This window comes from Rhizobium sp. TH2, assembly GCF_024707525.1.
GTDB lineage: Bacteria > Pseudomonadota > Alphaproteobacteria > Rhizobiales > Rhizobiaceae > Rhizobium_E.
The window spans coordinates 2,768,147-2,882,980 of sequence record NZ_CP062231.1 but is presented as its reverse complement, the minus strand read 5'-3'; the positions used below and the strand labels follow the sequence as shown (position 1 = coordinate 2,882,980).

Annotated in this window: 104 protein-coding genes and 1 riboswitch (2 of these 105 only partly in view); of the genes, 54 read left to right on the top strand and 50 right to left on the bottom strand. The window is 60.5% G+C overall.

Translation table 11 applies throughout. The annotated features are described in order from the left end of the window. The 3 genes from IHQ71_RS14360 to IHQ71_RS14350 form a co-directional block, all read left to right on the top strand. Positions 1-589, top strand: the final stretch of a protein-coding gene (locus IHQ71_RS14360) for a hypothetical protein (protein WP_258162642.1). The gene continues 749 nt to the left of window position 1, outside the view; 589 of the gene's 1,338 nt are visible here — the last part of the coding sequence; its start codon lies beyond the left edge, outside the window; its stop codon occupies positions 587-589. Then, positions 582-2,045 carry an MOP flippase family protein gene (locus IHQ71_RS14355; protein WP_258162640.1) on the top strand — a complete coding sequence of 488 codons (1,464 nt, stop codon included), beginning with the start codon at positions 582-584 and terminating at the stop codon, positions 2,043-2,045. Before IHQ71_RS14360 ends, IHQ71_RS14355 begins: the two co-directional genes overlap by 8 nt. Before the next feature lie 106 nt (positions 2,046-2,151). Further along, entirely contained in the window at positions 2,152-5,136 is a 2,985-nt protein-coding gene (locus tag IHQ71_RS14350) for a tetratricopeptide repeat protein (RefSeq protein WP_258162639.1), read from the top strand. Between the two features lie 69 nt (positions 5,137-5,205). Here IHQ71_RS14350 and IHQ71_RS14345 read toward each other — a convergent pair whose 3' ends face one another. Further along, positions 5,206-6,363, bottom strand: coding sequence for a hypothetical protein (locus tag IHQ71_RS14345; RefSeq protein ID WP_258162638.1), 1,158 nt, complete (start codon positions 6,361-6,363; stop codon positions 5,206-5,208). A 391-nt stretch (positions 6,364-6,754) separates the two neighbouring features. Between IHQ71_RS14345 and IHQ71_RS14340 the strand changes: the two genes are divergently transcribed. Beyond that, the gene (locus IHQ71_RS14340; protein ID WP_258162637.1) at positions 6,755-7,654 is read left to right on the top strand and encodes a glycosyltransferase family 2 protein; all 900 of its coding nucleotides are present in this window, start codon (positions 6,755-6,757) and stop codon (positions 7,652-7,654) included. A gap of 3 nt (positions 7,655-7,657) precedes the next feature. Here IHQ71_RS14340 and IHQ71_RS14335 read toward each other — a convergent pair whose 3' ends face one another. Beyond that, a complete protein-coding gene (locus IHQ71_RS14335; protein ID WP_258162636.1) occupies positions 7,658-8,629 on the bottom strand; it encodes an NAD-dependent epimerase/dehydratase family protein in 972 nt (323 codons plus the stop codon). A 448-nt stretch (positions 8,630-9,077) separates the two neighbouring features. Here IHQ71_RS14335 and IHQ71_RS14330 point away from each other — a divergent pair, with 448 nt between their 5' ends. Together IHQ71_RS14330 and IHQ71_RS14325 are read left to right on the top strand one after the other, a co-directional pair. Next, complete coding sequence (locus tag IHQ71_RS14330; protein ID WP_258162635.1) at positions 9,078-10,175, top strand: glycosyltransferase family A protein; 1,098 nt, start codon at positions 9,078-9,080, stop codon at positions 10,173-10,175. A gap of 144 nt (positions 10,176-10,319) precedes the next feature. Beyond that, a complete protein-coding gene (locus tag IHQ71_RS14325; RefSeq protein ID WP_258162634.1) occupies positions 10,320-11,384 on the top strand; it encodes an acyltransferase in 1,065 nt (354 codons plus the stop codon). Positions 11,385-11,405: 21 nt separating this feature from the next. On the opposite strand, the gene IHQ71_RS14320 is transcribed toward IHQ71_RS14325, so the two are convergent. The 4 genes from IHQ71_RS14320 to IHQ71_RS14305 all read right to left on the bottom strand — a co-directional run bounded on the left by IHQ71_RS14320 (position 11,406) and on the right by IHQ71_RS14305 (position 16,382). After that, on the bottom strand, positions 11,406-13,013 hold the full coding sequence (locus IHQ71_RS14320) for a glycosyltransferase family 2 protein (protein ID WP_258162633.1): 1,608 nt from the start codon (positions 13,011-13,013) through the stop codon (positions 11,406-11,408). A 12-nt stretch (positions 13,014-13,025) separates the two neighbouring features. Then, positions 13,026-14,231: a glycosyltransferase family 2 protein gene (locus IHQ71_RS14315; protein WP_258162632.1), complete on the bottom strand. Its 1,206-nt coding sequence runs from the start codon at positions 14,229-14,231 to the stop codon at positions 13,026-13,028. A 2-nt stretch (positions 14,232-14,233) separates the two neighbouring features. Next, a complete protein-coding gene (locus tag IHQ71_RS14310; RefSeq protein WP_258162631.1) occupies positions 14,234-15,439 on the bottom strand; it encodes an ABC transporter ATP-binding protein in 1,206 nt (401 codons plus the stop codon). A gap of 76 nt (positions 15,440-15,515) precedes the next feature. Beyond that, positions 15,516-16,382 (bottom strand): ABC transporter permease, encoded by an 867-nt coding sequence (locus IHQ71_RS14305; RefSeq protein ID WP_258162630.1) that lies wholly within the window; start codon positions 16,380-16,382, stop codon positions 15,516-15,518. 238 nt (positions 16,383-16,620) lie between these two features. On the opposite strand from IHQ71_RS14305, the gene IHQ71_RS14300 reads away from it, so the two are divergent. From IHQ71_RS14300 to IHQ71_RS14290, 3 genes are all read left to right on the top strand, one after another. After that, positions 16,621-17,337, top strand: coding sequence for a class I SAM-dependent methyltransferase (locus IHQ71_RS14300; protein WP_258162629.1), 717 nt, complete (start codon positions 16,621-16,623; stop codon positions 17,335-17,337). Positions 17,338-17,410: 73 nt separating this feature from the next. After that, complete coding sequence (locus IHQ71_RS14295) at positions 17,411-18,271, top strand: glycosyltransferase (RefSeq protein WP_374989995.1); 861 nt, start codon at positions 17,411-17,413, stop codon at positions 18,269-18,271. Beyond that, positions 18,268-19,275 (top strand): polysaccharide deacetylase family protein, encoded by a 1,008-nt coding sequence (locus IHQ71_RS14290; protein WP_258162627.1) that lies wholly within the window; start codon positions 18,268-18,270, stop codon positions 19,273-19,275. The genes IHQ71_RS14295 and IHQ71_RS14290 overlap by 4 nt, the downstream gene beginning before the upstream one ends. A 115-nt stretch (positions 19,276-19,390) precedes the next feature. Here the strand turns inward: IHQ71_RS14290 and IHQ71_RS14285 are convergent, their stop codons facing one another. Beyond that, positions 19,391-20,437 carry an acyltransferase gene (locus IHQ71_RS14285; protein WP_258162626.1) on the bottom strand — a complete coding sequence of 349 codons (1,047 nt, stop codon included), beginning with the start codon at positions 20,435-20,437 and terminating at the stop codon, positions 19,391-19,393. Positions 20,438-20,776: 339 nt separating this feature from the next. Between IHQ71_RS14285 and IHQ71_RS14280 the strand changes: the two genes are divergently transcribed. From IHQ71_RS14280 to IHQ71_RS14255, 6 genes are read left to right on the top strand one after another with little or no spacing between them, the layout of a single operon-like run. Then, positions 20,777-21,763, top strand: a complete 987-nt coding sequence (locus tag IHQ71_RS14280) for a BMP family protein (RefSeq protein WP_258162624.1) — start codon at positions 20,777-20,779, stop codon at positions 21,761-21,763. 12 nt (positions 21,764-21,775) lie between these two features. Beyond that, on the top strand, positions 21,776-23,188 hold the full coding sequence (locus IHQ71_RS14275; protein ID WP_258162623.1) for an amidase: 1,413 nt from the start codon (positions 21,776-21,778) through the stop codon (positions 23,186-23,188). Further along, positions 23,185-24,711 (top strand): ABC transporter ATP-binding protein, encoded by a 1,527-nt coding sequence (locus IHQ71_RS14270; RefSeq protein ID WP_258162622.1) that lies wholly within the window; start codon positions 23,185-23,187, stop codon positions 24,709-24,711. The genes IHQ71_RS14275 and IHQ71_RS14270 overlap by 4 nt, the downstream gene beginning before the upstream one ends. Beyond that, positions 24,701-25,750 (top strand): ABC transporter permease, encoded by a 1,050-nt coding sequence (locus IHQ71_RS14265; protein WP_258162621.1) that lies wholly within the window; start codon positions 24,701-24,703, stop codon positions 25,748-25,750. Before IHQ71_RS14270 ends, IHQ71_RS14265 begins: the two co-directional genes overlap by 11 nt. Next, the gene (locus IHQ71_RS14260) at positions 25,747-26,688 is read left to right on the top strand and encodes an ABC transporter permease (protein WP_258162620.1); all 942 of its coding nucleotides are present in this window, start codon (positions 25,747-25,749) and stop codon (positions 26,686-26,688) included. Before IHQ71_RS14265 ends, IHQ71_RS14260 begins: the two co-directional genes overlap by 4 nt. A 16-nt stretch (positions 26,689-26,704) precedes the next feature. Further along, the gene (locus IHQ71_RS14255) at positions 26,705-27,997 is read left to right on the top strand and encodes an amidohydrolase family protein (protein WP_258162619.1); all 1,293 of its coding nucleotides are present in this window, start codon (positions 26,705-26,707) and stop codon (positions 27,995-27,997) included. Between the two features lie 9 nt (positions 27,998-28,006). Here the strand turns inward: IHQ71_RS14255 and IHQ71_RS14250 are convergent, their stop codons facing one another. The 11 genes from IHQ71_RS14250 to ggt form a co-directional block, all read right to left on the bottom strand. Further along, positions 28,007-28,609, bottom strand: coding sequence for a J domain-containing protein (locus IHQ71_RS14250; RefSeq protein ID WP_258162618.1), 603 nt, complete (start codon positions 28,607-28,609; stop codon positions 28,007-28,009). A gap of 46 nt (positions 28,610-28,655) precedes the next feature. Beyond that, on the bottom strand, positions 28,656-29,543 hold the full coding sequence (locus IHQ71_RS14245; RefSeq protein WP_258162617.1) for an amidohydrolase: 888 nt from the start codon (positions 29,541-29,543) through the stop codon (positions 28,656-28,658). Then, the gene (locus IHQ71_RS14240) at positions 29,527-30,678 is read right to left on the bottom strand and encodes a VWA domain-containing protein (RefSeq protein ID WP_258162616.1); all 1,152 of its coding nucleotides are present in this window, start codon (positions 30,676-30,678) and stop codon (positions 29,527-29,529) included. Before IHQ71_RS14240 ends, IHQ71_RS14245 begins: the two co-directional genes overlap by 17 nt. Positions 30,679-30,892: 214 nt before the next feature. Beyond that, positions 30,893-31,774 carry a MoxR family ATPase gene (locus tag IHQ71_RS14235; protein WP_258162615.1) on the bottom strand — a complete coding sequence of 294 codons (882 nt, stop codon included), beginning with the start codon at positions 31,772-31,774 and terminating at the stop codon, positions 30,893-30,895. A gap of 8 nt (positions 31,775-31,782) precedes the next feature. Next, on the bottom strand, positions 31,783-32,790 hold the full coding sequence (locus IHQ71_RS31900; RefSeq protein WP_308737954.1) for a xanthine dehydrogenase family protein molybdopterin-binding subunit: 1,008 nt from the start codon (positions 32,788-32,790) through the stop codon (positions 31,783-31,785). A gap of 3 nt (positions 32,791-32,793) precedes the next feature. After that, positions 32,794-34,161 carry a xanthine dehydrogenase family protein molybdopterin-binding subunit gene (locus IHQ71_RS31895; RefSeq protein ID WP_308737953.1) on the bottom strand — a complete coding sequence of 456 codons (1,368 nt, stop codon included), beginning with the start codon at positions 34,159-34,161 and terminating at the stop codon, positions 32,794-32,796. Positions 34,162-34,171: 10 nt separating this feature from the next. Then, on the bottom strand, positions 34,172-34,654 hold the full coding sequence (locus tag IHQ71_RS14220) for a (2Fe-2S)-binding protein (protein ID WP_258162614.1): 483 nt from the start codon (positions 34,652-34,654) through the stop codon (positions 34,172-34,174). Between the two features lie 19 nt (positions 34,655-34,673). After that, complete coding sequence (locus IHQ71_RS14215) at positions 34,674-35,474, bottom strand: xanthine dehydrogenase family protein subunit M (RefSeq protein WP_258162612.1); 801 nt, start codon at positions 35,472-35,474, stop codon at positions 34,674-34,676. Positions 35,475-35,484: 10 nt separating this feature from the next. Continuing rightward, a complete protein-coding gene (locus IHQ71_RS14210; RefSeq protein WP_258162611.1) occupies positions 35,485-35,928 on the bottom strand; it encodes an SRPBCC family protein in 444 nt (147 codons plus the stop codon). Positions 35,929-36,042: 114 nt separating this feature from the next. Further along, positions 36,043-36,906 carry a helix-turn-helix domain-containing protein gene (locus IHQ71_RS14205; RefSeq protein ID WP_258162610.1) on the bottom strand — a complete coding sequence of 288 codons (864 nt, stop codon included), beginning with the start codon at positions 36,904-36,906 and terminating at the stop codon, positions 36,043-36,045. 188 nt (positions 36,907-37,094) lie between these two features. Further along, complete coding sequence (gene ggt / locus IHQ71_RS14200; RefSeq protein ID WP_258162609.1) at positions 37,095-38,840, bottom strand: gamma-glutamyltransferase; 1,746 nt, start codon at positions 38,838-38,840, stop codon at positions 37,095-37,097. 97 nt (positions 38,841-38,937) lie between these two features. On the opposite strand from ggt, the gene IHQ71_RS14195 reads away from it, so the two are divergent. Next, positions 38,938-39,309, top strand: coding sequence for a DUF427 domain-containing protein (locus IHQ71_RS14195; RefSeq protein ID WP_258162607.1), 372 nt, complete (start codon positions 38,938-38,940; stop codon positions 39,307-39,309). A 349-nt stretch (positions 39,310-39,658) separates the two neighbouring features. Then, a complete protein-coding gene (locus IHQ71_RS14190; RefSeq protein WP_258162606.1) occupies positions 39,659-41,053 on the top strand; it encodes a M10 family metallopeptidase in 1,395 nt (464 codons plus the stop codon). Between the two features lie 283 nt (positions 41,054-41,336). Here the strand turns inward: IHQ71_RS14190 and IHQ71_RS14185 are convergent, their stop codons facing one another. The 3 genes from IHQ71_RS14185 to IHQ71_RS14175 form a co-directional block, all read right to left on the bottom strand. Further along, positions 41,337-42,821: a hypothetical protein gene (locus IHQ71_RS14185; RefSeq protein ID WP_258162605.1), complete on the bottom strand. Its 1,485-nt coding sequence runs from the start codon at positions 42,819-42,821 to the stop codon at positions 41,337-41,339. Positions 42,822-42,948: 127 nt separating this feature from the next. Continuing rightward, positions 42,949-43,377 carry a cupin domain-containing protein gene (locus tag IHQ71_RS14180; RefSeq protein ID WP_258162604.1) on the bottom strand — a complete coding sequence of 143 codons (429 nt, stop codon included), beginning with the start codon at positions 43,375-43,377 and terminating at the stop codon, positions 42,949-42,951. 22 nt (positions 43,378-43,399) lie between these two features. After that, complete coding sequence (locus tag IHQ71_RS14175) at positions 43,400-44,710, bottom strand: M10 family metallopeptidase C-terminal domain-containing protein (RefSeq protein WP_258162602.1); 1,311 nt, start codon at positions 44,708-44,710, stop codon at positions 43,400-43,402. 152 nt (positions 44,711-44,862) lie between these two features. On the opposite strand from IHQ71_RS14175, the gene IHQ71_RS14170 reads away from it, so the two are divergent. Further along, positions 44,863-47,493: a mechanosensitive ion channel domain-containing protein gene (locus IHQ71_RS14170; protein ID WP_258162601.1), complete on the top strand. Its 2,631-nt coding sequence runs from the start codon at positions 44,863-44,865 to the stop codon at positions 47,491-47,493. On the opposite strand, the gene IHQ71_RS14165 is transcribed toward IHQ71_RS14170, so the two are convergent. Beyond that, positions 47,490-48,254, bottom strand: a complete 765-nt coding sequence (locus tag IHQ71_RS14165; protein ID WP_258162600.1) for a class I SAM-dependent methyltransferase — start codon at positions 48,252-48,254, stop codon at positions 47,490-47,492. The two genes, IHQ71_RS14170 and IHQ71_RS14165, sit on opposite strands and share 4 nt — an antisense overlap. Positions 48,255-48,338: 84 nt before the next feature. Here IHQ71_RS14165 and IHQ71_RS14160 point away from each other — a divergent pair, with 84 nt between their 5' ends. From IHQ71_RS14160 to IHQ71_RS14145, 4 genes are all read left to right on the top strand, one after another. Further along, entirely contained in the window at positions 48,339-49,112 is a 774-nt protein-coding gene (locus IHQ71_RS14160; protein ID WP_258162599.1) for a helix-turn-helix transcriptional regulator, read from the top strand. A gap of 106 nt (positions 49,113-49,218) precedes the next feature. Then, complete coding sequence (locus tag IHQ71_RS14155; protein WP_258162597.1) at positions 49,219-51,780, top strand: FAD-dependent oxidoreductase; 2,562 nt, start codon at positions 49,219-49,221, stop codon at positions 51,778-51,780. Between the two features lie 243 nt (positions 51,781-52,023). Beyond that, a complete protein-coding gene (locus tag IHQ71_RS14150; protein WP_258162596.1) occupies positions 52,024-52,854 on the top strand; it encodes a response regulator in 831 nt (276 codons plus the stop codon). Between the two features lie 235 nt (positions 52,855-53,089). Beyond that, on the top strand, positions 53,090-54,421 hold the full coding sequence (locus IHQ71_RS14145) for a diguanylate cyclase (RefSeq protein ID WP_258162595.1): 1,332 nt from the start codon (positions 53,090-53,092) through the stop codon (positions 54,419-54,421). Between the two features lie 24 nt (positions 54,422-54,445). On the opposite strand, the gene IHQ71_RS14140 is transcribed toward IHQ71_RS14145, so the two are convergent. The 3 genes from IHQ71_RS14140 to IHQ71_RS14130 all read right to left on the bottom strand — a co-directional run bounded on the left by IHQ71_RS14140 (position 54,446) and on the right by IHQ71_RS14130 (position 56,202). Then, the gene (locus IHQ71_RS14140; protein ID WP_258162594.1) at positions 54,446-55,489 is read right to left on the bottom strand and encodes a GlxA family transcriptional regulator; all 1,044 of its coding nucleotides are present in this window, start codon (positions 55,487-55,489) and stop codon (positions 54,446-54,448) included. Positions 55,490-55,742: 253 nt separating this feature from the next. Beyond that, complete coding sequence (locus IHQ71_RS14135) at positions 55,743-55,931, bottom strand: hypothetical protein (protein ID WP_258162593.1); 189 nt, start codon at positions 55,929-55,931, stop codon at positions 55,743-55,745. Positions 55,932-56,019: 88 nt separating this feature from the next. Continuing rightward, positions 56,020-56,202 (bottom strand): hypothetical protein, encoded by a 183-nt coding sequence (locus IHQ71_RS14130; protein WP_258162592.1) that lies wholly within the window; start codon positions 56,200-56,202, stop codon positions 56,020-56,022. A 123-nt stretch (positions 56,203-56,325) separates the two neighbouring features. On the opposite strand from IHQ71_RS14130, the gene IHQ71_RS14125 reads away from it, so the two are divergent. Next, positions 56,326-57,237, top strand: a complete 912-nt coding sequence (locus tag IHQ71_RS14125; protein ID WP_258162590.1) for a LysR family transcriptional regulator — start codon at positions 56,326-56,328, stop codon at positions 57,235-57,237. A 71-nt stretch (positions 57,238-57,308) separates the two neighbouring features. On the opposite strand, the gene IHQ71_RS14120 is transcribed toward IHQ71_RS14125, so the two are convergent. From IHQ71_RS14120 to IHQ71_RS14090, 7 genes are all read right to left on the bottom strand, one after another. After that, entirely contained in the window at positions 57,309-59,384 is a 2,076-nt protein-coding gene (locus IHQ71_RS14120; RefSeq protein ID WP_258162589.1) for an ASKHA domain-containing protein, read from the bottom strand. A gap of 144 nt (positions 59,385-59,528) precedes the next feature. Next, complete coding sequence (locus IHQ71_RS14115) at positions 59,529-60,491, bottom strand: methyltetrahydrofolate cobalamin methyltransferase (protein ID WP_258162588.1); 963 nt, start codon at positions 60,489-60,491, stop codon at positions 59,529-59,531. Positions 60,492-60,567: 76 nt separating this feature from the next. Beyond that, positions 60,568-61,623 carry a methylenetetrahydrofolate reductase gene (locus tag IHQ71_RS14110; protein WP_308737952.1) on the bottom strand — a complete coding sequence of 352 codons (1,056 nt, stop codon included), beginning with the start codon at positions 61,621-61,623 and terminating at the stop codon, positions 60,568-60,570. A gap of 4 nt (positions 61,624-61,627) precedes the next feature. After that, a complete protein-coding gene (locus IHQ71_RS14105; protein ID WP_258162587.1) occupies positions 61,628-62,203 on the bottom strand; it encodes a methylenetetrahydrofolate reductase C-terminal domain-containing protein in 576 nt (191 codons plus the stop codon). Beyond that, positions 62,196-62,498, bottom strand: coding sequence for a virulence factor (locus IHQ71_RS14100; RefSeq protein ID WP_258162586.1), 303 nt, complete (start codon positions 62,496-62,498; stop codon positions 62,196-62,198). Before IHQ71_RS14100 ends, IHQ71_RS14105 begins: the two co-directional genes overlap by 8 nt. A 133-nt stretch (positions 62,499-62,631) precedes the next feature. After that, positions 62,632-63,300 carry an exopolysaccharide biosynthesis protein gene (locus IHQ71_RS14095; protein ID WP_258162585.1) on the bottom strand — a complete coding sequence of 223 codons (669 nt, stop codon included), beginning with the start codon at positions 63,298-63,300 and terminating at the stop codon, positions 62,632-62,634. A 155-nt stretch (positions 63,301-63,455) separates the two neighbouring features. Next, positions 63,456-64,067 carry a DUF1638 domain-containing protein gene (locus tag IHQ71_RS14090; RefSeq protein WP_258162584.1) on the bottom strand — a complete coding sequence of 204 codons (612 nt, stop codon included), beginning with the start codon at positions 64,065-64,067 and terminating at the stop codon, positions 63,456-63,458. Between the two features lie 260 nt (positions 64,068-64,327). Between IHQ71_RS14090 and IHQ71_RS14085 the strand changes: the two genes are divergently transcribed. Then, a complete protein-coding gene (locus IHQ71_RS14085; protein ID WP_258162582.1) occupies positions 64,328-64,471 on the top strand; it encodes an entericidin in 144 nt (47 codons plus the stop codon). Between the two features lie 32 nt (positions 64,472-64,503). Continuing rightward, positions 64,504-64,650: an entericidin gene (locus IHQ71_RS14080; protein WP_258162581.1), complete on the top strand. Its 147-nt coding sequence runs from the start codon at positions 64,504-64,506 to the stop codon at positions 64,648-64,650. 68 nt (positions 64,651-64,718) lie between these two features. On the opposite strand, the gene IHQ71_RS14075 is transcribed toward IHQ71_RS14080, so the two are convergent. After that, positions 64,719-65,420 carry a B12-binding domain-containing protein gene (locus IHQ71_RS14075; protein ID WP_258162579.1) on the bottom strand — a complete coding sequence of 234 codons (702 nt, stop codon included), beginning with the start codon at positions 65,418-65,420 and terminating at the stop codon, positions 64,719-64,721. Between the two features lie 393 nt (positions 65,421-65,813). Here IHQ71_RS14075 and IHQ71_RS14070 point away from each other — a divergent pair, with 393 nt between their 5' ends. The 4 genes from IHQ71_RS14070 (at position 65,814) to IHQ71_RS14055 (ending at position 68,748) form a co-directional block, all read left to right on the top strand. Continuing rightward, positions 65,814-67,370: a trimethylamine methyltransferase family protein gene (locus IHQ71_RS14070; protein WP_258162578.1), complete on the top strand. Its 1,557-nt coding sequence runs from the start codon at positions 65,814-65,816 to the stop codon at positions 67,368-67,370. 101 nt (positions 67,371-67,471) lie between these two features. Beyond that, positions 67,472-68,146, top strand: coding sequence for a ferredoxin (locus IHQ71_RS14065; RefSeq protein ID WP_258162576.1), 675 nt, complete (start codon positions 67,472-67,474; stop codon positions 68,144-68,146). Between the two features lie 52 nt (positions 68,147-68,198). Next, positions 68,199-68,438: an antitoxin MazE family protein gene (locus tag IHQ71_RS14060; RefSeq protein ID WP_258162575.1), complete on the top strand. Its 240-nt coding sequence runs from the start codon at positions 68,199-68,201 to the stop codon at positions 68,436-68,438. Then, positions 68,425-68,748 (top strand): type II toxin-antitoxin system PemK/MazF family toxin, encoded by a 324-nt coding sequence (locus IHQ71_RS14055; RefSeq protein ID WP_258162574.1) that lies wholly within the window; start codon positions 68,425-68,427, stop codon positions 68,746-68,748. The genes IHQ71_RS14060 and IHQ71_RS14055 overlap by 14 nt, the downstream gene beginning before the upstream one ends. On the opposite strand, the gene IHQ71_RS14050 is transcribed toward IHQ71_RS14055, so the two are convergent. Both IHQ71_RS14050 and IHQ71_RS14045 read right to left on the bottom strand, forming a co-directional pair. After that, positions 68,740-69,618, bottom strand: a complete 879-nt coding sequence (locus IHQ71_RS14050; RefSeq protein WP_258162572.1) for a DMT family transporter — start codon at positions 69,616-69,618, stop codon at positions 68,740-68,742. The two genes, IHQ71_RS14055 and IHQ71_RS14050, sit on opposite strands and share 9 nt — an antisense overlap. Then, entirely contained in the window at positions 69,615-70,487 is an 873-nt protein-coding gene (locus tag IHQ71_RS14045) for a DMT family transporter (protein ID WP_258162571.1), read from the bottom strand. The genes IHQ71_RS14050 and IHQ71_RS14045 overlap by 4 nt, the downstream gene beginning before the upstream one ends. Before the next feature lie 512 nt (positions 70,488-70,999). Here IHQ71_RS14045 and IHQ71_RS14040 point away from each other — a divergent pair. Beyond that, positions 71,000-71,521, top strand: coding sequence for an RNA polymerase sigma factor (locus IHQ71_RS14040; RefSeq protein WP_258162570.1), 522 nt, complete (start codon positions 71,000-71,002; stop codon positions 71,519-71,521). A 14-nt stretch (positions 71,522-71,535) separates the two neighbouring features. Continuing rightward, positions 71,536-73,761 (top strand): VWA domain-containing protein, encoded by a 2,226-nt coding sequence (locus tag IHQ71_RS14035; protein ID WP_258162569.1) that lies wholly within the window; start codon positions 71,536-71,538, stop codon positions 73,759-73,761. Positions 73,762-73,847: 86 nt separating this feature from the next. On the opposite strand, the gene IHQ71_RS14030 is transcribed toward IHQ71_RS14035, so the two are convergent. The 4 genes from IHQ71_RS14030 to IHQ71_RS14015 all read right to left on the bottom strand — a co-directional run bounded on the left by IHQ71_RS14030 (position 73,848) and on the right by IHQ71_RS14015 (position 81,951). Further along, positions 73,848-74,189, bottom strand: a complete 342-nt coding sequence (locus tag IHQ71_RS14030) for a hypothetical protein (protein ID WP_258162568.1) — start codon at positions 74,187-74,189, stop codon at positions 73,848-73,850. 7 nt (positions 74,190-74,196) lie between these two features. Continuing rightward, complete coding sequence (locus tag IHQ71_RS14025) at positions 74,197-78,834, bottom strand: calcium-binding protein (protein WP_258162567.1); 4,638 nt, start codon at positions 78,832-78,834, stop codon at positions 74,197-74,199. A gap of 237 nt (positions 78,835-79,071) precedes the next feature. Continuing rightward, positions 79,072-80,076, bottom strand: coding sequence for a betaine--homocysteine S-methyltransferase (gene bmt / locus IHQ71_RS14020; protein WP_258162566.1), 1,005 nt, complete (start codon positions 80,074-80,076; stop codon positions 79,072-79,074). Positions 80,077-80,769: 693 nt separating this feature from the next. Further along, positions 80,770-81,951, bottom strand: coding sequence for an NAD(P)-binding domain-containing protein (locus tag IHQ71_RS14015; protein ID WP_374989994.1), 1,182 nt, complete (start codon positions 81,949-81,951; stop codon positions 80,770-80,772). Positions 81,952-82,159: 208 nt separating this feature from the next. Here IHQ71_RS14015 and IHQ71_RS14010 point away from each other — a divergent pair, with 208 nt between their 5' ends. Continuing rightward, positions 82,160-84,124 (top strand): elongation factor G, encoded by a 1,965-nt coding sequence (locus IHQ71_RS14010; RefSeq protein WP_258162564.1) that lies wholly within the window; start codon positions 82,160-82,162, stop codon positions 84,122-84,124. A 19-nt stretch (positions 84,125-84,143) separates the two neighbouring features. On the opposite strand, the gene IHQ71_RS14005 is transcribed toward IHQ71_RS14010, so the two are convergent. The 9 genes from IHQ71_RS14005 to IHQ71_RS13965 form a co-directional block, all read right to left on the bottom strand. After that, entirely contained in the window at positions 84,144-84,428 is a 285-nt protein-coding gene (locus IHQ71_RS14005; RefSeq protein ID WP_258162562.1) for an acylphosphatase, read from the bottom strand. Positions 84,429-84,456: 28 nt separating this feature from the next. Beyond that, the gene (locus tag IHQ71_RS14000; protein WP_258162561.1) at positions 84,457-85,182 is read right to left on the bottom strand and encodes a glutathione S-transferase; all 726 of its coding nucleotides are present in this window, start codon (positions 85,180-85,182) and stop codon (positions 84,457-84,459) included. 319 nt (positions 85,183-85,501) lie between these two features. Then, positions 85,502-86,488 carry an aldo/keto reductase gene (locus IHQ71_RS13995; RefSeq protein WP_258162559.1) on the bottom strand — a complete coding sequence of 329 codons (987 nt, stop codon included), beginning with the start codon at positions 86,486-86,488 and terminating at the stop codon, positions 85,502-85,504. A gap of 33 nt (positions 86,489-86,521) precedes the next feature. Then, complete coding sequence (locus IHQ71_RS13990) at positions 86,522-86,869, bottom strand: MmcQ/YjbR family DNA-binding protein (protein ID WP_258162557.1); 348 nt, start codon at positions 86,867-86,869, stop codon at positions 86,522-86,524. A gap of 69 nt (positions 86,870-86,938) precedes the next feature. After that, positions 86,939-88,546 carry an ABC transporter ATP-binding protein gene (locus tag IHQ71_RS13985; protein ID WP_258162556.1) on the bottom strand — a complete coding sequence of 536 codons (1,608 nt, stop codon included), beginning with the start codon at positions 88,544-88,546 and terminating at the stop codon, positions 86,939-86,941. 5 nt (positions 88,547-88,551) lie between these two features. Continuing rightward, positions 88,552-89,385 (bottom strand): ABC transporter permease, encoded by an 834-nt coding sequence (locus IHQ71_RS13980; protein WP_258162555.1) that lies wholly within the window; start codon positions 89,383-89,385, stop codon positions 88,552-88,554. Between the two features lie 13 nt (positions 89,386-89,398). Beyond that, entirely contained in the window at positions 89,399-90,346 is a 948-nt protein-coding gene (locus IHQ71_RS13975) for an ABC transporter permease (protein ID WP_258162553.1), read from the bottom strand. A gap of 149 nt (positions 90,347-90,495) precedes the next feature. Continuing rightward, positions 90,496-92,094 carry an ABC transporter substrate-binding protein gene (locus tag IHQ71_RS13970; protein ID WP_258162552.1) on the bottom strand — a complete coding sequence of 533 codons (1,599 nt, stop codon included), beginning with the start codon at positions 92,092-92,094 and terminating at the stop codon, positions 90,496-90,498. Positions 92,095-92,981: 887 nt separating this feature from the next. Further along, the gene (locus IHQ71_RS13965; protein WP_258162551.1) at positions 92,982-93,302 is read right to left on the bottom strand and encodes a hypothetical protein; all 321 of its coding nucleotides are present in this window, start codon (positions 93,300-93,302) and stop codon (positions 92,982-92,984) included. A gap of 234 nt (positions 93,303-93,536) precedes the next feature. Between IHQ71_RS13965 and IHQ71_RS13960 the strand changes: the two genes are divergently transcribed. The 11 genes from IHQ71_RS13960 (at position 93,537) to IHQ71_RS13910 (ending at position 105,309) form a co-directional block, all read left to right on the top strand. After that, a complete protein-coding gene (locus tag IHQ71_RS13960; protein WP_258162550.1) occupies positions 93,537-94,994 on the top strand; it encodes a cobyric acid synthase in 1,458 nt (485 codons plus the stop codon). A 191-nt stretch (positions 94,995-95,185) separates the two neighbouring features. Continuing rightward, positions 95,186-96,760 carry a peptidoglycan-binding protein gene (locus IHQ71_RS13955; RefSeq protein WP_258162548.1) on the top strand — a complete coding sequence of 525 codons (1,575 nt, stop codon included), beginning with the start codon at positions 95,186-95,188 and terminating at the stop codon, positions 96,758-96,760. Between the two features lie 119 nt (positions 96,761-96,879). Next, positions 96,880-97,252, top strand: a riboswitch (cobalamin riboswitch). Positions 97,253-97,295: 43 nt separating this feature from the next. Beyond that, positions 97,296-97,487 carry a CbtB-domain containing protein gene (locus IHQ71_RS13950; RefSeq protein ID WP_258162546.1) on the top strand — a complete coding sequence of 64 codons (192 nt, stop codon included), beginning with the start codon at positions 97,296-97,298 and terminating at the stop codon, positions 97,485-97,487. A 12-nt stretch (positions 97,488-97,499) separates the two neighbouring features. After that, a complete protein-coding gene (locus tag IHQ71_RS13945) occupies positions 97,500-98,234 on the top strand; it encodes a CbtA family protein (RefSeq protein ID WP_258162545.1) in 735 nt (244 codons plus the stop codon). After that, a complete protein-coding gene (cobU, locus tag IHQ71_RS13940) occupies positions 98,234-98,770 on the top strand; it encodes a bifunctional adenosylcobinamide kinase/adenosylcobinamide-phosphate guanylyltransferase (protein ID WP_258162543.1) in 537 nt (178 codons plus the stop codon). The genes IHQ71_RS13945 and cobU overlap by 1 nt, the downstream gene beginning before the upstream one ends. A gap of 4 nt (positions 98,771-98,774) precedes the next feature. Beyond that, a complete protein-coding gene (cobW, locus tag IHQ71_RS13935; protein WP_258162542.1) occupies positions 98,775-99,824 on the top strand; it encodes a cobalamin biosynthesis protein CobW in 1,050 nt (349 codons plus the stop codon). A gap of 61 nt (positions 99,825-99,885) precedes the next feature. Continuing rightward, a complete protein-coding gene (gene cobN, locus IHQ71_RS13930; protein WP_258162541.1) occupies positions 99,886-103,599 on the top strand; it encodes a cobaltochelatase subunit CobN in 3,714 nt (1,237 codons plus the stop codon). A 34-nt stretch (positions 103,600-103,633) separates the two neighbouring features. After that, complete coding sequence (locus IHQ71_RS13925; protein WP_258162540.1) at positions 103,634-103,909, top strand: type II toxin-antitoxin system Phd/YefM family antitoxin; 276 nt, start codon at positions 103,634-103,636, stop codon at positions 103,907-103,909. Continuing rightward, positions 103,906-104,193, top strand: a complete 288-nt coding sequence (locus IHQ71_RS13920; RefSeq protein WP_258162539.1) for a Txe/YoeB family addiction module toxin — start codon at positions 103,906-103,908, stop codon at positions 104,191-104,193. The genes IHQ71_RS13925 and IHQ71_RS13920 overlap by 4 nt, the downstream gene beginning before the upstream one ends. A gap of 1 nt (position 104,194) precedes the next feature. Beyond that, a complete protein-coding gene (gene cobO, locus IHQ71_RS13915; protein ID WP_258162538.1) occupies positions 104,195-104,827 on the top strand; it encodes a cob(I)yrinic acid a,c-diamide adenosyltransferase in 633 nt (210 codons plus the stop codon). A 62-nt stretch (positions 104,828-104,889) separates the two neighbouring features. Then, the gene (locus tag IHQ71_RS13910) at positions 104,890-105,309 is read left to right on the top strand and encodes a helix-turn-helix domain-containing protein (protein ID WP_258162537.1); all 420 of its coding nucleotides are present in this window, start codon (positions 104,890-104,892) and stop codon (positions 105,307-105,309) included. A gap of 44 nt (positions 105,310-105,353) precedes the next feature. Here the strand turns inward: IHQ71_RS13910 and IHQ71_RS13905 are convergent, their stop codons facing one another. Further along, on the bottom strand, positions 105,354-105,629 hold the full coding sequence (locus IHQ71_RS13905) for a type II toxin-antitoxin system ParD family antitoxin (protein ID WP_258162536.1): 276 nt from the start codon (positions 105,627-105,629) through the stop codon (positions 105,354-105,356). Positions 105,630-105,718: 89 nt separating this feature from the next. Further along, positions 105,719-106,504 (bottom strand): TSUP family transporter, encoded by a 786-nt coding sequence (locus IHQ71_RS13900; protein ID WP_258162535.1) that lies wholly within the window; start codon positions 106,502-106,504, stop codon positions 105,719-105,721. Positions 106,505-106,646: 142 nt separating this feature from the next. Here IHQ71_RS13900 and IHQ71_RS13895 point away from each other — a divergent pair, with 142 nt between their 5' ends. The 11 genes from IHQ71_RS13895 to IHQ71_RS13845 form a co-directional block, all read left to right on the top strand. Continuing rightward, positions 106,647-107,567 carry a hypothetical protein gene (locus tag IHQ71_RS13895; RefSeq protein WP_258162534.1) on the top strand — a complete coding sequence of 307 codons (921 nt, stop codon included), beginning with the start codon at positions 106,647-106,649 and terminating at the stop codon, positions 107,565-107,567. 3 nt (positions 107,568-107,570) lie between these two features. Next, positions 107,571-107,966 (top strand): cobalamin biosynthesis protein, encoded by a 396-nt coding sequence (locus IHQ71_RS13890; RefSeq protein ID WP_258162533.1) that lies wholly within the window; start codon positions 107,571-107,573, stop codon positions 107,964-107,966. A gap of 90 nt (positions 107,967-108,056) precedes the next feature. Beyond that, positions 108,057-109,007 (top strand): nucleoside hydrolase, encoded by a 951-nt coding sequence (locus IHQ71_RS13885; protein WP_258162532.1) that lies wholly within the window; start codon positions 108,057-108,059, stop codon positions 109,005-109,007. A gap of 66 nt (positions 109,008-109,073) precedes the next feature. Beyond that, positions 109,074-109,319 carry a type II toxin-antitoxin system ParD family antitoxin gene (locus IHQ71_RS13880; RefSeq protein WP_258162531.1) on the top strand — a complete coding sequence of 82 codons (246 nt, stop codon included), beginning with the start codon at positions 109,074-109,076 and terminating at the stop codon, positions 109,317-109,319. Continuing rightward, positions 109,316-109,636: a type II toxin-antitoxin system RelE/ParE family toxin gene (locus IHQ71_RS13875; RefSeq protein WP_258162530.1), complete on the top strand. Its 321-nt coding sequence runs from the start codon at positions 109,316-109,318 to the stop codon at positions 109,634-109,636. The genes IHQ71_RS13880 and IHQ71_RS13875 overlap by 4 nt, the downstream gene beginning before the upstream one ends. Positions 109,637-109,771: 135 nt before the next feature. Beyond that, entirely contained in the window at positions 109,772-110,614 is an 843-nt protein-coding gene (cobA, locus tag IHQ71_RS13870) for a uroporphyrinogen-III C-methyltransferase (protein ID WP_258162529.1), read from the top strand. Then, positions 110,611-111,903: a cobyrinate a,c-diamide synthase gene (locus tag IHQ71_RS13865; RefSeq protein WP_258162528.1), complete on the top strand. Its 1,293-nt coding sequence runs from the start codon at positions 110,611-110,613 to the stop codon at positions 111,901-111,903. Before cobA ends, IHQ71_RS13865 begins: the two co-directional genes overlap by 4 nt. Beyond that, positions 111,903-113,111: a threonine-phosphate decarboxylase gene (locus IHQ71_RS13860; RefSeq protein ID WP_374989993.1), complete on the top strand. Its 1,209-nt coding sequence runs from the start codon at positions 111,903-111,905 to the stop codon at positions 113,109-113,111. The genes IHQ71_RS13865 and IHQ71_RS13860 overlap by 1 nt, the downstream gene beginning before the upstream one ends. Then, positions 113,112-114,092, top strand: coding sequence for an adenosylcobinamide-phosphate synthase CbiB (cbiB, locus tag IHQ71_RS13855; protein WP_258162527.1), 981 nt, complete (start codon positions 113,112-113,114; stop codon positions 114,090-114,092). A gap of 187 nt (positions 114,093-114,279) precedes the next feature. Further along, a complete protein-coding gene (locus IHQ71_RS13850; RefSeq protein ID WP_258162526.1) occupies positions 114,280-114,705 on the top strand; it encodes a L,D-transpeptidase in 426 nt (141 codons plus the stop codon). 76 nt (positions 114,706-114,781) lie between these two features. After that, a protein-coding gene (locus IHQ71_RS13845; RefSeq protein ID WP_258162524.1) for a glutaminase crosses the window boundary here: on the top strand, positions 114,782-114,834 show its 5' portion. 871 nt of this gene lie beyond the right edge of the window; only the first 53 of its 924 coding nucleotides appear in the window; it begins with the start codon at positions 114,782-114,784; the stop codon falls past the right edge of the window.

Genomic DNA, 114,834 nt, shown 5'->3' with positions numbered 1-114,834 from the left:
TCCGAAAAGGAAGGCGCGCGGAGCCTTGAGGCGAACGGTAGTCCGATTGCGGAGACACATTCGGAGCAAAATGTTCGGGTTCCAGTTCAGCGATGGCTATCTTGAGCGCGACATCAGCCTTTGGGGTACGGGCTTCGAGTATCATATTGTCAACATCTATGATTTGCTGCGTGTGATCTATGAAATGCGGGACAATGTCCATCTCCGCAATGGGACTTGGCCCGTCCAAGACTGGATAGCCATAGTGGACAACGCGTTGGATTACACTTGCCGTGCGCCCTATTCGATTGAACTGATCGCGAGTACCATGGAGACCGGCCGCGCCATATATGTGTGCGAGGCCATACTCCTGCGGCTGTCCCTGGACGAAAATTTCAGGCCGCCCCAGTCCTGGGTGAAAACGTATTGTGCGGTCCGGCGCCGCGTGCCTCCCTCGGCGGCGATCCTTGGTTATGATCCGTTTGTCGTGAGCAAGAGCAATTTCGAGTTGGGAAACATAGAAAAGATACGGCTTCGCGATGGTCGATTGCTGATCGTGGACATCTCGGCCGAGAAATTCACGCTCCTAGGGAAGACTGGCGATGAGTAACCCTTCAGACGGGCAGGGACAGGTGATCGTCCGCGGCATTTCGTGGTCCTTTCTATCACGAATGACGACGCAGCTGTTCCAGGTATTCATTGCCGTCATCACAGCAAGATTGCTCTCGCCGGAGGAGTTCGGACTCGTCGGCATGATTCTCATCTTTTCGGGGTTTGCCCAGGTACTGGCGGATATGGGGATCAGCGCCTCGCTCGTGCACCGCCAAAATTTGACTAATTCAGACATTTCGACCGGATTTTGGCTGCAGATCATGGTGGGCGGAGCGATAAGCTTGCTCTTCTGGTCGCTCGCGCCGGCGATTGCGCGTTTCTACGCGTTGCCCGAATTGGAACCGCTGACGAAGATCATTTCGTTGACCTTCATGTTTCTGGCGCTCGGCCAAACGCAGGCAGCGTTGGGCCAGAGGGAATACCGATTTGATCAAATAGGAATTGCCTCAGTGATCGCAACAATCGCCTCCGGGATTGGATGCGTCTCGATGGCCTACTTCGGATGGGGCGTCTATTCGCTCGCATGGCAGCCGGTGATCAGTGCGGCGACGTTTACCGTCGCGATATGGGTGATCTCACCCTGGCGGCCGTCGTTTGCCTTCGAGAAAAGCGCACTGGGCTTCATGTTCCGCTACGGGGGCTATCTCAGCGGCCATACGATCCTCAATTACTGGCTTCGCAATGGCGACAACCTCGTCATCGGCAAGGCGCTCGGGGCTGTCGATCTCGGGCTTTACGGCCGTGCATATACGCTCATGTATCTGCCTCTCAATATGATCGGGCTGATCGTGGGGCAGGTGATGTTTCCCGTCCTTTCCAGGCTGCAAGATGATATCGACAGCTTTCGCGAGACGTACACTTACGCGCTGCGCGCCATCGCCTTCATCCTGTTCCCTTTGATGGGGGCCGTATTCGTATTGTCCGAACAGATCATTGTCCTGATGTTTGGCGAGGCCTGGGTTGGGGCGGCGCCGGTGCTGAGAATTCTCAGCCTGGTCGGGCTCATGCAATCGATCGTCTTTCCTGTCGGGTGGATTTTTACGGCGCTCGGAAAAACCAAGGAACAGTTCCAACTCAGCATATTCCTGGCTGTCGTTTTCGTCGTGGCGATGGCCATCGGCGTGAACTACGGGATACTCGGTGTCGCCACCGCCTACGCCGCTTGGGCAGCCATTTCGGCAGTGGCAAATCTCAAGATTGCGATGGGATATATCGAACTGAGTCTCCGCAAGACGCTGTTGTTGTTACTTCCGTCGCTGGCTGAATCAGGCATCGTTATCCTGCTCTCGGAAATGCTGCGGCAGTATCTGCTGAGCAAACTACCGACTTTGGAACTGACAATGATTGTCCTGAGCTTCGGTCTTGCTGCCTATGTCGTCCTCTGCTTACTCACGCGAAACAAAATATTGTTCGATCTGCTAAAATATAGACGCGCCGCAGCGACCAAAGGTTAGATGCGAGCGATGAAAATTCCGTGATTTCCATATTTGATTATGGACAGAATTGATGCACTGCCGCATACTTGCGCCATGCGGACACACTGAATGAGGGAGTTTACTCATGCGTTCGACGTCCCACCTTCTCTCGATCGGCCTCATAGGGCTGTCCTCAATCTTCTTTATCGGCTTTGATCGGACGGCGGCAGCCGAGCCGACACCGGACCTGAAGAAACTGGAAAGTGACGCGGCCTCGGGCAACACGGAGGCGTTGATGCGGCTAGGCGATTTCTATTCGCGTGGGGCCGTGACGCTGGATGTTGCCAAGGCACTGTCCTTCTACGAGAAGGCCGCCACAGCTGGCAATGGTTACGCCTTCATACGTATCGGCGAGATCTATCGCGACGGATTGCTCGTCCCTGTCGATTTCAAGAAGGCGATCGAGAACTTCCAAAAGGCGGACGCCGCAAAGGTGCCGGCGGCGAAGATTCGGCTTGGTGAAGCCCATATTCGCGGTGAAGGCGTGGCCGTGGATCAGCCGAAGGGCCTTGCGCTGATCGAGCCTCGTGCAGCATCCGGCGACAAGGAAGCGCTGATGCGGCTCGGCGATCTCTATTCGCGCGGCCCGCTCGCGCTGGATGGTCCCAAGGCTCTGGCATATTACGGTAAGGCAGCGATGGCCGGCAACGGTTATGCGTTGGTCCGAATCGGCGAGATTTATCGCGATGGAACACTCGTTCCGGCGGACGCCAAGAAAGCCTTCGGCTATTTCGAGACGGCTGATGCCGCCAAGGTGCCAGCTGCTAAGGTTCGGCTCGGTGAAGCCTATATTCGCGGCCAAGGCGTCGATGTCGATCAAGCCAAGGGTCTCGCGCTGATCGAGCAGGTCGCGGCATCCGGCGACAAGGATGCGCTGATGCGGCTCGGCGATCTCTACTCGCGCGGACCGCTGACTTTGGATGGCGCCAAGGCGCTCGCCTACTACTCGAAGGCGGCCGCGGCGCTGAATAGCTATGCTTTCATCCGCATCGGCGAGATTTATAGCGACGGATCGCTCGTTCCAGCAGACTACAAGAAGGCATTCGAGAATTTCGAGAAGGCGGATGCCGCGAAGGTTCCGTTTGCCAAGATTCGGCTCGCTGAAGCCTATATTCGCGGTCAAGGGGTCGCTGTCGATCAGGCCAAGGGTCTCGCATTGATCGAGCCGCTGGCAATCGCTGGCGACAAGGACGCATTGACGCGCCTCGGTGATTTCTATTCGCGTGGCCCACTCCCTTTGGACGGCGCAAAGGCACTCACGTATTATGAGAAGGCTGCGTCGGTCGGCAATGACTACGCCTTAATCCGAATCGGCGAAATCTATCGTGACGGTCAGCTTGTGCCAGCCGACTACGAGAAGTCGTTAGCGAATTTCGAAAAGGCAGATGAGGCTAATATTTCCGTCGCCAAACTGCGCATCGGTGAGGCGTATATTCTTGGCCGAGGCGTGAAAACTGATCGAGCCAAGGGCGTTGCCTTGATCGAGACCCTGGCCGACAACGGCGATAGGGATGCGTTGATGCGGCTCGGCGATCTCTATTCGCGCGGTCCGCTGGCACTGGATGGCCCAAAGTCACTCGGGTATTACCAGAAGGCGGCCGCAGCGGGCAATAGTTATGCGCTGATCCGTCTCGGCGAAATCTATCGTGACGGTGCTCTCGTTCCCAAGAATGCGAAGGAAGCCTTCAGCTATTTCGAGAAGGCCGATGCCGCGGACGTGCCCGGTGCCAAGATACGGTTGGGTGAAGCCTATGTCCGCGGCGAAGGTGTGGCCGCGGATCCATCCAAGGGGCTTGCGCTGCTTGAACCGCTTGCCGTAGCCGGTGACAGTGACGCCATGATGCGGCTCGCCGACCTCTATTCGCGAGGCCCCGTGGCTCTGGATGGTGCCAAGGCGATTTCGTTCTATGAGAAGGCGGCCGGGGCCGGCAACAGCTATGCGCTGGTCCGGATCGGCGAAATCTATCGCGACGGCCTTCTGGTTCCAGCCGATTTCAAGAAGGCATTCGAAAGCTTTGAGAAAGCCGACGCAGCTGGTGTTTCGGCCGCCAAGTTGCGCCTAGGGGACGCTTATGCCAAGGGGCAGGGCGTGAAGGCCGATACTGCCAAGGCCCTTGACCTTATTAAGCGGGCTGGTGCGACCGAGGCCTATGCGCTCAAATATCTGGGTGATCTTCTTTCGCGGGGCGATTACGTCAAGTCCAATGCAAAGGGCGCAATCGAGACCTATCTTGCGGCTGCGAAAGCTGGCGACAACTGGGCCTATTTTCGGCTAGCCGAGATCTATCGGGATGGCCAGATCGTCAAGAAAAATCCGGAACTCGCAATCCAGTATTTCAAGGACGCGGCGAAGCAGGGTAACCCCTATGCTATGATAGCCTTGGCGCAGGGACATATCGGCAAGCGCTTCGGCCGGCTGTCGAAGCCAGAATGGGGTTTCAAGGAGATCGGAAGGTTGGCTGCCGGCGGCAGTCCCGAAGCCATCGTCGCTCACGCCTCAATTCTATATTGGGGGCCTAATGGAACGAAGAATGATCCTCCCCGGGCAATCAAGTTGCTTGAGCGTGAATCCGCCAAGGGGAATGTCGAGGCCACTCGCCAATTGATCAGCTTCTATCGAGATGCCCCTGGGGGTAAGATGAAGCGATCCATCCCGGCTGCCGAAAAGCTCATTACTGCCAGACGCGATCAGTTTACTCCGACGCAGTTGATCCGGGAGAAAATTCTGCTTGCCTCGGCAAAGGCAGAAAACACGACAGGCTATTCCGAGGTTTCGGATTTGCTCTACACCGCACCTTCGAGCATTCAATTGGAAACGCTGCTGGCAATCAAGAGCTCGAACCCCAACGCGTTCGTCTATTTCACGCAGAAACAGTTGAAGAAGAGAGGCATCTACAAGGGTAAGACGGACGGCATACTGACAAAGTCGACCATTCGGGCGATCAACGTCGTGTGCCTGCAAAGCGTTTCCGCCGAGCGCTGCAAGAAAGGACCGTTGGATTACGACGCGGCCCGGGTCATTTCGGTGATCGTGGATCCGACGCGAGATGCGGTGGACGCGCCGATGTGAGCGGTTTCCTGACCACGCAGATGGGTCAGGAGCGCCCTCAGGTTAGAAATGGGCTCAAAAAGTCCGTTTCTACCAGGCGAAATCACTCCAGGTGATTGCGGATTTATTGTCGATGACCAGCACAAGCGTGGCATCGTAAGCAGTGCCGGCTCCATCGGCGTCATAGTAGAGCTCTCCGGTCTGCCGATCATAAGCCAACCGATCCTCAAGATCGGTAAACTGTGATCCCGCAAACGCGGCCTTGCTAAGGCTATTGCCATCTCTGAAGATGCGGCCGAGGTCGATCACGTCCCTGCCGTGTCTGAAGTCGGTGATGTGATCCACGCCGTCGCCGATCCCGTCAATGACGAATACGTCTTTCGCCCGACCGCCGGTCATAAAGTCGTTGCCGCCCAACCCGTCAAGAGTGTCGCGGCCGCGCCGGCCGATAATCACGTCGTCACTGTCGCGGCCTGACAGGTCATCAGCAAAGCGTGTGCCCTCTATAAGCCTACCCTCGCCATCGGCGTAAGTCTCAAAGTTGTGTGATATGCTGTTGATCTCGAGTTGCCCTTTACCGCCCGCGACCTCGGAACCGAATTCATACCCGTTGACATAGTCATCCGAAGACACCAGGCCTTTCCGCACCAGGTGATCGATGATGTCCTTCATATTCAGCGTGACATCGTCGTAGTCTTCAGTGGGAATGAGCGCGATGTATCGCCATGTCTGGAGTTCGCCGCCGTTGAATGGAGCTTCGTTCATGTAGGTGACGATGTCGGCGCGATAGGAGCCATCGCTATAAGTGCCGACCTTTTCTCCGTCTCCGAGATCGCCTTTGTGCGTCCATACCATCAGTTCAGTGGTGACGGTGGAATCGCTTCCAATAAACTCGTCCCGGAACCAAAGATCGTAGGTGACATTGAACAAGTCAGTGTTTCCGGAATAGTCAACATCATGGGAAACTTCGAAGGACTTGATGTCTGAGATCTGGCCGCGTACGGCATCAGTTGCATTGGGGTTCGACGAATACCCGACCATGACGGAAGGATATGATTTGACAGGTCCGTCCGGACCCCAATCCCATGTGCAGACAATATTCTGATTGAAGGAGTCGGTGCTGAAGCTGATTGACTGGATGAAATCGGTCCCATTGACCAGGTCACCCTTATTCCAGACGTTGTTCTTTATTCTGTATAGTCCCGACTGCATCCACTCGTCGTCGCCATCCAAAGTAATTAGTGCCACCGTAACGCTCCCCGTTCTTCAGGTTTTTTGCAGCGTACGAAAGCGATGGAAAGAAACAGTGCTGGATTTGCTTACAGTTTTAACGATGTTGTCGATTGGTACACTTGTGCCTCCCTTGGGGGTAGCTATTGCTTTGCAGGAAGAGATGTATTCGAAAGCGGCGGGGGCTTGCCGAAGCGAAGCGAATTTCTGTCTATTCTCTTGATATGGCCTCGGTCTTTTCGAGTTGAAAACTCGCCTTTAGCCGCCAGCATAACAGGTGAACGGATACGTTTTCTGCTTGCCCCACTTCACGCAAGGATCGACACTTAATGGTAATGCGACGTTGCTCGCGTGCGGGCTAGGCGCCTGCTTAGGTGAAGCCAGATATTCTTCGAAAGAAGGTTAGAATATGACCAACACAACGATAGCGGAACATCCTGACTTCGCCCCACTCGTGTCGGTCGTAATCCCTTGCTTCAATCGCATTGTCAAGTTGCGACGCGCCATTGAGTCCGTGTTGCACCAGACCGAGAGCAGCGTCGAGGTCATCATTGTCGATGATGGATCGACGGAGGATGTCCAAGGCGCACTTGCATCGATACAGGACAGCCGATTTCGTTTTGTGCGGCTCGAGGAAAACGGAGGCGCGGCCAAGGCGAGGAACCGGGGCATGGCTGAAGCGCGTGGCAGGTTCCTCGCGCTACTGGATTCCGATGACTGGTGGCTACCGCAAAAGCTCGAAATGCAACTGAAGATAGTCGCTGATCGGCCGGTGTCCGACACGAACTGGCTGGTTTACAACAAGATCGTGGTCAGAACGCTTTGGGGAGATTTTCCCAACCCTCTGCGCGGCTTCGATCCTGATCGGGACGACCTGGCATATTACTTTGTCGTCGAGCGCAATTACATGCAGACGAGCGGGCTGCTGGGGCCGCTGGCATTGTTCAAGAAATATCCCTTCGATGAGCACCTCAAGCGCCATCAGGACTTCGATCTGCTGCTGCGAATGCGAGCCGATAACGTTCGCCTTCTCTATTGCGCGGACGAGAACGTCATCTACGACGACACCGAATATGAAGGCCGGATCAGCAAGGCGTTCCGGCCCGGGCCTACACTCGATTGGATGAGAAAAGCATCCAGGTTCATGAGCCGGCACGTACGTTCTGAACTCTACGTCTATTATCTAGGCGTGAAGATGTTCCGCCACGGTCAGTACTCGGGTGCTTTCTACATTGCCGTAGGGGTTTTGCTCTATCCGCCAATGTTCATCGAGTTGTGCTCGAAAATATCTTCCAAGCTGCGGTCCTGAGATTTATGCACTTTTCAACTTGCGTCGAATCCTGGGAAAATGGTTCTCCGCGAACCAATCCAGCGTGTGCCGAATTCCCGTTTCATAATCCGTCCGGCACCGCCATCCATCGAGGAGGCGCTCGGCAACGGTGAGGTCGGGACAACGGTTGGTGGGGTCCTGTGGAGCCGGCGGACAGTACACCAATTGTGTACCTGGGACTAGGTCGGCAATATATCGTGCCACATCGATCACCGAGATTTCGCGGCCATTGCCTATATTGACCGGGCCGACGTAGTCGAAGTCGCTTTTCCAGAAGAGGCGGGAAAGGCCCTCGATGATATCATCGACATAGCCCCAACTCCGCGACTGCTCGCCGTCACCGTAGATTGTCAGCGGTTCACCCGACAGCGCCTGCGAAATGAAGTTCGACACGGCCCGACCGTCGTCGGGCCGAGTTCTCGGCCCGTAGACGTTGAAAAGCCGCGCGACACGGACATCCAATCCATGAACACGGTTGTTCTCGAACAAGAAAGCTTCGGTACAGCGCTTGGATTCATCATATGACGAGCGGGGGCCGGTGCAATCCACGGAACCGCGATACGATTCCGGCTGCGGCGTAACCAATGGATCGCCATAGACCTCGGATGTGGACGTATAGCAGAAGCGACCGTTTGGCTTGAGCAGTTCTTTCAGGCGGAAAGCACCGATGATATTAGCGGAGATTGTTCGCGTTGGATCGTTTGCGTACCAAACCGGAGATGCCGGTGAGGCGAGATGGAGCACTTCGTCGAACAGCTGATCGCTCCGGAAAGTCTCGACATCGGCGTTCGAAATCTTTACCCGCGGGTCGCGGATATACTTTTCGTTGCCGGCGGAGCCGGTCCAGAGGTTGTCGACAACAACGATCTGCCCAACATCCTGACGCTTAAGCATCGAATTCACAAGATGCGATCCAAGAAAACCAAGGCCGCCGGAAACCAGAACTCTCTTCATTTGACTACCCCTTGAACGAAACACTGGCTCCAAAGGCCCACCTTTATTTCGCTGTTCCGTTTTTTGCTGCGGCGAGGGCATCAACATGCCCAATAGTATCGACTAGCAATTTTCCGTACTTGGCACATTTACTGACTAGTTTCGTCAGGAAACCAGAGCCGTTTGTATTAATCCAATTCAGCGCGGGCTCCATTGGGTTAATATTGGATTTAGCATATAAGACTTTCCGAAATATTGATAGTGTTCCGTTTTAATTGCCGCCGAACGTGGTAAAGATTGGAAGTTACACAAGCATCGCGAGCGTTCTTCGAGTGGGTAGGCCGATGCGGAACAATTCCGTTCTCGCTTTTGAAACCTCGGTTGGCAAGAATTCGGACGATGCTATGAACCGATGGAAATGCGCGCTATTAGAGAACAACCGTCGGATCGGGGTCGTTGGGGGTAGGGTTTGGCAGAACTGATTGAGGAGTCGTTCGGCGAACCGCTCGTGTCGATCATCATTCCCGCCTATAACGCAGCCGCGTTCATCGGCAGGACGTTGGAGAGCGTGCAGGCTCAGACGCATGCCATGCTGGAAATCATCGTTATCGACGATGGCTCTACGGACAATACGCACGATCTGGTCCTGAAAGTAGCCATCGTTGATGCGCGCGTTCGCGTGATATCGACCGCCAACCAGGGTGTCGCCGCCGCTCGAAACAAAGGCGTGGCGGAAGCCGCCGGCGGCTATATCGCTTTCGTCGATGCGGACGATCTGTGGCACCCGAGCAAGATCCAGAAGCAACTCGCCTTGCTTCGCTCGTTACCCGATGAATGGTGCGGGGTCTATGCACTCTACCATTTCATTGATCTGGAAGATCGGATTATCGGGCATGGCGGTTCCCGGGCGCCGGGCGGATACATCTATGCCCGGCACATGTCGTACAAATTCATCGGTAACGGAAGCACCCTGCTGCTGAGAAGGGAGGCAATCGACAGCGTCGGCGGATACGACCCCGGCTATGCGGCCGCAAAAATCGGAGGATGCGAGGATTTGGACTACGAACTCAGATTGTTCGCACGGTACAAGGTCGCGGCAATCGCAGAGCGGCTTGTCGGCTATCGGGTGTATGATGGCAATATGTCGTCGGATCACTCCCGAATGGCGAGATCAATGACGGAGGCCGTGGAGCGGGGAATTCGACGTGGCCCGGCGCTCAGTGACTACGCCAAGGTCAGCGCGCGTGCCTTCGTTCTCGGATACAAGATGATCCAGATGTTGAGATCTCATCGGTTTGGCGCAGCGGCGCGATGTGCGATGACTTTGACAGTGCAGGCACCACTGGTCCTCTTGTACAGGTTGGCCAGCTACGCCAAATTTGTTTCCCTCAAACGTCGCAACGGCAAGCATGCTTCGCCACCAGGGCCACTTTTCCGCAATATGGCCGCCGAACCGGTGCCGCCGCCTCGCGAGCAGTTTTGGGATCGGCGGCGAATGCGATTGCTTGGCGAGGAGGACGCGCGTCTCGAAGCCTCGTTGTTTTCTCGTCATGCCGGCGATCTCTAGCCAACGGGCAAGGTGATCACTCACTAGGTGGCGACCGATGATCATTGTGCCGCCGGATAGGCCGCGCTAAGACAAGTATCATGCGGGCCACCAGGCACGATGTGACGGCGGGACGAAATGCAGCCACAGTTTCAGAATTTTGCGATGATGCGCGTTCTGGCCGCCACGACCGTGATTTTCTCCCATTCCTATCTGATCGCCGATGGAAACGAGAAAGCCGAACCCTTCGTCAGGCTGCTCGGGGAAACCAATATCCTTGGCATCTACGGTGTGTTCGTATTCTTTTTCATCAGCGGCTTTCTCGTTACACGCAGTGCTGCGTCGAGCAGCAGCGTCGTGTCTTTCGCCGTCAAGCGCGTGCTGCGGATCTATCCGGCCCTGATCGTGTGTTGCCTGCTCTCCGCGGGCATTCTCGGATCGATCTTCACATCGGTCGCACTCAGCGACTACTGGAGTTGGCTTCTGCCGTTGCGCTACACGGTCAAAACCGCGATGTTACCCTTCACTGGCTGGCAAGTGCCGACCGTATCCTTTCCGTCCTTCGGGCCGCATACGCTTAATGAGGGGATGAATGGTTCGCTCTGGACCATCAGCCAGGAACTCTATGCCTATCTGATCGTCGCGATCCTTCTCTTCCTAGGATGGCTGAATTTCAGGGTTATCGCCGGGATTGCCGCAGTCCTGGCGTTGGTGGGTGTGGCCATCCACTTTACCGGGTCTGCGAATCTGCCGTCGCAGATCGCGGAATTCGTGATCGTCGTCCCGTACTTCTTCGCTGGATCCCTCGTTTACTTCGTCCGCGAACGATGGGGGTTGAGCGGACGTCTGGCAATCGCGATATGCATCCTGATCCTGCTTTCGGGATTTACCGGCTATTTCATGCTTGGTTTTCTCCTCGCCGCCTACCCGGTGCTCTGGTTCGCAACTACGGATAAGATCCAGTTGCCGGCTTTGGAGAAGGTTGGTGACATATCTTACGGCCTCTATCTTTACGGGTGGCCGTTGTTGCAGGCGACACGAGTGATCCTCGGTGACTACTCGACACCACTGTTGCTATTTCTCGTCGCCTGGCCGACGACGGCGGTGCTCGGCTATCTGTCGTGGCATCTTCTCGAAAAGCGCGCACTCGCATTGGCGCCAACACTGAGTGCAAGGCTTTCGCAAGGAGGAAAGGCTTTCCGCCGAGGCAGAACGCCGGAAGTTCCTTAGCTCCAACGAATTGTTGATTGATCAGGTGGACGTCCCTGAGCGCGTCACGCAGGCCATGATGAGAACTGCGTTTCGTGCGTCCTGCCCGCTGTGAAATTCCGTCTTCAGGTCACGCAGGCCCAAGCCATGCAGCATGGCAACCGCGGCAGCCGTGCTTCCGTAGGGCACAATTTCGATGGTGCTGCTCGCAAGATTGCCCGCGAGAAGTTCGCGGACACCGCCTTCGGTGAAGCGCCAGAGATCCGCTTGATCCAGGCTTGGCATCAGCGCCGGAAAGGAAATGATAAGGGAGCCGCCCGGCCGCAGCAGTGATAACAGGATGCTCAGGCTGACCGCGACATCGGGTTGGTACTGAATGACGTCAATTGCGATCACGCAGTCGAAGAGTCCGCCACCGGGTGCCGCGAAGTCCTTGTCTAACGCACTCCTGCCCGGGGCAACGCTCACCGACCTGGTGTCTTTCCCGAAACGTCTGGTCTGCGCGGAGTCCCCGAACTCGAGAACGTCGCCGGTAATGTGATCCTCCTGAAGCTGGCAGAAGGCCCTTGCAAAGTGTCGATCGATGGCTTGTCCGTGAACGTACTCGATCTCCTGCAGCGGAATGCGACGTTGTAGATAACCCCAGCGCACGAAGCCCGCACGTGGCGCACGGTTGCGAACGTGGAAGTTCCAGGCTTGGGCAGCAATCAGGATCGGTTGCTTGACCATCTGCTTAAAAGCCCACAGATGGCGCCATAGGCGATGAAATTGCGGAGACTGGAATTGCAAGCGTGCATGCCGCAGTGCCCGCACCAGGCGCTTCGAAGGCGGGGTGGCCGATGCGACATACTGTTCCGCGCGTTCGAGCAAACGTCGTTCCGGCTCGCCGCCCTCCGACCAATCCCCGGCTTTGAAGGCTGCTTCGAAACTCAGCGAATACGTATCATCGGGGGCGACGCGATATTTTGCCCAGATCCGGTCAGCCGCATAGATCTTGGCAACGAGAAATGCCTTCACGAAGAAGACCACGTCATCGTGGAGGAACTTGAAATCCGGATCGCATGCTCCCGATCGCTCAAGCAGAGCTCTCCGGAACATCATGGCCGACGGATAGGGGGTTACCTCATCCACGCCGCGCGCCGTTTGGCGCAGGATCACTTCGAGAAGACGCCGCGCGTCCTGCGGCGTATCAGGTGGAATTCCCAGCACTGACGTGTATTTCTTCAAGGCATCGCGCGGTTTGCCGGTCCAGGAGTACCAGAATTCGACCTTGCCATAGACGATATCGACTTCCGGGTGGGCGGCCATAAGTGCGACCTGCTCGGCGAGTTTTTCCGGCAGCCAGACATCGTCGGCATCCAGCATTGCGATGAATTCGCCCGTCGCCGCCGAAAACCCGACATTGCGCGCGATGCTTTTGCCGAGGTTGGCACGGCCGGGATGTTCGAGAATATGAACACGTTCCGGATATCTGGCGGCAAATGCTTCAGTGATCGACCGGCTGTTGTCGGTGGAGCCATCGTCTACCAGCACAAGCTCCCAGTTCAACCACGTCTGCGCAGCGACACTTTCGAGAGCGTCGCTGATATAGCGATCGGCGTTGTAGAAGATCACGATGCAGGAAACGAGGGGTTGTTCAGCAGGTGCCATCTTGATCTTCGCCTATCCGCTCGCCTGGTTTCGGATACGGTCGGCAAGACGCCGGCAGCGGCCATAGGTTCCGGTCAGCCCGATAATCGCGCCCACGAACTGTTGCAGCAGCAGGGGTCTCGGCATGTCCGCCGGTTCGTGGCGGAGATCGACCAGTTGCCGGAGCATCGATCTGATCCACCAGTATATGAACTGCCGCGCCTTGTTCCGCATCAGCGGGTCGGTGTCCCGCATCTTGGTGAGAAAGGCCATGCAGCCCGTTCCCCAGCTGCGTCTGATCTGCCGGCGAAGGCCTTCCATGTCGGGCCTGTGCTCGTGCCTGATCAGCATCTGGGGTTCGTAGACAAGCGCGTGGCCGCTTCGAACAATGCTGTAGAGCGCGTCCAGATCACCGCCGCCGGGTAGGGGGGCGCCCATATCAAGCGCGACGTCAAATCCGCCAAGGTCGCGCATGACATCCACGCGGAAGGCCATGTTGCAGCCGTTGCCGAAAATGGTGGTGCAGGGATAGAGTGGATCGGACCGATGCTGCTCGCGGAAGACGACGGGCAAAAAGCCCTTCCGGAAACCGCCCATCTTCTCAACCGTGATCTGTGCCTCGGTCGCGAGTGCGTAAGGCAGCGTCTGGCCGGTAAAGGCGCCGGCAGCCGGCTCCAGAGCCCAGGCCTGTCGCAGGCCGTTCAACCAATTGACGTCGGCCACGGCGTCATCATCGATGAAGGCCAGGATTTCGCCCCTGGCTTCTGCTAGGGCCCGGTTGCGCGCGAAATTCAGTCCGATCTGCTTTTCGAGGACGTAGCGAACTCCCGGAAAGGACAGGGCGACCTCACGCGTTTCCTGCGTGCGCGATGCATTGTCCACAACAAGTACGTCGGGCTGTTCAGATCCCTCGGGGAGGGCGAGCCTGGAAATTGACGTCAGGCACCGCGCGAGAAGATCCGGATGATCCTTGGTGCAGATGACGATGGTGGTCGAAGGCATGGAGCGCCCGGACTGGGCACTCACGACAGGCTGCTCCAGACACGCCGTTTCGATATCACGCTTGACCCAGGCCTGTATTTGATCGGCGGTCAATGTGCTACCCGCCGCGACCGGCCCCATCAGAAACCCGACCGGGCGTGGTCCCCGCCTGACGTCGATGGCAATGCCCGAGCAATTCTCTGGAAGCGTGAGCGATATGGGTGCCTCGAAGTCGAATTCCCGGATAGCGTATTGCATTGCTATCCTTCTCTCGGTGAATCTAGGTGCGTTCCATCCGTTTTCGTTATCGTCCAATCCAGCCGGGGGCGGATCGCGCCGTGCCACGCTTCGAACCAGCCATGCCGGCCATTGCCGCTATCGAGCAGCTCGCAGCCCATTACCCGTGTGAACTGGTGAACCAGTTCCTCGCCTTCATGCACCTCGAGCGTGAGATAGATCGGCCCATTGTTCATCAGATCGGCGGGAACCACACATCGTTCCTTGTAGAAACCCACGTCGCGGAGCGCACGCTTGTCCCAGCTTCCCACATCAAACAGCAATAGTCCCTCGGCGTTGTGGACCAGCCAGGTGATATCGAGATCCGCCGAAGGTACTCCATTCCAGTACTCGACTTCGAAGACGAAAGGTTGGCCGATGGTGATAGGCTCGCTCGGGTCGCCGCCAAGTGGAGTAATCGCCACCCGCCGAAGACGGAGGCGGTCGTCTCCGGGAGCTGTTTGCGGGTCGTGCCAGGTGCGCTCCGACCAGCCTTTCATGGACGACGATTGGCGCAGGTAGGCATTGAGAACCTCGTCGGTAGGTCCGTCTTTTGTCAGTCTGCCGTTTTCAAACCACAGCGTTCTCTCGCAAAGAGCTTGCACGGCCGTGAGGTTGTGGCTGACAAAGATCACGGTGCGCCCGCTTCGGGACACCGTCGACATGCGCTCAATGCATTTCTTCTGGAAATTCACATCGCCGACGGCGAGCACCTCATCGACCAGCAGGATCTCGCTTTCGAGGTGAGCGGCAACGGCAAAGGCGAGCCGCATATACATGCCGCTCGAATAATGCTTCACGGGCAGGTCGATGAACGACTCGATGCCCGCAAAGGCGACGATCTCGTCGAATTGACGTGCGATGTCGGATTTGCTCATCCCCAGGATGATGCCGTTGAGGAATATGTTGTCGCGGCCGTTCAGTTCCGGGTGAAAGCCCATGCCGACTTCAAGGAGCGATCCCACTCTGCCCGTGAACGACACCCGTCCCTTGGTGGGTGTGGTAATTCGAGACAATATCTTGAGGAAGGTGCTTTTTCCGGCGCCGTTGTTGCCGACGACGCCAACGATTTCACCGCGTTTGATCGAAACGCTCACATCCGAGAGGGCCCAGATGCCTTTTTCAGCCGCCTGTGCGGGCATCCGGCCGCGAAAAAGCGCTTTGCCCGCATTCGTCAGAGTCTCGGACAAGGTGTTCCAGGACCCCCTGCTATATTGCTTTGACACGGACTCGACCTCGATCGCCGTGTCCACCCCAAGTCCGGGCTTAGATGACATCAGCAAACCGACTCTCCATGCGGCAAAATGTAAGAACCCCTACTGTGAGCATCAGAAAGGCGGAAACCGTGGAAATTGCAATTGCCTGCCATGGGTCGGTCGCTGCTCCCGCCGCCCAATGGAAGCCTTCGAGAACACCGGTCATCGGATTGAGTGCGAGCAGCCAATGAACCGGACCAGGGAACAAACTAAGAGGATAGACCACCGGAGAAGCAAAAAACCAGGCCTGCGCCAGAAAAGGAACTATGTGTTTTACGTCCCTGTAGACCACATTTACCGCGGCTAGAAAAAAGCCGGCGCCGCACGCGGCGACAAATGCAATCAACGTGAGGGGTACGAGCAGGAGTATTCTCCAGCTCGGCTCGACGCCGTACCAGGCAAGAATGACCAGCATCAGTACGAAGGAAACCAGGAGATCCACGAGGTTCGACAGAATGATCGCCGAAGGAATTGCAAGACGGGCAAAATAGGTCTTTGAGACAAGATCGGCGTTGTTGACCACGCTTGTCGAGGCATTGAGCGCCCCGTTGATAAAGAAGGTCCAGATAATTAGCCCGGATATTATGAAGGCGGGATAAGGCAGGCCGTCGGACGGAAGGCCGGCAAATCGGCCGAAAATGACGGCGAAGAGCACCAGCGAAATTATGGGCTGAAGCAAGATCCATGCGACGCCGAGAAACGTTTGGCTATAGCGGACCTTGAGGTCACGCCATGCAAGGAAGAAAACGAGCTCCCGCGAAGCCAGAAGCTCCGTGACCGCAAACGCCGCGGACTTGCCCGCGGGCGTGATAACAATCGTGCCGGGGTCGGAAGGCGGTCGCACCCACGACTCAAAAAATGACCTGCCGAATGGCATAATTGTTTTCCCATGGCATTCGCCTGACAGGAAGGTACCAAGCAATCCGGTGGCCGTCAAAGGCAGAGGCATTTTACACTGAAATAATCAATGTTTACCTTAATGCCGCAGCCAAGCTTTTCCGAACTGGTTCGACTTGACGATCTGTGCTTACTTATTGAAACGTTGGGACAGCGACGCAACTATGAAAAGCAGCTTGGTCACGAAAATTCGTGAAGACTTGCAACTGGAGACGTAGATGGCAACCGGATCGAAAAGAAGTCTCTTTGCAAGAATCCGGGGGCGATTGATCAGGGAATTCTGGGCGCGCTACATCTCGATGCTACCTGTTTCGCCACTGAGCGCCGGTGGTGGCTTTGAGCGCGGAAACCCGATCGACCGGCTGTATATCGAGAGATTTCTTGAGCAGTACAAGGATCGAGTCCGGGGGCGAACCCTGGAGGTCGGCGACGACTCCTATACCAGGACGTTCGGAGGTGACAGGGTGGCGCAGGCTGATGTCCTCAATGTCACTGCTTCCCCAGAGGTGACGATCGTCGGTGATCTCAGCCGTATCGAAACCCTGCCGGCCGAGGCCTTCGATTGCATGATCCTCACCCAGGTGATTCAATATATTCACGAGCTTCCCACCGCCGTGCGAACGATCCACCACGCGCTCAAGCCCGGCGGCACTGCTTTGATCACTGTGCCGGCGGTCTCGCACATCGTGGCCGATCACTGGCGCGACCGCTGGCAGTGGCTTTTCACCGCAAACTCGTTGGGCGACCTCTTCGCGCCGACTTTCGGCAGGGAGAATGTCATCGTGCAATCGCACGGCAATTGCTTCGCGGCGACCACATTCTTCTACGGCCTCGCCCAGAAGGACGTCAGCAGACGCAAGCTGGAGCCGTTCGATCCCAGCTATCCGATCGTTGTGACTATGGCGGTTCGAAAGAGCGGCGGCGATGTCGTCTGAGAGCGCGGGCACCGTCGCCGTGGCCATCGCGTGTTATAATCACGGGCGATTCCTGGCCGAGGCGATCGAGAGTGTGCTCGCCCAGATCTGTCCGGCAAACGAGATCATTGTCGTCGATGATGGTTCCGCAGATGAAACCGAGGTGGTTGCGAAGAAATATTCGACGGTCACGTATGTGTGGCAGGCCAATCAGGGGCTTTCGAGTGCGCGCAACACGGGCGCGCGCCACGCCCGATCCGACTATATTCTGTTCCTCGATGCCGATGATCTGCTTCTTCCGAATGCGATCGCTGACAGTCGCGCGTGCCTTGAGGCAAATCCAACAGCCGCCTTCGTGTCCGGGGGCCATCAGATGATCGATGCGAAGGGCGCGGAGTTGACGCGCATTCCCACTCGTCTTGACCGGGAGGGACACGTGGGCTTGCTGGCGGGCAATCATATCGCAATGCATGCGACAGTGCTCTACAGGCGCCAATTGCTGCTGGACGCCGGCGGCTTCGACGAAAGTCTGCGCGCATGCGAGGATTACGATGTCTACCTTCGCCTTTCCCGCCAATACCCGATTGCCGCCTATGACTCGATCTCGACGAAGTATCGGCGTCACGAAAGCAACATGACGGGAAACCCCGCCCATATGCTGCGATACGCAAAGGCGGTTTTGCAAAAACACCGGCCAGCCGCCGGAGACGATCCAACGCTTGAGAAGGCGTGGAGAACTGGCTGGGATTTCTTCGAGGATTTTTACGGCCGCGAACTTGCCAGACTCTCGCTCCGTCGCCTTGCCCGACCGTCGACCATGGGGCTTGGGCTCAAGAGCCTGACGTCCGGATTCGAGGTCGACGATCATTTCGGCCGAAGGCTCGCGATGACCGTGAAGTCGGCTATTTCCTCGAGAGTCAGGCGATTTGCGTCCCGGCGGAGTTCAACGCCTTGAACAGCCACCTTTCAGGAAAGCTCAAAGTCCTTGCCGGTCGCGCATGGCGAAAATTGGGGCTGCCCCAGCCCCAGCGTCCGGCGATCCTGATGTACCATCGCATCGCCATCGCCGCCGGCGACCCGTGGGACCTCTGTGTTTCACCGGATAACTTCACGTCACAACTGCAGGCTCTGAAACGACGTCGATGCGTACTTTCTCTACCGGAGTTTGCCGCGAGACACGCCGACGGAAGCCTGCCCGGCAACGCCGTGGCCATTACCTTCGACGACGGTTATGCCTGCAATGCCGAGATCGCGGCGCCCTTGCTGGTCGAGGCCGGGCTGCCCGCAACAATATTTCTCTGCACCGGCATGATCGACGCGTCGCGCTGGTTCTGGTGGGATGCGCTCGAGGAAATTGTGATGACCCATGCAGGCAGCACCCTGCAACTCGATGCCGAGACCGAACCAGTGCAACTCGGGCCTATCGATGCGTCCGAGGTTCGTCGCCGGTGGCGCGCATTCATTACACAGCCCACGGCGCGCCAAGCCGCCTATATTGCTCTCTGGTCCCGCCTGAAGTTCATGAGCGAACCGGATCGCCAGGCGGCGATGATCAGCCTTCATACGCAATCCGGTGTTTCCGCCAATGCGCCTGTCGCGGCGCGATCCATGAGCCTCACTCAAACTCGCGTACTGGCGAGTCGGCCCGGGATCGAGATCGGTGCCCATACGGTCACACATCCGGCGCTGGGCGAAATTTCGTCGGATGCGCAGCGCCTGGAGATCACGACAAGCAAGGTTGCCTGCGAAGGCATGATAGGCAGACCCGTCGTATCGTTCGCCTATCCCTATGGCAGTCACACCGCCGAGACGGCCCGTCTGGTGCGAGAAGCGGGTTTGATGCAAGCCTGTACCACTATCGCCGAACCAGTATCGGCAACTTCGGATCGCTCGACACTGCCGCGTTATCAGGTACTCGACTGGTCCGGAGATGTTCTTGTTCGCAAGCTCGGTCTGTAAGCCCGGGACGTGCAAATTTAAGTATCCCATCCGCCCTGCGGCCAGCCGACTGTCCATGGTTCCGTTCGATCGCTTGCCCTCTCCTTCCCCGAAGTCGGCGAGGCGAGATCTGCCTTCACGCTGAACTTCCAGCCGCGGCAGGGCGGGGTCGCATGAGAGTGTCCCGTACCCTCATGATCGGGCGCTCCATGCAGTACCAGGACAAAATTGCGATGGTCACGGTGACCGCCGTCACGCACAAGAAGCGCAGCGCCGTTGGCTCCGACTGTGAAGGCAGGTATCGGTAGAGCGCCGCGATCGCCATGACATGGTACAAATAGAGGCCGAAACTGATCCGGCCCAGGAAAACCATGGGTGCCCACTTCAGTATGTAGAAATCGCGACCCGAGGCAACGGTGTTGATGAGATGAACCAGCGGGTAGAGCCCGGCAAGCTCCCCCAAGGACCAGACGGACCAGAAAACATGCATGTTGGGGATGTCCAGCACTGCAAGCCAGAGGCTCGCTCCCAGCAAGCCAAGCGAAACCATCCAGTTCATTCGGGGGCCTTGAGCGTCCCGGCTTCTCGCAATCGCCAGCAGCGATCCGACCGCGAGTGCGTCCCAGGAAGCGGGGGGCAGCACATGGACCCAAAGCACATACGGTCCCATGGCGATGACAACGATTCTGTATAGCAATGAAAGTGCTATGAAGCCCCAGCAGAGAGTGCCGTAATGGGTCTTTGGCACAACGAAGATCAACAGGGGCCATAGAAGATAAAACTGCTCCTGGATGCAAAGCGACCACATATGCCCCAGTATCCACGGCTCCCAGTTGTTCACCCAGGCAAAGAGAAAATTGGTCGTGAATGTCACATGCCAAAGCCAGGTGTCCCGGACATCCGCAACATTGAAATACAGAACCACACCGAGCATCAGGAAGTAGGGAGGAAACGTCCTCAACACTCTGCGGACGTAGAAGGAAAACAGGGCGCTTTGCCGTCTGAAATCGACCTTGTCCCGCGCGCGAATGAGCATCGCCGTGATGAAGAAACCGCTGAGAACGAAAAAGAAACGCACTCCGAGATGGCCGAATGGCAGTTCCAGCGCGTCCAGCCAGCTATGATCGGCGATGATCACCAAAACCGGCAGCGCTCTCAAGCCGTCCAGCGCCAGCGATCTCATCTCATTGCGCTCCCACACCAGCACCCGCCCGCTGCCCAGAATTCATCGTATGCCGATGAATCCCCCACCTTTTTGTGCCAAAAGGCGGATTTGAAGCAAGATATCAGAAGCTTATCGTATTGTTTCTCTCAAGTCTAAGGCGAGATGAAAATATGGTATACTTGCGTCCGTTGTTTCGCCTTCGCCAGTCGATTTCGAAATTGAATTCCACTTCTGGGGTGATTGTCATCTGCCCTCAATCTCGAGCGGACGACGTCCATTGATCCCCTTCCTTGACACTGTTTTGGCGCCTCCATATGGTTTCTGAACCAAATGGTCAAAAAACAGGGGATCAATCACATGACCAATGAAATCATGATTTCACGCCGTGCGGTCATCGCTTCGGGCATCGCGCTCGGGGTCAGTACGCTCGCTCCGTTCGCGCGGGCGGCGACGCCGCTCAAGGTGGCTGGCATCCATGCCTCGCCGGTCGAAAATGCCTGGAATTCCTGTCTTCATGCGGCACTTCAGGATGCGGCCAAGGAAGGCGTGATCGAGTATGTCTTCTCCGAGGGCGTTTCCGGCACCGACTATCCGCGTGCCATGCGCGAATATGCCGAGCAAGGCAACAAGCTGATCATCGGCGAGTCCTATGCGGTGGAAAAGGAAGCGCGCCAAGTGGCGGCGGATTATCCCGACACATCCTTCGTGTTGGGTTCCAGCGGCAACGAGGAAGGCTCGAACTTCGGTGTCTTCGGCACCTGGAACCATGATGGCGCCTATCTCGCCGGCATGCTCGCGGGCAAGATGACCAAATCGAACGTGGTGGGTTCGGTCGGTGCGATCCCGATCCCCGAGGTCAACATGTTGATCAACGCCTTCGCCGAGGGTGTGAAGGCAGTCAACCCGGATGCCAAGCACCTCGTCGCCTTCATCGGTACGTTCTTCGATCCGCCCAAGGCGCGCGAAGCGGGTCTTGCCCAGATCGATGCCGGCGCCGACATCCTGTTCGGCGAGCGTATCGGCACGGCGGACGCCGCAAAGGAACGCGGCATCAAGTCGGTCGGTTCGCTGATCGATTATTCGCCGCGTTACCCCGACACCGTTTTCGCCAACGCCCTCTGGGGTTTCCGCCCGATCCTGAACGCGGCCATCGCCGATGCGCAGGCCGGCAAGCCGGTCGGCAAGAATTACACGCCCTTCGGTCTGATGAAGGAAGGCGGCAGCGACATCGCTTACGTCAAGGGCGTGGCACCGGCAGATGCAGAAGCCGCGATGGAAGCCAAGCGCGCCGAAATCAAGGCCGGTACATTCGAGGTTCCCAGGAACATGGAAGAGCCGAAGTAATTCGGCCCTGTCATGATCCAAGATGCCACTGCGCTTGCCAGGGCGATCAGAAGGGGAACCTCAAGCGCAGCCGATGCGATGCAGGCGTCCCTCGATGCCGCTGCCCTGCATGAAGCCCTGGGTGCGATTGCCCATCTCGACTCCGGGATGGGCATGGCTGCCGCGCGGGCAATGGATGATGAACGCAGAGCCGCTCCCGGTCGTTTTGCCAACCGCGTCTTCGGCGGCGTGCCCACGTTGGCCAAGGATCTCGGCGGGCCGTTTACGGGTCTGCCGGTTACGGCGGGATCACGGTTGTTCAAACGGACAGGCGGCGAGGCGGATTCCGATCTGGCGAGCCGCTTTCGGGATGCCGGCTTTTGCCTGTTCGGGTTGACCACGAGCCCCGAATTCGGCCTGTCGCTGGCGAGCGAGCCGGCAATCGGTCCGATCTGCCGCAACCCGCTTGATCCCACGTTGACGGCGGGCGGCTCCTCTGGCGGTGCGGCGGCGGCCGTCGGAGCAGGTATCGTCTCAATCGCACACGCAACGGATGCCGGCGGATCGATCCGCGTGCCTGCGGCTTGCTGCGGGCTGGTAGGTCTCAAGCCCAGCCGTGGCGCGATGCCCGCGGGGCCATCCTTCGGCAATCATCTCGGCGGCATCGCCAGCGAATTGGCAGTGACCCGATCGGTGCGCGATACGGCTGCCATTTTCGACGCTCTGAGCGGACAGGTGCGTGGGCCGTTTGCCGATGTTGCGCTGATGCCTCCCAACGGTCGGAAGCTGAGGATCGGGGTCCTCGCCGAGGCTGGCGCGGCCTATCCGACATCGAGCGAGCGGAGCGGTGCCGTGGAAGCCGCAGCAAAGAGCCTCGAAGCCGGCGGCCACAGTTTGGTGTCCCTGGCATGGACCAATTTCGAACCCATGATATCGGCTAGCGGCAAAGTCTTCGGCGACATTGTTTCGGTCAATCTCGCGGCCTTGGTGGATTCGCTCGGGCTCGATATAGTCCGGGCGGAGACTCTCACGCGGGCTTTCGTGATGCGCGGACGTGATATGATCGGCACATCGCTCTGGGACGCGCTGAACGCGGGCGTGCTGGTCAGCCGCGACCTCTGGCAGCTCTTCGATCGCGTCGATGTGATTCTGACGCCCATGCTGTCCTCGCCGCCGCTGCCGATAGGTTCATTCCCATCCGACCACGGAGATGTAGACCTTCATCTCGAACGCATGACGGCTTTTGCGCCGCTCGCGTCGCTTGCCAACATTTCTGGGTTTCCGGCGATCACGTTGCCCTTTGAATCGGATGCCGACGGCCTGCCGTTGCCGATCCAGATCATGGCGCCGATGAGCCAGGAGCCGCTGCTTCTCGCGCTTGCCGAAAGGCTGGAGTCGGAAGGGCGCTGGCAGCACAGGTTTCCAGTTGCGGGGTTGGCTGCATGAGCACACCGGTTCTCGAGATTTCAGGCGTCAGCAAGCGGTTCGGCGACAATCTCGCCAACAACGATATTTCCATGTCGCTTGCCAAGGGTGAGATCGTTGCGTTGCTCGGCGAAAACGGTGCCGGCAAGACGACGCTGATGAGCATCCTGTTCGGCCATTACGTGCCGGATGCAGGGCGTGTCCTGGTCGATGGCGAGGAACTGCCGCCGGGCCGGCCGCGCGCCGCTATCGGCGCTGGCGTCGGGATGGTTCACCAGCATTTCTCGCTGGCGCCCAATCTCACCGTGCTCGAGAATGTGATGACCGGCACGGAGAAGCTCTGGAAGCTGGGATCCGGCACGGCGGCAGCGCGGAGGAAGCTCACCGGCATTGCCGAACGCTTCGGCCTCAAGGTTGATCCCGATGCGCGGCTCGGCGACCTCTCGGTCGGCGAACAGCAGCGGGTCGAAATCCTGAAAGCGCTCTACAACGATGCCCGCATCCTGATCCTCGATGAGCCGACGGCGGTGCTGACCAATATCGAAGCGGAGCGCCTGTTTGCAACGCTCAAGGAGATGGCGCGGCAGGGTCTGTCGCTGATCTTCATCTCCCACAAGCTCCATGAAGTCATGGCCGCTGCCGATCGCATCGTCGTGCTGCGCGGCGGAAAAGTGGTAGCCGAGCGCAAGGCAGCCGAGACCAGCAAGGCCGAGCTTGCCGAACTGATGGTTGGGCATCGTGTAACCCGCCCCGTGCGTGAGCCTTCCACGCCCGGTGCCGTGGTGCTCGAAGCGGCCGATGTCTGCCTGCGCATCGACGGCGTCGAGCGGTTGAAGAATGTCAGCTTCCAGCTTCGCGAGGGCGAAGTGCTGGGTATCATCGGCATTTCGGGAAATGGCCAGGCTCCGCTCGCGCAATTGTTGTCGGGCACACTGGCGCGAAGTTCGGGTGACTTGATGCTCTACGGACATCCGATCGGCAATCTCGGCGTGGCGGAGGTCGTGGAGGCCGGTATCGGCCGCATTCCCGAGGATCGCAACGGCGAGGGCGCGATCGGCGAAATGGCGATCTGGGAGAATGTCGTGCTCGAACGGCTTGCCGCCTATTCCAAGAACGGGTTGGTGGATCGAAGAGCGGGCATGGCCTTCGCGAGAGACATCATCGATCAATTTGATGTGCGCGGCGGCAATCCCGCCAGCCGTACGCGTCTGCTCTCGGGCGGCAATATGCAGAAGCTGATCCTTGGCCGCAATCTGTCGCAGCGTCCGCGCATCCTGATCGCGGCCCAACCGGCGCGCGGGCTGGATGAGGGCGCCGTCGCGGCGGTCCATGCGCGCATTCTCGAAGCGCGACGGCAGGGCACCGCCGTGCTGCTGATCTCGGAGGATCTCGACGAGGTCATTTCGCTCGCCGACCGCATCCAGGCGATTGTTGGTGGCAGGCTGTCGCCGCCGGTCGATGCCGAACATGCCGATGCCCGCAGGCTGGGCCTGATGATGTCGGGCGACTGGAGCCATGCGACGGAGGCCGCCCATGCGCCTTGAACGTCGCGAGCAGCGTCCGCTCTGGCTGATGATCGGCGCTCCGGTCCTCGCCATAATTGCCGCTCTCGCACTGTCCGGCATATTGATCGCCATCGCCGGCGCGCCGGTTTTCGAAGCCTATCGGCGCATCCTGATCGGCGCCTTCGGCTCGCGGCTGTCGGCCACCGAAACGTTGACGCGGGCGACGCCGCTGATGTTGACCGGCCTTGCGGCGGCCGTGGCTTTCCGGGCGCGGCTGTGGAATATCGGCGCCGAGGGCCAATTCTATTTGGGGGCGATCGCGGTCGCCGCCTTCGGCTCCAAGCTTCTCGCGGGTCTGCCCGCGCCGATCTTGATCCCGCTGCTTCTGGTGATCGGGGCGATGGCCGGCATGGTGCTGATCCTGATCCCGCTCTGGCTGCGCCTGCGCTTTTCGGTCGATGAGGTCGTGACCAGCCTGCTGATGAATTTCATCGCGGTGCTTTTCGTCTCGATGCTGATCGATGGCGTGCTGAAGGACCCGCTGGCCTTCGGCTGGCCACAATCGCAACCGGTGGCCGATCACGCGATGCTGCCGAAGCTGATCGCGCGATCGCGGCTGCATATCGGGCTCGCCATCGCCGTGGTGCTCGCCGTGATCGTCTATCTCATCCAGTCACGCACGGTCTTCGGCATGCAGTCGCGCGCCGCGGGGCTCAATCCGCAAGGTGCCGTGTTTGCGGGCGTGCCGCTCGGCAGGACGCTGGTCAAGGTTGCCTGCCTGTCGGGCGGACTTGCCGGTCTCGCTGGTGCCATCGAGGTCATGGGCGTCAAGGGCTATGTCACGACCGATCTTTCGCCCGGCTTCGGCTATGCCGGCATCGTCGTCGCCATGCTCGCCAATCTCAACCCGATCGGCGTGGTGTTTGCGGCACTTTTCACGGCCATCATGTTCGTCGGAGCCGATGGCATGAGCCGCAGCCTCGGCATTCCCACCTATATCGCCGACGTCACCGTGGCGCTGTCGCTGCTGACCATGCTGGTGGCGCTGTTCTTCACCCAATACAGGATCCGCCGATGAGCGTGTTGTTCGACATTCTCGCTTCCGCCGGGCTCTGGGCCGCGATCCTCAGGATCGCAACGCCGCTGATCTTCGGCACGCTCGGCGCATTGCTCTGCGAACGCGCCGGCGTCCTCAATCTCGGCATCGAGGGCATCATGACCTTTGGCGCGATGATCGGCTGGCTCTCGGTCTATCATGGCGCCGATCTCTGGACGGGACTGCTGGTCGCGGCGATTGCCGGCGGGATTTTCGGCGTGCTTCATTCGGTGCTGACTGTCACGCTCGGCCTTTCCCAGCACGTGGCGGGACTGGGCGTGACGCTGTTTGCCTCAAGCTTCAGTTATTATGTCTTCCGCCTGATCGTGCCGGTCGCGGGTACGCCGCCGACGATCGTGCCGTTCCAGCCGATCGATGTTCCGTTCCTGTCATCGCTACCGTTTCTTGGCCCCGCGCTCTTCACCCAGACCGCGCCGACCTATCTGGCGATCGTGGTGGCGCTGATCCTCGCATATGTTATCTTCCGCACGCCTGTTGGCCTGGCAATCCGCATGACCGGCGAGAACCCGCATGCGGCCGAAGCACAGGGCGTCAACCCCATGAAAGTGCGCTATGGCGCGGTGATCGTCGGAAGCGCGCTGATGGCTGTGGGTGGAGCATTCCTCACGCTCTCGGCCTTCAACAGCTTCTTCCCCACCATGGTGCAGGGGCGTGGCTGGATCTGCATCGCGCTCGTCGTCTTCGCATCCTGGCGGCCGGGCAGGGCGCTGTTTGGCGCGCTGCTCTTCGCCTTCTTCGATGCGTTCCAGCTTCGCCTGCAAACAGCTGTTGAAGGCGTGCCCTACCAGATATTCCTGATGACGCCCTACATCCTGTCCATTGCAGCACTCGCCGTCATGGCGCGGCGTGCCCGCGTACCACAGGCGTTGATGCAGCCCTACCGGCGCGGCGAGAGATAATCCCAAGGAGAGTTCCATGTTCGACCTGATCATTCGCGACGCAAACCTTCCCGATGGCCGGACGGGCATGGATATCGGCATATCAGGCGGCAAGATCGATGCAATCGAGAAGTCCATCGCAGCCGACGCAGGCGAGGAAATCAGCGCCACTGGCCGGCTTGTTACGCCGCCGTTCGTCGATCCTCATTTCCATATGGACGCGACGCTGTCGCTCGGCCTGCCGCGGATGAATGTCTCGGGCACGCTGCTCGAAGGCATCGCGCTCTGGGGCGAACTCCGGCCGATCGTGACGAAGGAGGAACTGGTCGAGCGCGCGCTGCGCTATTGCGATCTGGCGGTCACCCAAGGCCTGCTCTTTATCCGAAGCCATGTCGATACGTCCGATCCGAAGCTCGTCACGGTCGAAGCGATGATCGAAGTGCGCGAGCGGGTGAAGCCATATATCGACCTGCAACTCGTGGCCTTCCCGCAGGACGGCTATTATCGCGCTGCGGACGGCATCGCGTCCCTTAACCGCGCGCTCGACATGGGCGTCGATATCGTCGGCGGCATTCCGCATTTCGAGCGCACGATGGATGAGGGCGCTGCCTCGGTCGAGGCTCTCTGCCGCATTGCCGCCGATCGGGGCCTGCCGGTCGACATGCATTGCGACGAGACCGACGATCCGATGTCCCGCCACATCGAGACGCTCGCCGCCGATACCATTCGCTTCGGGCTGCAGGGCCGGGTGGCCGGCTCGCATCTCACCTCGATGCACTCGATGGACAATTATTACGTCTCCAAGCTCATCCCGCTCATGGTTGAGGCCAGGATCAATGTGATCCCCAATCCGCTGATCAACATCATGCTGCAGGGCCGGCACGACACCTATCCCAAGCGGCGCGGCATGACGCGGGTGCGTGAACTGATGGACGCCGGGCTCAATGTGTCCTTCGGGCATGATTGCGTCATGGATCCCTGGTATTCGATGGGCTCCGGCGATATGCTCGAGGTCGGCCACATGGCGATCCATGTCGCGCAGATGGCCGGCATCGAGGACAAGAAGAAGATTTTCGACGCGCTGACGGTCAATTCCGCCAAGACCATGGGCCTTGAAGGCTATGGCCTGGAAAAGGGCTGCAATGCCGATCTGGTCATCCTTCAGGCGTCGGATGTGATCGAGGCGCTGAGACTGAAGCCGACCCGGCTGGCGGTCGTCAAGGGCGGCAAGGTCATCGCCAGATCCGCGCCGCGCATCGGCGAACTCTTCCTCGACGGCCGGCCAAAAAGCATTGACGGCGGGCTTGATTACATCCCGATCAAGGCCTGAGGCAGGGCTTTATCGGGTCAGTGTCACTACCGGACGGCGCTCGTTTTTTCCGGCCTCGTCCATTTCATAACTATAGTCTTCCAGCATTTCGAGCGCCCGTTCGGTTGCCTCGATCTGCTTCCTGGCTTCCAGCACGGCCTTGGTGATCGCCTCGATCCGCGCCTTCAGCATGTAGCCGAGAATATCGGTCGCCGGCCGCGTCGCGATCCTGTCGAGATGCCGGCCGACGCGGGCACCGTGGCCTTCCATCTCGGCGGCATGGAAGCGCGCCTTGCGGATATCGTTCAGAAGCGTTGCGCGCATCCGCTCAAGCGGATCGAAAGTGCCGGGCTCGCGCTCATCGAGCACGATGTCGTTGACCAGTTTCTCGATCACCATCAGGCCCTGGAGATCGCGGGGATCGGCGAGTTCGGGATCGTAGCCGGTAGCATCGAAGACCTTGCGGCGGAGCGGATCGAGCAACAGGTCCTGCGCCTTCCGGGCCAGCACGAAGGCATCCGCGTCGCCACCTGAGTCGGGATGGGCGGATTTTGCAAGGCGCCGGTAGGCGGCCTTGATCGCCACATCATCCGCATCGCGGCTCACGCCCAGTGTGTCGTAGGGATCAATCATGCCTCCATGTAACCCCGGCAGGAATCGTTGTCCACACGTGGCCGTTTCAGGCCGGCCGATAGACCCGGTTTGCAGTGTCGTGGAAAACGTCCGTCAACGCCTTTGGACCGTGCTTTTCGACGGCGGCCTTGTGCGCCGCGAGAACGGAAGCATAGGTCGTCCAAAGCTTCTCGATCGGAAAGTTCGAGCCGAACATCAGCCGGTCGCTTCCGAGAATCTCCACGCCGCCATCGATGACAAGCGCAATCAGCGCCGGATCGTTGCGATGGCCGAACGTGCCGAGGCCTGAAAGCTTCGCGGAGAGGTTCGGCAGGGTGGCAAAATGAGCCAGGCCCTCTTTCCACGACGCTACCGTCTCGGGACGGTCATCGGTCAGCATGCCGCAATGGGTGAGGATGAAATCAGTCTTCGGGTTTTCGGCGACAAGTTCGGCGCCTGCGCGCATCTGCGCAGGAAAGAGTTGCAGGTCGAAGGAATAGTCGTAATCGTTGAGGCGCGAAACATTGCGGCGGACGGCCGGATCGAGCACCTGTTCGGGGTTCGGCGCGAAGCGGTATTCCGGCACGTCGTGCCAATGAAGCTGCATCCGCACGCCGCGCACCAGCGGATAGGCTTTGAGACGATCAAGCTGAGGGCGCACGTCTTCCAGCGTCATATCGGCATAGCCGACGATGGCATGTGGCCACCCGGTTTCCTTGGCGGTGTCGCTGACCCAGGCGACCTCCTTCTCGAAATCGGTCTTGGCCCAATTGGTCTGCACATAGACCGCCTTGGTGATATCGAGCCCGTCGAGTTCGCCCAGATATTCCGCGATCGGGTAGTCTCGGCGGATCGGTTCATAGGGTCCGAAGATGCGCGGCACCATTGGCCCGTTCAGCCAGGGAAGATCGTCGCGGCGCCAGATGTGGAAGTGGGAGTCAATGACTGAAGGCATGGGCTTTCTCCTTCCAGACGGCTGAGGCGCGGGGCGCCGGCCGGTCGAGGGTGAGCATGAAGCGGGCGATGGCATGGGCCGACGAGCCATCGACCAGGTCGTCGAGCCAGGGAAGCACGGCCGCGAGCGCTGCCGTTTCCGGCCGGAATCTGCTGTCGCCGGCAAGAGGCGTCGCTAGGGAAAGGCGATGGGCGAGATGAGAGAGCCGGCGCATCGAGCTTTCGAATTCCGCATGGCCGCCGCGTTCGAGGCCATCGGAGGCGATCACCACGAGTGCCCCTCGTGCCATGGCCGCAAAGCGGGGGATGGCGAGGAAGGCCTTGAGGGCGGGGCCGATGCGCGTGCCGCCGTTCCAATCATCGACGGCGGTCGCGGCGCGGGCGAGCGCAACCGTCCGGTCCTGCGCACGGAGTGCCGTCGTGATGCGGCTCAACCGTGTGCCGATAGTGAATATCTCGGTGCGTGGAATGGCCTGAATCGTGGCATGGGCAAGTGCCAGCAATTCGTCGGTATGGCCGCTCATCGAGCCGGATATGTCGATGAAGATCAGCGGGCGGCGCACCACCTCCTGGCGCCGGCGCAGGCGCGGTACGGCGAGGTCGCCTTCGGCACGGACGATATCGCGAAGCGAGCGGCGGAGATCGATCGCGCCATTCGAGTGGACACGAAGCTGTCGGAAGGAATGCCGGCGGGGCAGGGCATCGGCAAGCGCGCGCCGGAATGCGCCGAGGCCGATATCCGTTTGATCGAAATCGCGGGTAGAAAGCCTTTCAAACGCTGAAGCTTTGGCGCCACCTTGCTCCTGCTCCAGCGCGACCTCTCCCTGCGGCTCATGGCCTTCACGGTCGTTGACTGTGGTTTCGTCTTCCGTGGAATCCTGAAGCGCTGCTGCCCGCACCTCGCCGAAGAAGATGGCGCGGAAGAGGGCTTCGAACGCGCCCATTCGCTCGATTGGCGGCGCCAGCGTGGCGATGGCCGCATGGCGAATGTGCTCCATGCCGCGAGGCCCGAGCAGGGTGATGGCGGAGAGGAATGTCTCGGTTTGGTCAGGCGAGACGGCGAAGCCTTGGCGACGGAGTGCATGGACGAAGTCGAGGAATGGCGCGCATTCGCGGGGCAGGAGGGTTAGCGGCATATGCAAGCCTCCCGCTCTTTGCTGACGCGGGCGAGGCAGAAGTGTGTGGAAAGACGGCGGTTGAGCTTGCGCCCGCTTCTCCCCTTGGGGAGAAGATGCCCGAAGGGCAGATGAGGGGTTCTCAGCCGCTTGTGGGATGTTTGAGAGAACCCCTCATCCGACCCTACGGGCCACCTTCTCCCCAAGGGGAGAAGAGGGAGATCGTTGCTCCCGCTCATGCCAGTGCCTCATCCAGAATGCGCGGCAGTTCTGTGCGCATCAGGGCCAGGTCCTCTTCGTCCTTGATCAGCACGCCGATGGCCCGGCGGAATGCTTCCGGCCAGGGGCTGCCGCCCTTTTCGAGCACGGTAGCGGCATTGGCCCATTCGACCGATTCCGAAATGCCTGGCGGCTTGGCCAGCGGGCGTGCGCGGATGGCGCTGACGGCGCGGGCGACGGCGGAGGCCGTAGCCTCGGCGACGCCGGGCGCGCGGGCCGCGATGATCGCGGCTTCGCGGCCGGGCTCGGGATAGGCGATCCAGTGATAGACGCAGCGCCGTCGCAGGGCTTCGGCGAGTTCGCGGGTCCGGTTTGACGTGAGGATGACCACGGGCGGCTGGCTGGCGCTGACCGTGCCACGCTCGGGGATCGAGATCTGGAAGTCCGAGAGATATTCGAGCAGCAGCGCCTCGAATTCATGGTCCGCGCGGTCGATCTCGTCGACAAGAAGCACGGTGTGCTCGGGATTGCGCAGCGAGCGGAGCAGGGGACGCTCGATCAGGAAGCGGTCGTCATAGATATCGATATCGGCCTTGTCGGCCTGTCGGATCGCCAGCAGCTGGCGCTGGTAGTTCCACTCATAGAGTGCATGCTGGGCGTCGACGCCCTCATAGCATTGCAAACGGATAAGATCACGACCGAGGATCTGGGCGACCGCCTTGGCGGCCTCGGTCTTGCCAACACCGGGCATGCCTTCGATCAGCAGCGGCTTGCCGAGCCGGATCGCCAAGAAGACAGCGGTAGCCAGCGGCTCGTCAGCGATGTAGCGGCAGGCCGCGAAATGCTCGGCCACCGTTTCGGGCGAGACGAAGACCTCAGTTGCCGATTGCGTATTCATGATTGCGCTCAATGGCTTGCGCGGCTTTGCTGCAGCGCGCGCAGAATCCGCTCCGGCGTGATCGGCAGAGTATCGACCCTGACGCCGACCGCGTCGAATATAGCATTGGCAATGGCCGGGATTTGCGGATTCGCGCACATTTCGCCAGGCCCTTTCGCGCCATAGGGACCGTCCGCCGCCGGGCGTTCCAGAACGACGATTTCCGTATCGGCGAGATCGCCGGGGCCAGGCATCAGATATTCGTTGAAGTCCCGCCCGCCATGCTCGCGGTTTGGATAATAGGGCTCCGTCGTTTCATAGAGCGCATGGCTCATCCCCATCCAGGAGCCGCCGACCAATTGCTGCTCGACCATCTTCGGGTTCAGTGCCCGGCCGATTTCGAAGACGTTCTTGATCGAGAGCACCGTCACTTCGCCGGTCTCGTCGTCGACCTCTACATCGGCGACGGTGCAGGCATGCGCATAGCAGGTCGAAGGCTTCATCGCGCCCGTTTCCATGTCGGGATAGGAGCGGGGGATCAGGAACATGCCACGCCCGGAGATGGAACGGCCGCGCTTGAAATGGGCGACAAGGGCAGTGTCGAAGATCGAGATCGACCGCTGAGGCGCGCCCTTGACGTGGATGTTGCCCAAGCCGTCGGTATCGAGGTCCGACGCATCGGTCTCAAGTTCCTCGGCCGCGACTTCCAGCATCACCTGCCGTGCCTCCTTGGCCGCCTGGATCACGGCATTACCGGCGCGGTGGGTGCCGCGCGAGGCGAATGTGCCCATGCAATGCGGGCCGGTGTCGGTGTCGGCGGTGTCGATGATCACGCGATCGACCGGCACGCCGATGGTCTCGGCGCAGATCTGGCTCATGATCTGCTTCAGTCCCTGGCCAAGATCGACCGAGGACAGCGAGACCATGAAATTGCCGGTCGGCGTCGAATGTACCAGCGCCTGGGTCGGGTCGCCGCCGAGATTCATGCCGGTGGGATAATTGACGGCGGAGACACCGCGGCCTTTCCTGATGGCCATGGTTCAGCCCTCCCTCTTCATGGACGACATGGCGAAATATTTGTCCGCCAGCGGCCAGTTGGAAATGCGCGCCGCCTCCTGCATGCATTCGATCAGCGCGGCGCCCTCGGTCGGCTGTCTATGCGCCTTCATGTCGCCGTCGCGATACGCATTGATGAAGCGGAATTCGAGCGGGTCCATGCCGACGAGGCGCGCCAGTTTGTCCATCTGCACTTCGAGCGCGAAATCGCCGATCGTGACGCCGAAGCCGCGCATGGCGCTCGACGGCGTCCGATTGGTGTAGACGCAGTAGCTATCGACGAACACGTTCGGCACCGTGTAGGGGCCGGGGAAGTGGGCGGCCGATTTCTGCGCACCATAGGGCGAGTGGCGGGAATAGGCGCCGGCGTCGATATAGGCCTTCACGTAGTGGGCGACGATGCGGCCATCGTTCATCACGCCATCCTTGATGACGAGCTTTTCGGCGGCGCGGGGCGAGGAGACCTGCATCTCCTCCTCTCGGCTGTAGATGAACGATACCGGCCGGCCGGTGAGCTTGGCGCCGAGAATAGCGATCGGCTCGACGGTGACGTCTACCTTGCCGCCGAAGCCGCCACCAACAGTGCCTCCGACCATGTGCAGCTTGGCGCCATCCATCTCAAGGATGATCGATGTGTTGTCGAGCGTGAAGAACATCGCCTGCGTATTGGTGTAGCAGGTGAAACGGCCGTTGCCCTCGGGCATGACGATGCAGCCGGTGGTCTCGGTCGGCGCGTGTTCGATCGGGCCGGAGGAATAGGTCTCCTCCAGGATGTGGTCGGCCTGGGCGAAGCCGGCATCGACATCGCCGAAGCGGACCTTACGGCATTCGCCGCTGTCGTAACGGTAGTAATTCTGGCCGTGGTATTCGTTGACGACCGGCGCGCCGGGCTTCAGCGCGTCGTCGATGCTGAATACCGGTTCGAGCACCTCGTAGTCGATCTTGACCTTAGCCACCGCCTCGTTGGCGGCGCGCTCGCTGTCGGCGAGGATCGCGACGATCGCCTCGCCCTTCCAGCGCACCTTGTCGGTCGCCAGCACCGTCTCGTCCTCGGGGCCGACCTGGATGAGGGTGAGGATCGTGTAGACATTGTGCGGCACATCGGACGCCGTGAGGATGCGCACGACACCGGGATGCTTCTCCGCCTCGGAAAAGTCCACGCCTCGAACGCGGGCATGGTGATGCGGGCTGCGCACCATCTTCAGATGCAGCAGGCCGGGAAAATTGCGGTCGGCGAAATAGCTGGTCGTACCTGTGACATGGCCCAGAGCATCGACCCTGAGGCTCGGCTTGCCGATCTCCTTGAGGTCATCCTTGCGCTGGTCGGCGAAATAGGATTTGCGGACTTCCATGATCTCCCCCTCAGGCCGCGTTGACGGAATTGGAACGCGATGCGGCGAGGATCGCCTGCACGATTGGTTCATAGCCCGTGCAGCGGCAGATGTTGCCCGCGATGGCATCGACGACATCTTCGCGGCTCGGCTGCGGGTTGCGGTCGAGCAGCGCCTTGGCGGCCATCAGCATGCCCGGGGTGCAGAAGCCGCATTGCGTGGCAAAGCCTTCGTTGAAGGCGCGTTGCAGCGGGTGAAGTACGCCACTCTCGGCGAGGCCGGCGGTCGTCTCGATCACCGTGCCGCTGCAGGTCTCGGCGAGGGTGAGACAGGACAGCCTGATCTCGCCGTCGATGAGCACGGAACAGCTTCCGCATGTGCCCTGCTGACAGCCAGACTTTACGGACATGTCGCCGATCTTGTCGCGCAACGCCTTCAGAAGTGTTGCCCCGCTTTCGACGAACTCCGCCTTTTCCTCGCCGTTGAGCGTGAACTGGACTGGAACCTTGGCCATCATTTCCTCCCTGACCCGTTCACGCCAACAACAGTCGGCCGAGATGCACCGGCAGAACCTGCGTCCGGTACCAGGCGCTGGCGATGGCATCGGTGATGGGGTCGGTGCCCTCGCTCGCGACCTTTAGGGCGTCTCTTATGCCCTCGGCAGTTCGAGGCTTGCCGACGAGAGCGCCTTCGGCCGCGGTGGCGCGGATCGGGCGATCGGCCATGCAACCATAGGCGATGCGGGCGCTGGTGATCGCGCCACCGCTCTCCTCGAGGACGGCGGCGATTGTGATGACCGAGACACCTTTCGGCTTGATGCGGGAAACCTTTATGAAGCGGAAGGCATCTGTGTTCGGCAGCGCGAAGCTGATGCTTTTCACCACCGAGCGGGCATGGGCGGTGTCGCGCTCCTTGAGAAACCGTGCAAGTGGGACGGAAGCCCCACCGATCTCGACCGCCGCATCAAGTGCCAGAAGCGCAACACCAAGATCGCCATAGGGGGCGGGCGCAAAGAGATTTCCGCCGACAGTCGCCATGTTGCGGATGGCCGGGCCTCCCACCGAATGCGCAGCCTTGGTGAGACATTCGAGCCGTTCGTCCGCGATGATGCGCCCCATCGTCACCGAGGCGCCGAGCTTCGCCCGGCCGCCGGTTACGGTGACGGCCGATAGGGCCGGATCGGTGGTGCGGATATAACTTGAGAAGGTAACATCGCCCTCATTGGCGTCCCGCACGACCAGGGTGCCGCCGCCGAGGTAGCGTGCCGCGCCATCCGCGGCGAGTGCCGCCGCTGCGGCGTCGGACGTCGGAAAAGTCTGCAGCGTCAGAGCCATGACGTCCTCCTCAAGTGTTTTCGGCGAAATGCGTCTTCAAGGCGTTGAAACCGCCCTGGAAGACATTGATGCCCATGCCTTCGGCCACCTTGTCGGCCTCTTCAGCCGGCGCATCGAATGTCGCCGTCCATTCGGCGAAGGTACGGTCGCCGTCTGTCACGCGCTTCAGGGTGAGCGTGGCCTTGTGATTGCTGATCGGCTGCGGTGTTTCGATAATGCTGTAGCTGACCGAATGATCGGCATCGGAGAAGGCAAGAAGCTTCTCGCGGATCGTCGGGCCGGAGGCGAGCTGGAAATTCCGGATACAGCCGATCTCGTCGGCCGGGCGTGCGTCTTCGATCTTGCTGGCCACCATGCGCGGATGCCAGGAGGGCAGGCCATTGAAGTCGCGGACACGCGCCCAGACCTTTTCGATCGGTGCGTCGATGACGGAGGAAATGGTGATATCAGGCATGAGCTGGTTCCCTGTCGTGATCGTGATGGGACCATCATAGGGAGGGGCGGTGTGGGCGCTTATCGATCCGTCTGGCTGGCTGATCTTTCAGTCTGATAATCAGCCCAAGCGTTTCTATCGACAGAGTTCCGCGCCGCGCTCGCCGGCAGTGGCGACGAACCGGCCTTCATTCGACGCCGAGCGATAGACCGTGGGAGGCACACCCGTATGTTCCCGGAAGAAGCGCGAGAAGTTGCCTTGCGTGGTGAAGCCGAGATTGCAGGCGACCGAGATCATCGACTCGTCCGAGGACTGCAGGCAGCGCATGGCCTCGGTGATGCGCAGCGTGTTCCAGTAGACATTCGGCGTCACGCTCATCTGCTCCTTGAAGAGCGCGAAGAAGTGCGGACGGGAAAGACCTACGCTGCGCGCCACATCGTCGAAACAGATCCGCTCGCCGATATTGGCTTCCATCAGTGCCAAGGCTTTGCGGATACGGAAATCGCGGCCACCGCGGATCGTCTGGGCGCCGTCCTTCGGCCGGGCTGCATCAGCGGCATCCATGACATGATCGATGAAGCGTTCGAGTTCGTAAGCGGCGAATTCTTCGTCGCCATCGCCAAGACGATTGGGCAGGAATTGCGCCGCCTCGGCCAGCCACCGCTCGAGCTGCATCACGGGCTCGGCAAATGCCGCAGTGCCGGCGCGGAGACCACGGCGCGATGCGAGCCAATCCCAATCGATATAGAAGGCGAGGAACTGGCCCGGAATCTCTCCCTCGGCAAAGGTGTGATTGTGCGGTTCGAAGGAGTTGATCCCGATCGCCACGCCGCGCTCTGGAATGACGGTCTGGCCGCCAACCGTCATCGTGCCGGCCGATCCCGCCAGCCAAATCACGATATGAACCTCCGAATGCGCATGGGTGACCAGATTGCCACCGACATTCAGAAGCGAGACATGTCCGAACGGCCCCCGAAAGAGCCTTATCGATTCCGTCATCTGTTCCTCCCGCGAATGAGACCTCCAGTTTCGACGTGCGTTGCACGCCGTCATCCGCATCCAGGGAGTTTGGGTCTTCGGAGCGCTACAGTCAACAGTGCAAGGTTCTGACCAAGAGGAGGGCGGTCATGGCGAGGCGGATTATCAGACTTTCCGATTGGCGCCTTGTTTGGGATCAACCAGCTATCTCAGTATCCTACGGCCTTGCCGGAAACGGAACGGCTGTCCATCGCGCCGTTCAATCGAGCGCCGTCGCCGCTCTCGATCTCCTCAATGCTCCTGCCACCCACCAGAATTCCTGCGGCCTGGCCCCAGATCGGCCAATCGAAGTCGATATTCACGTCATGGCCCATTTCCGAAAGCAGCTTTCGCGTATCCCTGGAAAGCGCGAAGGGTTCCATGAACACCTTGTCGGGCTGCCATTGGTGATGGATGCGCGGCGCGTCGATCGCCTCCTGGATATTCATGCCGTGGTCGATGACGTTGATGATCGCTTCGAGCGTGATGGTGATGATGCGCGCGCCGCCGGGGCTGCCGATCACCATGAAGAGCTTGCCGTCCCTGGTCACGATGGTCGGGCTCATCGAGGACAACGGTGTCTTCTTCGGTGCGATCGCATTGGCCTCGCCCTGCACCAGTCCATAGAGATTGGCGACGCCGGGCTTGGAGGTGAAATCGTCCATCTCGTTGTTGAGCAGGATGCCGGTCCCATCGGCCACCACGCCAGCGCCGAAGGAGCCATTCAGCGTATAGGTCACCGCGACGGCATTGCCGTCCTTGTCGACGATCGAATAGTGCGTCGTCTCGTTGCTCTCGGCTAGGCCGAGCGGCTTGATGTCGTCGGATTTGCCGGCGCGGAACGGATCGATGGCGGCGCGGATCTTGGCGGCATAGGTCTTGTCAGTCAGCGTCTCGACTGGATTATCGATGAAATCTGGGTCGCCCAAGGCCGCATTGCGGTCGGCAAATGCATAACGCATCGCCTCGACCATGTAGTGGACGGTTTCCGAGGACTCCGTGCCGAGATGGGCGAGGGGATAGCCCTCCAATATATTGAGGATCTCGCAGATGATCACGCCGCCCGAACTCGGGGGCGGCGACGAGACGATCTCATAGCCGCGATAATTGCACTTGATGGGAGCGAGTTCGCGCACCGAATATTGCTCGAAATCGGCCTTTGCCAATATGCCGCCCTTCGCGGTGCTGGCCCTGACGATCGCATCGGCAATCGCACTCTTGTAGAAAGCGTCAGGCCCATCCTTCGAAATGCTTTCGAGGCTCGCAGCGAGGTCGGGCTGTTTCAACTGATCGCCGACAGCAAAGGGCTTGCCGTCGGTCTTCATAAAGATCGCTGCTGCGGCTTTGTCCTTGCCGAGCTTTTTGGCGCCGGAATTGAGCGTGACGACATCACCCTGTTGGAGCGTGAATCCGTCCTTTGCAAGCCGGATGGCGGCGGCCATCAGTTCCTCGCGCGGCCTGGTGCCGTATTTGACGCGCGCCGTTTCCAGCCCCATCACCGAGCCCGGCACGCCAACCGCGAGATAGCCAGCAGTCGACAGGCCTTTGACGACATTGCCGTCCTTGTCCTGATACATGGTCTTGGTGGCGGCGAGCGGCGCGCGCTCGCGGAAATCGAGGAAGGCCGTCTTGCCGTCCTTCAGCCGGACGGTCATGAAGCCGCCGCCGCCGATATTTCCGGCCGAGGGATAGACCACGGCCAGCACGTAGCCGACCGCAACGGCGGCATCGACGGCGTTGCCACCATTCTTCAGCACTTCGATCCCGGCTTCCGACGCCAGGCGATGCGCGGTCACCACCATGCCATTGTCAGCTTCCACCGGTTGCGGTGAGGCGGCGAATCCTTGTGGTACGGGCAGGATGAGCAGGGCGAGGGCGAGCGTAATGGAAAAAACAGATTTCAGCTTCGGGTGCATGGCACTCTCCCTTTGTCGAACCTACATGGTGTCGGTGGCAGCCTTCGGGTATCGCCGGCGCGGAACGCGCGTCCCGAAACAAAGTAGGAGAAAATCGATGAATGGCAAGCCGATCAAGATCCCTGGCCCCGATCATCCCATCACGATCACGCCGGAGACGGCCCATGTGACAGTGCGGGCCGGCGGGCAGGTCATCGCCGACACCAACCGGGCTCTCTCACTCGAGGAGGCATCCTATCCACGCGTGTTCTATATTCCCCGCGAGGACGCCAATATGGACCTGCTCAGCCGCACGGATCACGAGACCTATTGCCCCTACAAGGGCGATGCCGCCTATTTCAGCCTGCCGACTGGCGATGAAGGCAGGAATGCGGTCTGGACCTATGAGTCACCCTATGATGCCGTGAGCCCTATCAAGGATCATCTGGCGTTCTACGCTGCCAAGGTGGAGATCGAGGTTCGCGCCTGATTTGAGGTGCCATCGCCCCGCCGGCCGAGAGTTATTGAACGCTGGCGTTATCCAATTGGCGCACGGGGCGCGAAGACCACGCATTGATGGAATATGCGGCGCATCAATGCGTGCTGGCCGAACGACACCGATATCCCCCGCATATTTCCGTCTTTGGAACAGAGTTTCGTCGTTGCCTTATTTTTTACGAAAAATTGATCAATTTCCCAACTTTCACACGGCGGTAAAGATTCGGGCAGGATTTGGCGGGTACTCTACCGGCCATGTGAATTCAGAAGCGCCCGCAGGGCACCGTCGGGGACGTTCTTAGCGATTCGGGACGGGCGGGCTTCAAGACACGGAGAACCGAATGACCGCACGCATCGATAAGGATGCCTTCGCGGCCGTTGACACAGCGCGAGCTGCGACAGCCAAAATTTCAAAATCCAACAATCCATTGGCCGATGGCGTGATGTCGGGATACGCATGGGGCGGCGCGATCACCTACGCGTTTCCGGATGCAGTCGCCGATTATGCGAGGAAATACGGCGAAGAGACGAAGAAGGATTTCGGACAGTTTTCGAGCAATCAGAAAGAGATTGTCCGGTCGATCCTCGACCAAGCGGACGGTAAGGCCGCCAATGACCGGTTCTCCGTCGAAGGCTTCACCAAGCTCGATGTGAAGCAAGGATCGGAAAACAATGCGACGATCCGCTATGCCGATTCCAATGCCGCCAATCCGACCGCCTATGCATATTATCCCTCATCCGGTGCCACGGGTCGGGGCGGCGACGTATGGTTCGGCGACTACAGCGAGTATCAAAATCCCTCGCCCGGCAACTATGCCTATGCCACGATACTGCATGAGACCGGCCATGCGCTCGGCCTGAAGCACGGCCACGATGCGAGCAATTTCGACCGGATTCAGACGGTACTGAAGGGCAAGTACGACTCGCACGAATATTCCGTCATGACCTATCACAGCTTTGCCGGCCAGAAGAGTTCGGGATACACCAACGAGGATTTTGGCTACCCCCAGACCTATATGATGGCCGACATCGCTGCCTTGCAGCACATGTATGGCGCCGATTACACCACCAATGCGGGCAACACGGTCTATAGCTGGGACGAAGACAGCGGCGACACCCGCGTGAACGGTGCCCTCGCGATCGACATGAAGCCCGGTGCGAACCGCATTTTCGCCACGATATGGGACGGCGGTGGCAACGACACCTACGATCTCAGCGCCTATTCGGACAGGGTCGTCATCGATCTGCGCCCGGGCAAGAGCTCGGTGTTCAGCCAGGAGCAGCTTGCTGACCTCGATGCCGGGGGCGGGCACAGGGCCGGCGGCAATATCTACAACGCCTTGCTTTTCAAGGGCGACAACCGCTCGCTGATCGAAAACGCCGTCAGCGGCTCCGGGAATGACAGCTTGACCGGCAACAATGGCGGCAATTACCTGAACGGCAATGCCGGAAACGACGTACTGAACGGCTTGAAGGGCACAGACACCTATCACGGCGGCATCGGCGACGACGTATTTGTCTTCGGCAGATCTTACGGTTCAGACACGATCGACGACTTTTCCAACGGCGAGGATCGCATCAATCTGAGCGGGTTCAACCTGGACGGCTTCGCCGAGCTTCAGGGCCTGACGCGCGTTACCGGCGGCAATATCGAGATCAGGTTCGCCAGCGGCGAAGTGCTCACTCTGCTGTCGACCGGATGGGGTGAACTGGACGCGTCGGATTTCATTCTCTGAGCCGACGTCAAGTATATAGCTCTTGTGAAGTCAGTTCATGACTCGTCGTCGTCAACCTTACGCCTCGCTTCGGAAGGTGGGATTAAGACACTACTTGTATTTGAACTTCCGGGCGGCACATCTCTGTGAGTGGGTACTGACGGAAAACATGGCAGTAAACCGCCCCGCCCGGAGAATCCAGAATGGCACAAGCATTTTATAGTGCAAGTGAAAGTAATTGTTAACCCTAATTGCGACCAGCCTCGGCCGGCCGAGGCTGGTCGTCAAGCCACAAGCAACGGGGCTAAACCAGCAGCAGATCGTCGCTGACCAATGTGATTTTCCCACCGAGCTCGAGCGTAAAATCGGCAACGCCGTTTCCGTTCATGTCGCCCTGAAGCAATGTGTTTCCGTTCTTGAAATGGAACCGCAACTCGCCATCGGAACCGGAGAAGGCCGAATCGCCGATGAAAGTGAGGTCACCCAGCGCCGTCAGGTCGATGACGTCGTCCTGGTTCTGAGAGAAGCCAAAGATAAAGGTCTGAACCTTATTCTTGCCAAGGGTCCCAATCGCCTCGGTCGTCAAGAAAACGAATGTATCGCTGCCGATGCCACCACCGAGCCAATTGCCCGCTATCCCCGCGGTCAATATGTCATCGCCGCCGCCTCCCCAGGCGAATCCCTCTTTCGCCGTGCCGAGCTTGATGGTGTCGTCTTCATCGCCGCCGCCGGCTGCCTCGAAGCCATTGGCGTCCTCAACATTGCCGAAACCGTCATCCTTGATTTGACCTGAGGAAAGCGACAGGTCAACGTCGGCGCCATGCTGGCCCATATCATCCGAGATGTAGAACTCCAGAACATCGAAGCCCTTGCCACCCTCGAAACTGTCGAGGCCAGCAAGGCCAATGAAGTGATTGTCGCCCTTGTCGCCGACAAATGTGTCGCTGTGCGCCGTGCCGAAAATGCGCTCGATGCTGATCACCTTGTCTGCGTCACCAAATCCATCGATTATCTTTTGTTGTCCGAGATTTACGGAGATTCCGGCACTTCCGCCATATTTGTCGTCGAGATAGTACCGCGCCTCATCTAGGCCTCCGCGGCCATCCAGCAGGTCGGCGCCGTCGAGCCCCGCGAAGGCATCCGCCTTCTTGCTTCCGAGCATGCCGTCCTTGTAAACCGATCCCCGGAACTCCTCGAACTTCGAGATCTTGTCCTTGTCCCCCCAGCTGTCGGTGACCGTGCCCTTTTCGACGTCGAGCTTGATCCCCTTCGTGTCATCATCCCGGTAAAATGTGTCCTCATAACTCAGCGTATCCCAGCCGCTGCCGCCTTTCAGGAGGTCGTCTCCCTTTGAGCCGGCAATGTAGCTGCCGCCCGCGCCTGCAATGATAGTGTCGTTGCCGTGATTTTCGCCGAAGTTCAAATCATTGCCGATGCTGTTGCCGATGATCGTGTCGTCGCCCGCGCTCAGGAAAGATACGAATTCCCAGATGCTCTCGTCGCCGTTCAGGGTGGAGGCCAGGCTGACTGCGTTGAAGCTGCCATCGCTTACGGCAAAGAGCGTCCCGCCATTCTCATCGACGAACCAAACGTTGCTGATCTCACCCCCGGTCACAACATTGCCGCTGAAAGTAAGGTCGGTTCCGGTTAATATTATCTGCGCGCCGTTGGCATCCTCATAGAAAATGATGCTGGAGTCGTGTGACGAAATCGCCAATGTCTCCCCGTCGAAGAAATCATCGAAGAAACCGAACTCGGGCATATCGCTCCCGATTGTGAACTTGGCCATGGTAAATCTCTCCTAATAGTAGTTCAGCCGTGGTGTAATCGTAGCAGAACTATTCAGCTTTAGAAGTAAAGTTTATGGTTGGAGCGTGACGTCGAATTCGTATCAGGTATAGTCCACTTTCCTGACGCTAGGAGGTACCTGGCGTCCAGCCCGGCGGCGCCATCCTGAAGCCCGAAAACTCGAAACCCGGTGCCACCGTACAGCCCACCAGCGTCCAGTCGCCGAGGCTCCTCGCGCTCTGCCATTCACCCTTTCGAACAATGCCCTGCGGCCGCTCGCCGGCAAGGATATCCGGGCCGATGACAATACTGCGCTCGGTTTTGCCGTCGTCGGAAAGACTGAGTTCGAGCGGGGCGCCGGCATGGTAATGCCAGATTTCCACCGCATCGACGGTGTGCCAGTGCGAGCGGTCGCCGCCTTCGAGCAAATAATAGATCGCCGTCGAATTTGCCCGGCCGGCGATACCCTCGTTGTCGCGGAAGGTCTGGATATACCATCCGCCTTCCGGGTGGGGTTCGAGCTTCAGGGCGGTGATGATGTCTTGCGCAGTGGTCATGGCGGGCTCCGGTTGAACCGGATCACAGAAGAAAGTCTGTTTCCGTCAAGGTCAACCGTCCGGTGAGAACAATCTTGAGGTCCGCCGCGCGGTCGCCGTCTATGTCGGCCTCGACCACCGTATCCTGGCCATCCCAGAACCATCTGACTTCGAGGCCGTGGCCGGAAAAGCCCGCATTCTTCTTGTCGAGGAAATCGAGGTCACCCAGGCCACCGAGGGCGATCCGGTCGGCGCCGGTGCCGAAATCTGTGACCACGTCGTAAGCATTCCCGGCGCTGTCCTTGATGGTGGAAAACGCGAACAGATCGGCGCCCGCTCCACCGGCAAGTATGTCCGCGCCCTTGAGGCCTGCAAGAATATCGGCGCCTGCGTTTCCGGAGAGCATGTTTTGCCCCTTGCCGCCCAGGATCAGGTCGTCATCGTTTTTCGCACTGTCATAAGTGGTGCCGTCGCCGGCGATGTTGAGGCTGCCCGTCTCGGCGGCGAGCAGTTCCTCCACATGGGTCTTCGCCGCAAGGCCGATCGTCTTGAGAGCCGCCCTAATCGCCGGCGCGATTTCGTCGCCGATCGCCTCGATGCCGGCAACCCCCTTGATTTCTCCGGCGGCGACCGGGTCGTATTTATCCTCGTAGGAGAGAATCGCCTGGTGGTGGTTTGCCAGCATCTGGCCGGTCTTGATGGCTTCCTGAAAAGTGGCGCTGCTGTCCGTGTCGAACAGGCCGAAGGTCTCGGCCTCGACATAGCGGCGGTTGGCCAGGCCTTTCATGCCGTTGCCGTTAGAATTGTAGCGGATCTCGTACCAGGCCTCGGCGCGATTGCCGTCCTCGATCGCGGCCTTCAGCTTCGGTCCCAGCAGGCTCGGGCCATTCCAGCAGAGCGAAAACAGGGCTGCGCGCTCCTCGGAGTCGGGAATGCCGGAAAGCCATTTGTCGATCTTGGAATCATAGGTCGGCGCGAGTGCGTCCAATGCCTTGGCGACCTGCGCCTCGTTCCGGAAGCTGAATGTGCTGGGCACGTCGCTGTCGCGCTTGTTGTGCCAGTCGGACATCACCTTGTTGAGATTGGCGATGAGCGCTGAACTGGTGTTCGGTGCGTAATTCTTGTCGACTTCCGCCTCCAGCCTTTGGAGCAACGTATCGCTCCAGTTCCCGGCGCCGACGATGACGCGGAGCACCGGTGCGAGATTGTAGACGAGGTTGAAGCCGATGCCGATTGTCGGGTCGCCCACCGAATCGACATAAGGGGTTAGCGTCGAACCTTCGAGCAGGACGAGAAGTCCGGCTCGCTCTTCGCTATAGGCTTTCTTCCCCGAGACTTCGTTCCAGTTGAGCATCGATCCCGTCCGGTTGATGGGCGCAATCCTAGCCGACGCCGGTAAACAGGCCTTTTCAACGGGCATGATATCGGCGCTTTTTGCTTGCCGGGCCATATCCATGCTTTATTGAACGGGCAAAGCGCAGGCTATCGACATCCCGGGAGAACATATTGCAGATCCTCTTCATCCGTTGCCTGCTGGCCGCCTTGCTTCTGGCAATCCCGGCCTCCGGGCTCCTCGCGCAACCGACCGATGGCGCGATGCAATCCCTGCAGAAGAGCAATGCCGTCGTTGCGGCCGTCGAGGCGCTGCAGAAAAAGGTGCGGGCCGAGCTGGAAGAAGCGGCGCTGGCGCTCGAAGACCTGCGCAAGAGGGTGGACGAAGCCGCCAATGCCGACGCCGACCTTGCTCATTTGAAGGTAGAGACCGATAGCGTCGGCGCCTCGATTTCAACGGCCATGACGGAGCTTGAAAGCCGCTATAACCTGGTGGTCAAGCGGATCGAGGAACTGGGCGCGCCGCCCGCCGAAGGACAGCCGCCGGAGGGAGAATCGCTCGCCAGCGACCGCAAGCGCCTGCAGGGCGAAAAAGCCCAGATGAACACGATCGTCGCCGATGGCGGGGTGATTCGAGGCCAGGCGGATGATCTCTCGGATCATATCACCGACCTGCGCAGGTCGCTCTTTACGGCGACGCTGTTTCGCTACACCGAAATCAGCAGCCAGTTATTCGACGATGCTGCCAGGTCGGCGCAGCACGAATGGGCGGAGTTCTACGACATCACGTCCAGTTCACTGGATTTCATGTGGAAGTTCAAGCATCAGGGACTCTTTCTTGCATTCGGTCTCACGGTGCTCATCGCGTTGATCCTGGCTTTCCTGGTCCGCAGGCTCTTCCGCACCTTGATCGTCCGGGACCCCTCGGAGAAGTCTCCCGATTATATCCACAGGCTCTCGGTCACCTTCTGGTCGGCGACCATACCGGCGCTGGCCGCCGCGTTCGTGACTGTCTGCGCGCTCGGCTTCCTCTATACTTTCAATCTCCTGCGCCAGGAACTTTTCGACGTCCTCCGCGCGACGCTGTGGGCGCTGGTGGGCGTCTATTTCGTCTGGAAGCTGGCGCGCGGCATCGTATCGCCGAACAAGCCGCAGTGGCGGCTGATCAGCGTTTCGGATCGCGGAGCCGGATGGCTCGTTACCTTTGCCGTCGTTCTCGCCGCCATCAACGGTCTTTCCTATGTGCTGGCCGAGGCCAATGTGACGCTGGATGCACCCGTGGTGCTGACGGTCGTCGAAGGCCTGGTCACATCGGTCGTAACCGGCATCGCGCTGATCTTGCTCTCGTTCCTCCGGCCTCTTGAACAGGCGGAGGTGGCATCACCTATCTGGTTCAAGATCATGCGCACGCTGGTATTGCTAGCAGGCGTCGGCATCATCGCCACCGCCATGTCCGGCTATATCGGTCTTGCCCATTTTGCCTCGTCGCAGTTCGTCGTGACCGGCGCGATCATCGTCACCATGTATATCGGCTTCCTGTCGGGGCAGGCGATTTCGCGGCATGACGCACTCGCAAAGTCTGCGCCTGGACGCAAACTCGGCGCTTCCTACCAGCTCAATGAGATCAGGCTGGACCAGATCGGCCTGCTGGCGGGACTGGCCATCTACGCGCTCGTGCTCTTGCTCGGCATTCCCAGCATCATGCTGACCTGGGGCTTCCGCGGCGCGGATATTTCCACGATCTTCGTCAAACTCTTCACCGAGATCCATATCGGCAACATCAATATCTCGCTGCTCGGAATCCTCGCCGGCCTCCTGTTGTTCACCGGCGGATTTTTCGCCACACGCTGGTTCCAGCGCTGGCTCGACGGCAATGTGATGGCCCGGTCGCAGATCGATGCGGGCGTGCGCAACTCGGTCAATACGGCACTGGGTTACGCCGGCATCGTGATCGCCGCGGTGATCGGCGTCTCGGCCGCCGGCGTCGATCTATCGAGCTTCGCATTGGTCGCGGGCGCGCTGTCTCTCGGCATCGGCTTCGGCCTCCAGACGATCGTCCAGAATTTCGTGTCCGGCCTCATCCTGCTCGCTGAGCGCCCGTTCAAGGTCGGCGACTGGATCGTCAACGGCCCTGTCGAAGGTTTCGTCCGCCGGATCTCGGTGCGCGCCACCGAGGTCGAGACGTTCCAGAACCAGTCGATCATCGTGCCGAATTCGCAGCTGATCAACGCCGCCGTCGGCAACTGGATGCTGCATAATACGCTGGCGCGCAGTGAAATCCCGATCTCGGTATCCTATGACAGCGATCCGAAGCAGGTGATGGAACTGCTGCTGGAGATCGCCCGCAGCCACCCGCTGGTGCTGACCATGCCGGAGCCGAATGTCGGTTTCCAGAGTTTTGGCGAGTTTGCCCTGAACTTCGAACTCCGGTTCTACCTGTCGGACCTGTTCCAGGGCGGACCGGTGAGAAACGACATCCGGGTCGCGATTATCGAACGCTTCCGCCAGGAGGGAATCGTCATTCCGAAGCCCGAGCGCAATATCAATATTCGGGTCGATGGCGAGGGCGCCGCCCTTGAGAAGGACCTCGCGAACGCATTGGCGGAGGAGGGCCTGCCGCCCGAAATCGCAAGGCGCGTCATGGCCCAGGCGGAAAGCCGCCGCCGGATGCAGGGCGCCCGCAAGCGCGACGTCGAGCTTGCGGACGACAATGATGGCAGCCCCTTCGACGGCATGCACCATGCCGAGCGGGATGACACCAAGGATGATGACGATCACGATGGTGACGCTGACGACAATCGTTAGGCCGCCATCGTCTCCAGCATCACCATGTCGAGCATGAAAGAGCCGTCCGGCTCGATCGCGAAATGCTCGCGGATTTCGGCGGGTGCCGAATTCTGCAGGGCGCGTATCGCGTCGGCCAGCAATTGGGGCGTGGCCATGCGGGCGATCCAGACCGGAAAGTCCATCCGCAGCCGCCACGTCCGCAGGGCGTTCACGCCAAATCCGGCGCGGCCCAGCTTGTCGGTCCATTCCGAGATCGAATAGTCCCGCACATGCGATGTGTCGCGTAGCAGTTCGATCGATTGCAGATGGGTGTCGAGCAGGGGTTTGGCGGGCGCGTAACAATCGATGAAGACGGCCGTCGCACCGGGCATGAGCACGCGGCGGGCCTCGCGGAAACCGGCATCGACATCCTGCCAGTGGTGCGCGGAATAGCGACAGCCCAGCATGTCGAACGTTGCGTCGGCGAAGGGAAGCTTTTCGGCTGAGGTCTGGATGGTTTCGATGTTGCCGAGGCCCTTCGACTTCGCGGTCGCCGCGACGGCGGCGAGCATCTCGTCCGACAAATCCGAGGCGGTCACCTTCTTCGCATGCGGCGCCATCGCATAGGCGACATGGCCGCCACCGCAGCCGAGATCGAGCGCATGGTCAGGTGCCACGCCTTCGGTGATCTTGCCCAGCCGCTCGAGATCTTCTCCCTGCGAATGCACGGCGCTTTCGACATAGGCGTTGGCGCGAGGACCGAACTTGTTGGTGACGTTCCTGTCATGGACGGTTTGCATCGTTTTTCTCCTTCGATTTGCGCGGAGCATGTCACGGAATTATTCTGTTACAAGAGGAGAGGTTATCCTGTTATAAACCCTTCCATGTTCGAAGACGATCAAAAGAGATTGCTGGGGGAGTTCGTCCGCGCCCGTCGCGAACGGCTGATCCCGGACCAGCCGGCCGGGCGGCGGCGGACGCCTGGCCTCAGGCGGGAGGAGCTTGCGGCGCGCGCGGGAATCAGCGCCACATGGTGCGCCTGGATCGAGCAGGCGCGCGATGTGCAGGCGTCGCCGCATGCGCTGGGCCGGCTGGCAAAGGCCCTGCAACTCACCCGTGCCGAGCGCGCTTATATGTTCGATCTCGCTGGCCGCCGCGATCCGGATGCGGCAGCGCATACGGATGCCGAGGATGCGCCGTCATCCCTGCGAGCCACGGTCGCGGCAATCGATCATCCGGCCTATAGACTGGACCGCTTCTGGAATGCCTGCGCCTGGAACGAGGCGGCGGAAGAGCTGTTCATCGGCTGGCTTGGCGATGGCCACCAGCGCAACCTGTTGCGCTACATCTTTCTCGACCCGGCATCACGGGCGCTGATCCCGGATTGGGAAGACCGGGCGCGGCGGGTGCTCGCCGAGTTTCGCGCCGATTACAGCCACAGCCTGCACGACCCGGAAATGAATGCGCTTCTCACGACGCTTCGCCAGCAGAGCCCGTTCTTCGCCAAGGCCTGGAGCGAGCAGACGGTGCTCGACCGGGAAGGGGGTGTGCGTGTCTTTTCGCATCCCGCGCGCGGTCGGCTCTCTTACGAGCAGCATACCTTTCGCCCATCCGATCGCCCCGACCACAAACTGGTCATTCTGATCCCGGCTGGCTAGAACATTTGGGCCGGGTCGTGCAGTATTTGAAGAATGTCGCAGACAGGCTGCAACGACATTCCCGCACGCCCTAATATCCGCGCAAATTTCAATCGGGGTCGCATCAATGGCAGAGTTTCCGCAAAAGGCTAAGGTCGTCATCATCGGTTTGGGCGGCATTGTCGGCGCCTCGATCGCCCATCATCTGATCGAACGCGGTTGGGACGATATCGTCGGCATCGACAAGTCAGGGATTCCGACCGACATTGGTTCGACGGCGCATGCCTCCGACTTCTGCTATACGACCAGCCACGATTATCTCTCGGTCTGGACCACCCAGTATTCGATCGATTTCTACGAGAAGATGGGCCACTACGCCCGCATCGGCGGCCTGGAGGTCGCACGCGCCGGCGACGACACCTGGATGGAAGAGATCAAGCGCAAGCTCTCCTCCGCCAAGGCCTTCGGCACCCGCGCCCATTATGTAGGCCCGGCCGAGATCAAGGCGATGTTCCCGCTGATCGAGGAAGACAAGGTGATGGGCGGCATGTTCGACCCCGATGCCGGCCTCGTCATTCCGCGCTCGCAGACCGTCGCCGGCAAGCTGGTCGACGCGGCGGAGAAGTCCGGCAAGCTCCAGTCCTATTCCAACACCCCGGCCCAGTCGCTGATCGTCGAGAACGGCCATATCAAGGGCGTCGTCACCCATCGCGGCACCATCATGGCCGATCACGTCATCGTCTGCGCCGGCATCTGGGGTCGCCTGATCGCCGAAATGGTCGGCGAGGACCTGCCGATCATGCCGGTCGACCATCCGCTGACCTTCTTCGGCCCCTACAATGAGTTCGAGGGCACCGGAAAGGAAATCGGCTTCCCGCTGCTCCGCGACCAGGGCAATTCCGCCTATATGCGCGACACCGGCGACCCAAAGACGACCGAGGGCGGCCAGATCGAATGGGGCTATTACGAGCAGACCAATCCGCGCCTCTGCCATCCGCGCGACATCCTGGAAAAGAACCAGGCCCGGCTGTCGCCATCGCAGCGCGACCTCGAGATGGAACAGATCCTCGAGCCACTTGAAAAGGCGATCGAGCTGACGCCGATCCTCGGTGAGATCGGTTATAACGAAGGTCATTCCTTCAACGGCCTGCTGCAGGTTTCCGCCGCCGGCGGCCCATCCTGTGGCGAGAGCCAGAAGGTGCGCGGCCTGTGGTATTGCTGCGCAATCTGGGTCAAGGACGGCCCGGGCTATGGCAAGCTGATCGCCGACTGGATGACCGACGGCCGCACCGAGATCGACCACAACTCGATCGATTACGCACGCTTTTACCCGCACCAGTTGGAAGAGAAGTTCATCGAAGGCCGCTGCTTCGAAGCCGCCCAGAAGGTCTATTTCCCGGCTGTCCACACCCGCGAACCCTATGGCACCGGTCGTGGCGTCAAGCGCTCGCCCTTCCATGAGCGTGAGAAGGAACTCGGCGGCTATTTCATGGAACTCGGCGGCTGGGAACGCGCCCATGGCTATGCCGCCAACGAGCACCTGCTGGAGAAATATGGCAACCGCATTCCAGTGCGCGAGAATGAGTGGGACAACCGCCATTTCTGGCGCGTTTCCAATGCCGAACATCTGGCGATGACCGAGGATTGCGGCATCGTCAATCTCTCGCATTTCCATATGGTCGATATCGAAGGCCCCGATCATGTCGAACTGCTGGAGTGGCTCTGCGCCGCAAAGATCGGCGGCGACGGTAATATCGGTAAGGGTATCTACACCCACTTCCTCGACGACGAGGGCATGGTGCGCGCCGACTTCACTGTCATCCGCATGGCCGACCGCTGCCGCCTGATCAACGGCGCCGACGCCGGCCCGCGCGACTTCCATTACATGAAGCGCGTTGCCGAGGATCGCGGCCTCGACGTCACCATCACCGACGTGACCGAGAAGTTCATCACCATCGGCATCTGGGGTCCCAACGCCCGTGACACGCTGAAGAAGGTCGTCAAGGATCCGGCTGGGCTCGACCAGGAGAACTTCGCCTTCGCACAGATCAAGCAAATCGAGATCGGCGGAAAGAATGTCACCGCCTTCCGCATCTCCTATGTCGGCGAGCAGGGCTGGGAACTGCATATGAAATACGAGGACGGCCTCGCCGTCTGGGATGCGCTACGTTCGACAGGCGTCATGGCCTTCGGCGTCGAGACCTATGCGAACTCGCGCCGCATGGAAAAGAGCCTGCGTCTCCAGAACGCCGATCTGCTCACCCAGTACAACCTCATCGAGGCCGATCTTGCGCGCCCGAAGGTCAAGGAGTCCGACTTCCGCGGCAAGGCCAAGCACCTCGAATACAAGGCACGTGAACATCAGCCTGCGATGCTCTGCACGCTCGTCATGAGCGAGAACACTGACTCCAAGGGCGTCAAGCGCTACCCTGTCGGCACGATGCCGGTGATGGACCCGGACACCAAGGAAGTGCTGATCGACGAGCTCGGCCGCCGTTCCTACACGACCTCGGTCGCCTATGGCCCGACGATCGGCAAGAACATCGCGCTTGCCTATCTCCCCTGGTCCTACTGCCAGGAAGGCCGCAAGCTCGAAGTCTCGTATTTCGACGAGATCTATCCGGTCGAGGTCGCGGGCGTCGGCTACAAGCCGCTCTACGATCCGCAGAATCTCAAGCCCAGGACATGATTCGGACAGCGTCCGTCTGATCAGGCATTGGCATCTGAATTGTGCCGCCGGATGATCCATCCGGCGGCATTTTCGTTGTCGTACCGTCTTCGCGCGCCATTTGCCGAATGCGCAGCCTCGAAAATCGCTGGGGAAGCCGGACTCTTTACAATCGTGCGATTTCCGATGGTGGAATCTTAACTCTTCCGAAAAAGCTCGGCTGCTATTGCTGCCCGTAACAATCGATTTCTAAGAAGGGTGGACATGGATTTCTTGGGTGTTTCCGGAATGCACTATTCCGGTCAGTCGCTGAAAGGCAACCGGATCCTCGTCGCCGAGGATTCCAACGTCTTCACCTCGATGATCAGCCAGCGGTTCAAGGAGCTTTTGCAGATCGACGTCGAAATCTGCCGCACCTTCGAGGAGATGCAGGTCGCCAATGAGAAATCGGACCAGCCCATCCGCCTTGCAATCTCCAACATGAATCTCCCCGGGGCGGAGCAGGGCGAGGCGCTCGACTATCTCGTCGATGTCTCGATCCCGACCATCGTGTTCACCGGCACGCTGCAGGACACGACCCGCGATAAGCTGCTTTCCAACCAGATCGTCGATTACATCATCAAGGACAGCGTCTTTGCGGTCGATATGCTTGCCGAGGCCGTCTGCCGGTTCCTGACCAACCATCATCACCATGTCTTGATCGTCGATGACAGCCAGACCGCGCGGGCGCTGCTGACCACACGGTTGAAGCGCTACAATTTCAAGGTTAGCGTCGCAGAGAACGGCCAGAAGGCACTCGATATTCTCAAGGCCAATCGCGACATCACGCTGATGATCACCGATTACAACATGCCCGATATCGACGGGTTCGAACTCACGCGCCGGGTCCGCGCGCATATCGGCTCGCATCAACTCAGGATCGTCGGTGTTTCTTCTTCCACCGACCGCCTGCTTTCTGCACGGTTCCTCAAAGCCGGCGGCAACGACTTCATGATGCGCCCCTTCATCGATGAAGAGTTCTACTGTCGGGTCAACCAGAACCTCGATACGCTTTCGCAGATGAAGTATCTGATCTCCCGTCAGAAGAAGGCGTGAAGCGGGATTTACCGGGTTCCCAGTAAATTCGTTCTTTCTATTTGAATATTGTTAGTTCTAACGCGTTCAAATTTTGAAAACGGTATCAAATCCGGGCAGGGTTAACCGTTTTGAAAGCACGCCGGGAATAACGTGCGGGTCTGAAATCAAGCTGCTGGGCGTCACGCTGAAGGCGGTCTATCCGGATGTCGCGATGAGGCCGGTTACGGGGACGAGTGCAAGGGGACGGCCTGACGTGGGGTTTCGCAACACTGTAAGCAGGGCGACACGGCCGAAGAAATTCGAAGGCCAACGCGTGCTTCTCGTTGAGGACACCCGGCTCTACTCCTTTGCTGTAAGAAGCCTGCTCGAAGGCAATTTTGGATTGATCGTCATTCACTGCGCCACGTTTGCCGCCCTTCGGCACGAACTCGATTCGGATACGCGCGGTTTCAGTCTTGCCATCCTCGATCTTTGTCTGGCCGATGCCGCCAATGGCGAGGCCCTGGACCTAGTGCAGGCGCGCGCCATACCCTCGATCGTATTCTCCGGCTTTACTAGCGAGCGCCGGCGCGAAGAGATCATGAGCAAGGGCGTCGTGGACATCGTCTACAAGAACTCGCCGTCCTCGCTTGAAAGTCTTGGCTCTTCGGTCGACCGTGTGCTGTCACTGAGCCGGCCGCAGCTGCTACTTGTCGATCCCCAGGGCGAGAACGATTCCGCGATGGTGGCGGCGCTTGCGAGCTGCAGTTTCACGGTCAGTGTCTGCACCTCTACGACCGAGGCACTCTCTATCCTGGATGCGTCGCAGAATACCGAACTGGTCGTCGTGCGGAACGATCTTGCCGAAAAGGACGGCTATTGCTTTCTGGAACTGCTCAAGACGCGTTTCGGAGACGATGCCGTTCGTGTCATTGGCTTCTCGCAGAACAAGGGTCGCGATGATGTCGCACGCTTCCTGGGTGCGGGTGGGGACGATTTCGTTCACCTGCCGATAAGCCCTGCGGATGTCGAAAGCCGGCTTGTGCATACTCTGACGATCCACAAGCGGATACAATCGCTGCAGCGCATGGCATCGCGGGATTATCTGACCGACCTGCTCAATCGCCGCTACTTTTTCGATCGCGGGCCGAAGCTGGTGGATATCTGCCTGCGTCAGCAGGCGCCGGTCTGCGCGGCGCTGCTCGATATCGACCATTTCAAGCGGCTCAACGACACCCATGGCCATGAGATCGGCGACCTGGTGCTGAAGGCCGTGTCACGCAAGATCCTTGCCCTTGTGGGTGAGAAGCAGCATTTGCCGGCTCGTATCGGCGGCGAGGAATTCGCGATCCTGTTCACCAATCTCGATATCGAACAAGCCTACGAGTTCTGCGAGCGCATCAGGATTGAGATTGCCGCTATCAAGGTCGTCGTCGATGACGAAGACATTTCGGTGACCATTTCGATGGGCCTTGCCAGCATTTCGGATGCCGAGACGTTCGACAACTATCTGAACGCCGCCGACCAGTATCTCTATCTGGCGAAGCATTCCGGCCGCAACCGCGTGTTCTCCGATTATCAGGTCGCGCGCATCGCCGCGTCCTGACAGCCTTCGAAACCTTCGTTCGAATTACATCACGGCGCCGTTGATGCTCGGCATCGTCGACAGGTGCTTGCGGTCGGCGCGTTCCTGCTGCGGCGAGCGGCCATAGAGTTCGCGATAACACTTGGAGAAATGCGAGGCCGAGACGAAGCCACAGGCGACCGCGACCTCCACCACCGGCATCGAGGACTGCACCAGAAGGTGTCGTGCTCGGTCGAGGCGAATCTCGAGATAGTAGCGGGCAGGAGACCGGCCCATTTCCTGGCGGAACAGGCGCTCGATCTGGCGGCGCGAAAGGCCGGCCTTGTCGGCGATGTCGACCAGCGACAACGGTTCGGCGAGGTTGTTCTCCATGATCTCGATGATCGAGAGCACCTTGGAGTTCTGGACGCCGAGACGGGCGCGGAGCGGCAGGCGCTGGCGATCGGACGCCGAACGCACGCGGTCGGTGAGGTGCTGCTCGCAGACCCGGTTGACGAGGTTCTCGCCGAAATCCTGGCGGATGAAATGCAGCACCATGTCGAGGGATGCCGTGCCGCCGGCGCAGGTATAGATGTTGCCGTCGATCTCGAAAAGATCGGCGTGTACATCGGCCTGCGGGAAGGCTTCGGCGAAGCCGGGCAGGTTCTCCCAATGGATCGCGCAGCGCTTGCCGTTGAGCAGACCGGCCTGGGCCAACACATGGGCGCCTGTGCAGAGGCTGCCTACCGCGATGCCGCGATTATAGACTTCGCGCAGATAGGCGTTGACCGACTTGTTGCGGAATTCCTCGACATAGATGCCCGAACAGACCAGAACCATATTGGGCCGCATCTCGCCAGAAAGGAACTTGCGCTCCTCAGTCAGCGAGGTCTTTGCCGCAAGGCCGATGCCGGAGGAGGAATAGACTTGCTGGCCATCCACCGAGGCGAGGCGCCACTGATAGGCCTCGTAGCCGAGCATGCGATTGGCGATGCGAAGGGTTTCCACCGCCGCCGAGAAGGGCAGCATGGTGAAGTTGGGGACCAGAAAGAAAACGATCGTCCGCTTGATCGCCGGTTTCTTGGGCAGGGGAAAGCTTTCTGGCCGCATGGTCTTCCTCTCAATGTCGCATCGGAACAAAGTGGTCTATATGCGCCACATAATAATTGCGCAATAGCGACATGAAGTGGATTTTTTGCGCCACATTGGCGGGACGGTTAAAATAGCTGCGTCAGGGAAGGTGCGAATGGCGTCGCGAACTGGATATGAAATGGCTAAAGATAAAATGGATGCAATCTGAAATAGGATGCCGGCTCCGGACGTGTCGCCTAAAGGCTATTTCCGGAACCGGCCGATGGCTTTGTCACTTCGCATTCTTGTGCTCCGCGGACCGGAAACCAATGTCCTTCATGACGGAATAGGGCATCGATTCGAGGTCGCGCATCATCCGGTAATCCTGCCACTTTGCGACGATCGCCGCGATGAAACGGGATCCGGTGAAGTGGCTTGAGTGGCCGGAAAACTGTCCGGTCCCATAGGTGGTACTACGCATTTCAAGTCTCCTTTGTTGGTGAGGCTTGGCCTCTGTTGTGAAAGATACTCTCCCTGTCACATAAGACAAACGAATATGTCTTATGCAATCAATCAAGAAAATTGACGGAACGTTGCTGGTCGATGGCTTCGCGGATATCGTCGGCGACATAGCGGGGAAGGCGCGAAAGCTCCCGGCGCAGAAGGGCGTCCTGACGTGCCTTGCGGGCATGCCTCGCCCTGGTTTCGAAAAAGTCGGCGACGGTCGACGGCATGATCTTGAGCAGTTTCATTGGTTTTCTCCTTCATATTTTTTCGGTGTTCGATTGAGAACATCTTGACCTTGCGCTCCATTTGATGTTCAATCAAACGAAATGATCTGATGTTGTCATTCAGAAAAATTGATGGAGGATGTGATGGCGAATTCTCTTCCGGCGGCGCTGCCCCTGCTCGAACTCGACATTATGAAGACGTTCATCGCGATCTCGGAGACGGGTAACTTTACCACGGCGGCCGAGGCGGTGTTCCGCACGCCGTCGGCGGTTTCCATGCAGATCAAGAAGCTGGAGGACACTTTGCGTGTGCCGCTCTTCCGGCGTGACGCGCGCTCGGTGACGCTCACCCATCACGGCGAGATCCTGCTCTCCTATGCCAAGCGGATGATCGCGCTCAACAACGAGGCGGTGTCGCGCTTCGTCGTGCCGGAGATGAACGGCATCGTTAGGCTCGGTGCGCCGGACGATATCGGCGAGCTGATGCTGCCGGGCATTCTCAAGCATCTCTCCGAGACATGGCCGCAGCTTGCCATCGATGTGACGATCGAGTCCTCGGCCAATCTTCATCGCGGCGTGGAGGAGGGGCGGCTTGATCTCACGCTCTACAATTTCCTCAATGCCGTGCGCGCCGATCCCGCCGAAAGGGTGATGACGGAACGGCTTGTCTGGGTCGGCAAGAAGCACGGTCAGGCACACCTCAAGACTCCACTGCCGGTGTCGGTGTGGGATAGCGGCTGCATCTGGCGCACCAAGGCGCTGGAGGAGCTCACCAAGTCGGAGATCGAGTTCCGCATCGCCTATTTCTGCGGCAGCCATATGGGCCAGACCGCGGCGATCCGCGCCGATATCGCGATTGCGCCGCTGGCACGCTTCCTGGTGCGCGACGACATGGTGGTGCTCGGCGAGCGCGATGGCCTGCCGGACCTCGGCAGCTACGATATCGGTCTGGCGGTGCGCAAGGGCGCGTCCCAGCCCGCGCTTGCGGTGGCGGACTATATCCGTAGCGCGCTTGGCGACCTCGATATGCAGCCGGCGGCGGCCGTGGCGGCGTAGTTCAACAGCTGCGTAGACCTAGAAAATCGAAAGCGCGCCGATGGGCGCGCTTTTCGTTATCAAACTTTGGCTTAACGCTCCCGGCGCCGTCTCCGCCCGCCGCCGTCCTCGCCGCCCGCGGTGATCACCTTGCGCTCGGGCAGGGTTACGACCTTGGCAAGCTCGGGGAAGGCGTCCACCTTGTTGGGCATCGCCATGGCGTCGATGAAGAGCTGCTGAAAATGCGGCTCCAGCGCGGTCTCGATCTTCTCGATCTTCGAGACCTGCATTTCGATCTCGCGGCGGTGTTCGCGATTGAGCAGCGCCATCAGTGCGCCGGTGCCGGCGGCATTGCCGACCGCCTTGACCTCGGCGAGGTCGCAATCCGGGATCAAACCCAGGACCATGGCGTATTTCGGATCGATGAACGAACCGAAGGCGCCGGCGAAGCGGATCATATCGACCTTCTCGACGCCCTGTTTTTCCATCAAGAGCTTGATGCCGGCATAGAGTGCCGCCTTGGCGAGCTGGATCGCGCGCACATCGTTCTGAGTCACCGTGATGCGCTGTTCGCCATCGCCGCGCAGAAGGTATGAGAAGGTGCGGCCATTGGGGATGATGCGCGGGCTTTTAGCCGCCATTCCGCCATCGACCACGCCGTCTTCCGAGATGATGCCCGAGAGATACATCTCAGCCACGACCTCGATAATCGCCGAGCCGCAGATGCCAGTGACGCCGACCGAGGCAGCCGCTTCCTCGAAGCCATCCTCGTCGGACCACTTGTCGACACCGATCACCCGGAATTTGGGCTCGAGCGTTAGCGGATCGATGCGGACACGCTCGATCGCGCCGGGCGCGGCACGCTGGCCCGATGAGATTTCGGCGCCCTCGAACGCCGGCCCCGTGGGCGAGGAGGCGGCGACGACACGCTGGCGATTGCCCAGCACGATTTCGGCATTGGTGCCGACATCGACGAGCAGCATCATCTTGTCCTGGCGGTATGGCCCCTCGGAAAGCGTGGCGCCCGCGGCATCGGCGCCGACATGGCCGGCGATGCAGGGCAGCAGGTAGACGCGTGCGCCGCGATTGACCTGAATGTCGATGTCATGCGCCCAGTATTGCAGCGCGCCGGAAACGGCGAGCGCGAACGGCGCCATGCCGAGTTCGGTCGGGTCGATGCCGAGAAACAGGTGGTGCATGATAGGGTTGGCGACGAACACCATGTCGAGCACGTCGTTGCGATCGACGCCACCTTCCTCGCAGACCTTGCCGATCAGGCCGTTGATCGCCTCGCGCACAGCGACGGTCATCGCCTCGCGGCCATCAGGATTCATCATCACGTAGGAGACACGGCTCATCAGGTCTTCGCCGAAGCGGATCTGCGGATTGGACGTGCCGGACGATCCCACGATACGGCCGGACAGCAGCGAGACCAGATGCATGGCGATGGTCGTCGAGCCAATGTCGCAGGCGATGCCATAGGCTTCGTTCTGCAGCCCGGGGTATAGCGCTATGATGAACGGCCGGGAGGAATCCATGTCGCGATGGATCGCGGCGGTCACCCCCCAGTTGCCCTTTCGCAGGATGCCCTGCACTTGAGGTATAAGGTGAGGCGCAATCAGCAGGTCCTTCCAGCCCCAGTCTTTTTCGAGCATGAGCTTGAGCCGGTCGAGATCGCCCAGCGGCTTGTGCATGTCGGGTTCTTCGATCTCGACATAGCAAAGCTGCACGGCGGCATTGCGCTCGATCACCCGGTCCGTGGCGGCTTTGCGGACGACCTGGGCGTTGACGACAGTATCCTGCGGCACGTCGATGACGAGATCGCCGAGGATTTCGGCGGAACAGGAGAGACGCCGGCCTTCGGGCAGGCCTCGCACGCGGTCGTAGCGGTCTTCCTTGGGCCCACGCACCGTGATGTGATCATTCGACGAGACGATCTTGTGCTTGGCGAAATTGCCTTCCTGCACCACGACCTGACAGCGGCCACAGGTGGCCCGCCCGCCGCAGACGCTTTCGACATAGACGCCGAGCTTGCGAGCGGCTTCGAGCACCGGCGTGCCAACCGGGAAGCGGCCACGCTTGCCCGAAGGCATGAACAGGACGAGGGGATCTTTGTGTGTGCCTTCGGTCATGTTGAACTCATTCTCGGCGGGGCCATCAGTGCGCATTTCAAGTCTTCTTTCCCGGATTCAGTCCACTAGCAGACTGCACCCTCATTGCCGGGGACAATGTCCAAATCCCGACATGCAAATATCACCCTGCAGCTTTTCTGCAGGGTGATATCGTATTTCAACCAGTTTTTCGCCCGGCAATTACGCCGATGCGCCACCCGTACGAGCCGCGCGGCCGCCGCGACGGCCGGGAGCCGCTGACGAAGCCGCAGGCGTCGGTGCCTGTGCAGCGCCGCCTTCAGCCGGCTTGTAGTCGCGATAGGTCTTGATCCAGTGAGTGCAGTTCGGGTCGGTGCCGTTGAGCACGTTGGCGGCGCGGACGGCTTCCATCTCCTGCGGGCGGCACGGGTTCATGATTGCCGAGGTCATGCCGGCGCCGATCACCATCGGAATGAAGCCGCCGTTGATGCCGTGGCGGTGCGGCAGGCCGAAGGAGATGTTGGAGAGGCCGCAGGTGGTGTTGACCTTGAGTTCCTCACGCAGACGGCGGAGCAGCGCGAACACCTGGCGGCCGGCATCGCCCAGCGCGCCAATCGGCATGACGAGCGGATCGACGACGACGTCTTCCGGCTTGATGCCGTAGTCCATGGCGCGCTCGACGATCTTCTTGGCGACGGCGAAGCGGACGTCCGGGTCCATCGAAATGCCGGTTTCGTCATTGGAGATCGCGACGACGGGAACATTGTACTTGGCGCAGAGCGGCAGGATGGCTTCGAGCTTTTCCTCCTCGCCGGTCACCGAATTGACCAGCGGGCGGCCCTTGGCAACCTTGAGCGCGGCTTCGATGGCGGCGGAGACCGAGGAGTCGATCGCGAGCGGTACGTCCACCAGTCCCTGCACGATCTCAAGCGTCTTGACCAGCAGGCCCGGCTCGGTCTCGTTCGGATTGACCGAGGTGACGCCGGCATTGACGTCGAGCATGGTCGCGCCCGCGGCGACCTGTTCGAGCGCATCCCTGATCACGGTGTCGAAATTGCCTTCGATCATTTCGGCGGCAAGCTTCTTGCGGCCGGTCGGGTTGATGCGCTCCCCGATCACGCAAAACGGCTGGTCGAAGCCGATGATGATTTCCCGGGTTGCGGAGGCGACGATAGTGCGGGTCATTTGTTTTCCTTGGTGGCTCGGGACATGGCGGCTTCTTAAGTCGCTGTTCTGTTGAAGGCAAGTTTGGTGGGGTCGCTCAATCCATCGAGTGATCGACGAGCGTGTCCGGGGTTTCTTCCAGCATCTCGCGCATGTCGCTGCGCGGCGTCCGCTTCCAGGGCGTGCGGCCCTTCAAGACACCGGATTCATGGACGATCTCGGAGACGTATTCTTCCTGGCGGTAGGCCATGACATGGATGCCCGAAACGCCCTCGATTTCCTTGACCTCGTTGATGATGTCGATGCAGAGCTGCTTGCCTTCCTTCTTCTGGTCCTGGGCGCCTTCGAGGCGCGCGATCACGGAATCGGGAATGTGGATGCCCGGCACGTTCGACCGGATCCATTTGGCGGTCTTCGCCGATGCCATCGGGCCGACGCCGACCAGGATGAAGCATTTTTCGTGCAGTCCGAGATCGACAACCCGCTTCATGAAATCCTTGAACATAGGAATGTCGAAGCAATACTGGCTCTGCACGAATTGTGCTCCTGCCTCGATCTTCTTGCCCAACTGGAGTGCCCGGAAGTCGTAGGGGGGCGCGAACGGGTTGACAGCGGCACCCAGAAATACCTTCGGCGGCGTCGTCAGCTTGCGGCCCGAGAGGAATTTCGAATTGTCGCGCATGATCCGCACGGTCTCGAGCAGCGACATGCTGTCGAGGTCGAAGACCGGCTTGGCGCCCGGCTGGTCGCCGGCCTGTACCCCATCGCCCGTCAGGCACATGATGTTGGCGACGCCCATCGCCGCCGCGCCAAGCACGTCGCCCTGGATGGCGATGCGGTTCTTGTCGCGGCAGGCGATCTGCATGATCGGCGCATGGCCCATGCGGGTCAGCAGCGCGCAGATGCCGACCGACGACATGTGGCAGTTGGCGCCCGAGGCATCCACGGCGTTGATGCCATCCACCCAGCCCTCGAAGATCGCGGCTCGCTCATAGACATCCTCCGGATTGGCACTGTCGGGCGGATTGAGTTCGGCGGTGACGGCGAATTCACCCCGGCGCAGAACGCGTTCCAGCCTGCCGAGGGAGGAATGGCCGGGCAGGGGGTCGAGCGGCAGGTGCGGGCCGAGCGGATTTTCGTCGATATGAACCATCGGCTCAGGCGTCCTTCTTGATCACGGCATCGCGGTCGGCGGCGGCAAGCGCGGTCACACGCAGCCAGGCCGAGGTTTCGCGCAGCGACTGATCGACCGGCTTCTGCACGTCCATGATCTTGTCGCCATGCACCATGTTGCGCGATCCTTCCCAGGCCTTGACCCACACACACGGCATGTCGGGTTCGACCTCACAATTTCCGTTTGCCCGAACGCCTCCGCACGGACCATTGCGGAGCTGCTTGGGACAGTTCATCGGACAGCTCATGCCCGTCGAGGACAGCACGCACTGGCCGCACATGCGACAGTCAAACATCAGGCCCTTGACCCGCTTTTCGACGAATTTGATCGGAGCCTCGACCCGGCCGTAGCCGATCTTGTTCCACAGCGGATGGAGAGCCAAGAACATGTCGGCAAACTTGGCGTAGAACCATTCGAGCATCCTGGAATGGCGGACGGACCACAGCCGGATCGAATAGCTGCGCTTGCGGCGGCCGATCGCCGATACGCCTGATGGCGTGTAGGCGCCGGCCTTGGCCTTCGCGCCGGGACTAGCATTGCCAGGCTTGGCGTCAGCCATTGTCCCGCCCTCCCGCCTTGACCAGCGCGATCAGGCGGTCGCGGTCGTAGGCGGCTTCGAGTTCGGCCATGGCCTTGTCGGCTTCGGCCTCAAGATCGTCGGAGACGGGGGTCGGTTCGGCCTTGCGCCATTCGGCGAGATAGTCGTCGGTCTCGGCGGCACCGGTCCGCATCGCGCACATGTCGATCGCCTCGGTGAAGCGCAGCGATAGCTCCCGCTTGGCGTTGGTGCGGCCCTTCTTGATGATGACCTGCGCGGGAATATCGCGCCAATAGACGATGATGCGGTCTGCCATGAAAATCGGTACTCCCTTTTCCGGCACAATGGTCGGGAAAGGTAGAGTTTGCACGGCTAGTCACGACGTCGCAATCGCCTTATTGCGACAGCCGGAATCTCGTTGTGGATTGCAGGGCTTTTGCGGCTGCTTTTCACATGAAGAAGTTGCGAAACCCGTCCCAATAGTGGGGAATCTGGCTGATGAAAAAGGGGATGTTGGTGATGATCTCGTAGCCCACGAAGCTCACGATGATACCGAAGATGCCGCCGACGACGACACCCGCCCCCATCATCAGCCCATCGCGTTCAGTCAGTCCCAGGCCCATGAGCGCGAGCGCCAGCGACGGTCCCATATTGCCGAGCGGGATGGGGAGGAAGACGATGAGCGCCAGCACCAGCGCAAAGATTCCCAGCACGCGTTCAACCATGCGGTTGCCGCTGAAGAAACGCGGCTTGATGAAGCGTTCAGCCTTGTTCATCCAAGGGATGAACTTGTCGAGAACTGCGGAAAATGCCTTGTTGTCAAACGTGTATTCGCGCAGGCGCCTGGGTAGCCAGATCGTGTCGAGGCGCGAAAACGCCATCTGGCAGGCGATGAAGATGAGCGGCAGGCCGAGGATGAACGTGGCGCCGGGTGGCAGCGGCACAAGATTGGGAAGACAGAAGACGACGAGAAAGGCGCCGAAAGACCGATCGTCCATAGCATGGGCAATCTCGCCCAGACTGATCTTGTCGCCCGCCTTGGCGGAAACGTGGCGCAGCAATTCCGAAAGCTTCTCTGGCTTTTCACCGGCAATCTTATGACCCAGGCCGAGATCCATTTCTACTTCCGACACAACACACCCATCTTCCAGTCCTATCCAGCTTATCGCGCATATATTTATGTCACGTATATCAAGCCAATACGACAACGGATCATGAATGGTCTTTATTTGCGGCGATTGCCATCGTCATATTGTCACGCGGGCCGTGATAATCAAGCCGCGGCGCCGAGCAGGGCAGGCGTCAGGTCGCCATAGCCGGTAAAGCGGTATTCATAGTCGAGCTTGAGATAATCGGCAGCCCATTTGGCCTTTCGCTGCAAATCCTCGTCCTCGGTCTGAGCGAGATAGACGATCTTGGTATAGTTGCCGAACACCATGTCGCGCAGTTCAGGGTGCTTGTCGAGCTTCAGCGGTTCGATCACGAAAGCCTCGAACTGCCGGGTGATCAGGTCCGTGAGGTAGAAGGCGGTGAATTCCTTGTCGCATTCGGCGAGGAACTTCTCCGTGCCGGTGAAGAAGGCGTAACAGTGCGGCCCGGCAATGCGCTCGATGCCTTCCTCGGCGCAGATCTTGTCCAATTCGCCCTGGGTGCCGCATTCGGCATAGCCGATATAGATGTGCTTGATGCCCTCGGCGCGTGCCTCGGCGATCTTCGTCCGCATGGCCGGCGCGATCTTTTCCGGATGCACATGCCAGAGCGCCGGCAGACATTCGAGTTCGAGATGATCGAGCCCGTTGGCGTTCTTGATGGCGATAATCTCTCGGGCGATCGCGCCGCAGGCGATCACTCGTACCGTTTCGTGGCTCTGGACATCCGTCAACATGGTGGTCTTTCCCAAGCTTGCTTTGCCAATATAGGCGTGCCAACAGCCATTGAAAATGTCGCCCGCGTCATTTGCTGGCGTCAAAAGAACGGATTTTCGTCGTTGCTGTCTATTTTCAATCGGTTGTTCTGAACCAAATTGCCTTTCATGCGTTTAGTGGCCGGTGCAATCACTGCAAGTTCGTAAGGGTGTTGCCCAGTCATTGGCCGTGGCGCGACCGCGCTTCGGATACATCTATATTACGATTGGAGATCACGGTCATGAAGACATCCACTAAGATCGCGACAGCCCTTCTGGCGGTCCTTATGCTTGCATCGTGCGGCAACACCATCCGTGGATTGGGCAAGGATACGTCCAACACCGTCAATGCGACGGAAGACGCGGCCAAGGACGTCGTGGAATGATCAAGGCTTAGGGTTCAACTGGAGGCAATGAAATGATCAGTATCACCACACGCGTTGCTGTCGCGGTCGTTCTGGTGTTCGCACTGGCATCATGCGGCAACACCATCCGGGGCTTCGGCCGGGATGCCTCGAACACCGTCGATGCGACCAAGGATGCGGCGAACGACGCAACCAACTGATCCCGAAGCGAAAACTGGCCGCGCGGTACCCGCAGCGGCCAGTTCTTTATTCTCTACGCTGAAACCGGTCAGGCGCCGGCAGCGAGCATGTTGTGCTTGCGCTTGATGTATTCCTTGGCTGTTTCCACGGCAATTGCCGCGTCACGGCAATAGGCGTCGGCACCGACGGCCTTGCCGAATTCCTCGTTGAGCGGCGCACCGCCGACGAGAACGACGTAATCGTCGCGAATACCCTTTTCCTTCATCGTGTCGATCACGACCTTCATATAGGGCATGGTCGTGGTCAGCAGCGCCGACATGCCGAGGATGTCTGGCTTTTCGCGCTCGATCGCGTCAAGATAGTTCTCGACCGGATTGTTGATGCCGAGGTCGATGACGTCGAAGCCAGCGCCTTCCATCATCATGCCGACAAGGTTCTTGCCGATGTCGTGGATGTCGCCCTTGACGGTGCCGATCACCATCTTGCCCTGCTTCGGCGCGCCGGTAGCGGCGAGCAGCGGACGCAGGATAAACATGCCGGCCTTCATCGCATTAGCCGAAAGCAGCACTTCCGGAACGAAGAGGATACCGTCGCGGAAGTCGATACCGACAATGCGCATGCCTTCGACGAGGGCTTGCGTAAGAACGTCATAAGGCACCCAGCCACGTTCGATGAGGATATTGGTGCCCTCGATGATCTCTTCCTTAAGGCCGTCATAGAGGTCGTCGTGCATCTGCTGCACAAGTTCTTCGTCCGAGAGCTCGGAAAGAATGATGTCGTCGTCTGCCATGGCGATCCTCGTCGAGTTTTGGGAATCCGCAGTTTGCCGTAAACCGCATTCGACCATTACAGTTAGCGTCTGGGGTTTGCAAAGCGTTTTCGAAAACGACGCGGGCTGGACTGATTTACGACGATGCGTCAATCGTCTTTGAAAGGGTTGACGATTTGAGGCTGAGACGTGGTTCTCTTTGATTTAAGGGACAATCGCGCTCGTAACATCGAATCTTCTGATTGCCATCATTAGACGGATAGCGTTCTGTCTCATGCCGCAAATCGACAAATGCGTCATTTCGCGAACAGCGTCATCGGTGGCGCTTTCAGGAATGTTCCTTTTGCGGCATTGTTTAGGATCGCCGTGAACATTTCGGCCCCTCAGGCCCAAAATCACAAAGAGGAAGCAACCATGGACCAGACGACAGACCAGGCAGAAGGCGGCGGCCGCCGCGTTAGAGGTGCTGCCGCCCGCCGCGCAGCACGCACAGGCGGCGGTCCGGGCGCGTCGCTTCCCTATATCACCCGCAGGATCCGCGAATACGAGGTGCTGGAGGAAGAAGGCCTCGAGCTCATCGAGCGTAACGCCGACCTCATCCTCGAGGAAATCGGCATCGAATTCCGCGAAGATGCCGAAGCACTGGCGCTCTGGAAGGAAGCCGGCGCCGATGTCAGGGGCGAACGGGTGCATTTCCCCAAGGGCCTGTGCCGCGAACTCCTGAAGACCGCGCCGCCGGTTTTTACCTGGCATGCGCGCAATCCCGAGCGCAGCGTGCAGATCGGTGGCAAGGCGACTGTCTTCGCACCTGTCTACGGACCTCCCTTCGTGCGCGACCTCGAGGGCAACCGCCGCTATGCGACGATCGAGGATTTCCGCAATTTCGTGAAGCTCGCATACATGGCGCCGTCGATGCATTCCTCAGGCGGCACGGTCTGCGAGCCGGTCGATATCCCGGTGAACAAACGCCATCTCGACATGGTCTACAGCCATATCAAATATTCGGACAAGCCGTTCATGGGTTCGGTCACCGCGCCGGAACGCGCCGAAGACACGATCGCCATGGCCAAGCTGGTGTTCGGCGATGAGTTCGTCGAGAACAACTGCGTCACGCTCAACCTCATCAATGCCAATTCGCCGATGGTGTTCGACGAAACCATGGTCGGCGCGCTCAAGGTCTATGCCCGCCACAACCAGGCGACGGTGATCTCGCCATTCATTCTCTCGGGCGCTATGAGCCCGGTCACAGTGACCGGTACGCTGACGCAGATCCTCGCTGAAGTGTTGGCCGGTGCATCGTTCACCCAGCTGATCCGCAAGGGCGCGCCCGTGCTGTTCGGCACGTTCGCAGCCTCGATCTCGATGCAGTCGGGTGCGCCGACCTTCGGCACACCGGAACCGTCGCTGGTGTCATACGGCGCAGCCCAGCTTGCACGCCGTCTTGGCCTGCCGTTCCGTACCGGCGGCTCGCTCTGCGCCTCCAAGGTTCCGGATGCGCAAGCCGCGCATGAATCGGCCAACACGCTGAACATGACGCTGCTCGCCGGCACGAATTTTTCGCTGCATGCGGCAGGTTGGCTCGAAGGCGGCCTCGTGTCGTCCTACGAGAAGTTCATGATCGACCAGGACCAGCTCGGCATGATGCAGAAGATGGCGGAAGGCGTTGATCTCTCGGAAAACGCCCAGGCTCTGGACGCCATCCGCGAAGTCGGCCCAGGCAGCCACTATCTCGGCTGCGCGCACACCCAGGCCAACTTCCAGACCGCCTTCTATCGCTCCGCGCTCGCCGACAACAATTCCTTCGAACAGTGGGAAGTCGAAGGCGCCAAGCGGATCGAGGAACGCGCCAATGCGCTTTGCAAGTCCTGGCTCGACCAGTACGAGGCGCCGGCGCTGGATCCCGCGATCGATGAAGCGCTTCTGGCTTACATCAAGCAGAAGAAGGACTCGATGCCCGACGCCTTCACCTGAAAGGGTCCCGAAGCCAGGGAGAATGGCGGACGGTATCAGGTGGCCGACTGGATACAGCGGGACGTTTGGCGCCCGCATTACAAGCCGCCTGGCCGGACATAATGGGCAAGGAAGAGATCAGAATTGATGAGATCCGTGCGGCGCTCTCGCCGCACGGAATTTTTTTGCGCGGCGTCGTGCATTTCGATGGCGATGGGCCGGAGATATCAGGGGGCAGGGCGCGGACGGTTGTGCTGCTTGGCAATATCGGCGGCTCGATCTGGGAGCCGTTCTCGGAATGGCGGCAGGAGAACGAGAATGTGGCCGATCCACTGGACATGTGGTCCGTCGAGGTCATCCGGCCGGTCGCCGAGGCCATGGGAGGAACCGCATGGTTCCCCTCGGAAAAGCCGTGGCAGCCGTTCCAGCAATGGGCGATGCGTGCCGAGGGATTGAGGGCGTCGCCGCTCGGCGTGCTGATCCATCCGGATTATGGCTTGTGGCACGGCTATCGCGGCGCGATCGGGTTTAAGGAACACATCGAGTTCCCCGCATCAACTCCAAGGCCGCATCCCTGCGACCACTGTCCCGACAAACCGTGCCTGACGACCTGTCCGGCAAATGCAGTGGCCAACGATCATTTTCACGTACCGGCTTGCCGCACCTATCTCGCGGGAGAAGGCGACGGCACCTGTATGCAAGGCGGCTGCATCGCCCGCAATGCCTGCCCGGTCGGCGCCAGCTATCGTTATCCCGAGGAACAGCTCCGCTTTCACATGACGGCGTTGAGCCGCTGACTTGACATTTCGACCCCTCGCACTCAGGTTACATATAACCGGAGTGTTAGAGATGACCGCACCAGAGAAGCGCGAGCGGAACAGGCATAAGGCAGCGACCTATCGCGAGCGACAGCGGGCGAAGGGTCTGCGGCTCGTACAACGCTGGCTGCCCGACACCAAGTCGAAAGAATTCCTCGAGGAAGCCGCGAGGCAGTCGAAGATCGCGGCGGCGAGTCCCTATGCCGCCGAGGATCAGGCGTGGGTCGATTCCGTATCCTGGTTCAACGATCCGGCCAATGACGAGAGGTGAGGTCTGGACTGTTTCAGGTACCGGCTACGCCGGCAAGCCAAGGCCGGCTCTTATTATTCAAGATCATGCCTTCTCATTTCTGGATTCCATAACGATATGCCCGATCACCTCCGACCCTGACAATCTAGAACTTTTCCGCATTGATCTATTGCCGAGTGACGTAAACGGTCTGCGGCTGCGATCACATGTTATGGCCGACAAGATCATCACCCTGCCAAAAAGTCGCCTCGGCAAACGCATCGGCATTCTCGACGATGACGACCTCAAGCGCGTAGAAACCGCGATCATGATCTTCCTGGGTCTAGCTTGAAGAGACCAGCCGCTGACGCCGCTGGCTCATGAATATGTGCAGGATCACTGCAAACAGCACGATCAGCCCGCCGGCGAGCGTCTGGGGGCCGGCTTTCTCCCCGAATGCCAGCCACACCCAGAACGGTGAGAGCGGCGTATCGATCAGCGAAATCAACGCCGTTTCCATTGGCGGCAGGCGCCTGGAGCCGAGCGAATAAAGCGTCAGCCCGGCCGATGCATTGAGCAGGCCGAAAAGCACCAGGTAAAGCAGATGCGTCGGTGTCGCCGCTGACAAATCCGCGAAGGGCAGCACGATGACGCCGCTGGTGAAGGAGGCGATCACCGCACCGGCGGCGATATTCACCGAGCGATATTTCCGCACGATGATGATCGAGGCCGCCATGCTGGCCGTGCCGAGAAACGAGAGCACGTCGCCGAGCAGCGCGCCATCGTCGGAAAAGCCGACCATGATCACCACGCCGATCATCGCGATCGCGCTGGCGAAGATTGCTTCGCGCGACGGCAGTTCGCGCACGAAGATGAAGCCGAGCAGGGCGGCGATGAAGGGCAGGGTGGCGAAGATCACGGCATTGTGCGCGATCGAGGTCTGGCCGAGCGACGAGACGTAGCAGATCGTGCCGAAGATATAGTTGGAGATGTAGAGTACGTCCGGCCAGCCCATGTTGCGGAACTGGCTGGTCCATGTCCTTGGCGCAAAGGCGATGATGATCGCCAGCATGCCGATGGCGCCGAAGATGCCGCGTCCGGCGATCATCGTGGGATAGTCGAGCGCGATCAGCCGCGTGAAGAAGCCGGCGCTGCTCCAGGTGACCGCGCCCGCCGTGACGAAGATGATGCCGAAGAGATGTTCGCGACGTGGATCCATCATGCATGCGCCGGAGCGCCCCTCCGCTGGCTGGCGACGATATGTGCGACGACCGCGGCAAAGACCATGCCGCCGCCGATAAGAGTGTTGACGCCCGGCTTTTCGTTGAAAGCCAGCCAGACCCAGAGCGGCGCCATGGGCGCGTCGAGCGCTCCGATCAAGGCTGTCTCGACGGCCGGCAGTTTCTTGGAGCCAAGTGCGAAGAAGGCAAGGCCCACCGCCGAATTGGTGAGGCCGAAGAGCGCGAGCTGGAAGAACTGGATGCCGGTCACATCGAGCGGCGCGCCGAGCGGCCAGCAGATGGCGCCGGAGACGATGGCGCCGATGCAGGCCGACGCCATCGCGGACATGTGTGGGTTGCGCCGCATGACGATGATCGAGCAGGCCATGGTGCAGGTCATGCCGAAGGCCAGCATGTCGCCGAGCAAACCGCCATCCGATCCGAAGCCAACCATCAGGATGACGCCGAGAATAGCGAACATGCTCGAATTCATCGCGCTACGGCTCGGAAATTCCTTGAGGAATATCCATCCGAGGAAGGCCGCCAGAAAAGGGATCGTCGCATAGATCACCGCGCCATGGGCAACGGATGTATGGCCCAGTGAGGTGATGAACATGATCATCCCGGCGACCGTCAGTGCGATATAGGCCATTTCCGGCTTGCCGATTTCGGTGAATTCCCGCCACCAGTTGCGGCCCCGAAAGAGGACGACGACGATCAGCAGGCTCGCCGCCCCGAAAATGCCGCGCCAGGCGAGCAGCGTAAAGCTGTCAAGCGGGATCAGCCGGCTGAAATAGCCGGCAAGGCTCCAGGCGACAGCGGAAATCGTGACGTAGAGCAGGCCGAGCTGGTAATCGCGGCGGGGGTTCATGGATGGACCTGACGGGATAGGCGGGCGATTCCGAGAGTTAGAGCGCTTCATGGATAAATGGAACCATTCTGCCGGAGCAGGTTTTCGTCAGGACCAAGGCGGCGGGCGAGTGTCGTACCCTTAGGTACGGCCGAGACCGACGCCGCAGGGACTGGCGGAAAGATGCCCGGCCCTTCGGGTTGGCTGAAGCGGGCCGGCTCTTGGATCGGCCGGCTTGGCCGTATGCTTTGGCTACGACGCGCGCCGGCCGATCCAACATCCAACTCCGCTTGAGCCAACAGAATGATTCCATTTATCCATGAAGCGCTCTAAAATCCGCTCCGGGGTTTGTACATAAGGGTGATGGAAGGGCTGACTGAATAATTTGGCCCCTTGCCCAAATAATTTCACGCCTGACCCCAAGCTTTTGTCAGGAGCAAACGTCTTACACCTAGGATCAGGGTTTACCGAACATGCCGAATGGAATGGATTTGGTGCCCCTGACCCCGGGAACGGTGTGAGAGGGACGGCAGTTGGAACCCGAACTGATCAGAAAGGCAATTGGCGGCGACGCGCAAGCCTTTGGACAACTGATTGAAATGCATTATGATTTCATACATGCCACGGCGTGGAAATGGACGCGGAGCCGTGCCGATGCCGAAGATATCGCGCAGGACGTCTGCGTCCGGCTGGCAAGCGCGATCAGATCGTTTCGCGGCGAGGGCCGCTTTCGTACCTGGCTTTATGCGCTGGTCTTGAACGCGGTCCGCGATCTCGCCCGCAAGGCGGTTCGCGAGCGCCGCAAGACCGAGGAATGGAGCCAGGATCCGGCCATGCATGCCGACGAGACCCAAGAGGACGACATGCAGGAAATCTGGACCGCCGTGCAGACGCTCTCGCCAAAGCAGCGCGACGCCGTCATGCTGGTTTATTCCGAGGGCTTCGATCACAGCGAGGCTGCGGAAATACTCGGTTGCTCGGAACCCACGGTATCCTGGCACCTGCATGAGGCGCGCAAGCGGCTCAAGATCATTCTCGGCCGTGAAGTCGCGTGAAAGGAGGCGAGCCGATGGAAGAAGACCTGAAGAAGCTCGGCCGCATCGCCGCCCCGAAACCCACCGACGAGGCCCGTGCCCGCGCGATGAATGCTGCCATGGCCGCATTCGAGGCCGAGAAAAATTTTGCCACAGCACCCCAAGGAAACAGAACGTCACGTCGTCAAAGCTCCATCGCAACCGCTTTATGGAGCCTGTTCATGTCCCGCAAATTGATGCTCGCGAGCTCGGCGCTCGCAACTATCCTGATCGTACCCACCGCCGGGTATGTCACCTATCAGATGATCAACGACAGGACAATCATCCTGACGGATGGACCTGTTATCGATACCAAGAAGCAGGACGAGGCGCGCCTGCGCCAGGAGAAGCTCAAGGCCGAGCAGACCGCTGGGAAGCAAGAGGTTCAGAACCAGGTGCAAGCCGACGATAAGTCGGTCGAACAGCCCGAACTGGCCGACGTGACCAAGACCGAGCCCAAACCCGTCATCGCCGAGGAAACGGCCGACACATCGGGTAGCCGCGCCGACACTGAAGCCATGGTGCCCGGTGAGGATCAACGCCTTGCCGCCGCGCCGAAGGATCAGAAGTCGGCCGAATTCAATTCGACGACACCGGGCGATGCCGATAATTTGGGAGCCGCGACCAGCGAGATGGCCGAACCCGAGGTCGATGCCCTGGTTGCCGCCAAGCCGATGACCGTGCAGCCAACTGGACAGCTGATGCGCAAGAAGGTGCTGGGTGGCGCCACGATGAACGAAGGCATCATCGCCCAGCCGCCGATCCTGCTGCCCGAGGAAACCGGTGACCGTTTCACCTCCAAGGATGTCAATCCGGTGAAATCGGTCGTTTCCGAGCCGGTCTCAACCTTCTCGATCGATGTCGATACCGCATCCTACGCCTATGTGCGCCAGTCGATCATGAATGGCGGCCATCTACCGGAGCCCGACAGCGTCCGCGTCGAGGAGATGATCAACTATTTCCCCTATGACTGGAAGCCGCCGGAAAGCGCCAAGGAGGCGTTCAAGGCCAATGTCACCGTCATGCCGACGCCGTGGAATGCCAATACGAAGCTCATGCATATCGGCATCAAGGGTTATGACGTTCAGCTTGCCGAACAGCCACCGGCCAATCTTGTGTTCCTGATCGACGTTTCGGGATCGATGGACGAGCCCAACAAGCTGCCGCTGTTGAAAAGCGCTTTCCGCCTGCTGGTCAATACGCTGAAGCCGTCGGACACGGTGTCGATCGTGGTCTATGCCGGCAATTCCGGCACCGTTCTCGAACCCACCAAGGCATCGGACAAGCAGAAGATCCTCGATGCGATCGACAACCTTTCGCCCGGGGGTTCGACTGCGGGTGCCGAAGGTATCGAAGCCGCCTATCGGCTCGCCGAGAAGGCGTTCCAGAAGAACGGCGTCAACCGCATCCTGCTCGCCACCGATGGCGATTTCAATGTCGGTGTGTCGAGCGACGATGACCTCAAGGCCCTCATCGAGAAGAAGCGCAAGACGGGCATCTTCCTGTCAGTCCTGGGCTTCGGCACCGGCAACTACAATGACAGCCTGATGCAGGTGCTTGCGCAGAACGGCAATGGTGTTGCCGCCTATATCGACACGCTGTCGGAAGCCCAGAAGACGCTGGTGCAGGAGGCGACGAGCTCGCTCTTCCCGATCGCCAAGGACGTCAAGATCCAGGTCGAGTTCAACCCGGCCAAGATCGCCGAATACCGCCTGATCGGCTATGAAACCCGGGCGCTGAAACGCGAGGATTTCAACAATGACAAGATCGATGCCGGCGAGATCGGTTCCGGCCATCGCGTCACGGCGATCTACGAGGTGACGCCGGTCGGCAGCCCATCGGTTCTCAACGACGATCTGCGCTATGCCGGGAAGAAGGAAAAGGCCGACGCGCCCGTCGTGACCGACGCTTCCGCCTCAGATGAACTCGCCTTCGTCAAGATCCGCTACAAGAAGCCGGACGAAGACAAATCGACGCTGATCACCATGCCGGTCAAGGCATCGGAAGAGAAAGCCAATGTCGATGCGGCGGCGCCCGATGTGCGTTTCTCGGTGGCGGTCGCGGCCTTCGCCCAGAAGCTGAAGCAGGAAGCCCAGGTTTCGGACTATTCCTGGGATGCGATCGGGGCGCTGGGCTTGGCCTCGAAAGGCGATGACCGCTACGGCTACCACGCCGAATTCCTCAAGATGGTCGAACTGGCCAAGCGTTTGAAGGGCGAGTAACCCCGTTCCCAACCGAGCCTAGCTCATTACTCGCTCGTCACGCCCTCTCCCTGTCCTCGCGGGGAGGGGGTGAACCGCGTTTGGTTTCACGCTTTTGGAAACGCCTTTTCCAGCCCGCCAGATTTCTCCAGCCCGTCCCGGAATGCATGGAAAGCCGGGTGCTGCGAGGATTTGCCCACTTCGTTGAGCCGGATCTGCAGCCGCGCCGGTGCATTGGCACCGATCCATTCGCCGGTACGCTCGAGCTTCAGAGAGTTGAGAAATTTCGCCTCGGCCGATCGGTCGAGCCAGAGCCGCAATCCCTCGAGCAGGTTGTCGTCCTGAACTGGATTTTCCATCAGAAGCCTCAGGAACGACTGGTCGGCCTCGACGAAGCTTGCGAGCCTGTCGGCGACGGCGTCGCGATCGGGGAAGGGGGCAGCTGTCATCCGCAACTCAGCTCCAGACGAAATCGAAGGTCGAAAGCGACTCGCGGTTCATGCCCGTGAGGATGATGATCATGTCGTCTGCGTTGTCGCCGTCGATATCGACATGCAGCATGCGGCTCGCATTGTCGAACCACGCTTCGGAGTTCGCGCCCGCATTCGAATAGCCTGCCGTGGTCGAGTAGGCGAATGTGCCGGTCTGCAGGCCCTGGAACGAGAGCTTGTCCTGGGACTGGACGAAATCGTTGATCGTGTCGGTCACGCCCGTCCCGTTCGATTGGGTGGTCGATGTGAAGACGAAGTAATCCACGCCGGCATCGCCCGACACCCTGTCGACGCCGTTGCCCATGTAGATCGTGTCGTCGCCGTTGCCGAGCGAGATATTGGTGTTGGCGGAACCGGTCAGCACGATCTTGTTGATACCGCTGCCGCCGTTGATGTTCTCGACATTGGCGAAGGTCGCCGTGCCCGAGCCGGCAAACAGTATGAAATCCTCACCGCCGCCGAGATCGATGACAGCACCGAGATAATTGGTCGCGAGCGTTATCGTGTCGGACTCGCCGCCGCTAGTCACGGTCTCGACGTTTGTCAGGGTCGCCGTGGCGCCTTCAATGAAGGTAAGGGTGTCGGTGCTGCTGCCGAGCGAAATGGTGCCAACGAAATCGGTATTGACGGTGACCACATCGATAAAGTTGCCGCCGGTGATGGTTTCCGCACCGCCTACGGTCACCGTGTTGTTGCCGTCACCCAAAAACAGTTGATCGATGCCCGCGCCAAGGGTGATCGTCGACTGAGCCGAGCCGGAGAGAGTAACGCGGTCGTCGCCGTTGCCGGAGGTTATGGTCTCGATGCCGGCCAGCGTCACCGTGTTTCCGGATATCGCCAGTTCGATACTGTCGATCCCGGCATCGAGATTGACACTGCCGTTGTAGGTCGAGGAATTGATGACGATGATGTCGGAGCTGACGCCACCGGAGATGGTTTCGACGCCGGCGACGGTCAAGGTATTGTTGTCGAGCTTGTAGAGTTCCAGCCGGTCGCCGCCATCGCCGAGATTGATATGGGCGCCGGTGATCGCGGATGTAAAGATAATGTAGTCGGCCGCCGAGCCACCCGAGATCGACTCGATGCCGGAGACATTGGCGTTGACCGCGATGTTGCCCGACCACGAAAGAATGTCGTGGCCGCCCGCGAGATCGAGCATGGCGATGGCGCCGGAGGCGTTGATCGTCACGACGTCGGTATCTGTCGAACCGATGATGGTTTCAGCGCCGGTGACGGTCAGCGTGCCTCCGTCGGTGAAGCTCAGATAGTCGCTGCCGAGGCCCAGACTGACCGTGCCGCCCACCCAGCCGTTCTTCAGGATGATCCGGTCGTCCTGCGTGCCACCGGCAATGGTCTCGGCGTTGACGATGGTTGCGGTGTTGGCGAAATTGGCGAAGGATACCTTGTCGTCGCCGTCGTTGAGGTCGATTTCGCCCGATGTATAGGCCTGCGAGAAGGTGATGACATCCGAGCCCCAGCCGCCGGCGATGGACTCGATGCCATTGACGGTGATGGTCGCGCCCGAGGCATTGATCTGCAGCATGTCGCTGCCGCCGCCGAGGTCGATCGTGCCGCCCGCATAGGTCGCGCCGAGGATGACGAGGTCGTTACCCGCGCCGCCGGTCACCGTCTCTACATTGAGCATGGTGACCGTATTGCCGCCGGACGACAGGATCAGCGTATCGTTGCCGTCGCCGAGATCGATCTCGGACGGGGTGGATGATGCAAGCGTCACCTTGTCGTTACCGAGCTTGCCGAGAATGGATTCGACATTTGTCGCGGTGACCGTGCCGCCGAGATCGCTGAAGATTATCGTGTCGTTGCCGCCGGCGAGATCGTAGCTGCCCGAGGGCAAGGACGAGTCGACATAGATCGTATCATTGCCGGTGCCACCGGCCACGGTTTCGACATTGACGACCGTAACGGTGTTGTTGCCGCTGGTCAGCGTCAGCAGATCAAGGCCGCCCTTGAGGTCGATATAGACCGCCGTGGCTTCGCCCTGCAGCGTGATCATGTCGGCCGAGCTGCCGCCGACCACGCTTTCGATACCGGAGATCGTCGCTGTGTTGTTGAAATTGCCGAGCGTCAGAACATCGAGGCCGTCACCGAGCAGAATGGTCGAGCCCGTCAGGCCGCTCGCGACATAGACCGTGTCGGCGCCCACGCCGCCCACGACCGTCTCGACATTGCTGATCGACACGGTGCCGCCGCCGGCGTCGAGCGTCAGCTGATCACCGCCGCCGCCGAGATCGACGACCATCATGGCGGGAACCGCTGCGAGCGTGATGAGGTCGTCCTGGCCGTTGCCGATGAGCGTCTCGACGCCTTTGATGGTGATCTGGTTGATGCCGGTATTGCCGAGCTTGAGCGTATCGCTGCCGTCGCCGAGATCGATCTCGCCGTTGAACGTGCCGCCAAGCGTCACATTCTGATTGCCGGCGCTGCCGATGATGGTTTCGGTATTGCTGACGGTGATCGTGATGTTGGACTCGAGCGTCAGTGAATCGCTTCCGCTGCCGAGGTCGATGCGCATGCCGGTCTGATCGACTGTCACGGTGACGATATCCGACTGGTTGGTGCCGGTCATCGTCTCGACATTCGAGATCGTCAGCGTCGTGCCAAGGTTCACCGCGCTCATATCGAGCGTATCGATGCCGGCGCCGAGGTCGATCATGCCTTCGGTCAGCATGCCCTGGATGGTAACCGTGTCAGCCGACCGACCGCCCATGATGGTCTCGACGCCGTTCATCGTCACGTTGTTGACAAAGGCGCCGAGCGTCACCCGGTCCTTGCCTTCGCCGAGCGCGATGATGCCGTTGGTCAGTGCCGAGCCGAAGGTGATGGCGCTGGCGCTGTCACTGCCGGTGGAGGTGATGACCTCGACATTCTTGACAGTCAGCGTGCCGCCGCCATCGGATAGGTCGAGCGTATCGACGCCGTCGCCGAGATCGATCGACAGGCCCACGGCGGCGCCGGAGATGTGGACGAAGTCGTCGCCGGCGCCGCCTTCGATGTTTTCCACGCCAGCGGCGGTCAGCGTGTTGCCAGCCGAATGAAGGACGAGGGTGTCGGCACCGTTGCCCAGATCGACTGTGAATTCTCCCGATGCGGGCTGTGCGCCAAGCGTGATATGGTCGCTGCCGCCGCCGCCGATGATGGTTTCCGTACCGGAAATCGTCAGCGAATTGGTGGCTGTCGCCAGCGTCAGGATGTCCTGGCCCGCGCCGAGGTCGATCATCGCCTTGGTCAATTGTCCTGATGCCGTGACCGTGTCGTCGCTCGATCCGCCGACCAGCGTTTCGACGCCGGCGATGGTGATGGTGTTTTCGAAGTTTCCGAGTGTCAGCTTGTCGCTGCCGGCGTCGAGATCGATCTTGCCGCCGGTGAGCTGGCTGGTGATGGTGATATCGTCGGTCTTGCTCGATGCCGTGATGGTCTCGACATTGCCCAGCGTCAGCGTGTTGTCGAATGCGCCCAGCGTCAGCCTGTCATCGCCTTCGCCGAGGTCGATCGTCAGGCCGTTGGCCTGGGTCGAAAGCGTGATGACGTCGTTGCCGGAGTCCCGGCCGAGGATCGTTTCGACATTGCCGATCGTCATCGTGCTGCCGCCCTCGAAGAGAACGAGCTGGTCGAGGCCATCGCCAAGCTCGATCCGCATGCCGGCCGACGTCGTCTCGAGATAGACCGTATCGCTGCCCGAGCCGCCCATCACCGTCTCGACGTTGAAGACCGAAACGACGTTGACGAAATCGCCGAGGGTCAGCTTGTCCTTGTTGCCGCCGAGGTCGATCTCGGCATTGTCGGCGCGGGCGCTCAGCGTGATGATATCGATGCCGGTGCCCGCGACGATCGACTCGGCGCCCGCCACGGTCAGGCTGTTGGCGAAATTGCCGAGCCGCAGCCGGTCGGTTCCGGCGCCGAGATTGATGCTGCCGCGGGTGAAGAGGGTGAAAATGGTGATGTCGTCGTCGAAATCGCTGCCGGTGATGGTTTCGATGTTGAGCAGCGTGGCGGTCGATGCCATCGCGAACGTGATCGAATCCTTGCCGCCGGCAAGGTCGATCTTGCCTTCTTCGTATTGGCTGGCGATGTGGACGATGTCGCCCGAGCTCGATCCGCTGATCGTCTCGACATTGAGCAGGGTGAGCGTATTGGCATAGGCGCCCAGCACGACCCTGTCGCTGTCCTCGCCGAGATCGATGTAGGTGCCTTGCGCTTTCGAGCCAAGGATGATCGATTCCTTGCCGCCGCCGCCAAGGATGGTCTCGACATTGGAAATGGTGGCCGTGCCGCCGTCGTCCGAGAAAGTCACGCGGTCGTCGTCGCCGCCCAGGTCGATCCTGCCATAGGTGACCCTGGTCTCGAAGGTCACGAGGTCGATGCCGCTGGCGCCGCCGATCGATTCGATATTTGAGACCCGCACCGTGTTGCCGGTGCCCTGCATTCTCAGGCGATCGACGCCGCCTTCGAGATCGAGTTCCTGGTTGCGGATGGAGTTGGAAACCGTGATGAAGTCGATGCCCCTGGTGCCCGTGACATTGTCGATGTCGCCGACCGTTTTTGTCGTGGAGTTCGCTCTGGGGGCTGTTCTGGATTTGGCCATCGTCATGATCTCCTGCGCGTTCGCGAGCCGGGCGTCATGCCGACTCGCATCGATTGCAGCCTTAGGGGCGCTTCTGATGCAGGATCTTGATAGGCGGTGAAACTTTAGCGGGGCTTGTCCAAACGCAAATTTAAGTTGGTTGAATGATCAATTTAAAGGAGCATGCGGGATCGGAAGCGAAATCGGCCGGAACCTTGGTGGTTCCGGCCGAATGAAATCTAAGATGTTTCTCCGGCCTCAGCCGCGGCGGCCGCGCCGTTCGCGGGGAGGAGCCTGCTCCTCGGCCGTCTTGTTGCGCAGCGGGCCGATCTTTTCGACGATCAATTCGAGCGTCGGACGAGCGCCTGCGACATGGCTGTCCACGGCTTCGCGGATGGCGGCCAGATGCTCGCAGGAGGTACCGCAGCAGCCGCCGATGATCCGGGCGCCGCCGTCGATCGCCAGACGTGCATATTCGGCCATCAGCGGCGGGGTGCCGGAGTAATGGATCTTCTCGCCGCGGAATTCCGGGATACCGCAATTGCCCTTGACGATGATCGTCGCATCGGGCCTGGCTTCCGACATGGAGAGCAGCGTTGCCAGGATATCCGAGGCGCCGACGCCGCAATTGGCGCCGACCGCGATCGGGCCATCGCCGATATCGGATGCCACGCCGTGGATGTCCTTCGGCGGCAGCCCCATCATGGTCTTGCCGGCGGTGTCGAAGGAGCCGGTATAGACGTAAGGCATGCCGACCTTGACGGCGGCTTCCGCCGCGGCGCGGATCTCATCGGGCGAGGACATGGTCTCGATCCAGGCGACATCGGCGCCGCCGGCCTTCAGGCCCTTGATCTGCTCCTCGAAGGCATCGACCGCGTCCTCATAGGACATGGCGCCGAGCGGGATCAGCAATTCTCCGGTCGGGCCGACGGAGCCCGCGACAATGACCTTGCGCGGCGCGGCGTCGGCGACGGCGCGGGCGATGCTGGCGGCCTTGGAATTGAGCTCGTGCACGCGATGCTGGGCATGGTGCAGCTTCAGGCGATGGCGGGTGCCGCCGAAGGAATTGGTGAGAATGATATCGGCGCCGGCATCGACGAAATCCTGATGCAGCTTGGTGATGTTCTCGGGCTTGGCCTCGTTCCAGAGCTCGGGTGCCTCCCCCGCTTCGAGACCCATGGCGAAGAGCGAGGTGCCGGTGGCGCCATCGGCGAGCAGGATGCCCTTCTCGGCGAGCAGGTCGGAAAGCGGATTGGCGGACATGGCATTACCTCGGATTGATTTGAGAGAAGGATATAAAGATATCTTTATGTGATGTCCAGTGATTGACGCGTTTATTCGTTCACGCGGCGGGATTCCGTCCGTGGCTTGACCATGCACGTCCCAGATCCCTTTGCCTTGGCATGAGAGATCGGCCGGGGCACGTTTCCGTGCCACAGTTAGATGACCGGCCCTCGGAAGCCGGTCGTTAAGACACGTATCCGTGCCCCGTATTCGGTGGTTTTTCCCGTGCAACTCCGGTTCCTCTGCGTCACCGAACGGCTCGTGCCAACAAGGTTCTCGAACCCGTCGGCCTCCGATGTAGATACGCCATCCATCGCTGGCATGGCGTTTGCGGGACCATCACCCCCGCATTCCGTTCGGGCCTCCAATGCCTCACAGGCACGCCCGGGCCTTTTTCAGCCCGGAGGAGAACCATTTTCTGCACGGGCCCGATCATGAGGCTTTGCGTCGCCTCCCCATGACCAGCACCGGCTCCGCCCCGCCCGCATCGCCATGCGGGGTAGCCGAGGGTAGAACGGGAATGATTCTCTCACAGGTTTTGACGGCGGGGATGGGTGGTAAGGAAAATATTCTTATATTTCTTATAATCCGTTGATTTTGCTTGGAAGAAAATGACTCCGAGCCTGGGAATCCATTCACCAATTTCGGCCAGGTGAGCAGGGCTTACGGCGATCACCCAGAACTTCGCGCCGAAATGTGTTCGGCGATGAACGCGGCGTCCTCACCGACCCCGAAGAACAGGCCCGACTTTAATGTGTGCATCCAATGCAGGCCCAGAAAGTAGAGGCCAGGGCAATCGGTGACGCCGCGCTGTTGTTTCGGCGCGCCCTGGGCATCGAAAAGGTCCATGTCGATCCAGCGATAGTCGTACTCATAGCCGGTGGCCCAGATGACGGTCTTAATGCCTGATGCTGCGGCGTCGAGGTTGAGCACAGGCTCGATAGATCCAATATGGCGGGTATGGCGGGACGACGGCGGTTCGGCAGGTGGCAGATCCAGCCCTCTCGCCGCAACATGATTCTCGGCCGCCAGCACGAAATCGGAGTAGGTGCTGTCCGCTTCCGACAGGAGTTGCTCGGCATTGCCGTTGAAATGGAGTTGCTCGCCATCGGTGCCGCGAAGATATCCCAGCACATGACCGCCATTGGCCGCGAAGCGGCGCAAGTCCACATCATAGCCGCCGTTAACACCGGTGATGAGGGCGGTGGGCAGAGGTCGCCGGTCAGGGAAACTATCGATGGTGACGTCGAAGCGGCCGAGTTCGGTTAGCCACCAGAACAAATCGCGGCCACGATATCTTCGAGGCACGCGGCGATGACGGCTGATGCTGAGATAGACAGTGCGCCCGGCCGACAGCAATTCCTCAGCGATCTGGCAGCCCGATGCTCCGCTACCGACGACGAGTACCGCACCCGACGGCAGGGTCTCGGGATTACGATAGTCGGCGGCATGGATCTGAGCTATGCGGGCAGGGAGACGGCTTGAAATGCCGGGTACCAAAGGTCGCTGGAATGGGCCGGTCGCGACGACGACATGACGTGAGGTGAGGTCGCCTGCACTGGTTTCAATCTGGAAACGGCCGGATGCCGTGCGCTGCAGCCTGATAACTTCGACGCCGGGGCGGACGGGAGCTTCGATGTGGCGCGCGTAGCTTTCGATGAATTTGGCGACATCGCGATAATGCGCAAAGACATCCGGCTCGGGACCGTCATAGGCCATTCCGGGCAACGCCATCGTCCAGTTGGGAAACTGGAACCGCAGGGAATCCCAACGCTCGCCGTGCCAGCGTTCCGCGATCCTGCCGCGCTCGAGGACCACGTGATCGCGGTTCCGGGAAGAAAGATGGTAGCTCATGGCAAGCCCGGCCTGGCCGCCGCCGATGACGACAGTGTCATGCTCGCTCATGGGTTGACTCCAAGGGAAAGTGCCCGTCCGCAATGTTTGATATTCAACCTGACCTTAGATATTTGATCAAGAAGTAAAATACTCCTCTGGCATCCCGGACCGGTTCAGGGCATGTTGTGACTGTGGAGATCGTGCTTTGGCAGTCGGAGGAACGCCTATGCGCTGTTTTACTGTACTCGGCCCCTCGCAGACCGGTAAGTCGACCGTGGTCGACAAGCTCGGCTCGCTGGAGGGAACGCCTCGGAAGTCCAATTCCCCCTATGGATTGAACCTCACGGAATTCAGTTTCCTCAACGAGGCGTGGTGCGCGCTGGATGCGCCGGGAGGGAGCGAGGCCCTGGCGCATGTTCAGAATGCGCTGCTTGCCAGTGATGCCTGCATATTGTGTGTTTCCCCGGCGCCTGAAGAGGCGGTGCTCGCGGCACCCTATCTCAGGATCATCGAGGCCTCGGGGACACCCTGCATCCTCTTCGTCAATGGGATGGACCAGCCGAAAGGGCGGCTCAGGGATGTGATCGCGGCGCTGCAGGATTATGCCAGCCACACGCTGCTGTTGCGCCAGATCCCCATCCGCGAAGGCGACAAGATCGTCGGTAGTTGCGACCTGATTTCCGAGCGCGCCTGGCGCTATCGCGAGGGCCAGACCTCTTCGCTGATCGCCATCCCCGACAGCGTGGCCGAGCGCGAGCACGAGGCACGGGCGGCGCTGCTCGAACATCTCTCGGAATTCGACGATTGGCTGCTCGAGGAACTGATCGAGGACCGCGAACCGCCCTCCGATGCGCTTTATGACATATCCTCGCGGGTTCTGAGGGAAAACCGGATGATCCCGGTGTTGATCGGGGCCGCAAGCCACGGCAACGGCATGATGCGGCTGATGAAGGCGCTGCGCCACGAGGCGCCCGATGTCGGTGCCCTTCGCGAACGCCTCGCTGCTGCTGCTGATAATGTCGATGCCGGCAAACTCAAGGCCGTGGGGTTCCATGCCTATCACCGGCAGAATGTCGGCAAGACGGTGCTGGTTCGGGCATTGAGTGACGGACTGAAACAGGGCGCCTCGCTGGGCGGTTCGGGTCTCGGCGCAGTGCAGGATCCCGCGAACGGAAAGGCCGGCACGCCTTTCCAGCCATCCGCAGGGGATGTGTTTGCGGCGGTCAAATCCGACCACCTGGCTGTTCCGTCGCTGCTCACTGCCGATGCGGCCATCGCACCGCCGGACTGGACCGAACCGCCGACGCCGATGCTGGAAAGAATTCTGGTTCCCGGCAGCGAACGCGACGAAACCAAGCTCTCGGAAACATTGGCGAAGCTTTCGGAAGTGGATCGCGGGCTGAAGGTCATGCAGGAGGAGAGCACCGGCGCCCAGCTTGTCTGCGCCCAGGGGCCGCTGCACCTGCGCGATCTCTGCCGGCAGCTTGCCGACGTCTTTCATATCGCTGCGACCGAGCGGGCGCCCAACCCGATCTATCGCGAGACGATTTCCAAGCCGGCGGAGGTTCACTACCGCCACAGGAAGCAGACGGGCGGTGCCGGGCAATTCGCGGATGTGAAACTGAGCATACGGCCCAACGGGCGCGGCGAGGGTTTCAGGTTCAACGAGACCGTCAAGGGCGGCGTGGTGCCGCGCAACTATATCCCGGCCGTCGAAAACGGCGCGCGCGACGCGATGGACAAGGGGCCGCTCGGATTCCAGGTCATCGATGTCGCGGTTACGCTGTCCGACGGCCAGCACCATGCCGTCGACAGTTCCGAACATGCCTTCCGGACCGCGTCGAAAATGGGCGTCCGGCAAGCACTGTCGGATGGCGCGGCGGTGCTGATGCAGCCGGTCTTCCGCGGCGAGATCCATGTTCCATCGGTCTATTCGGGCAGCCTCGTTCAGATCGTGTCGGCACTCAAGGGACAGGTGCTGGGCTTCGACCGGGACGAGACCGCCAAGGGATGGGATATTTTCAGGGCGCTCATTCCCGGTGGCGCGCTCGACGAACTGGCGCGGGCGCTACGTTCGGCCACGCAGGGCATCGGTTATTTTTCCAAGAGCTTCGATCATTTCGAGGAACTCTACGGCAAGGAAGCCGATGCGATTGTGAAGGCGCACGGGACGGCGCGCGCCGAGCATTGAAGGGGTCATTTGGCCATATTCAGTCGGTAATGCGGAAGCCGGCCGGCATTTCCGCAATGGAGGCGACTTGCGACGTCACGTCGGACACCGATGCGAGCCTTGGGCCTTTCCATAGGCGTTCGATCATGGCGGCGACTGCATCCTCGGGGCCGACGAACAAGGCGGTGACGCTGCCGTCCCGCTCGTTGCGCACCCATCCAGCCAGCCCGAGCAGCCTGGCCTCGCGGGCGGTCCAGTCACGGAAGCCGACGCCTTGCACGCGACCTGTGATGCGGACTTGAAAAGCTTGCTGCTGGGCGGCCATGACCTCGTCTCCAGGGAGCGGAACGCGATTATAGCGCGATGTCGAGTTCGGGATAATGGCGGAAAACGCAATGCTCGTTGAAGGCGGCCCGGCGTGGCGAAGCGAGATAGTCCGCGATGTTAGGCCGGCCTCTTACCTTCTCCCAAAGCCTTTCGAGGCCGGGATAGTGCCCGGCATAGTGCTTCATGGCCTTGGGGAAGGCGTAGCTAAGTCCTTCCATCACCTGGAACAGGGAAAGATCGACATAGGTAATGCGATTGCCGACAACATGGCCGCTGCCATCAGGGTTCTGCTGCAAGACGCGTTCGAAATAGCCGAGGAATTTGGGGACGCGGTTCTGGAGGAATTCCGATGTGCGGGCTTCGGCTTCCGGCTTCTGTTCCTCGAAATACTTGGATATTGCGATCGGATGGTGTGTGTCGTGCGCCTCGGCGACGAAATCCGTGATGGTAAGTTGCAGGCCGTTGGCAAACCAGCGGAGCGGCTCGCCCGCAGGCGCCAGCCCGAGCTTCGGGCCGAGGTAGAAGAGGATATTGGCCACGTGCGAGACGATCAGGTCGCCATCTTTCAGGAACGGCGGGGCGAAGGGGATGTGCGGCTCCGATGTGCTCTTCATGAGCTTGATCATTTCTCTGGTGCCGCGATCGGGTTCTCGCGCGACGTCGATGTAAGCGGCGCCGGCATCCTCCAGCGCCAGCCGGACGAACTCGCCGCGACCCTGCATGCCGTCCCAGTAGTAGAGTTCATAGGTCATGTGAACCTCGCGACTTTGGTTGTCTGACGAGAGGTTAGCACGGATTTATGGTGATGGCAGGAACAGTTGCACGCTTGGCTGAACCCCTCACCAAGCGCGTCCATGCCTTCGCCTTTGGCTCACGCGGACTTGCTATCCTCTCCCACAAGGGGAGAGGTAGATTCGCGGCACCGTCCTCGCCACAAATTCGACGTCGCGGAAAAGGCGCATCGGCGCCGTGAGTTTACCTCTCCCCTTGTGGGAGAGGATACGAAGGCCGCGAGAGGCGAAGCCGATCGCATGGCCGAAGTTGGTGAGGGGTGAAGCAACCCCGTGCATCTCACCACCGTTGATGCACATGCACCTTAATCAGCTCCTCGTAGACCTTCCGCACCTCGGCCATCACATCGGCCGGCAGGGGAGCCAGATCAGATGATGCCGCATTGTCCTCGGCCTGTTGCTTGTTCTTGGCGCCGGGGATGATGACGGTGACGGCGTCCTGCATCAGGATCCAGCGGAGCGCGAATTGCGCCATCGTGGCACCACCGGGGACCAGCGGGCGGAGTCGTTCGACGGCTTCGAGGCCGGTCTCGTAGGGCACGCCCGAGAAGGTCTCGCCCATGTCGAAAGCTTCGCCGTTGCGGTTGAAGGCGCGGTGGTCGTCCTTGGCGAACTGGCTGTCGGCCTTCATCTTGCCGGTCAGCATGCCCGAGGAAAGCGGCACGCGGATGATGGTCGCTACGTTCTTCGCCTTGGCCTGCTGGAAGAACAGGTCGGCGGGGCGCTGCCGGAAGATGTTGTAGATGACCTGCACCGAGACGAGGTTGGGATATTCGAGTGCCTTGAGGCCTTCCTCGACCTTCTCGACCGAGACGCCATAGAATTTGATCTTGCCCTTGGCGACGAAGCCTTCGAGGATTTCGAAAATGCCGGGGCGGTAATAGACGTCGTTCGCCGGGCAATGGAGCTGGACGAGGTCGAGCGCATCGACGCCGAGATTGGTCAGCGAACGGTCGATCCAGTCTTCGAGATTTTCCTTCGTATAGCCCTCGACGACCTGCTTGGGCAGGCGGCGGCCGGCCTTGGTGGCGACCATCGGGCGGGTGCCACCGCGCTCCTTCAACACATCGCGGATGATGCGCTCGGAGCGGCCGTCGCCATAGACGTCGGCGGTGTCGATGAAGGTCATGCCGGCGTCGAGTGCGGCGTGCACGGCGCCCTTGGCATCGGTCTCGCTGACATCGCCCCAGGAACCGCCGATGGCCCAGGCGCCGAAGCCGATTTCGGATACCGACCAGGGGGTGCGGCTGAACTGTCTTGATTTCATGATCTTGGCTCCTGTCTTTTCGCGCGGAACTTTTCAGGCCGGGCGAGGGGTGTCAAGCCGTGCCCCGCGCTTCTTAGGCAGCAGCGCCTGATAGGTGCGGTCGAGCATGCCGGTGACGGTCTCGGCATCGGCGCGGGAGAGGCGGATCAGCACCATCGGATAGTCGCGGTAGTGGTCGGTGAAGTAATAGAGATCGGGAAAGGCTTCGCATAGCATGTCGCGCTCGTCGGGTTCCACGCCCTTGATGAGCAGGGAATCACCGTCCTCGCGGAGCCGCGTGAGCAGCTTGCCCTTCACCTTGAAGGAGGGCGTGCCGTAGGAGGTCGAGGCCTCGACCAGCGGCCAGGTGAGCAGGATTTTGGTCAGGTCTTCGAAAGTCATGGGAGAAGCTTAGCACAACAAAAAAGCCGCGCGAATAGCGCGGCTCCGATGTTCGATATTGCTTCGACCTCACACGATCTTGCGCTTGGCCAGCACGTCGGTGAGCCAGTCGGTGCGCATTTCCGGAACCGAGGAAATCAGCTTTTCCGTATAGGGGTGGAAAGGTGGGCTGAAGATCTGTTCGGTCGGGCCTTCAGCCACCACTTCGCCGCGCAGCATGACCGCCGTGCGGTGGGCGATGCGGCGGACGATGCCGAGGTCGTGGGTGATGAACAGATAGGCGAGGCCGAGGTCGTCCTGCAGCTTCTTCAGGAGCTTGAGGATATCCTCGGCGACCAGTTGGTCGAGCGCCGATGTTGGCTCGTCGCAGATGATCAGTTCCGGATTGGCGGCCAGCGCACGCGCGATGCAGATGCGCTGCTTCTGACCACCCGAAAGCGCGGTCGACAGGCGTCCGGCATAATCCTCCGGCAGTCCGACCTGGCGCAGAAGCTCGGCCACGCGAGCATTCACTTCCGCCTGCGACTTGTTGAAATAGAAGGCGTAGGGCCGGCCGATGATCTCGCCGATCGTCTGGCGCGGATTGAGCGCCACGTCGGGCAGCTGGTAGATGAGCTGGATCTTGCGCAGGTCGTCCTTGGTACGATCCTTGGTCCTCGTCGACAATTCCTTGCCGTCGAACTTGACCGAACCCGAAGCCCTCGGCAGGAGTCCGACGACGAGGCGCGCGAGCGAACTCTTGCCCGAACCGGACTCGCCGACGACGGCGACCGTTTCGCCCTTGGCCACGTTGATCGACACGTTCTTCAGCACGGTGAAATCGCCGTACATGCCGACGACATTGTCGACCTTGAGCACGGTCTCGCCGCGATTGTCCTCGATGATGTCGCCGAAGTGATCGGCGGCCTTGCGTTCGGAGACCAGCGCCTGGGTATAGGCGTTTTCCGGCTTGTTGAGGATATTCTCGGTCGTGTCGAGCTCGATCATCTTGCCGCCGCGCAGCACCATGATGCGGTCGGTCACCTGGGCGACGACGGCGAGGTCATGGGTGATGTAGAGCGCCGCGGTGTTGAGTTCCTGGATCAGCCGCTTGATCAGTGCGAGGACTTCGATCTGGGTCGTCACGTCGAGCGCGGTGGTCGGCTCGTCGAACACCAGGATGTCGGGCCGGCAGGAGATCGCCATCGCCGTCATGGCGCGCTGCAGCTGGCCGCCGGAGACCTGATGCGGGTAGCGGTCGCCGAAGGTTTCGGGGTTGGGCAGGCCGAGCGAGCGGAACAGCTCGACGGCGGCCTTTTCCGCTTCGTCCTTCTTCATCAGGCCATGCTCGATCGGCATTTCGCAGACCTGCTGCATGATCGTGTGGGCCGGATTGAAGGAGGCGGCTGCGGATTGCGCGATATAGGCGATGCGCTGGCCGCGCATGTCGCGGCGGCCATCGGGCGAAAGATCGCGGACGTTCACGCCGTCGATCTCGACGCGGCCGCCGGTGATGCGGCAGCCGGCGCGTGCATAGACCATCGAGGAGAGCCCGATGGTGGACTTGCCCGCACCGGATTCGCCGATCAGGCCGACGACTTCGCCGCGCTTGAGTTCGAGCGAGACGTTGTCGACGAGGACAAGGCCGTTGACGGTCTCGACCCTGAGGTCGACGAGCTTCAGTATGGAGTCAGCCATGTCTCTTACATCTCCGCCGATGCGCCCGACGGACGGGCATTGATGGACAGGATCCAGTCGACGACGAGGTTCACGCCGATGGTCATGAGGGCGATCATCATCGCCGGCCAGAGCGGAGCCGCAAGGCCGAAGGAGATGGCTCGCCCGCTCTCGCGCACCATGCCACCCCAGTCCGCGAACGGCGGCTGGATGCCGAGGCCGAGGAAGGACAGGCCCGCCACAAACAGGAAGTTGAAGCAGAACCTGAGGCCGAATTCCGAGATCATCGGCGGCAGCATGTTCGGCAGGATCTCCCGGCGCATGATATACCAGTTGCCTTCGCCGCGCAGGCGTGCGGCTTCGACATATTCGAGCACGACGATGTTCATCGAGACGGCGCGCGCCAGGCGGAAGACGCGGGTCGAGTCGAGGATGGCGATGGTCAGCACCAGCGTCGGGATCGAGGAGCCGAACATCGACAGGATGATCAGCGCGAAGACCAGTTGCGGGATCGACAGCATGATGTCGACGAAGCGCGACATGATCTGGTCGATCACCGGTCCGCCGATCGAGGCGAACAGGCCGGCGACGGTTCCGATGAGGAAGGACAGGATCGTCGTCATCAGTGCGACGCCGATGGTCATGCGGGCGCCATACATAAGGCGCGAGAGCATGTCGCGGCCGATATTGTCGGTGCCGAGCCAGAACTGGGCCGAAGCCGGTGCCCATGTGTCGCCGACGGTTTCGGCTTCGCCATAAGGGGCGAGCCAGGGTGCGAAGATCGCGATGACAATGAATATCGCGATGATGACGATGCCAATCCAGGCGGTAAACGTTGGTTTGCGTCCGAAAATCTTCATCTCGATCTGCCCCTCACTTCGGTCTGCGCAGTCGCGGATTGACAAGGATACTCAATATGTCCGCGATGGTGTTGAGGATGATGAAGGCGGAGGCGAAGACCAGGCCGCAGGCCTGAACAACGGGCAGGTCGCGCTTGGTCACGCCATCGATCATGAACTGGCCGATGCCGGGATAGACGAACACCACCTCGATGACCACGACGCCGACGATGAGATAGGCGAGGTTGAGCGCGATGACGGCGACGATCGGGGCCGCGGCATTGGGCAGCGCGTGATGGACGATGACGCGCGAACGCGGCAAGCCCTTGAGGAAGGCCATTTCGATATAGGGCTGGGACATGATCGAGAGCACGGAGGATCGCGTCATGCGCAACATATGGGCCGTGACCAGCAAGGTCAGGGTGACCGCGGGGAGGGTGGCTACATAGAGCCGCTCGGTGAAGCCCATCGTGTTGTAGACCGTTGCCAGCGAGGGGAACCATGCAAGCTTGACGGCAAACAACAGGATCAGCAGGTAGGCAATGAAGAATTCCGGTACCGAGATCGCCGCCAGCGACAGGATATTGGCGAGCTTGTCGGGCCACTTGCCTTCGTTGATCGCGGCGAGAATGCCGAGGCCGACCGCAAGCGGCACGGCGATTATCGCGGCAAAGCCGGCAAGGAACAGCGTGTTCTGGAAACGCGGGGTGATCGATTTCAGGATGTCGCGCTTGTTGGTCAGCGCCACGCCGAGGTCGCCATGCAGCACGCCCCAGGCCCAATCGAAATACCGGAGATAGGCTGGACGGTCGAGACCGAGTTCCAAGCGGAAGGCGGCAAGCGTTTCAGGGGTTGCACCCTGACCGAGAACCGCACTTGCCACGTCACCTGGCAGGATTTCAGTGGCGGCGAAGATAAGTATGCTCACCGCAATGAGAGTTAACAATCCCAGAATGATCCGGGATACCAGCAGACGCAGCATCGAGCCGTCCCCTATTTTTATTGTCGGGTCTTTGCACCAATCGCCTCGAAGTCTGTCTGGCGGGTCGAGTTCTGTCATCCCCATCGATTGCCGCCGGCAGGCTCATGGCAGGACAGGCCGGCGAACCGGCCTGTCCCTGTTTCAAGCTATCAAGCGAACCAGGCCTTCTCGGCCACGCGGTTGTCGTCAAGGTCGTAGCGGGCATGCTGCTTGACGCCGGCAACCTTCGGCGAGTAGCCGTCGAGATAGTCGGTGATCGCAAAGCAGATCTGGCCGCCGTCCTCGGCGATCATTTCCTGGCACTTGAAGTAGATTTCCTTGCGCTTTGCATCGTCGAGTTCGATACGGGCCTCGGCGACCAGAGCATCGAATTCCGGAACGCGCCAATCGGAGTCGTTCCACGACGAACCGGAGCCGAACACTTCCGTGAAGTAGACGTCGGCGGTCAGGCGGCGGCCCCAATACACGGCGCAGAAGGGAACCTTCAGCCAGACATTGTCCCAGTAACCGTCGCCGGAGACCTTGTTGACGCTGAGGTCGATGCCTGCGGCCTTGATCGATTCCTGGTAGATCTGGGCGCAATCGACAGCCGAGCCCCAGGCGCCTTCCGACGTCTGCAGTTCGATCTTGGTGCCGGGCGCGAGGCCTGCCTTCTTGAAGTGGAAGGCAGCCTTGTCCGGATCGTAGGTACGCTGCGGCATTTCGGTGTTGTAGTAGGGGTTCAGCGCGTCGAGCGTATGGTCATTGCCCGGCGTTGCGTAACCGCTATAGACCTGCTTGATGATCTTCTCGCGGTCGATACCCCACTTGAGAGCAAGGCGCAGATCCTTGTTGGTGAAGGGATCCATGGTGACGCGGGACACGAAGCAAAAACGGTTGCCGGTGCCCTTGGTGCGGACGATCGCGAGGTTCGGGTCCTTCATCAGAAGGTCGACGGTACGCGCGTCGAGACGGTTGACCGCATCGACCTGGCCGGACTGGAGAGCGGCGGTGCGTGCCGCCGGGTCCTGGATGTTGAGGATCTCGACGGTTTCGAAGTTGCCACGGCCGGGCTTCCAGTAGTCGCCGCGGTTCTTGAAGACGAGGCGAACGCCCGGCTCGAAGCTTTCGAGCGTGTAGGCGCCGGTGCCGATCGGCATATCCCAGTCGGTGTGATCCTTGGGAACGATGACGAGATGGTAGTCGCCGAGGATCGCCGGGAAGTCGGCGTTACCGGATTTCAGCGTGATTCCGACCTGGGTCGGCGACAGTGCCTTCATTTCGGCGATCTGCTCGAGATTGCCCTTGGCCGGGGACTTCGTCTTGTCGCCGCGGTGCAGGCCGATCGAGTAGATGATGTCGTCGGCGTCGAGCGTCTTGCCGTTCGAGAACTTGATGCCCTGGCGAACATTGAAGACCCAATCCTGCGCGCCCGGCTGGACGTCCCAGGTTTCGAACAGTTCGCCGGTTGGGTTGCCGTCGGCGTCGAATTCGACGAGGTTGTTCATGATGCAAAGCGATGCCGCGATCATGACGGAGTCGGAATAGGTCGTCGGGTCGAGCGAGTCGGATGCTGAGCCGCCTTCCATGCCGATGCGGAAAGTGCCGCCCTTCTTGGGTTCCTGCGCCTCGGCCTTCGAGAACATGGTGGACGCCAACGGAATGGCGATACCTGCCGCAGCGGCGAACTGCATGAAGTCGCGGCGGGTCATGTGGCCACTGCGCACGCGCCGTTCGGCTTCGCGCAATTTATGTTCAAATTCACTCATTTCAGTCTCCCTGTTTTTACCTAGTCAAGACGGTGCTCAAGCTTGTTCCCCTGAGCTTAAATCGAAGATTTCATGATCCCCGGACGGCGTCAACAAAACAAATAGTGTCGCTGCCGGCGTGGTTAAGCGCTGGCCGGTCATAACAAAGCGGAGGGTCAAGAAGACGGGACGCCACGGCGTTCCCGAACGGATTGAGCACTATCCAGTATTGCAAGCGTCCGTATTTCCCAGTTTTCCCCAATGGCCGGCGCGCATGGCATGATACGTGCCGGGGCCTTGTCATGGTGCCTGGCGGAGCTTGGCTCGTTCCCTGATTTTTTTCTTTGACGGGTCCAAGTTCATCCAGGCGGGAGCCGACCGACCCCCGATGCAATTCTTGTTTTTCGCGCACGTCGTGGAACCCTGTCACCACGTGCTTTTATGTTGCTGAATGGAACTTACGGCTTATCTCAGAGAAATCAACACCCCCTTGCCGAGCGAATGCCATATCGGTGGGCAATAGATGACATTTGGCAGGTAAACGCACTTTACGAATGTGTATCATAGGTTGAGGGCACTATGTGCTCATAGCGCATAAGCGGCGGAAAACCGGGTTGCGGCAAAAAACCAAACACCTGTCATGGCCGAGCTTTGACACTTTCTGTTCAATGTGCGTCGTCGGATTACGACAACATTTTTTTTGGCCTAGCCCCAAAAAAAATTTTAAATCGCCCCTTAATTCGACCCCGATAACGATCCGGTAACGATGTGTGGGCTACTTGTCTCCTCACGGGAGGCCAAAAGCCCGCCGTCTCCGGATCAGGTATTGCGTACCGGAGCCTAATTTCAGACCGTGTTCCTGGTCGTGTCGCCAATGGCGCGATCGCGTTTGTCGCGCCGGGCAAACTTCAATTGGTCAGCATCATCCCTTTTGCGACCCCGCCCTCCGGGCCGTATTTCGTGATCCCGAGCGAGCATATGAACGCATTGTTGCGTTGCCTGATCTTGCGGACGTCGTAAGCGGCGCGCCGGACAAACCAGCGCTCGTCGCGCGAGCCCGGCGTGAGATCGATGCCGTTGAGCATGGCGAACCTGTCCAGTGCCTTCCGGTTGATCTTCAGGCTCGGACAGAGTTCGAGGATCTTGTAGATCTCGGAGACCTTTTCGTGGGGCGAGACCGGCTGCGCGGCAAGCGGCGCTGCGATTATCATTAGAGGCATGAGCATCATGGAAATTTTTCGCATGTGAACCCCGGCATCGTTTGCCGGCGGTTTCACCGCGAATCAAGATTCGACCCCCGCCGGTCGTGAAGAGAATTGTACAATTCAGCAGGTGCTAAAGCAATCATTTGAGCACTATTAAATTTAGCCGGCGAAATTTAATAGTCGCGGACAGCCCTGCGAAAGGCGGCTTGCGCGCGGCGCCGCGCGATGGCATTTGCGGTGCGGGCCAAGGAGAATGTGATGACCAGGGCAATCATGCTGCAGGGAACCGGATCGGATGTCGGCAAGACCGTGCTTGTCGCCGGCCTCTGCAGGCTTGCCGCCAATCGCGGCCTCAAGGTGCGGCCGTTCAAGCCGCAGAACATGTCGAACAATGCCGCGGTCAGCGACGACGGCGGCGAGATCGGCCGGGCGCAGTGGCTGCAGGCCATGGCCGCGCGGGTGCCGAGTTCGGTCCATATGAACCCCGTATTGCTCAAGCCGCAAACCGACAATGGCAGCCAGATCGTCGTCCAGGGCCATGTCTATGGCCAGGCGAAGGCGCGCGATTACCAGCGGCTGAAGCCGGAACTGCTTGGCCGGGTGCTCGAAAGCTATGAGACAGTCGCGGCGGGCGCCGATCTCGTCATCGTCGAGGGCGCCGGTTCGCCCGCTGAGATCAACCTGCGGCCGGGCGACATCGCCAATATGGGTTTTGCCCGTGCGGCCGGGGTGCCGGTGGTGCTGGTGGGCGACATCGACCGGGGCGGCGTAATTGCATCGGTGGCAGGCACGCACTTGATCCTGCCGCCCGAGGACCGGGCGATGATATCAGGCTATCTGATCAACAAGTTCCGTGGCGACGTGACGCTGTTCGATGACGGCATTCGTGCGATCGAGCGCTTTACCGGCTGGCCCTGTTTCGGCGTCATTCCCTGGCTTCGGGATGCGGGACGGCTGCCGGCCGAGGATTCCGTCACGCTCGAACGGCTGGCGAAGGGCGAGGCGAGGGCTCTGAAGATCGCGATGCCGGTCACGCCGAGGATCGCCAATTTCGACGATTTCGACGCGCTGAGGTCGGAGCCTTCGGTCGAACTCGTTTTCGTCAGGCCCGGCGAGCGGATGCCCTCGGACGCGGGGCTGGTGGTGCTGGCGGGTTCGAAGGCGACGATCTCGGATCTCATTGCGCTCAAGGCCGAGGGCTGGGACAGGGAGATCATGGCGCATGCGCGGCGCGGCGGACGCGTGATCGGCATTTGCGGGGGCTACCAGATGCTCGGGCGCAGGGTGCGCGATCCGCTCGGGATCGAAGGCAGCGTTGCCGAGGTCGAGGGACTCGGACTGCTCGATGTCGAAACCGTCATGGCGCCCGAAAAGCGGCTCGCGAATTCCTCGGCGCGGTCGATACCGTTCGATGCGGCGCTTTCAGGCTACGAGATCCATCTCGGCGAGACCGACGGGCCGGATCATCTCAGGCCCTATGTCGAGATCGAGGGGCGAGCGGATGGTGCGATGTCCGTCGATGGCAGGATCGCGGGGACCTATCTGCACCGCCTGTTCGACAGCGACGCTTTTCGTGCGCGGCTTCTGGCGAGCTTTGGGATCGAGGGCGGGCAGTCGGATTACCGGAAGTCCGTCGACGATGCATTGGACGGCGTCGCCGCCGAGCTCGAGCGGCATCTCGATCGGCGCTGGCTCGACGCGCTGATGGCCTGTTGAAACGAGCTGTTCAGCAACAGTTCATGTTGTCGACAATAAAGTTTCGAATAAATGGACCGCACCAGCCGTGCATAGGATGAACAGGCGTCTCCAACGTCTTTTATCGTGCTTTCTATTTTCAGCCGCGCTATGATTAGAACATCTTGACATAGTGGAGCTGAAACAAAGATTTCAGGCAAACGGGGGAAGAAATGAATTTGCCCAAACACATCAATATCCTGATGGCATCCGTCGTCACGTTTTCAGTCGCCATTTCGCCGATCGAGATCTCGGTCGCGTATGCGCAGAGTGCTCCCGCGGCGGAAGCGCCGGGCGATTCGGGCTGGCAGAAGGAATTCGAGCTGTGGCGCACCTCAAACAAGGGTGGCAAGCCGGCTGATTACCAGAAATATCTCCGCGTCTATCCCAACGGCAAATTCGCCAATGTCGCCAAGCGCCGGATCGAAGAGCTGAATGCCGCGACCCAGACGGCTGTTCCTGCCGACGAGACCGCGGCTGTCAACGACGTCTCCAAGAACGTGCCCGCCGACAATGCGCAATCGACCGCCGATGCGGCCAAGGATGTCGAGCTGTGGCGCCAGGTCTCCAAGACAGGCAAGCAGGCGGATTACGAGAAATACCTGAAGCAATTCCCCAACGGCAAGTTCGCCAAGGTCGCCAAGACCCGTATCGAGAATCTTGTCGCGAAGGCGAATGCGCCGGCCGAAGAGTCCGTCGAGGTCACCTCCAAGAAGGTCGAGCCCGCGCAGGACGACCAGGCCGAGGACCAGCAGGCCGAGGCACAGGACCAGGCAGACACCCAGCCGGACGCCCAGGACCAGGCCCAGACCGACGCTGCGGACGACAATGCCGCGACCGAGACCGCGCAGACGGAAGAGAAGCCCGCCGCCGGCGCTGACTGGGAACAGGAATATGCACTGTGGAAGGCCGCTTCGGACGGCAACACGGTGAACGAATACGAGGCCTATCTGAGGGCCTATCCGAACGGCAAGTTCGCGGCCATCGCCCAAGCCCGCGTCGTGCAGCTGACGGCCGCCGAACAGCCCGATCCGACGATTGCCGAGGGCGACGACACGCAGAACGATGCGACCAACAAGGCCAATGTCGCCGGCAACCGCAAGAACAACAAGCAGCAGCCCGACGATCAGGCCGCCGAGGACGACCAGTCCCAGCCGGCAGACGATCAGGCGCAGGACACGGCCAACACGCAGGATGACGATTCGGCAGCCGCCGATCGGCAGAACAGCATGGCGAAGAAGCAGGGCGGGCTCACCCAGCAGCCGGACCAGGCGCAGAACCAGGATCAGCAACAGCAGCAGGCCCAGTACACCGAAGGTTCCGAGGATATCGAAGCGTCCGTGCTCGACCGCGAGCAGCGTCACGAAATGCAGGGCCGGCTAAGCGCGCTCGGTTACGACACGCAGGGCACCGACGGTTCGTTCGGTCCGCGCACCCGTGATGCGATCGCCTCCTGGCAACAGGACAACGGCGCACCGGTCACCGGCTATCTCTCGGAAGACCAGATCGACGGGATTCGCGTTGCTTCGGCCGCGTCCTATGCGACCTGGCTGGCGACCGCTGCTCCCGTTGTGATCCGTCGTGTGCGCCCGCGTACCGAATGGGTCGTGGTCCGGCCGCGCGTTGTGGTCAGACGCCCCGCCGCTGTGGTCGTGGTCAAGCCCTTCCGCAACAGGGCGCGGTACAACAACCGCGTAAAGGTCAAGATCAGGTTCAACGGCGGCTGCCGCAAACGGCGCCGTTGCTGAGCGGTATCGATACATACTTTGAACGGGGCGCCTTGGCGCCCCGTTCTTGTTTCGGAGATGCTGGCGCATTCGCGACAGGCGGATGTCGATATGCCGATTGACTCGGGTGCATGGACCTTCTAGATTCCAGCCTGTTTGGTTCCCAGCGGGCATAAGCCCAAGGGATCAAAAGGGAATGGGAAGAATGGACCCAATCAGGGCGTTTTCATCCCGGCCGACCCCGCGACTGTAGAGCGGACAAGCAAATTCCAGGAGTGTTTTCAAAGCCTGACGTGACCAAGGCAATGTTGCCTGGGCGGACGGCGGAGAGAGTGCTTCAAAGCCACTGAAGGGCCTATGCGGCAACACGGGGCGGGACGCCTCCCATCTACGAATCGTCCCCCACGCGCAGAGGCAGAACCTTCGGGAAGGCGAGGAAGATGCGTTGGCTCATGCTTCGGCATGGGCCTGGACCCGTGAGCCAGGAGACCTGCCAGACAAAACGGGCGCATTCGCGCCAAAAAGGCTTATTCTTGCCAGCAGCACGGAGGTTGTTATGGCGCATTCCGCAGTTTCTACCCGGTCTACCTCGGTTTCGGCCATCCCGGTTTCGGATCGTCTCGTTGCGGGCATTCTCGCCCTGCTTCTCGGCTCGTTCCTGATCTTCGGCGCCGGCTTTGCGCATTCGTCCGTGTTGCATGACACCGCACACGACGTTCGCCACGCCAACGGCTTTCCCTGCCACTAAAGGGGCCATCAAATGATCGTCAAATATCTTCTGGCTGCGCTTGTGGCCGGATTGCTCGCTGGTGCGCTCCAGACGGTGGCGCAGCAGGCGAAGGTCGTTCCGCTGATTCTCGAAGCGGAGAAATACGAAAACGCGCCCGCCGAAAAGCATGACCACACGACCGGCCTGAACCTCACGCTGGTCAGCAAGGCCCACGCCCACGAGCACGAAGCAACGGCTGCTGCCGGTGCCGAGGAAGAGGGCGGCATGCTGTTCGGCGTCGGCCGCACGACCGGCACGCTGATGGCCGATCTGGTCACCGGTGCGGGTTTCGCGCTCGTGATGCTGGCCGTGAGCCTGCTCACCGGCCGGACCGTCACGCTCGCCACCGGTGCGCTCTGGGGCGCCGCCGCCTGGCTTTCCTTCCATCTGCTGCCGTCGATGGGGCTGCCGCCGGAGCTTCCGGGTTTCCCCGCCGCCGATCTCTTCGACCGCCAGATGTGGTGGGTCGGGACCGTCGTCGCATCCGCGATCGGGCTCTACCTGATCATCCTGCGCAAGGAGCCCTGGGCGAAGGCGCTCGGTGTCGTGCTGCTCATCGTGCCGCATGTCATCGGTGCGCCGCAGGCGGCTGATGAGACGACGAATGTACCGGCGATCCTTGCTGCCGAGTTCGCCGTGGCAACGCTTTCGGCCGGGCTGTTCTTCTGGCTCATGCTCGGCCTGATCATGGGCGCGATCAACGATCGCTGGCTGAAGACGGCCTGATGAAGGGTCTTGACCCTCGCGCTCCACCCGGTGCCGTCCTGGTGCTGGGCGGGGCACGATCCGGCAAATCGGCTTTCGCGGAAAGGCTGGTCGCGGAGACCGGCCTTTTGCGCCATTACATCGCCACCGGCCGGGCCTGGGATGACGAGATGCGCGAGCGCATCGCCAAACACAGGTCCGATCGCGGCGATGGCTGGCAGACGCATGAGGAGCCCGTGGCGCTGATCGATCGGCTCGAAGCGCTCGACCATCCGGGTAATGTGATACTGGTCGACTGCCTGACGCTCTGGGTCACCAACCTGATGATGGATGAGCGCGAGATGGCGGAGGAATTCGCCCGGCTGGCGGATTTCACATCGAACACCAAGGCGACGCTCGTCCTGGTTTCCAATGAGGTGGGGCTGGGCATCGTGCCTGACAACCGCATGGCGCGGGAATTCCGCGATCATGCCGGACGGCTTCATCAGTCGATCGCGGCCGCTGCCGCCGAAGTGTATTTCGTGGCGGCCGGTCTGCCGCTCAAGATGAAGGGTTGAAGCAATGCAGAAGATACCGGCCACGGTGATCACCGGCTTTCTCGGCGCGGGCAAGACGACGATGATCCGAAACATGCTGATGAATGCCAATGGCAAGAAGATCGCGCTGATCATCAACGAATTCGGCGATCTCGGCGTCGATGGCGACGTGCTGAAGGGCTGCGGCGCTGAAGCCTGCACCGAGGACGACATTATCGAGCTCAACAATGGCTGCATCTGCTGCACGGTTGCCGATGACTTCATTCCGACGATGGAAAAGCTGCTGGCGCGTGACGTCAGACCCGACCACATCATCATCGAGACATCGGGCCTCGCACTGCCGCAGCCGCTGGTCGCCGCCTTCAACTGGCCGGGCATCAAGACGGCCGTGACCGTCGATGGCGTGATCACGGTGGTAGACAGCGCCGCAGTCGCCGCCGGCCGTTTCGCCGATGACCACGATGCGCTCGACGCCCAGCGGGTCGAAGACCAGGGTCTCGACCATGAGAGCCCGATCGAGGAACTGTTCGAGGACCAGCTGACAGCCGCCGACCTGATCGTGCTCAACAAGGCCGACCTGCTCGATGCCGCTGGGCTGCAGTCCGTCCGCGACATTGTCTCCAATGCCATTTCGCGCAAACCGCGGATGATCGAGGCGCGCAATGGCGACCTGCCGGCCTCGGTGCTGCTCGGCCTCGGGGTCGGCACCGAAGACCATATCGAACTGCGCAAGTCCCATCACGAGCTTGAGCATGAAGGCGCGCCACATGACCATGATCATGACGAGTTCGAGAGCTTCATTGTCGAACTCGGCGCACTTGATGATGCCAATGCCTTCGTGGAAGCGCTGAAGCCGGTGATCGACCGCCACGACATCCTGCGGCTCAAGGGCTTTGCCGAGGTGAAGGGCAAGCCGATGCGGCTGGTGATCCAGGCGGTCGGTTCGCGGATCGACACCTATTTCGATCGGCCCTGGACGGCGAACGAGAAGCGCGGCACGCGGCTCGTGGTGATCGGCCTGCATGACGAGATGGATGACGTGGCGATCCTGCGGGATATCAGGGCGCTGGGTTGAGTTTGCCGCTCCGCTCGCCGTCGTGGCATAGTAGGCCGAGTGCTATTCAGGACGGTAATTGATGCATCTTCTTCTTGCCCAGAAAGGTTCGATATCGGAAGGCGACGAGGCGTTCGACCTCGGCCAGTCGCCGGGCGATATCCTGTTTCTGTCGGCGGCCGATACCGAGATTGCCAGCGTGGCAGCCTTCGCCAACAAGGCTGGGCCGCGCTGGCGGCTGGTCAATCTGGCGAGCCTCAAGCATCCGATGTCGATCGATATGTGGATCGACAAGACCGCGCGGCATGCCAAGCTTGTGGTGCTGCGGGCGCTGGGTGGAGTCAGCTATTTCTCCTATCTGATCGAAGCGCTGACGGCTGCGTCGAAGGCACACGGCTTCAAGTTCGCGGCGCTGCCGGGCGACGACCGCCCGGATGCCGGGCTTGATCCCTGGTCGACGGTTGCGGGCGAGGACTGCGCGCGGCTTTGGTCCTATCTGGTCGAGGGCGGCGAGACCAACATGGCACGGTTTGCCGGGATGGCAGAGGCGCTGGTTTCGGGTGGTGACAGGCCGGAGGTGGCGGAGACGCTTGCCAAGGCCGGGATATGGTGGCCGGGTAGAGGTGTGATTTATGCCGATGAGTGGGAGCGTGTGGTTTCAAAGCAACGTTCGCTCGCCGTCGTCACCTTCTACCGCGCGCTCGTCCAAAGTGGCCAGACGCAGCCGGTGGAAGCACTGATCGAGGCACTGACGGCGCGGGGCCTCCGCGTGCTGCCAATCTTCGTCTCCAGCCTGAAGGATACATTCTCGGCAAACACGATCCGCGAACTCTTCAGGCGCTTCTCGCCGGATGTCGTGCTCAACTCGACAAGTTTCGCCGTCGTCTCGCCGGGGGCGGAAAAATCCGGAACCGTGCTCGACGAGACCGGCGCGCAGGTGTTGCAAGTGATCTTTTCCGGCTCGACGAAAGAGAGCTGGGAGGGTTCCAGCATGGGGCTTTCGGCCCGCGACCTCGCCATGAATGTCGCGCTGCCGGAGGTCGATGGGCGGGTGCTGGCGCGGGCGGTGTCGTTCAAGCGCGCGGCGAGTTTCGATGAACAAGCACAAGTCAATATCGTTACGCCCGAGGCGCTGCCTGACAGGGTCGATTTCGTAGCCGATCTGGCGGTGGCCTGGGCGCGGCTTCGCCATCTCGAAAGCGCCGACAAGCGCGTTGCGCTGATCCTCGCCAATTACCCGAACCGGGATGGCCGGCTCGGCAATGGTGTCGGCCTCGATACGCCGGCCGGTTCGGTCGAGGTGCTGAAGGCCATGCGGGAGGCCGGCTATGTAACCGGCGAATTGCCAGCCGATGGCGATGCGCTGATCGCGCATCTGATGGCCGGACCGACCAATGCGGCGACCGACGGCCGGGTGATCCGCGAGACGTTTTCGCTCAGTCATTACAAGACCTTCTTCGCAACGCTTCCCGCTCTGATTCAGGATGAGGTGACGGGCCGCTGGGGTGCGCCGGAGAGCGATCCTTTCTTTCTCGATGGCGCGTTCGCGCTGCCGCTGGCACGCTTCGGCAATGTCATGACGGGCATCCAGCCGGCACGCGGCTACAATATCGATCCGAAGGAGACATACCATTCCGCCGATCTCGTGCCGCCGCACGGTTATCTCGCATTCTATGCCTTCCTGCGGCGGGAATTCCGCGCCGATGCCGTGATCCACATGGGCAAGCACGGCAACATGGAATGGCTGCCGGGCAAGGCGATGGCGCTTTCCGAGACCTGCTATCCCGAGGCGGTGTTCGGCCCGACCCCGCATCTCTATCCCTTCATTGTCAACGATCCGGGCGAGGGTACACAGGCCAAGCGGCGGTCCTCCGCCGTGATCATCGACCACCTGACGCCACCGCTGACGCGGGCGGAGAGCTACGGTTATCTCAAGGACCTCGAGGCGCTGGTCGATGAATATTACCAGGCGCAGGGCACCGATCCGCGGCGGCTGAGGCTGCTCAAGAAGCAGATCCTCGACCTCGCCGGCGATACGGGGCTTGGGCAGGATGTCGGCATTTCCGGGCTCGACGAGGATATGGCGCTACAGAAGCTCGACGCCTGGCTCTGCGATCTGAAGGAGATGCAGATCAGGGACGGACTGCATGTGTTCGGCGTGTCGCCGGAGGGGCGGTTGCTGACGGACCTGACGGTGGCGCTGGCGCGTTCGCCGCGTGGGAGCGGTGAGGGGGCGGGGCAGAGCTTGCAGCGGGCGATTGCGGGGGATTTGTTGGGTGGATATACATTCGACCCTCTCGATTGCGAGATGGCCACGCCTTGGACCGGACCGAAGCCAGACATTCTGGCCGGACTTTTCGACGGCCTCTGGCGCACCAATGCCGACACCGTCGAGCGGATCGAAATGCTGGCGGCGAAGCTGGTGTCCAGTGACATCGCGTGCCCGGATGATTGGCGGCAAACCCAATTGGTCATGAATGAGATCGAGACCCGTCTCAAACCCTCTATCGTGGCCTGCGGTCCGGCCGAAATCGACGCCCTGATGACCGGCCTCTCCGGCCGTTTCGTCGCTCCCGGTCCCTCCGGCGCACCGACGCGTGGTCGGCCGGATGTGCTTCCGACCGGCAGGAATTTCTATTCCGTCGATACGCGCTCGGTACCGACGCCGACCGCCTGGGAGCTGGGCCGCAAGTCGGCCGAATTGCTCGTCACGCGCTACGTGCAGGATCACGGTGACTGGCCGACATCGATGGGCATCACTGCCTGGGGCACATCCAACATGCGCACCGGTGGCGATGATATCGCCCAAGCCTTGGCGCTGATTGGCGCCAAGCCGGTCTGGGATATGGGATCGGCGCGGGTGACCGGCTACGAGATCATTCCGATGGCGGTGCTCGGTAGGCCGCGCGTCGACGTGACGCTGAGAATATCGGGCTTCTTCCGTGATGCCTTTCCCGAGCAGATCGCGCTGTTCGACCGGGCGGTGCGGGCGATCGGCGCGCTTGACGAGGACGAGGCCGACAATCCGATCGCGGCGCGTATGGTGCGTGAGGCGGAGACATCGGGCACACGTCAGGCCGGCCACCGCGTGTTCGGCTCGAAGCCGGGGACGTATGGCGCGGGCCTGCAGGCGTTGATGGATGAGAACCTTTGGGACGACCGCGCCGAACTGGCCGAAAGTTTCCTCGATTGGGGTGGCTACGCCTATGGCACGCAGGAAGAGGGCGAGGCGGCGCGCACACTCTTCGCCGAGCGGATGAAGACGATCCAGGCCGTGGTGCAGAACCAGGACAATCGCGAGCATGACCTGCTCGATTCCGATGATTATTACCAATTCGAAGGTGGCATGGCAGCCGCCGCCGAGCACCTGTCGGGCAGCCGTCCGGCGATCTATCACAACGACCATTCGCGGCCGGAGAAGCCGGTGGTTCGGTCGTTGGACGAGGAAATCTCGCGCGTCATGCGCGGCCGCGTGGTCAATCCGAAGTGGATCGCGGGCGTCATGCGGCATGGCTACAAGGGTGCCGCCGAGATCGCTGCGACGGTGGATTTCATGTTCGCCTTCGCCGCCACGACCGGCGCGGTGAAGGACCACCATTTCGAGGCGGCCTACCGGGCCTTCCTGATGGACGACACGGTGCGTGATTTCATCGAGGAGAAGAACGAGGCGGCGTTGAGGGATATCGCGAAGCGTTTCCTCGATGCGATCGATCGCGGCATGTGGAAGCCGAAATCCAATTCGGCGCGCTTCGGGCTGGCGGAGATGGCGGCGATGGGCGTTGAAAACGCGCGCTAGATGTTGTACATATTCACGTACAAAGGAGATTGTCATGTCTTACGTCAATGTTTCTGATTTCCGCCAAAATCTCGCGGCTCACCTCGATGAAGTCGAGAACAGCCGTGCGCCTCTGTTCGTGACGCGCAACAATCGCAAGGCGATAGTGGTCATGTCGGAGGAGGAATATGAGAGCATGATGGAAACCCTGCATCTCACGTCCAATCCTGCGAATGCCCAGCTACTTCGCGAGTCGATCGCGGAGATGAATGCCGGCAAGCTGGTCGAACATGACATCGTCGAGCGAAAAGACGCGGAAGCTGCGCAGTGAGGCTATGCTGGTCTTCACGCGCATGGCTCGACTATATCCACTGGCAGCAGGCCGATTGGCAATATATCGAAAAGATAAATGCCCTGATCAAGGACACTATGCGTAATCCGTTCACGGGGCTCGGAAAACCCGAGCCGTTGCGCGGTGAGATGCAAGGGCTATGGTCGAGACGCATTTCTGGCGAACATCGGTTTATATATCGCGTCTACGGCAGGGGAGAAGACCAGACGCTGGAAGTTCTGTTCTGCCGTTTCCATTATGTGCTTCCCGACAGAAAGAAATAAATTGACCGAAGAAACCACCGAGACCATCGTCCATGATGACGCCCGCCATGCCGAGAAGATGGCCAAGAAGAAGGCCGCGCGGGACAAGATCATGGCGACCAAAGTCGGCGAGAAGGGCCTGATCATCGTCAATACCGGCAAGGGCAAGGGCAAGTCGACGGCGGGCTTCGGGATGATCTTCCGACATATCGCCCATGGCATGCCCTGCGCGGTGGTGCAGTTCATCAAGGGCGCGATGGAGACCGGTGAGCGCGACCTGATCGACCGGCATTTCGCCGATCTTTGCGAGTTCCATACGATGGGCGAGGGCTTCACCTGGGAGACGCAGGACCGCGCCCGCGACGTGGCGGCGGCGCAGGCGGCCTGGGCCAAGGCCAAGGACCTGATTTCCTCGGGCGAAAAGAGCATGGTGCTGCTCGACGAGATCAATATCGCGTTGCGCTACGATTATCTCGATGTGGCGGAGGTGATCGCATTTCTTCAGAACGAAAAGCCGCCGATGTGCCACGTCGTGATGACCGGCCGCAACGCCAAGGACGAGTTGATCGAGATCGCCGACCTCGTGACCGAGATGGAATTGATCAAGCATCCATTCCGCTCCGGGATCAAGGGTCAGAAGGGCGTCGAGTTCTGACGGGTTATTGAAATTCCGGCTTGGCAGGCCCATCATATCTCCAGAGACTGGAGGTTTTTGGTATGAAAGAATTTTCGATCGGTGAACTGGCCGGCGCGACCGGCGTCAAGGTGCCGACCATCCGCTATTACGAGGATATCGGGCTGATGGCTGCGGCACCGCGCACCGGCGGCGGACAGCGGCGTTACTCGGCCAAAGCGCGAGACAGGCTGGGCTTTATCGCCCATGCGCGCGAGATGGGCTTTTCGCTCGATGCGATCCGCAGCCTGATCGATCTCTCCGACCATCCCGAGAAGCCGTGCCATGGCGCCGACCGGATCGCGGCCGACAGGCTCGCCGATGTCGAGCGGCGTATCGTTCGGCTGACGCGGCTGAAGGGCGAGTTGGAGCGGATGCTGGAAGGCCATCGCTCAGGCATTGCGGCTGATTGCCGAATCATCGAGGTGTTGAGCGATCACAGCCATTGCGAGGCGGATCATTGAAGGCTTAGCGCCGACCATGTTTAAGGCCCGGCGCGAAGGCATGGTCAGTGCCTGATCTTGTCTGATGTGTTCGAATCAAGTTCGGCATCGAGCTCTTCGATCAGTTGCTCGATCGACAGATCGCTGTCGAATCCCTCGATATCCATGGCGTCGCCGGCTTCGAGATGGGCGATCAGCGTGGCAAGCTTCGCCTCACGGGCTTCGAGCGCGCGCAAGGCCTCGCGAATGACCTCGTTGGCCGTATCGTAGCGGCCGCTTGCGACCTGCTTGGTGATAAACTGGTCCCAGTGATCCCCGAGACCCAGATTGGTGGTGGCCATGGCGTGCTCCTATCCAAGACGCCGGACATGACCACAGGCGGCTGGCGCGGGGCTGGTCTTGAAAGGCTCTGTGCGCCAATCCGCCTGCCTTACACGCCAATCCAGCTACGCACAGGGTTGGATGGATCGGCGAGCAGCCGGATCGCCAGCGCGATACAGGCGGTGACGAGCAGGGGGCGGATGATCTTCGCGCCGCTCTTCATGGCGAGGCGCGAGCCTGCCTGGGCGCCGAGGAACTGGCCGATGCCCATGACCAGACCCGCTTTCCAGAGGATGACGCCCGAAAACGCGAAGACCGCGAACGCGCCGATATTCGAGGCGAAATTCAGCATCTTGGTATGCGCGGTCGCCTTCAGCAGGCCGAAGCCGATCAGGGTTACGAATGCGAGCATGAAGAAAGAGCCGGTGCCGGGGCCGAAGATGCCGTCGTAGAAGCCGATGAGCGGAACCAGCGTCAGACCGAAGAGAAATGGCGTCATCTTCTGGTGCTGGTCGACATCGCTGATATTGGGTTTGAGCAGGAAATAAAGTGCAATGGCGATCAACAGAATCGGCATCAGTGCCCGCAGCACGTCGCCCGGCACGAATGTGGTCAGGGCAGCGCCGAGTGCTCCGCCCAGTGTCGACATCAGCGCCATCGGCAATTGCGACCTGACATTCACATGGCCGGCCCGCGCATAGGCGAGCGTCGCGGAGCCCGAGCCGAACAGCGATTGCAGCTTGTTGGTGCCGAGCGTTTCGATGGGCGAGAAGCCGGCTAGCAGCATGGCCGGAACCGAGATCATACCGCCGCCGCCGGCGATCGCATCGACGAAGCCGGCCAGGAATGCCGCGATGAAGAGAAGGGTGAGAAGATAAAGGGTGATTTCAGGCAAGGCGGGGCTCGATTTGAATGCGCGGGCACATTGCCCAAGCCGGCTCCGCACTTCAAGTGTTGTCGAGAGCCGGACATGCTTTTGGCTTGACGCCGAGCCTCGGCAAATGTCAATCCTCCGCGAGATTTCCAATGGACGAACGATGGCCCGAAAGATCATTATCCACTGTGGTGCACCGAAGACGGGCTCCACCAGCTTCCAGCACCTGCTCTATGACAACCGCGAGCGCATGCTGAAGGCCGGTTTTTATTTTCCCGCGGTTTCGCGAAAAAAGCGCGAGGCGGACGATATCCGCATCATGCTGTCCAATCTCAAGGGTGAGGGCGGCCGGAAGAAGGAGATCAAGCAGGTCCGTAAACTGATCGAGACGTTGTTCGAGCAGAACAACGTGCACACGCTGATCATTTCGAACGAGGGCCTGCTTGGAAAGCCGGCGGTCAAGGGCAACAAGACCTTCCTGCCAAAAGCCGAGGAATCGGCGCGGCTGATGGCCGAGGCGCTTGAAGGGTATGATGTCGAGGTCCGTTATTTCATCCGCGATTTCGCTGGCTTCCTGCCTTCCTGGTACGTCCAGCAGGTCAGGATGGGCAACGACATGGAATTCGAGAAATTCGTCCGTGCCTACAATCTGGAAAAGGCGACATGGGCGCCGGCCGTGGCCTCGCTACGAAAGCATTTCGGAACAGAGCGCGTCGAGATCTACGATCATGCCGATCTCGTCAAGGACGCGCATGGGCTGTTCAGCCGGGCCTTTCCCGAAATCATGGCAGCGCTCGGCGAGGCTGGGCGCTCGCCGCCCAACAAGAACATGTCGATCGGCAAGGGCATGGTGAATGCCTACCGCCGCTGGAACGGGATTGCCGGGAGAATCGGCTGGTCGGCGGGGGCGCGGAAGTCGATCCAGCATATCGGCCGGCGCTATGTGCTGCTGCCGTTCGAGCGCTTTTCGAAATCCGAAAAGATCAGGTTCGATGCCGAAACCGCAGCGCGGATGACGGAGCGCTACAAGGCCGATATCGAGGCGATCAAGGCCGCGGCGCCGACGCCGACTTTGGGAGGATAGAACGTGAAGCGCGAGCTCGTGATCGGCCTGGGTGTTTCGCAAACCGCTTCGGGCCGCGAGGCTGCCGATGCGGCGATGCAGGCGCTTTCCGTGGCCGGTCTACAGGACGAAGCCGTCTTGGCGATCGCAACGGTCTTCGGCCGTGCCGAGCATCCGGCCGTGCAGGCCGTCGCATCCTATTTCGGCGTCTCGGTGATTGTCTTCGATGCGGCACGGCTCGAGCAGGAGACGCCACGGCTTGCCAACCCGTCGGACGCGCTTTTCGAGCGGATCGGCTGCCATGGCGTGGCGGAAGCCGCCGCGCTTGCGGCGACCGGGCCGGCTGGCGTGCTGGTTGTCGAGAAGACCAAGTCGGGTGGCGTGACGATCGCGGTGGCCGAAGCGGCTCGTAGCACGTGACCATTCATTAAAAATGACTGGAAATTTGGCGCGGGCTTTGCGAAAGCTCTGCGCATCTCAAACAACAAGAAAAATTGGACGGGCTCTCATATGCATAAAGTGATTTTTGACACCGATCCCGGCGTCGATGACGCCATGGCCCTGCTCTTTCTCGCGCGCCATCCCGAGATCGACCTGATCGGCATCACCACCGCCTTCGGCAATGCCTCGATCGAGACGACGACGCGCAATGCGCAATATCTCAAGCAGCAATGGGGTATTTCGGCGCCGATAGCCAAGGGTGCCGCCGAACAGTATGAACCAGGCAGGGCGACGCATCCGTTCCCGGCCTATATCCACGGCGATGACGGGCTCGGCAATATCGGCGTCCCCGATGTCGTCGATGTGCCGCTCGATCCGCGCTCGGCCCACCAGTTCATCATCGACTCGATCAAGGCCAACCCGGGCGAGATCGTGCTCGTCGCCGTCGGCCGGATGACCAACCTCGCCAATGCGCTGAAGGCCGCGCCCGAGATCACGGGCCTCGTCAAGGAAGTCATCATCATGGGCGGCGCGATCGACGTGCCGGGCAATGTGACGCCCGCCGCCGAGGCCAACATCCATGGCGACCCGGAAGCCGCCGATGCCGTGATGATCGCGCCCTGGAAGGTGGTGGTCGTCGGCCTCGATGTGACGCTCAAGACGACGATGACGCGCCAGACCATGGCCGAGCTTGCGCGCAAAGGCGGCAAGGACGTCGAATTGCTCGACCGGCTGTCGCAATTCTACATCGATTTCTACAAGGGCCAGGTGCGCGACAGCATGGTGGTGCACGACACCTGCGCCTGCGTCTACCTTGTTGCTCGCGAACTGTTCACCACCCGCTCCGGCGTGGTGCGCGTGCTGACCACGGGCATCGGCGAGGGCATGACTGTCCAGAAGCCTGAGGGCATGACGTTCGGCAAGAGCGAGTGGGATGGCCTGCCAAGCCAACTGGTCTGCACGGATGTCGATGCAGCAGGCGCAATGAAGCTCGTCGAGGAGACGCTGGTCCGGCAGTGAACGGATCGGTGTGGAAATAGTTGCTATCTATTGTTATGCTGGCCTTCAGAACTTCTGGAGGCTGGCATGAACGTTTCGCTGGGAAAGAGCTGGGAAGAATACGTCTCCGAGCAGGTCGCGTCAGGCAACTTCAACAATGCCAGTGAAGTGGTGCGCGACGCGCTGCGCCGTCAGCAGGAGCATTTCCTTAAGCTCGAGGCACTTCGCCGGGACATTGAGAGCGGCATCGAATCGATCCGGAATGGTCGCATCAGTACCGCTACGCCTGCGGACATCAAGGCCAAGGCGATGGCGCGCAGGGTGCGCGCGTGAACTATATCCTTTCGCTGGATGCTGAAGAGGATCTGGTTGATATCTATGACTATTCGCTCGGCGAGTGGGGTGAAGCCCAGGCGGACCGATATATCGAAGGCTTTTATGCGAGCTTTCTCGTGGCAGGAGCCAAGCCTCTCCTCGGACGCCTTCGGCAGGAACTCGGCGATGGTATCCGCAGCCGGCTCTATCAGAGCCATGTGATCTTCTACATGGAATGGGACGGTGGAATTGCGATCATCAGGGTGTTTCATCAGGCTCGTGATATCGACGATGAGCTTTTCGAATCCATTCAAAGGTTTACCGGCGAGAACTGATGCGCAGATTCCGATTGCGTCGCGCACGAAGCAAAACCGTTGACGTTTCCAGACGCATGCCGTCCTGCCGTCCATCGTAGCGTCGGCAAGAATTGGCGGATTGCGTTTATGCCTGTCGCGGCATAGGAAATGACGATGGACGACGTGCTTTTTTCCGATCTGCCGGCCTTCGAGCCCGGTACTGTGTGGCTCACCGGCGCCGGACCGGGTGATCCCGGGCTGCTGACGCTGCTCGCCGTCAAGGCGCTGCGCGAGGCGGATCATGTGGTCTATGACGCGCTGGTCGATGAAGGCTGCCTCAGGCTGGCGCGGCCGGGCGCCGTGCTCGAATATGCGGGAAAGCGCGGTGGCAAACCGTCGCCGAAGCAGCGTGATATTTCTCTCAGGCTGGTGGAGCTTGCGCGCGCGGGCAAGCGGGTGCTCAGGCTCAAGGGCGGCGATCCATTCGTCTTCGGGCGTGGCGGCGAAGAAGCGCTGATGCTGGTTAATCACGGCATCGCCTTCCGCATCGTGCCGGGTGTCACCGCGGGCATTGGCGGACTCTCCTATGCTGGCATTCCGGTGACCCACCGTGCGATCACCCATGTGGTGACCTTCCTGACAGGGCATGATTCCTCGGGCCTCGTGCCCGACCGCATCGACTGGCCATCGATCGCCAAGGGCTCGCCAGTGATCGTCATGTATATGGCGATGAAGCATATCGGCGAGATCACGCGGCATCTCATCGAGGCAGGACGGTCACCGCAGGAGCCCGTGGCCTTCGTCTGCAATGCATCGACGCCGAAGCAGACTGTGCTCGAAAGCACGCTTGGAACGGCGGTCGCCGATTGTGAGGCAGCCAAGCTCGAACCGCCGGCAATCGTCGTCGTCGGCGAGGTGGTGCGCTTGCGTGATGGGCTCGACTGGCTCGGCGCCCTCGGCGGCAAGCAATTGGTGAGCGACCCGATGGGCACCGAGAGCCTCAGGGATCCGGCATGAACGGCTTGCTGATCGCCGCTCCGTCCTCCGGTTCCGGCAAGACGACTGTGACGCTCGGGCTGCTCAGGGCATTGAGCCGTCGGGGCATCGGCGTGACGCCGGGCAAGGCCGGGCCCGATTATATCGATCCGGCATTCCACGCCATTGCCTGCGGTGCGACCTGCCTCAACTATGATCCCTGGGCGATGCGGCCCGAGCTGCTGGGTTTTCAGGCGTCGGGCGAAGGGCCGCTTGTCATCGAGGCGATGATGGGTCTCTATGATGGCGCCGCCGATCATACCGGCTCGCCGGCAAGCCTCGCCAAGCTGCTGGATCTCTCGGTGGTGCTGGTGGTTGATTGCGCCCGGCTTTCCCATTCGGTGGGTGCGATGGTGCGCGGGTTCATCTCGCATGATGCGGACCTGCATATATCAGGGATCATCCTCAACAAGGTTGGCAGCGCGCGCCACGAATCCATGCTGCGTGCCGGGCTGGCTGGTCTTGCCGTGCCGATCCTCGGGGTGATCTACCAGGACAAGCTGCTCGGCCTGCCCGAGCGGCATCTTGGGCTCGTGTTGGCGCAGGAGATCGAGGGCATCGAGGCCTTCATGAACCACGCAGCTGATGTTGTTACCTCGACTTGCGACGTCGATGCGCTGGCGGCGCTTGCTGCGCGCGAAGCAGTCTCCGGGCAAAAGCCGGATTGCACGGTTCCGGCGCTAGGACGCCACGTGGCGATCGCGCGCGACCAAGCCTTTGCTTTCATCTATCCACATCTCCTGGATGGCTGGCGGGCCGAGGGTGCCGAGATCTCGTTTTTCTCGCCTCTAGCCAACGAAGGTCCGGATGCAACGGCTGATGCGGTGTTCCTGCCGGGCGGCTATCCGGAACTGCATGCCGGCCGGCTGAGTGCCGCGGAGACTTTCCGTGCATCGATGCTGGATCGCGCGGCCTCCGGTGCGGTGATCTATGGTGAGTGCGGCGGCTACATGACTCTGGGTGAGGCGCTTGTCGATGCGTCAGGCACGGAATGGCCGATGCTGGGGCTGTTGCCGCTGACCACCAGCTTTGCCACGCGCAAGCGGCATCTCGGCTACCGCAAGGTCACGGCGCTCGCCGGACCCTATGCGGGTACGCGGCTCTCGGCGCACGAGTTCCATTATTCCACCGTCGTGCATGAAGGTCAGGCCGAACGGCTCTTCGATGCCGTGGATGCCGCCGGTGAACCGGTCGGACTGGCGGGGCTGGTGCGGGGAAATGTGTCGGGTTCCTACATGCACCTGATCGACCTCGCCGGGGCGGGCGCCTGATGGCTGGCATCACCCATGGCGGCGGTCTGACCGCTGCTTGCGCGCGTTATGGCGGCGAGCCGAAGGACTGGCTGGATCTTTCGACCGGGATCAACCCCAACATGGTGGCGCTGCCGGAGATTCCGGAGGCGGTTTGGAACAGGTTGCCGGACAAGGCGCTGGAGCGGGCGGCGCGGGAGGCGGCGCGGGATTGGTATCTTTCAGCTGCTGGCTCACCCCCCTCTGTCCTGCCGGACATCTCCCCCTCAAGGGGGGAGATCGACCAGACGCAAGCACACCACTCCGAAGCAAATGTCGAAAATATCGCAGACCTCGGCTGGATCGGCGCGTCGGGGGCGCCCTTGCTAATCTCCCCCCTTGAGGGGGAGATGCCCGGCAGGGCAGAGGGGGGTGATGCCGAGCAAAACCACGTTTCTGGAAACCTCCCTCTCCCAGTCCCGGGCACCCAGTCTTTCATCCAGATCCTGCCCAAGCTCATACCCGCTGATCGCCCCGTCGCGATCCTCTCGCCGACCTATGGCGAATATGCCCATTGCTTCCGCCGGGCCGGTATGACTGTCGATGCAATCGGCTCGCTGGATGAATTGACCGGCGATCATGGCGCTCTGGTCATCGTCAATCCCAACAATCCCACCGGCGGCACGTTCCTGCGGCGGGAACTGACCGGGTTGGCGGCCCGGATGCGCAAGCAGGGCGGCCATCTGCATATCGACGAGGCGTTTGGCGATGCGCGGCCGGAATTGTCGCTGGCTGCTCTCGCCGGGGAAACGGGGGGCGTCACGGTCAGTCGGTCGTTCGGCAAGTTCTTCGGGCTTGCCGGATTGCGGCTCGGCTTCGTGTTCGCGGTTCCCGAGGCACTGGAAACCATCGAAGCCGAACTCGGCCCTTGGGCGGTGTCCGGCCCGGCGCTCTATCTCGCAAATGAGCTGATGCGGGGCGACCGGAAGAGGATCCTCTCGGATATCCAGGCACGGCAGGCGGCGCTCGCCTCCGTGCTTCATGCGGCAGAGTTGGAAACCGTCGGCGGCACGGAACTCTTTGCGCTTGTCCGCCACAATCGCGCGCAAGACCTATTTGAACATCTGGCGCGCTTGCATATATTGGTGCGGAAGTTCGATTATGCCGGGGACTGGCTTAGGATCGGACTGGCGCCGGATGAACAGGGGGATCGGCGGCTCGCGCAAGCGCTGGCCTCCATAAGAGATTGAATGTACACACTTTATGTGCTGTTTCTTGCCCTGCTCGTGGATCGGGCGGTGGGTGATCCGGAAAGTGCGTGGTCGCGCATTCCCCATCCCGTCGTCCTGTTCGGCAGGGCCGTGGGCTTCTGCGAGCGGCAGTTCAATCATAGGGGCCTAAGCGAACGCGACCGGCGCGCCTACGGCATCATGGCGATCCTGGCATTGCTGATCGCGAGCGTGATGGCCGGCGTGCTGATGTCGCGGTTGTTCGTCTATGCCAGCTTCTTCGGCGTCGTCGCCGAGATCATCGTCGTCGCCGTGCTGCTGGCGCAGAAGAGCCTTGTCGACCATGTCGGTGCCGTGGCGCAAGCGTTGCGCAAGGAGGGCATTGTCGGCGGGCGCAGGGCTGTCTCCATGGTGGTCGGGCGCGACCCCAATACGCTGGATCGTGCAGGCGTTTGCCGGGCGGCGATAGAGACCCTGGCCGAGAACTTTTCCGACGGCGTCGTGGCGCCTGCGCTGTTCTACGCCGTGTTCGGCCTGCCGGGCCTCTTTGCCTACAAGATGCTGAATACCGCCGATTCCATGATCGGCCACATGACGCCGCGCTACCGGCAGTTTGGCTGGGCATCGGCGAAGCTCGATGATATCGCCAATTGGCCGGCTGCCCGGCTTTCGGCCGTGTTGATCGCGCTCGGCACGTGGTTCCGGCGTGGCAAGCCGTCAGCGCGGCAGTCGATCAGCGTGGCCTTGCGGGATCATGGCCTGCATCGCTCACCTAATTCCGGCTGGCCGGAATCGGCAATGGCCGGTTCGCTCGACATCGCACTCGCAGGTCCCCGGACCTATGCCGGCGAAGAGGTGATGGAGCCGATGCAAAACTCGGCCGGGCGCAAGAATATCGGTCCGACAGACATAGATTCGGCGATCGAGGTCTTCTGGGCGGCGTGCAGCATATTTACCGTGCTCGTGCCCATGACGGCGTTGTTTTTCATTCTAGTGCTTTGAGATCGCTCTCTATTCTGCTTGAGCGGAACCGTGCTTGCAGGCGGTTGCCTGTTTCTAAGTTAACCTTATCGGATCGTTATCCCGCCGTTAACCAGTCCCTTTAATCCATTGTGGCACAAAAGTGTCTAGAATAGGCCTTCTCGGGGCGGAGTTTGTTGTGAGCAAACAGCTATTAGGGAAGATCATCATGCATAGATTTCTTGCGGTCGTTTTGACCTTGCTTGCATTCGGCTTTCTCTCCGGCGCACAGGCTGGAACCATTACTGCCCGCATTTCGCTTTCTTCGCAGACGATGACCGTGACTGATGGTGGCTTCGTCAGGCACAAGTGGAAGATTTCCACGGCGCGCCGCGGCTATGTCACGCCCACCGGCAGCTATCGCGCCTATTGGGCGTCGCGCCATCACCGCTCGCGCAAATACGACAATGCGCCGATGCCCTATGCCATCTTCTTCAAGGGCGGCTACGCCGTGCATGCGACCTTTGACCTCAAGCGTCTGGGCCGCCCGGCCTCGCATGGCTGCATCCGGCTGCATCCGAACAATGCCGCGGTCTTCTTCAGCCTTGCGCAAAAGTATGGCCTGAGGAATACCAAGGTCATCATCACTCGCTGAGGGCGAATGCCACTTTTTCTCTTGCGTGGAATAGGCTAACCCGTAAAGGGGAGGCCTGACCGGCAGGGGAACAGGAATGCAGCTGGAAGACGTTCTCAAGGATGTGCTTGCCGATGTCGCCGACCATAT

What these genes read in the sequence shown, in the direction of transcription:
- IHQ71_RS14355 (WP_258162640.1), top strand. Translation starts at nt 582, where the DNA reads ATGAGTAACCCTTCAGACGGGCAGGGACAGGTGATCGTCCGCGGCATT.
- IHQ71_RS14350 (WP_258162639.1), top strand. Translation starts at nt 2,152, where the DNA reads ATGCGTTCGACGTCCCACCTTCTCTCGATCGGCCTCATAGGGCTGTCC.
- IHQ71_RS14340 (WP_258162637.1), top strand. Translation starts at nt 6,755, where the DNA reads ATGACCAACACAACGATAGCGGAACATCCTGACTTCGCCCCACTCGTG.
- IHQ71_RS14335 (WP_258162636.1), bottom strand. Translation starts at nt 8,629, where the DNA reads ATGAAGAGAGTTCTGGTTTCCGGCGGCCTTGGTTTTCTTGGATCGCAT.
- IHQ71_RS14325 (WP_258162634.1), top strand. Translation starts at nt 10,320, where the DNA reads ATGATGCGCGTTCTGGCCGCCACGACCGTGATTTTCTCCCATTCCTAT.
- IHQ71_RS14320 (WP_258162633.1), bottom strand. Translation starts at nt 13,013, where the DNA reads ATGGCACCTGCTGAACAACCCCTCGTTTCCTGCATCGTGATCTTCTAC.
- IHQ71_RS14315 (WP_258162632.1), bottom strand. Translation starts at nt 14,231, where the DNA reads ATGCAATACGCTATCCGGGAATTCGACTTCGAGGCACCCATATCGCTC.
- IHQ71_RS14305 (WP_258162630.1), bottom strand. Translation starts at nt 16,382, where the DNA reads ATGCCATTCGGCAGGTCATTTTTTGAGTCGTGGGTGCGACCGCCTTCC.
- IHQ71_RS14300 (WP_258162629.1), top strand. Translation starts at nt 16,621, where the DNA reads ATGGCAACCGGATCGAAAAGAAGTCTCTTTGCAAGAATCCGGGGGCGA.
- IHQ71_RS14285 (WP_258162626.1), bottom strand. Translation starts at nt 20,437, where the DNA reads ATGAGATCGCTGGCGCTGGACGGCTTGAGAGCGCTGCCGGTTTTGGTG.
- IHQ71_RS14280 (WP_258162624.1), top strand. Translation starts at nt 20,777, where the DNA reads ATGACCAATGAAATCATGATTTCACGCCGTGCGGTCATCGCTTCGGGC.
- IHQ71_RS14275 (WP_258162623.1), top strand. Translation starts at nt 21,776, where the DNA reads ATGATCCAAGATGCCACTGCGCTTGCCAGGGCGATCAGAAGGGGAACC.
- IHQ71_RS14270 (WP_258162622.1), top strand. Translation starts at nt 23,185, where the DNA reads ATGAGCACACCGGTTCTCGAGATTTCAGGCGTCAGCAAGCGGTTCGGC.
- IHQ71_RS14265 (WP_258162621.1), top strand. Translation starts at nt 24,701, where the DNA reads ATGCGCCTTGAACGTCGCGAGCAGCGTCCGCTCTGGCTGATGATCGGC.
- IHQ71_RS14260 (WP_258162620.1), top strand. Translation starts at nt 25,747, where the DNA reads ATGAGCGTGTTGTTCGACATTCTCGCTTCCGCCGGGCTCTGGGCCGCG.
- IHQ71_RS14255 (WP_258162619.1), top strand. Translation starts at nt 26,705, where the DNA reads ATGTTCGACCTGATCATTCGCGACGCAAACCTTCCCGATGGCCGGACG.
- IHQ71_RS14250 (WP_258162618.1), bottom strand. Translation starts at nt 28,609, where the DNA reads ATGATTGATCCCTACGACACACTGGGCGTGAGCCGCGATGCGGATGAT.
- IHQ71_RS14245 (WP_258162617.1), bottom strand. Translation starts at nt 29,543, where the DNA reads ATGCCTTCAGTCATTGACTCCCACTTCCACATCTGGCGCCGCGACGAT.
- IHQ71_RS14240 (WP_258162616.1), bottom strand. Translation starts at nt 30,678, where the DNA reads ATGCCGCTAACCCTCCTGCCCCGCGAATGCGCGCCATTCCTCGACTTC.
- IHQ71_RS14235 (WP_258162615.1), bottom strand. Translation starts at nt 31,774, where the DNA reads ATGAATACGCAATCGGCAACTGAGGTCTTCGTCTCGCCCGAAACGGTG.
- IHQ71_RS31900 (WP_308737954.1), bottom strand. Translation starts at nt 32,790, where the DNA reads ATGGCCATCAGGAAAGGCCGCGGTGTCTCCGCCGTCAATTATCCCACC.
- IHQ71_RS31895 (WP_308737953.1), bottom strand. Translation starts at nt 34,161, where the DNA reads ATGGAAGTCCGCAAATCCTATTTCGCCGACCAGCGCAAGGATGACCTC.
- IHQ71_RS14220 (WP_258162614.1), bottom strand. Translation starts at nt 34,654, where the DNA reads ATGGCCAAGGTTCCAGTCCAGTTCACGCTCAACGGCGAGGAAAAGGCG.
- IHQ71_RS14215 (WP_258162612.1), bottom strand. Translation starts at nt 35,474, where the DNA reads ATGGCTCTGACGCTGCAGACTTTTCCGACGTCCGACGCCGCAGCGGCG.
- IHQ71_RS14210 (WP_258162611.1), bottom strand. Translation starts at nt 35,928, where the DNA reads ATGCCTGATATCACCATTTCCTCCGTCATCGACGCACCGATCGAAAAG.
- IHQ71_RS14205 (WP_258162610.1), bottom strand. Translation starts at nt 36,906, where the DNA reads ATGACGGAATCGATAAGGCTCTTTCGGGGGCCGTTCGGACATGTCTCG.
- ggt (WP_258162609.1), bottom strand. Translation starts at nt 38,840, where the DNA reads ATGCACCCGAAGCTGAAATCTGTTTTTTCCATTACGCTCGCCCTCGCC.
- IHQ71_RS14195 (WP_258162607.1), top strand. Translation starts at nt 38,938, where the DNA reads ATGAATGGCAAGCCGATCAAGATCCCTGGCCCCGATCATCCCATCACG.
- IHQ71_RS14190 (WP_258162606.1), top strand. Translation starts at nt 39,659, where the DNA reads ATGACCGCACGCATCGATAAGGATGCCTTCGCGGCCGTTGACACAGCG.
- IHQ71_RS14185 (WP_258162605.1), bottom strand. Translation starts at nt 42,821, where the DNA reads ATGGCCAAGTTCACAATCGGGAGCGATATGCCCGAGTTCGGTTTCTTC.
- IHQ71_RS14180 (WP_258162604.1), bottom strand. Translation starts at nt 43,377, where the DNA reads ATGACCACTGCGCAAGACATCATCACCGCCCTGAAGCTCGAACCCCAC.
- IHQ71_RS14175 (WP_258162602.1), bottom strand. Translation starts at nt 44,710, where the DNA reads ATGCTCAACTGGAACGAAGTCTCGGGGAAGAAAGCCTATAGCGAAGAG.
- IHQ71_RS14165 (WP_258162600.1), bottom strand. Translation starts at nt 48,254, where the DNA reads ATGCAAACCGTCCATGACAGGAACGTCACCAACAAGTTCGGTCCTCGC.
- IHQ71_RS14160 (WP_258162599.1), top strand. Translation starts at nt 48,339, where the DNA reads ATGTTCGAAGACGATCAAAAGAGATTGCTGGGGGAGTTCGTCCGCGCC.
- IHQ71_RS14155 (WP_258162597.1), top strand. Translation starts at nt 49,219, where the DNA reads ATGGCAGAGTTTCCGCAAAAGGCTAAGGTCGTCATCATCGGTTTGGGC.
- IHQ71_RS14150 (WP_258162596.1), top strand. Translation starts at nt 52,024, where the DNA reads ATGGATTTCTTGGGTGTTTCCGGAATGCACTATTCCGGTCAGTCGCTG.
- IHQ71_RS14140 (WP_258162594.1), bottom strand. Translation starts at nt 55,489, where the DNA reads ATGCGGCCAGAAAGCTTTCCCCTGCCCAAGAAACCGGCGATCAAGCGG.
- IHQ71_RS14135 (WP_258162593.1), bottom strand. Translation starts at nt 55,931, where the DNA reads ATGCGTAGTACCACCTATGGGACCGGACAGTTTTCCGGCCACTCAAGC.
- IHQ71_RS14130 (WP_258162592.1), bottom strand. Translation starts at nt 56,202, where the DNA reads ATGAAACTGCTCAAGATCATGCCGTCGACCGTCGCCGACTTTTTCGAA.
- IHQ71_RS14125 (WP_258162590.1), top strand. Translation starts at nt 56,326, where the DNA reads ATGGCGAATTCTCTTCCGGCGGCGCTGCCCCTGCTCGAACTCGACATT.
- IHQ71_RS14120 (WP_258162589.1), bottom strand. Translation starts at nt 59,384, where the DNA reads ATGCGCACTGATGGCCCCGCCGAGAATGAGTTCAACATGACCGAAGGC.
- IHQ71_RS14115 (WP_258162588.1), bottom strand. Translation starts at nt 60,491, where the DNA reads ATGACCCGCACTATCGTCGCCTCCGCAACCCGGGAAATCATCATCGGC.
- IHQ71_RS14110 (WP_308737952.1), bottom strand. Translation starts at nt 61,623, where the DNA reads ATGGTTCATATCGACGAAAATCCGCTCGGCCCGCACCTGCCGCTCGAC.
- IHQ71_RS14105 (WP_258162587.1), bottom strand. Translation starts at nt 62,203, where the DNA reads ATGGCTGACGCCAAGCCTGGCAATGCTAGTCCCGGCGCGAAGGCCAAG.
- IHQ71_RS14100 (WP_258162586.1), bottom strand. Translation starts at nt 62,498, where the DNA reads ATGGCAGACCGCATCATCGTCTATTGGCGCGATATTCCCGCGCAGGTC.
- IHQ71_RS14095 (WP_258162585.1), bottom strand. Translation starts at nt 63,300, where the DNA reads ATGGATCTCGGCCTGGGTCATAAGATTGCCGGTGAAAAGCCAGAGAAG.
- IHQ71_RS14090 (WP_258162584.1), bottom strand. Translation starts at nt 64,067, where the DNA reads ATGTTGACGGATGTCCAGAGCCACGAAACGGTACGAGTGATCGCCTGC.
- IHQ71_RS14085 (WP_258162582.1), top strand. Translation starts at nt 64,328, where the DNA reads ATGAAGACATCCACTAAGATCGCGACAGCCCTTCTGGCGGTCCTTATG.
- IHQ71_RS14080 (WP_258162581.1), top strand. Translation starts at nt 64,504, where the DNA reads ATGATCAGTATCACCACACGCGTTGCTGTCGCGGTCGTTCTGGTGTTC.
- IHQ71_RS14075 (WP_258162579.1), bottom strand. Translation starts at nt 65,420, where the DNA reads ATGGCAGACGACGACATCATTCTTTCCGAGCTCTCGGACGAAGAACTT.
- IHQ71_RS14070 (WP_258162578.1), top strand. Translation starts at nt 65,814, where the DNA reads ATGGACCAGACGACAGACCAGGCAGAAGGCGGCGGCCGCCGCGTTAGA.
- IHQ71_RS14065 (WP_258162576.1), top strand. Translation starts at nt 67,472, where the DNA reads ATGGGCAAGGAAGAGATCAGAATTGATGAGATCCGTGCGGCGCTCTCG.
- IHQ71_RS14060 (WP_258162575.1), top strand. Translation starts at nt 68,199, where the DNA reads ATGACCGCACCAGAGAAGCGCGAGCGGAACAGGCATAAGGCAGCGACC.
- IHQ71_RS14055 (WP_258162574.1), top strand. Translation starts at nt 68,425, where the DNA reads ATGACGAGAGGTGAGGTCTGGACTGTTTCAGGTACCGGCTACGCCGGC.
- IHQ71_RS14050 (WP_258162572.1), bottom strand. Translation starts at nt 69,618, where the DNA reads ATGATGGATCCACGTCGCGAACATCTCTTCGGCATCATCTTCGTCACG.
- IHQ71_RS14045 (WP_258162571.1), bottom strand. Translation starts at nt 70,487, where the DNA reads ATGAACCCCCGCCGCGATTACCAGCTCGGCCTGCTCTACGTCACGATT.
- IHQ71_RS14035 (WP_258162569.1), top strand. Translation starts at nt 71,536, where the DNA reads ATGGAAGAAGACCTGAAGAAGCTCGGCCGCATCGCCGCCCCGAAACCC.
- IHQ71_RS14030 (WP_258162568.1), bottom strand. Translation starts at nt 74,189, where the DNA reads ATGACAGCTGCCCCCTTCCCCGATCGCGACGCCGTCGCCGACAGGCTC.
- IHQ71_RS14025 (WP_258162567.1), bottom strand. Translation starts at nt 78,834, where the DNA reads ATGGCCAAATCCAGAACAGCCCCCAGAGCGAACTCCACGACAAAAACG.
- bmt (WP_258162566.1), bottom strand. Translation starts at nt 80,076, where the DNA reads ATGTCCGCCAATCCGCTTTCCGACCTGCTCGCCGAGAAGGGCATCCTG.
- IHQ71_RS14015 (WP_374989994.1), bottom strand. Translation starts at nt 81,951, where the DNA reads ATGAGCTACCATCTTTCTTCCCGGAACCGCGATCACGTGGTCCTCGAG.
- IHQ71_RS14010 (WP_258162564.1), top strand. Translation starts at nt 82,160, where the DNA reads ATGCGCTGTTTTACTGTACTCGGCCCCTCGCAGACCGGTAAGTCGACC.
- IHQ71_RS14005 (WP_258162562.1), bottom strand. Translation starts at nt 84,428, where the DNA reads ATGGCCGCCCAGCAGCAAGCTTTTCAAGTCCGCATCACAGGTCGCGTG.
- IHQ71_RS14000 (WP_258162561.1), bottom strand. Translation starts at nt 85,182, where the DNA reads ATGACCTATGAACTCTACTACTGGGACGGCATGCAGGGTCGCGGCGAG.
- IHQ71_RS13995 (WP_258162559.1), bottom strand. Translation starts at nt 86,488, where the DNA reads ATGAAATCAAGACAGTTCAGCCGCACCCCCTGGTCGGTATCCGAAATC.
- IHQ71_RS13990 (WP_258162557.1), bottom strand. Translation starts at nt 86,869, where the DNA reads ATGACTTTCGAAGACCTGACCAAAATCCTGCTCACCTGGCCGCTGGTC.
- IHQ71_RS13985 (WP_258162556.1), bottom strand. Translation starts at nt 88,546, where the DNA reads ATGGCTGACTCCATACTGAAGCTCGTCGACCTCAGGGTCGAGACCGTC.
- IHQ71_RS13980 (WP_258162555.1), bottom strand. Translation starts at nt 89,385, where the DNA reads ATGAAGATTTTCGGACGCAAACCAACGTTTACCGCCTGGATTGGCATC.
- IHQ71_RS13975 (WP_258162553.1), bottom strand. Translation starts at nt 90,346, where the DNA reads ATGCTGCGTCTGCTGGTATCCCGGATCATTCTGGGATTGTTAACTCTC.
- IHQ71_RS13970 (WP_258162552.1), bottom strand. Translation starts at nt 92,094, where the DNA reads ATGAGTGAATTTGAACATAAATTGCGCGAAGCCGAACGGCGCGTGCGC.
- IHQ71_RS13965 (WP_258162551.1), bottom strand. Translation starts at nt 93,302, where the DNA reads ATGATGCTCATGCCTCTAATGATAATCGCAGCGCCGCTTGCCGCGCAG.
- IHQ71_RS13960 (WP_258162550.1), top strand. Translation starts at nt 93,537, where the DNA reads ATGACCAGGGCAATCATGCTGCAGGGAACCGGATCGGATGTCGGCAAG.
- IHQ71_RS13955 (WP_258162548.1), top strand. Translation starts at nt 95,186, where the DNA reads ATGAATTTGCCCAAACACATCAATATCCTGATGGCATCCGTCGTCACG.
- IHQ71_RS13950 (WP_258162546.1), top strand. Translation starts at nt 97,296, where the DNA reads ATGGCGCATTCCGCAGTTTCTACCCGGTCTACCTCGGTTTCGGCCATC.
- IHQ71_RS13945 (WP_258162545.1), top strand. Translation starts at nt 97,500, where the DNA reads ATGATCGTCAAATATCTTCTGGCTGCGCTTGTGGCCGGATTGCTCGCT.
- cobU (WP_258162543.1), top strand. Translation starts at nt 98,234, where the DNA reads ATGAAGGGTCTTGACCCTCGCGCTCCACCCGGTGCCGTCCTGGTGCTG.
- cobW (WP_258162542.1), top strand. Translation starts at nt 98,775, where the DNA reads ATGCAGAAGATACCGGCCACGGTGATCACCGGCTTTCTCGGCGCGGGC.
- cobN (WP_258162541.1), top strand. Translation starts at nt 99,886, where the DNA reads ATGCATCTTCTTCTTGCCCAGAAAGGTTCGATATCGGAAGGCGACGAG.
- IHQ71_RS13925 (WP_258162540.1), top strand. Translation starts at nt 103,634, where the DNA reads ATGTCTTACGTCAATGTTTCTGATTTCCGCCAAAATCTCGCGGCTCAC.
- IHQ71_RS13910 (WP_258162537.1), top strand. Translation starts at nt 104,890, where the DNA reads ATGAAAGAATTTTCGATCGGTGAACTGGCCGGCGCGACCGGCGTCAAG.
- IHQ71_RS13905 (WP_258162536.1), bottom strand. Translation starts at nt 105,629, where the DNA reads ATGGCCACCACCAATCTGGGTCTCGGGGATCACTGGGACCAGTTTATC.
- IHQ71_RS13895 (WP_258162534.1), top strand. Translation starts at nt 106,647, where the DNA reads ATGGCCCGAAAGATCATTATCCACTGTGGTGCACCGAAGACGGGCTCC.
- IHQ71_RS13885 (WP_258162532.1), top strand. Translation starts at nt 108,057, where the DNA reads ATGCATAAAGTGATTTTTGACACCGATCCCGGCGTCGATGACGCCATG.
- IHQ71_RS13880 (WP_258162531.1), top strand. Translation starts at nt 109,074, where the DNA reads ATGAACGTTTCGCTGGGAAAGAGCTGGGAAGAATACGTCTCCGAGCAG.
- cobA (WP_258162529.1), top strand. Translation starts at nt 109,772, where the DNA reads ATGGACGACGTGCTTTTTTCCGATCTGCCGGCCTTCGAGCCCGGTACT.
- IHQ71_RS13865 (WP_258162528.1), top strand. Translation starts at nt 110,611, where the DNA reads ATGAACGGCTTGCTGATCGCCGCTCCGTCCTCCGGTTCCGGCAAGACG.
- IHQ71_RS13860 (WP_374989993.1), top strand. Translation starts at nt 111,903, where the DNA reads ATGGCTGGCATCACCCATGGCGGCGGTCTGACCGCTGCTTGCGCGCGT.
- cbiB (WP_258162527.1), top strand. Translation starts at nt 113,112, where the DNA reads ATGTACACACTTTATGTGCTGTTTCTTGCCCTGCTCGTGGATCGGGCG.
- IHQ71_RS13850 (WP_258162526.1), top strand. Translation starts at nt 114,280, where the DNA reads ATGCATAGATTTCTTGCGGTCGTTTTGACCTTGCTTGCATTCGGCTTT.